The sequence below is a fragment of the Streptococcus sp. 343_SSPC genome, assembly GCF_001072385.1.
Lineage (GTDB): Bacteria > Bacillota > Bacilli > Lactobacillales > Streptococcaceae > Streptococcus.
Map to the genome: position 1 here is coordinate 1 of NZ_JVKU01000011.1, position 86190 is coordinate 86190.

The window sequence follows — 86190 nt, forward strand, 5'->3', positions numbered from 1 at the left end:
CACATCTGACTTGATGGTCTTGCCTTCTGTATCTACATAGTGAACATAGACGTTACCCTTAGGCTCTTCTTTGAGTTTGTAGATGTAGGTGACATTCTTATCTTCTTTAGCAACTTCTCCAGTTGTAGGATCTGAAGACTTAAGGTGACCTTGGTCATCCACTTCACCAACCGTGTAAGTGCCTGCTGGTACTAATTCATAGGTCTTACCAGCTTTTTCTATTGTTTGTGGGCGGTTGTCTACAACTGTGTCATAGTGTTTATTGATTGGTTGTTCATCTTCATCTTTTACTGAATCTTTGATAGTATTGCCTTCAGTATCTTTATAGTGAACGAAGACATTTCCTTTAACATCAGACTTGACAAAGTAGTAGTTTACATCAGTTGAAGGTTTAATCGCTGTTGGAATTGAGTAGTTATTAGAGAATGATGAGTAACCCTTCAAATTAGAGTATACTTTACCATTTGTTGGTGCTGTAGGATCATCCGCTACAGATCCTTCTGCTTGAATCACTGGAACTTTACCAGCAATGACGTTGTAACTGTTGTTACCAGCACCTGCAGGTGTCAATGAAGGATTTGGGGCACCTTTGAATGGACGTGGATAAGTGTGTAGAGTTCCGTCCATTTGTTTATAAGTATCTGTCTCAGTAGCAGACGACCAACCAGTGATAATGAGTGATTTGCTTCCAGCAGTTTCGTTGACTTCAAGATAGTAGTCACCATTTTTACTGTTTACTTTTGTAACTTTAGTCTCATCAGCCTTCCACTCTTCACCAGCTTTGTTAACTTTACTTGTGTAGATGAGTGTGTATTTCGATACATCTTCAGTACCAATATCAGATGTAGCAAAGTTATTCACTTGAGATGGATCAAGAGCGTAGAATTTCGTTACAGTTGAGCCATCAGTATCCACGATTTCAGAAATACGTTTCACGTAGTAGTGGTTGGCACCACCTTGAAGTTCGACCAGTTTTTGACCGACAACACCCTTACCAAGGATACCAGATGTTTTTTGAGTTGAGTCAGTTGTTGCTGGAACTTGTTTGTAACCAGGGATTTCACGATTTCCTGAAGCTGTGAATTGCTGACCTGCAAGACCTGTTTGAGTATAGCTTGCAAGAACTGTTTCATTTCCAGTTGGTTTGTATGGTTGTCCTTCTGTGTACTTGCTACTGTCAACAACTCTATAGTAAGTTGTTTGATCAGCTTTAGCATAAGGAACAGAAGTTTGAACGTTTGGCTTGTCTTCATTTTCGTTACCTGGGTAGTTGGTATCACGGATTTGAAGTGTTTCATACTCAAGGTTAGCATTTACCAATGAGAAGGTTACGTTACCTGGATTAGTTCCGTTAGCAGCTGCGTATGTCAAAGTGTTAGTTACATCAGAGTTGTTGTTTGTGATGTAGCTTGGAAGTGAGATATTGCTTTCTCCAGCTTTGAGGGTACGAGTGTAAACTTCTGATCCATCAGATTTCTTCACGATACGCAAGTAAACATCTGGGTTAGCTGAAAGGCTACCAGTGATGGCAGAACGATCTACTGCAAGAGTAGCATAATAATCAAAGTTTGTTTTAGCTCCAGTAGCATGGTTGGTTTTAAGGAATTGCCATACACCGAAAGTGAAACGATCTGCGTTTGGATCTAATGCATAACCTGCTTTGTTGAAGGCTGCATCTTCAATCGTTGCACCATTCGCATTTGAAATAACTGGGTTAGTATCGACGCTACCAGTAGTGCTTGTTGAGATTGGAGCCAACTGTGCAGCTACTGCTGGTGCACCATTAACAGTTGTATTCCCATTGAAACCTGCATCCTTCAAGGTTGCCATCATATCATCTACTGACTTGTTCAAGCGTTCTCGTTGTTCAGCATATGATTGTGGTTTTACTTCAGAATTGCTCGAAGCTTCTTTTGTTGGCAATTCAGCTTGAACTTTTGCAACAGCCTCTTTGATAGCAGCTTTCTGCTCTTCATTTTGATGGTTGGAAGCATATTTTTCTGCTATTTGATTCAATAAAGCTGCTTCAGAAGCATTTTGTTCCAAGATTGCTTTATCATCCGATGCTACAGCACTTTCGACCACTTGGGATGAACTTGCTGCTTGAGCTTTTGTTTCTGTAGCAGTTTCATTTTGAGAGACTGAGACTTCTTTCGAACCTTCTTCAATTAATGGAGCTGCTTCAGGTGAAACGACTGGAGCACTCACTGCTGTAGAGGAAGAAACTACTTCGTTTCCTACTTCATCCGCAAACGTAGTAGTTGCAACTGTAGTAGCACTTAGAACTGCTGCTGCCACTACAATCCCTTTTAAGAGGTGACGGCTCTTAGCAGAAACAGCATCTTCACGCACCTCAGCAACAACCGTCTCTTCGACTTGACCTCGGATCACTTTGAGCAAACCAAAGTTTGAAGTGGCTGCACGCAACCAGTTCTTACCTGACTTGATCAACTTGAAACGAGTCACTCGATCAGTTTCACGGAATTCTCCGTTTGAACGTTTAAAAATCATTTGATTCTCCTTAATTTTTATTTTCACCTATATTATACCTTTTTCCTGTACTTATGCAAGCGTTTTAATATTTTTCGTATTCATCATCAAGGTGGAACCTTCTAAAATCATTCAAACAAATAAAAAAAGCTACCCGAAGGTAGCTTTCATTTCTAATTAAAGTGAGTTAACATCCACTTTGATACCAGGACCTTGAGTTGTAGTCAAAGTCAAGCTAGTTACGTAAGTACCTTTAGCTGTAGCTGGTTTTGCTTTTTGGATAACATCGTTGAAAGCTTTGAAGTTTTCAACCAATTTGTCAGCGTCAAATGACACTTTACCGATGATCGCTTGTACGATACCTGCACGGTCAGCACGGTAAGTGATTTTACCACCTTTAGACTCTTCAACTGCTTTAGCAACATCCATTGTTACAGTACCAGTTTTAGGGTTTGGCATCAAGTTACGTGGTCCAAGGACACGTCCAAGACGTCCAACAAGAGCCATCATGTCAGGTGTAGCGATAACAACGTCGAAGTCCAACCAACCATCGTTGATTTTCGCAACAAGGTCATCTTCACCTACGAAGTCTGCACCAGCAGCTTTTGCTTCTTCAGCTTTTGCACCACGTGCAAATACAAGAACGCGAGCAGTTTTACCAGTTCCGTTTGGCAATACCATTGCACCACGAATTTGTTGGTCAGCTTTTTTCACGTCGATGTTCAAGTTGTAAGCAACTTCTACAGTTGCATCAAATTTTGCAAAGTTAGTTTCTTTTGCAAGAGCTACAGCTTCTTCTACGCTGTATGCTTTTGTGCTGTCGATTTTTTCAAGTGCAGCACGAAGTTGTTTGCTTTTTTTAGCCATTTTATCTTTCTCCTTGTAATGTGGTCATATCGATTTTCATCTCCCACGTCACTCGTCTCATGATCAAGTGTATTGCGGGCAAATAGGATTGTTACAATTAGTCAGTAACAGTGAATCCCATAGAACGAGCAGTACCTTCGATCATACGCATTGCAGACTCAATGTTTGCAGCGTTCAAATCTGGCATCTTAGTTTCAGCAATTTCTTGTACTTGCGCACGAGTAACTGTTGCAACTTTCGTTTTGTTAGGTGTACCTGATCCTTTTTCAACACCTGCAGCTTTTTTCAAAAGAACAGCAGCTGGTGGTGTTTTTGTAACGAAATCAAATGATTTGTCTTCATAAACAGTGATCACAACTGGGATAATCATACCAGCTTGGTCAGCTGTACGAGCGTTAAACTCTTTAGTGAATCCCATGATGTTGATACCTGCTTGACCAAGTGCTGGTCCAACTGGTGGAGCTGGTGTAGCTTTACCAGCAGGGATTTGCAATTTTACAAGTTTTTCGACTTTTTTAGCCATTTCTTAAATCCTCCTTTGTGGTTTTGGCGGTAATTACAGATTTTTACCTCCCACAAGTATGCTCTGCGCATACCTTTCTATTATACACTATTTTCTTCCGAATGCAAGAAAAAATTTCATTTCCATCACACTTTTTTTACTTTTGTGATAAAATGGAGGTATGTTAATAAAAGTTGCTTCCCTTGTATTTATTTTTTTGACCCTGATTCTCAGTGGGATTATTATTCGAGTCTTTAAACTGCGTCGATATGGCTGGAATTTTGCCGATCTTGCTTTTCCTCTGTTCGCGCTTGAATACTATTTGATTTCAGATGCGGCCTACTATCATAATTTGTTGCCGCAATTGTTATTAGCTTTGTCCCTCTTAGCTATCGGCTTGACTATCTATTTCTTGAAAAAGAGACGTAGCTTTTACTATCCGAAATTTTTCAAGTACTTTTGGCGCGCAGGCTTTCTCATTACCTTCTTCCTTTACCTTATTATGACGATTAGCCTCTTTATCTGATTTTAATAATAAAATAACGGTATTAACTAGATCCAAGATGATTTAGCTAATACCGCTTTTTATTTGTTTCTGGACTTATGCAGATGGGTCACCAAGGTATAGACAAGACGATTCATCACCCATAAGACTCCTTCCATGACCAGTCCTAGGACAAGAGTCAAGATCCAGCCAGTCAGATGAAGGTGGCTGAGATTAAAAATGGAAGAAAATACAAAGACCGACAGAGAAAATCCAGTTACATTAAGAAGGATGATGCCCAATTTTACATGATTGAAGGGAAGGCTGAGTTGGTATACTTTTGTAAAGCCAATCAAAGCCAGCAGGTAAATCGAGATGGTCGAAATATCTCCCTGACTTAATCCAAGGAAAGGACCCAGAACCACAAGAAAAAGGACCGATATGAGATTGGTCAAGGCAGCTGGAAGAGCTTGCTCTATCACGGTTTCAATAAAGTCTCCTTCTATCCGGGCACGATTCTTCTCCAAGGCCAGTAAGAAACCGGGGATTCCGATGGTAAATCCACTGATTAAGGACATCTGAGAAGCCTGAATGGGATAAGTGAAAGCAAAGAGAATGGCCAAAATAGCCAATAATATTGAAAAGATATTCTTAACCAAAAAGAGACTAGCCGAACGTTGAATATTGTTGACCACTCGGCGGCCTTCATCTACAATCGAAGGCATGTGGGAGAAGTCTGAATCTAAAAGCACAACCTGAGCCACCTTTTTGGTCGCATCATGCCCCGTATTCATGGCAATACTACAATCAGCTTTTTTCATAGCGAGGATATCATTGACCCCATCTCCTGTCATTCCGACCTTATGACCATCTGCCTGCAAGCTCTCTACGAGGATTTGTTTTTGCTCTGGACTAACCCGTCCAAAGACTGTGTAGGTCCGTGCTGCATATACTACCTCCTCATACGTCTTAAGCTGACTCGCATCGACCACTTGATCTGCATCAGGAATACCTGCTTTCTGAGCAACGGCAGCAACTGTCACAGGATGATCCCCTGAAATAACCTTGATGGTCACCCCTTGTTTTTGGAAATAAGCAAAGGTTTCAGGAGCAGTCGATCGTACAGGATTCTCCAAGACCAAAGCTAGGAGGGGAAGGACTGGAGCTTCTAATACTTCCGTCAATTGCTCCCCCTGGTAATGCCCCAAAATAAGGACACGCGCCCCTCGTTCAATCTCTCGCTGCCAGACTTCTTGGTAAGCATCGAGATCATCTCGAAGCAAAACATCCGGTGCCCCTAATAGGTAAATGCCTTGTTGGAACTGAAGGCCCCCAAATTTCTTCTTAGATGAAAAAGGAAGACGGTCTTGAACGGTCCATACTTGGGTGGGTTGGACTGAGTGATACTGCCGAATGGCCGTAATAGTATCATTCTGATCCTCACTTGCTTGGAGATAGTGACTTAATATTTCTCTGCCTTCTTTTTCATCTAGTGCCAAGGGGAGGAGCTCACTCACCTGCATCCTGTGTTCGGTAATGGTTCCCGTCTTGTCTAGACAAAGGACGTCGATACGAGATAGGGTTTCAATCCCCTTCATACTGTTGAGTAGGACCTTTTGAAGGGCTAAACGGGTTGCTCCAAGCACCAAGGCCAGGGTCATTAAGAGGTAGAGCCCTTCTGGAATCATCCCAATGATGGCACCGACCATGGAGGTAATGCTAACTTTGAGGGAGTCTTGATTTCCTAGATAACTCTGCAAGAACAAGAGCAAGCCAATCGGGATGAGAATCATTCCGATCATTCGGACGAGACCATCCACAGCATGAACCATTTCGGATTCTTCGTGTCCCTTGACTTTCTTAGCAGATAGACTCAGCTGATTAATATAAGATGCATCTCCTACTTGTTCCAAGACGGCAACTGCTTGACCTGAGATAACAAAACTTCCTGACATGAGTTTCTGATTCTCACCTTTAGGGATTTCATCTGCTTCACCTGTTAATTGAGACTCATCAACCATGATCGAACCATCCAGAACCTTTGCATCCGCATAGATCTGATCCCCTGCTTGGAACAAGACGACATCCCCCTCTACCACCTGGTCGACAGGAAGATCTAGCCGTTCTCCTTCACGAATCACTCGAGCTTTCTCCACTTGAAGGAGGCGCATCTTATTCAAAATCCGACGGGACCGCAATTCTTGAACAATCCCAATCAAGGAGTTAACGACCACAATGGGAACAAATAACATATTGTTCCAAGACCGTACTAGTATCAATAAGATAGCTAGAATACCAAAAACCAGGTTGAAATAGGTAAAGACATTTGAATAAATAATCTCTCTGGTCGACTTTTCTGCCGTGATGGTTACTCGATTTTGTTTTCCTTCTCTGATTCTGCTTTGGACTTGCTCATTCGTTAGCCCGCTATATCGCTTCTCTTCCATATTTTCTTCTTTCTTATTTCTGTATCTAGTTTAGCAAAAAGAATGTCTTCTGGCTTGAGACTAGAGACCGAAGATTGTGTAGATCTATTCGTGAAGTTCAAGAGGCAAGCCATCTGGATCAAAGAAGAAGGCCATTTTGCGCCCATCAAAATCATCCACCCGTAGCTCTGTATGAGGGATTCCTAATTGGTCAAACTCTGCTAGACAGGCTTGAACATCTTCCACTTTAAAAGCCAGATGACGGAGTCCGGTATGCTCTGGATGAGGGAGAAAGGGTCTTTTTGGGGCAGCTGGTTTGATAAATATTTCCAAGGTCAGATTTCCCTTTCGAATATTAAAGAGAATATCCTGCTTTTCTGGTCGATGGTGTTCGTCTAAAGGTTCAAAGCCTAACTTATCTACATAAAATTCTCTGGTTTTATCATAATCGTGGCCAATAATGGCAATGTGGTGAATGGTATCGAGATGCATCTGCTGTCCTTTTCTTTTTTATCGTAAACAAAACCTGCCCCTTGTACAGGCAGGTTTTTGCTATTGTCAAATATCTCATTCCTTCTTCATCTAAAGAAAGATTAATTGGTCTGTAAGACCTTTCTTGGCTTGGTTCCTTCAGCTGGTCCGATGACACCCGCTGCTTCCAAGTCTTCCATGAGGCGAGTGGCCCGGTTAAAACCAACCGATAAGCGACGCTGAATCATCGAAGCACTGGCTTTTTGAGTTTCAATCACGAGCGCCTTTGCCTCTTCAAAGAGAGGATCGCCTTCGTCTGAGCCACCCATACCTCCATCAAAGTCTGACTCAGATACTTCACCTGGATCGAAGGCATCATCATAATCCGCTTCAGCTTGCTCTTTGACGAAGTTAACAATCCGCTCCACATCGTCATCTGAGATAAAGGAGCCTTGCAGACGAATCGGATGATTTTCATCAATCGGTTTAAAGAGCATGTCTCCACGACCAAGCAGTTTCTCCGCTCCATTTTCATCCAAGATGGTCCGTGAGTCGGTCCCGGATGATACCGCAAAAGCGACACGAGAAGGCACATTGGCCTTGATCAAACCTGAGATAACATCAACCGATGGCCGTTGGGTTGCCAAGATCATGTGGATCCCTGCTGCACGCGCCTTCTGTCCGAGGCGAATAATAGCATCTTCCACTTCTTTACTTGCGACCATCATCAAGTCTGCCAGCTCATCCACAATGACCACAATCAATGGAAGGGGCACTTGCTTCATCTCAGACTGTGCATTGTATTCAGCCACCTTGGCATTAAAGCCAGCAATATTGCGAGCGCCTACTTTCGAGAAGAGCTCGTAGCGATTTTCCATCTCATCGACAACCTTTTGCAGGGCTCGACTGGCCTTGCGTGGGTTGGTCACCACTGGGATCAAAAGGTGAGGAATATCATTGTAGACAGAAAGCTCCACCATCTTTGGATCGACCATCATAAATTTGACTTCGTCCGGACGGGCCTTCATCAAGATACTCGAAATAATCCCATTGACCGCGACTGACTTACCAGATCCGGTAGACCCTGCTACCAAGAGGTGGGGCATCCGGGCCAAATCAAAGGTCCGCGCTGAACCATCTACGGCCTTCCCAAGAGGAATCTCAAGGAGTTTAGCCGGGTCTGTCTTGGACTGCTCCCACAATTCACGGAAGGAAACGGTCGCAATCTCTGAGTTGGGCACTTCAATCCCGACCAGAGACTTCCCTGGAATCGGTGCTTCAATCCGCACATCCTTGGCTGCTAGGGCCAAGGCCAAATCATCTGCTAGGTTGGAGATGCGGTTGACCCGCACACCGACAGCTGGCTTGACTTCATATTTGGTAACAGAAGGACCGATTTCTGCCCGCTCCACTGTTGCCTTGATGTTAAAACTTGCAAAGGTCTCTTCCAAGATGCGGATATTCTGGCGAACGATGTTTTTCTCTTTGGATTGATTTTTCGGCTTGTCAGGTGCGAAGAGATCAATCGTTGGAAGTTTGTATTGAAGGAGTTCCTTAGGCGTGAAGTCTACAGTGACTTCTTCATCCATATCCTCCTCTTCTGCGACTTCCTCCATCTCCTCTGGGGAGTCGTCCGACCATTCTTCCGAATAGCCTTCCTCTTCATTTGGTAGATAAATTTGAGGATAGGCCTCCTCTGCGGGCGCTTCTGCTTCGATCACAGGTTCCATGACCTCACCTGTCTCAAGATCTACAGGATAACCTTCTGTACTCACGGGACTAGCTTCTGCAAGTTGATCGATGCGGGCAGCCTCCTCTGCTTCTGCTTGAAGGGCCTTCTTCTCTTCACGCTCGACAAAGCGCTCTTGGCGACGAATTTCTCGTTTTTCCATAAAGGAGTGAAAAGCTGCGACAGCCTGCTCATACAAGTCATAAACCGAATAAGAACTCATCAAGAGAAGTCCTAATACGATCAAGAGTCCTCCAATGAAATAAGTCCCGATGTTCGAGAGCAAGAAGGCAATCGGCGTGTACAAGATAGCACCCAGTAAACCACCTCCTGCAAAAGAAGAGACGCGAAGGTGCACGAGGTCCCCTAAGATACGTGAGAAGGTTGGCCCGAAAGAAGAGCCTTCAAGTTTCAAGAGGGAGACAAAGTAAGCTTGATAGATTAGTAGCAAGCCTGCAAAAAGACTTAAAAAGCCAGACAAGGTTCCCTCATGCTTCTCAATCCATTTGAAAAAGAAGAGGTAGACAATAACAGCCGTCATCGCGACGTAAGCCAGACTACCTACCAAGAGACGGATAAGGTTGTAGGTCACTAAACCTAAGGCACCTAATCGTAAAAAGGCGAAAATGAAGACGAGAGTTAAGACAATCGTCATGATCATTCGGCGAATTGCTTTTTTTCTTTCTATTTCTGCTTTAGACAGTCGTCTTGTCGACCGTGTTTTTTTTGATTGATTATTGTTTGCCATAACCTTTATTATACCACATTTCTAGACTAGTTCTCTAGTAAAATCCTTTTCTCTCATCTGCGAAAGCAACAAAAAAACAGTACCTCACAGGCACTGTTACTTATAGATTTTTCTTTGGGTGGCGGTCGACGATAACTTGATGCTCTTTCAGCGCTTGTTTTCCTTTTTCCGTCAACTGAAAGCCCCGAACTGTGAACTCTTGTGCCAACTCTTCTTCGGTAAAGTGATCCGCCAAAGCTCGGTTCAAATCGGCTGCTTTCATTTTGGACAAGCCCGCGACTCCCTTCTTTTTGAGAATGGCTTTTTTCATGGTCGCATTGATATGGTCCAGCGAATCAAAAGCGGATTCGATAACAGCATACCCCTTATCTACCAAAGATTTCAAATGTTCCGAAGCATGAATCCCATAGGTGTATTCGAAGTACTTGGGAAACCAATTCTCCGTCGTAAATGTTCCAAAATGGATCCGCCACAAGAGAATAATATCCCCTGCAAGCAAGCCATCTTGAAGCAACTCCATGTTTCGTTTAGAAACAGGCTTTGGATCCAACAACCAAGCTTCCAAGTCTCTCTCAGACGAAATATAAGGTTTCACCTCGTGGTCTGCATAAAATTTTTCTAGTATATCTGAAATAGTTGTCATCTGTTTCTCCATTTTAATCCTATCCCTCTTGAACTGTTTATACCTTCATTTGGAAAAATTCTGTTTTGATTGGAGGATTTATAGATAATTCCCCTCATCCTTCAAGTATTGTTGCGCCTTTTGAACGATATAGAGCGACTCATCTTCTGAAATTAACTTGCTAAAGAGCTCTTCCGCTCTAGACTTATCGCCTTTAAGAGTAGCATTCAAGGCTTGGTAGTAGATCATTTCCAACTGCTGGTACTTGAAATCATTGCTTAAATCTTCAAAATAATCATTGCTTTGGTGGGCAATGGTTAAATCATAAAGAGCGAGACAAATCTTTTTAGTTTTCTCAGCAAGTATAGGGTCTGTAATGGTCAATTCATTCAATCGAGCCTCCAGCTCTTCTCTAGACAAATCAGGATCCGTCAGCACGATCGAACGAATAAGATAACTCTCAAAAAAGTTCTTATATTTCTGCGGTAGTTCCTTCTGACTGAGTGCTTCCCTTACTTCTTTAATGACAGTATCGAAATCTCCCATCATAAAAGAATAGGCAACCGATGTCAGCTTCATATCTATCTGTAAAATGGGCTTTTTCACATTCTTGTTCAACTGAAGGTATTGCTGCCAAAAAGCTAAATCTAAGTCTACATGGAGCAAGGTGTTGCACTTGTTGGTATAGCTCTTCTTGAGCAAGTGGATAAATAAAAACAAGGCTGCAAGGACCAAAACGAGGCCAGCAGTCTGAAAAAGAGTATCTGTGACCACGAACCCAATGCAAACAATCAAAAGCATAGCCAAGACGCCTGCAGATCTAATATAGAGTCTATAATTTTTGCGTAGAGTTTTATAATCCAATTTGTGTCCTCCTATTCATGATTCGATTTTTGAAGAAATCAGCTTCTCCTAAATCGAACAATTGAATCTTACTAGTCGTTTTTTCATCCTCTACTTCTCCTCATTTTTCTCAATGGTTTCCTCTCCCATAATTTCCTCACGAAGTTTCGAATGCTCTTCCAACCACGTCTTGGCCTCTTGACTATTATGAATTTGAGTATCAGATACTGAGAAGTCATCATTATAGGCATAAACAGTCAAAAGATCTTGCCCTTTTGGTGCAAACCAGTGAAGAAGAGTTTCAAATACCTCCTCCTGTGTGACCTTATCAGAACGAATAGAAAGCGTCCATCCATTTCTTATAATTTTCGATTCTAGATCAGGATAAAGAGTGTAAAGATTGATATCTTTCTCTGAAATTACATTATATGAAATACCTGAAACTATGGAATTTTCAGGATTTAAATATTTCTTTGTGTGTATGACTTCATCAAAATTTGTTGCACGGGATAGCGCGTAAATATCTGAGTCCTGAGAAAATTTAGTATCCATTGGAAAATCTTCAATTTTTTCTGTTTCTAAATTTAGATATACATCCTTAAAAGTAGGAATTTTATGCGACAGGTCTTCCAATCTTATTCCGAAATAACTGACACCATTGCGGTAGTAAAATCCAAACAGTTCTTTTGGCAGACTGTATTTATTAAAATCACGAACAATTCGGTAAATATCCAACTTTCGCTCTGGCAGATCATCTTTTTCCAAATTATAAAGAATTAAGTTCCAATACTCTCCCTTTATTTGAATATTTGTCGTAGATCGTTCAGAAACTTCAGCTAGCTTTCTTTCGTAAGTAGCGGCATATTTTTTTCCAACACTCAAATAGGCATTAGCAGGTGCTAGAACATATTGATTTTTATCCCCGAATAGTTGAATATCAGACCGCTTCATTTTAGATAGACTTACAAACGTAATCTTTGGTAATTCATTTTTAGGCAAGGTGTCAGAGCTTGACTTATAAAAAACTACTGAAGCTAAAATCAACAAGAGGGTAACTATCGTAATAAATTCTATATGTCCCTTAACCCACTTTTTCATTTCCTTGCTCCTACTTTTTGATACAGAATGATACAAATTTTATCTTAAGAAGAGAAATTTCTTTGTTAGATTTAATAAATGCTCATTATCCCAACAAGATAGTTCACCTCCCATCATACCTTATTTTTCATAGGCCCGCAAGCTGAATATCACCTCATTCCAAGGCTAGATTTGAATCAAATGAAAAATTAAGGTACAATAGAGGATAGACTAATGTGTTGAAAGGATTAATATGAAAAAATTAATTGCCCTACTTGTATTTTCCGGTTTAGCTTTGGCAGGATGTGGCTCTAATCAATCAGATACAAAGACATCCTCTAGCTCTGCTTCAGAAACTAAGCAAACAACTACTTCTAGCGTAGATGCTAGTGAACAAAAGAAATTAGATCAGCTTCGTAAGGATATCCAAGATGCGATGACCAATGAAAATGCGGTCTTTCCTCAGCTCTCCAACGAAGTTGCTGAAGATGAAGCTGTCGTGAAAATCACGACCAACAAAGGGGACATTACCGTTAAGCTCTTTCCGAAATACGCACCTTTAGCCGTTGAGAATTTCTTAACCCACGCTAAGGATGGCTATTATAATGGCCTCCTCTTCCACCGCGTGATTAATAACTTTATGGTCCAAACAGGAGATCCTAAAGGAGATGGTACAGGTGGTGAGTCCATTTGGAAAGGAAAAGATACCTCTAAAGATTCAGGAGCAGGCTTTGAAAATGAATACTCCCCTTACCTCTACAATCTTCGTGGTGCTTTAGCCATGGCCAATTCTGGACCAAATACAAATGGTAGCCAATTCTATATTAACCAAAATAAAGAAGACTGGTCCAGCAAGCTTCCAACTGAGCGCTTCCCTGCTAAAATCATCGAAGCCTATAAGAATGGTGGAAACCCTACTCTTGATGGTGGGAACTACACTGTCTTTGGACAAGTCATCGACGGCATGGATGTAGTCGACAAAATCGCCGAAGTTGAAACGGACGACAAAGACAAACCAAAAGAAGATGTCAAAATTGAAAAAATGGAAATCGTAAAAGACTACGATTTCAAGAAATAAACAAAAGAGAACCTCGAGGTTCTCTTTTTGTGTTTACGTCAATTCATTAAAGTCCCAGATTTGGTCCATCCAACCTTCATAGAAGTCTGGCTCGTGGCAAACCATGAGAATCGATCCCTTGTATTCTTTAAGGGCCCGTTTCAATTCATCCTTGGCATCCACATCCAAGTGGTTGGTCGGCTCGTCCAGTACCAAGACATTGTTTTCACGATTCATCAAGAGACAGAAACGCACCTTGGCTTGCTCTCCACCAGATAGCACCTGAATTTGACTCTCGATATGTTTGGTGGTCAAACCACAGCGAGCAAGGGCAGCACGGACTTCTGCTTGGTTGAGAGCTGGAAAGGCATTCCAAACTGCTTCAAGCGGGGTCTGACGATTGCCCCCTTCGACCTCTTGCTCAAAGTAACCAAGTTCTAAGTAATCTCCACGTTCTACTTCTCCAGCAATCGGTGGGATGATTCCCAGCAAGCTCTTCAAGAGAGTAGTTTTCCCTATCCCGTTAGCTCCGATGATGGCTACCTTTTGATTGCGCTCGAAGGTTAGGTTCAAAGGCTTGGTTAAAGGACGATCATACCCGATTTGAAGGTCCTTTGCTTGGAAAATGAAGCGTCCAGGAGTCCGGGCATTTTTAAATTCAAAGGAGGGCTTTGGTTTCTCACTTTGCAACTCAATGAGTTCCATCTTGTCCAGCTTCTTCTGACGAGACATGGCCATGTTCCGTGTAGCCACACGCGCCTTATTGCGGGCTACGAAATCTTTTAAATCAGCAATTTCTTTTTGCTGGCGTTCATAAGCCGCTTCCAATTGCGATTTCTTCATTTCATAGACTTCAAGGAATTGGTAGTAATCTCCTGAATAGCGGGTCAACTGTTGATTTTCCACATGGTAGACGATGTTGATTACATCATTCAAGAAAGGAATATCGTGGGAAATGAGGACAAAGGCATTTTCATAGTTCTGCAAGTAGCGTTTGAGCCAATCGATGTGCTCCGCATCCAAGTAGTTGGTTGGCTCGTCCAAGAGAAGGATATCTGGTTTTTCAAGGAGCAATTTAGCCAAAAGGACCTTGGTCCGCTGCCCACCTGAAAGGGCCGTCACATCTGTCTCCATGCCAAAGTCCATGACTCCTAGAGCACGCGCCACTTCATCTATCTTAGCATCCAAGGTATAGAAATCCCGACTCTCTAACCGATCCTGGAGCTCTCCGACTTCTTCCATGAGAGCATCCATATCCGCTCCATCTTCAGCCATTTCCATATAGAGGTCATTGATGCGAGCCTCTGCTTTAAAGAGCTCGTCGAAAGCTGTCCGCAAGACATCGCGCACCGTTTGCCCTTCTTTTAGGACAGCATGCTGGTCAAGATAGCCAGCGGTCACATACTTAGACCACTCGACCTTCCCTTCGTCGGGTTGCATCTTGCCCGTCACGATGCTCATGAAGGTGGATTTTCCTTCACCATTGGCCCCTACCAATCCGATATGCTCTCCCTTTAACAAGCGGAAGGACACATCCTCAAAAATAGCCCGGTCTCCAAAGCCGTGGCTTAAATTTTTCACCTCTAAAATACTCATGATTGACTCTCTTTCATTGATTTCACTCGTATGATTATATCATCTTCAAGACAGAATTAAAAGGGAGTCCAACTCCCTTTTCTCTTACAAATCTAAGTCCGCATATGGTTTCCGGTAGCCCACTTGAACAACTTTTCCATCCTTCACTAAGAGAGGGCGCTTGATCAGCATGCCATCGCTAGCTAAAAGGTCTGCCGCTTCTTCTATCGAAAGCTGATCCACCTTGTCTTTCAAGCCCAACTCCCGATACTTCATCCCACTAGTGTTAAAGAAGGATTTGATTGGTAGGGAAGACTCCTTGATCCAGGTTTGTAGTTGCTCACTGGTCGGGGTGTCTACCACGATATCTTGGCTATCAAACTCACAGCCTAAGCTCGTTAATTCCGATTTCGCCTTGCGGCAGGTCGAACATTTTGGGTATTCAATAAATGATAACATCTTTTCTCCTTATTCTTTCCAAGATATGGCCTCATGTTGCAACAGCCAACGCTTGCGATCTAGTCCAGCAGCATAGCCTGTCAACTTTTTCTCCGTACCCAGCACCCGGTGACATGGGATGAGGAGGATCAAGGGATTCCGACCTACTGCTTGACCGATGGCTTGGGCCGATTTGCAAGACAAGGCCCGGGCAATCTCTCCATAAGTCCGATTTTCCCCATAGGGAATCTGAGCTAGATAGGCCCAAACTCTTTGTTGAAAGTCTGTCCCTTGAGGAGATAGGGGAAAGGGCATGGAAGGATTTTCCCCTAAAAAGTATTGATCCAGCCATTCAAAGACAGCCTCATGAAGTGGCTGACAAGCTTCTTCTATATGCTCAAGCCCCTGCTCACAATTGACTTGGTCACAAAACCAGATCCCAACTAGGCTTTCCTCATCCACCACAACAAATAGAGGTCCCAAGGGACTCTGATAGAGTTGGCGATAAAACCTAGTCATTTTGAGATTGTTCTGCACGGTAGTCCCAACGATCATCTTCGCTAATCACTTGGAAGAGGCTGGTTTCTGCCTTCCGTTTAATCTTCTGATAAGCGAGACGAACTCCATCAATTGGCACCTTTCCACAGTAATGGAAGCCTAACTTCTCTAAAAGGTGTTGCATGACCTTGTTGTCAGGATGGGTATCACAACGGAAGTCTGGGCCCTTTTCTCCTTCGATCAAACCTTGAAGGAAGGTTTGGGCTACACCTCGTCCAGCAACTTCTTTGGCAACAGCGACCCGGTGGAAACTGATATAGAGATAGTTATCATGTTCCCATTTTCCATCATAAATGTCATTATAAGCTGCTTCATTTCCCTTGTAGAGAGCGGCATAAGCTACGACTTCTTGATTCTCTACAGCTACATAACCACGGCTTTCTAGGATATCCTCAAAAATGATTTCTTGATCCGGATAACCATCCTGCCATTGGTCCACGCCAGCTGCAGCTAAGCTGTCCTTGCCATCTTGAATGATTTCCATAATCCGATTGATTTCATTGGGATAAGCCATTCTAATTTCCATCAGACTCTCCTTATTCTTCCTCTTGGTGGTAACGGGCATAAAGTTCACTCTTTTGTAGCCCGAATTGTTTGGCAACCTGTTTAATCGCCTGGTTCTTTTTCATACCAGACTGGACCAGTAGATCAATCTCTTGGATCAGATCCACTTCTTCTAGATCTGGCTCCTGCTCACTGGCTCCCTCTACAATCAGAAGGCACTCCCCCTTGAGGGGATTTTCCTCTAGGTAAGCCACTAACTCCTCAATAGTCCCTCGCGTGTACTCTTCATAAATCTTGGTCAATTCTCGGACCAGCACAACTGGACGATTCCCATAAACTGCCAGCATATTTTGAAGCGTCGCACGAACTCGGTGCGGAGACTCATAAAAGATCTGGGTCTCAGGATAGGCCAATTTCTCTTGGAAAAAGGCCTTTTGCTGCCCTTCCTTGCGTGGAAGAAAGCCATAAAAGATATGGGGCTGGGGTGCCAGGCCACTGGCAATTAGGCCGGTAATGCCGGCACTCGGACCAGGAACTGCCACAATAGGGATCTCTCGCTCAATCGCTGCCTTGACCAGGTCGTGACCTGGATCCGAAATACTAGGCAGTCCTGCATCCGATACCTGGGCCAGGTCCTTTCCAGACTCTAAATGAGCTAGCAAATCAGGGATTTTCTCCATGGCATTGTGCTCATGGAAGCTAGTTTGTGGTGTCGCAATCTCAAAATGCTTGAGCAAGAGTCCTGTATTGCGTGTATCTTCTGCTGCTATCAGATCCACCTCTTTTAGAGTTTGGATCATGCGGTAGCTCATGTCATCCCGATTGCCAATTGGGGTTGGCACTAAAAAGAGAGTCCCTGTCGCTTTATCCCCTTTAAAACTTCGTTGAATCTGCATGTTTACTCCCTAAATAACAATTCATCACAGAAAATACACTCTTCATCATTTTCACGACGTTGACCATAGGAGTCTGTACAAACATGAAATCCATCATTGTAAATTCTTTGTAAATTTTCACGACCATTGCGATGGAATTTAGGGGAGCTGGTTTTCTCCACTTCTCCTAAGCGCTCTCTTAATTTATCATTTTCAAGACGCAGAGCTGTATTTTCCTCGACAATGAGTTTGAGATTTTTCTTAATGGCTTCAACCTCTGCTAATGTAACCAGCAATTCCTGGGAGAAGCCATCCAAAGCATCAAATAATTCTTTTTTATTCATCTCTTTACCTTCTATTTTTCAACTGTAGGACCATATACTCGAGAGCATTTTGAAAACTCACATTCCGTTCCCACATCTGTTTGGCCAAGACCAATTTTTCTAGATAGTCTCTTCCTAAGAACAGACTGATGGAGCGTGCAAAGAGCAATTCCAGCAAGCGAAAGGCTTGGGCCTGTTTTTCTTTATCATCCGTCTCTTGAACCAAGCGAGAGACCAGTAAGTAGACATGCGGATCTGCTTTTAGACAAGCTGCGACGAAACGCTCACACTCCCTCACCAGATCGAAAAAGGAGGGATTCTGAGCGAGAATTTGAGCCTCTTGGAAACCTTGACTAAAGTTGGCTAACAAATCTGCTTGTTGAAGCAAGAGACCTTCCTGAAGGAGATACTCTTTTAGGAAATCTTGGTTTTTTGGAAAATGGACCTGCTGCGCCCGACTTTTTATGGTCGGGAGAACCAGCTGCTCATCTGCTGTCAGCAGAAAAATATGAACTTCACTCTGAGGTTCTTCAATGACCTTGAGGAGGGAATTGGCCGCATTGACATGCATCCGGTCTGCATCACAGATGATAAAGACTTGCTTGGATCCTTCGTAGCCTGACTGAGAAAAATGCTGGATCAAATCCCGGATCCGATCCGTTTTGATGATTTGATTGACCGGTCGGACAACCGTTACATCTGAGAATTCATCCTCTTCAATCAAGCGACAAGCCCGACAAGTCCCACAGGGCCAAACACCCTTCTTGTCCGTACAAAAGAGACTTTGGGACAAGAGCTGGGCCATCTCAAAACTGCCAAAATCTCCTGTAAAGAGATAGGCGTGGCTCAAGCGGTCTTGTTCTAAAATAGCTTGGAAGCGATCGACTAACTGAGGTTGAAGTTTTTGCACTTGTTCTAACTTCATTCACTGATCTCCAAGACTTCTTTCAATAATAGCCAAGTATCTTCGACCACCTGGTCAAAAGGTTGACTGGCATCAATTTTCACCACACGTTGTGGTTCTTTTTCGAGGATAGCCAGATAGCCTTGACGGACTTTCTGATGGAGACTGAGTCCTTCTAGATCCAAGCGATTGACTTCACGGCTGGCACTCTTAGCAATTCTCGCCAACCCTTCTTCTACATCAATGTCAAAGTAGAAGGTCCGATTGGGTTTCAGACCATCAGTCGCAAATTGGTTCAACCATTCAATATCTGCTACTGCTAATCCACGCCCAAAGCCTTGGTATGCTACCGAACTGTCGATAAAACGATCCATGATAACTAGCTTCCCTGCTTTCAAAGCTGGAAGGACACGTTCTGCCAAGTGTTGGCGACGACTGGCGATATAAAGAAGCAATTCTGTCTTGGGATCCATTTCCGTATGGGATGGATCTAGAATGACCTCGCGTATTTTTTCTGCTATTTCGACGCCCCCTGGCTCCCGCGTGGTAATATAGGCAATCCCTGCCTTTTCCAAGCGTGGTAGCAAGGCTTCTAAAACGGAGGATTTCCCTGCACCTTCTGGGCCTTCAATTGAAATTAATGTTCCCTGTTTCATTCTCTTATCTTAACTTTCTATACTCATTTCTCTAGCATGCATCACTTCTTTTTATTTTACCAAAAATAGGGGTAAAAATCCTGTCCGAATTCGTGAAAATTGATGAAAATTATTTCCTATTTTTCATTTTTTTTGGTAAAATGTATGGTGAAAAATGAATAGGAGAACGAGCATGTTTAAGGCAAAAAATATTCTGGCCATTATTTTGGGGGCTGGCATTTTTTCTTTTGGAATCTTCTTTTTAGTCATTCCATTTCACTTTTATGAGGGAGGAGCTACAGGGATTACCCTGATTACCTACTACCTCTTTAAAATTCCCGTTTCGGTCATGAACTTGGCCATCAATATTCCCCTCTTTTTCCTAGCCTGGAAATTACTGGGGCTCCGATCCCTCTATCTCAGTTTGATTGGAACTTTTTCGGTCTCTACTTGGATGGCCATCTTCGAGCTGATCCCTGGAAGTCATCATCTTCAAAATGCAGTCTTTACGGCTCTTGACGGAGACATCCTCCTAGCCTGTATCGGATCAGGGGTTATCCTTGGAGCTGGGCTTGGGATTATCTTCAACGCTGGAGGCACTACAGGTGGAACCGATATTGTCGCGCGTATCTTTAACAAGTACACGACGCTTTCCATGGGACGCCTCATGTTGATTGTGGATGCCATCGTCTTGACAACTGTTTTGATCGTCTTCAAGGACTTCCGAATTGCAGCCTACACCCTCCTCTTTATCCTGATTGACACCGTCGTCATTGATATCGTCGGTGAAGGAGGTTTTGCAGGAAAAGGATTCCTCGTGGTTACATCTAAACCAGATGAAATTGCCAAACAAATCACGACTGATTTGGGCCGAGGAGTCACATTCGTAAACGGCATGGGCTATTATAGCCAACAAGAAATGAAGATTATCTACTGCGTGGTTTCACGGAATGAAATGAAACAGATGAAAGATATCATCAATAAGATCGATCCATTCGCCTTCATTACCATTACAGAAGCCCATGAAATCCTAGGAGAAGGATTTACCTTGGATACCAACAAGCAGCCCATTGCTCGCTAAAACAAAGAGCCTGAGAATATCTCAGGCTCTTTCTTTATTTAAAAGTCTTTTGCAGATGTGCGACTAATTTCATCCACACGAATACCATTTTCTTCAAATTTCTTCTTGATGACTTCCGTATCGGTAATGCCATCAATCTGAACTTCGATAACGACATGATCATCTTTGGTTGGGATATTGACTGTATTGGCGATATTGTATCCTTCTTCTACAATCAAATGAATGATTTGTTCTAGAACACCAACCTTATCTTCTGTCACAAAGCGAACACGAACTCCTTCTTCTCCATAACCGGATACTTCGAGGAAGGCACGGAAAATATCACGGTCTGTGATGACACCGGATACTTGGTCATTGTCTACAACCGGAAGAATTCCCACCTTGTTCTTATACATGAGATAGGTCGCATCTTCGAGGCTGGCAAATTTAGAGACAGTAATGACATCACGAAGCATGACATCTTTGACCTTGGTCTTGTTCAACAGATAGTTCATCTCAAAAATAGACAAGCTTGTTGCTTTAGATGGACTTGCTTCTGCAATCGTACCTTCTGTCACCAAACCGACCAATTTGTCATTTTCAATGACCGGCAAGCGGTGTAAGCCTTGTTCCCGCATCAAATCTGCCGCATGGGCAATTGTCGTATCTGGACTAATATACACTACTTTACGGGTCATAAAATCTTTAACAGCCATAATCATTCTCCTATGCTTTTCTTAGTTTTATTATACTTGATTTTTAGTACTATTTCAAACGCTTTCAGCAGTTTTCTCTTGTTTTCAAAATTTAGAAAAATCAAACAAGAGAGATGAAAAAAGAAAGGCCTTTAGGACCTTTCCTTTCAAACAAACTTTAAAAATCTTATCCACCAAGGTAGGCCTTGCGGACTTCTTCTGAGGATAAGAGTTCTTTTCCTGTTCCGGTAAGAACGACTTTCCCTGTTTCGAGAACATAACCGCGGTCTGCGATGGCAAGGGCCTTGTTGGCATTTTGTTCAATCAAGAGAACAGTTGTTCCTTGTTTTTGGATATCTTGGATGATATCAAAGATTTCTTGGATAAAGATTGGGGCCAATCCCATAGAAGGTTCATCCAGGAGCAAAAGTTTTGGCGTCGACATGAGGGCACGACCCATTGCAAGCATTTGTTGCTCCCCACCAGATAGGGTGGCTGCATCTTGGTTCTTCCGTTCTTCCAAACGTGGGAAACGGGAGAAGACCTTCTTCAAGTTAGCTTGGTTTTCTTCTCGGTCTTTCTTCAAGAAAGCTCCCATTTCCAAGTTTTCCATAACGGTCAAGCCTGGAAAGACGTGGCGACCTTCTGGAACTTGAGAGAGTCCTGCTGCTACTATCTTTTGAGCTGGAACCTTTTGAATCTCCTGACCCAAAAACTCAATTTTCCCAGCACTTGGACGCACCAAACCTGAAATGGTACGAAGAATAGATGTTTTCCCAGCACCGTTAGCACCGATAAGAGAAACAACTTCTCCTTCATTTACCTCGAAACTGACATCACGGACAGCCTGGATCATGCCATAGTGTACAGAAAGATTTTCAACTTTTAACATAGACATTAGGCTTCACCTCCTAGATATGCTTCGATTACACGTTTGTTGTTCTTGATTTCATCTGGCGTTCCATGAGCAATCAATCGACCATATTCCAATACATAAATCCGTTCCGTTACTTCCATGACCAAGCTCATATCGTGCTCGATCAGCATGATCGTAATATTAAATTCTTTTTGAATGCGACGGATCAATTGGGTCAATTCTGCTGTTTCTTGAGGGTTCATCCCTGCAGCAGGTTCATCCAAGAAGAGGATTTTTGGCTCTGTCGCAAGGGCACGAACGATCTCCAAGTGACGTTGTTGTCCGTAAGCCAAGTTTTTAGCCAAGGTATCTGCTTCTTTTTCCAAACCGAAAATGGCTAACAATTCAAGGGCTTTTGCTTTCAAAGCTTCTTCATTCTTGTAATAGCTTGGCAAGCGGAAAAGACTCGCAAAGACATGTGGTTTGTGGTGGTTGGCAAAGGCAATCAAGACATTGTCCAAAACGCTCAAATCTTTAAAGAGACGAATATTTTGGAAAGTCCGTCCCAGACCACCTGCAGCGATTTTATAAGGTGCTTTACCATTTAATAGGTGACCATCTAAGGTAATGGTCCCTTCACTTGGTTCATACACTCCTGTTAGGAGGTTGAAGAGGGTTGTTTTACCGGCACCGTTGGGCCCGATCAACCCAACCAATTCCCCTTCATTGAGTTCCATGGTCACATCCCCAACGGCTGTCAAACCACCAAAGTTTTTTGTTAAATTTTTTACTTCAAGAAGTGCCATTAGTTAGCCTCCTTTTTTGAGAGTAGTTTTTTCAAGCTGAATTCCCATGTTCCAAGAAGACCACCTGGACGGAAGATCATCACGAGAATCAAAGCCAATGAGTAAATGATCATACGTACACTTGAGAAGTCTTGAAGCACCATGTTCAAGATCCCCAAGACGATAGCTGCTACAACTGTTCCTGACATTGATCCCAAACCACCAAAGACGACAATGATCAAGACATTAATAGTATTGGTGAAAGAATAATCTTTAGGAACAACGGAGCCGATAAAGCCAGCTTGGAGAGATCCAGCAATCGCCGCTGTGATCGCACCAAATACAAAGGCGATGACTTTGACTTTGGTCGTATTGATCCCAACAGATTCTGCTGCGATTTCATCTTCACGAACAGAGAGGGTAGAACGTCCAATTGGACTGCGTAAGAAGTTGATGGTAAAAATGGTCGTTATCACGACAAAAAGGTAAACCAATTGCCAGGTTGTAAAGGCTGGCAAACCAAGGATACCGGCGGCACCATTGGTGAGAGTACCACCATTGACGATCAAGATCCGGATGATTTCAGAAACCCCAAGTGTCGCAATCGCGAGGTAGTCCCCTTTCAAACGAAGGGTTGGAACCCCAACGATCAAGGCCACAGCACCTGCGATCAAAGCCCCTAAAACCATCGCTCCAAAGAAAGCCCCGTAGGTTGGTGATTTGGAGCCGAGAATGGCTGCAGAGTAGGCACCAATGGCCATAAATCCGGCATGACCGAGTGAGAATTGACCTGAAAAACCAACGATGAGGTTCAAACCAACTGCAAGGATAATATTAATTCCGATTTGTTCTAAAATTTGGATATAGAAGAGGTTGAGCACACCCGCTGCAACCAAGACTTGGATCAAGGCAAAACCTGCGACCAAAAGACCAAGCCAGACTAAATTCACTTTTAAATTTTGTTTCATGGCTTACACCTTCTCTTTCACATTTTTACCGAGGATACCTGCTGGACGGATGAGCAAGATCACAATCAAGATGGCATACACAATAGCATCACGGAAGTCTGAAAGACCAATCGCTGTAGCGAAAGTTTCCAATAAACCGATGACAAAGCCACCTAGGGCCGCGCCTGGAATGATTCCGATTCCTCCAAGAACGGCTGCGACAAAGGCTTTGATCCCTGGTGTCATCCCCATCAAAGGTTCGATTGAGTTGTAATACAAACCGATCAAAACCCCACCAGCACCCGCTAAGGCTGATCCCAAAGCAAAGGTAAAGCTGATGGTCCGGTTTACGTTAATCCCCATCAATTGAGCAGCATCGCTATCAACAGAAACGGCACGCATGGCTTTCCCCATCTTTGTCTTTTGGATAATAAATTGAAGAGCGACCATCAAGAAAATAGACACTCCTAAAATCATCAACTGAATGTTAGAGATCGAAATGGGACCAAAATTGTAACGAACAGTTTCAATGACTTGCGGGAAGGAACGGGTATTGGCCCCTACAAAGAAGACCATCCCATATTCAAGCAAGAAGGAAACCCCGATGGCTGTGATCAAGGCTGCAATCCGAGTCGAATGACGAAGCGGACGATAAGCCAGATATTCAATCACAACCCCTAAAATAGCTGTCCCGACCATAGCTAGAAGCAAGGCTACAAAGAAGTTAACTTTCAATGAGTTCAATAAGAAATACCCCATAAAGGCACCTACCATGTAGATATCCCCATGGGCAAAGTTGATCAATTTGATAATTCCATACACCATAGTATAACCAAGGGCCAAGAGTGCATAGACACTTCCCAAGATTAGACCGTTCACTAATTGCTGGAGCATTTGAACCATCCTTTCTAATAATAAAGAGCGAGGCCAGGAATTTTCATTCTCCCAGCCTCTTGTAAAAACAACAAATGATAATTAAGGTTTAACCGACTCAACTGACTCAACTTTACCATCTTTTAAGCCAATCATAAGTGCAGATTTAACCGGATTATGGTCTTTGTCAATAGACATTGTACCAGTAACACCTTCCAAGTCTTTCAACTTCGCAAGGTTGTCTTTCAATTCGACAGAGTTCTTAGCACCTTTAGATGCTTCTGCAACCATGTAAACTGAATCATATGCCAAAGCTGCAAACATTGAAGGTTCTTCGTTGTATTTTGCTTTATAAGCTTCTACGAATTTCTTGGCTTTATCAGTCATTTCACCTTCAGTAGAGAATCCAGCTACGTAGTAGATGTCTGTAGCTGCAGCAGGTGTTGCTTGTTCAACGAATTTAGCATCGCTAAATCCATCACCACCAATGATTGGTTGTTTGATTCCCATACCACGTGCTTGGTTTACAATTTTACCAGTTTCAGTGTAGTACCCTGGAAGGACAATCGCATCGAAGTCTTTGTCTTTGATTTTTGTAAGAGCAGCTTGGAAGTCAGTATCCTTAGATTGGAAAGTTTCTGTTGCTACGATTTCACCTTTATAAGATTTCTTAAAGGCTTCAGCAATCCCTTTAGCATAGTCAGATGAATTATCGTAGTAAAGAACAACTTTCTTCGCTTTCAAGTTATCCGTTGTATATTTAGCAATGATTTGTCCTTGGAAGCTATCGATGAAGGTTGCACGGAAAAGGTAATCTTGACCTTTTGTCAAATTATCTTGTGTTGCAGATGGTGTTACCAATGGAACACCTGCTTTACCAGCATTCGCAACAGCTGCGGCAGTGGCACCTGAAGTAGCAGGCCCTACAAGAGCGTTCACTTTTGATTGAGTGACAAGGTTTGTAGTGATTGTAGCTGCTTCAGCTGTTTCAGATTTGTTATCTTTGTCTGTGACAACAATCTTCTTACCATCAGCTCCACCATTAGCATTGATTTCATCAACGGCTAATTGAGCACCTTTTTGTTCAGCACTACCATATGCTGCTACTTCACCAGTTTTTTCAAAGTTAAAACCGATTTTTAGTTCTTTGCCGATTTCGTTACCAGTTGTGTTTGAACCTGAAGTTGAAACTTCACCACAGGCCGCAAGAAGAGCGACACTTGCAATTGTTAAAAATGAAAGAGCAAATTTTTTCTTCATTTGTAATAATCTCCTTAAATAATCTTAAAATAAATACATATTAAGAATATACCGAATTATCTGACAATTGTCAATATAAAAAACGCAATCCTTTAAATGATTGCGTTTTCTACTTGTGTTTCATCCTGTTGACGATGCAAACTTCCTACAAAATCACGATCCAATTCTTGAATATGGCAAATTTGAACCTTCTTTACAAAGCGTTCTTTTTTTAATTGCTGCATAATTTCAAGAACTTGAGGACTATCGACATAGACCTGGACATAGCGCATTTTTTTGGAATGATAGATCACATCCCCAATTTCCTGTAATTTCTTTGCATCTCGATTATAATACAATTTTACAATTAAGCCTGTTCTAGCTTGCTTCTCAAACATACACAATCCCTTTCTGCTTCTGTTACAAGTATAGCAAATTTCAGGTAAAAATACTATCTTTTTCTAGAAAGTAAAGAATGTCTTAAAAAAACCTCTCCTGTCAAAGGAGAGGGCTGGATGGTTAAGATTTCTTATCCGAGATTGTTGTTAGCCATGATTTCATCGATGAAACCATAAGCTAAGGTTTCTTCTGCAGTCATCCAATTATCCCGTTCTGCATCAGCGTGGATTTTCTTGATGGTTTGACCTGAATTTTCTGCCAAGATTTTTTCCAATCTGTGACGTGTTTTCAAGAGGTGTTCTGCTGCAATGGCCATATCCGTTTGTTGAGTACCGCCACCAGTACCACCCATTGGTTGGTGGATCATGTACTCAGCATTTGGCAACATGAAGCGTTTGCCTTTGGCACCACTTGATGCAATCACAGTCCCCATTGAAGCTGCCATCCCCATGACGATGGTTTGGACGTCTGATTTGATAAAGTTCATGGTATCGACGATTGCCAAACCTGCAGAGACAGAGCCTCCTGGCGTATTGATATACATATAGATATCTTTGGTATTATCTTGGGCATCCAAGAAGAGTAATTGGGCAATAATCGAATTGGCCATTTGGTCTTCTACCGGTCCTGTCACCATGATAATACGGTCTTTTAAGAGGCGTGAGTATATGTCGTATGAGCGTTCGCCACGACTAGTTTGTTCAATTACTACTGGAATCATTCATTCATCTCCTTTTATCCATTATAACCGGCACCATCTCACGAGTTTCATCCGGTTGATTCGAGAGGCTAGCTCTCCTTCCATTCTTTATAAAAGCTATTATATCCCATTGGTCAACAAAGGTCAAATTTTTACTTTCCTAAAGATAGATTGGAAATGTGCTTATTTGGTACCAAACAAACGGTCCCCAGCATCACCTAAACCTGGAACGATATAGCCGTTTTCGTTGAGCCGTTCATCCAAGGCTGCAGCAAAGATTTCGACATCTGGATGAGCTGTTTGAAGAGCTTCCACTCCTTCTGGTGCTGCAACTAAGCAGACAAATTTAATATGGCTTGCACCACGTTTCTTTAATGAATCTACCGCTAGGATTGCAGATCCCCCAGTCGCCAACATTGGGTCTACCACAAAGATTTGACGTTGGTCGATATCTTCTGGCAATTTCACCAAGTATTCAACTGGTTTCAAGGTTTCTTCATCGCGGTACATTCCGATGTGACCAACTTTAGCAGCGGGTACCAAACTCAAGAGTCCGTCTACCATCCCGATCCCTGCACGAAGAATTGGAACAATCGCTAGTTTTTTACCAGCAATCTGTTTTTGAACTGTTTTTGTAATGGGTGTTTCGATTTCTACATCTTCAAGAGGAAGTTCGCGCAAAACTTCGTATCCCATCAACATAGCAATTTCATCTACTAATTCACGAAAAGCCTTTGTAGAGGTATCAGTACGACGCAAAATAGACAATTTATGCTGAATCAGTGGATGTTTAATAACTTCAAGTTTTCCCATTGTGGTTCCTTCTTTCTCTATATTCATCTTATTATATCAAAAAGGAAGAAAAAGGCCTACAAATATGCAAACCTTTTCTTTTCTTATTTTAATGACTAGCTTATAGCCACTCCTTGTACTTGCCAATATAATAGTGTTTGACCAGGGTGACACTTGCCATATAAAGGAAGAGAATTCCCGCTAGTAATAGGAAGTAAAGACTATTTAGTGGCGCTACTTTCAATAAGGAAGCCAGTGGGCCATATGGTAGGAAGGTCACAAAGAGGGCTCCCAATAGGGTCGTTGCCATGACTGCAAGGGCTGGCCGACTTTGAACAAAGGGCAATTTTGGAGAGCGGAGCATATAGATGACCATAGTTTGGGACCACATGGACTCAATGAACCAGCCGGTTTGAAAGAGCATGATGAAGAGTCCCGCACTGTCTGCTCCATGGACATAGCCATAGCCTGTAATCATAGGTACGATGATAAAGTAGAGAGCGATAAAGGTCAAGATGTCAAAGACAGAGGAAATAGGACCAAACCAGGCCATAAAGCGGGTAATGGATTTTGCTTCCCAAATCCGAGGTTTCTTCAAGAAGTCCTTATCAACCCGGTCAAAAGGCAAGGCGATACAGGAAAGGTCATAAACCAAGTTTAAAACGATGAGATGGATAGGGGCCATTGGAAGAAAAGGAAGGAAAATACTAGCAAAGAGAAGGGAGAAGATATTCCCAAAGTTGGAAGAAACTGTCATCTTGATGTACTTGGTCATGTTGGCATAAACCTTGCGTCCTTCTACCAAGCCTTTTTCGAGGACCATCAAGTCCTTATCTAGGAGGATAACATCTGCTGTTTCTTTGGCAATATCGACAGCTGTATCAACCGAAATACCCACATCTGCCACTTTCATAGAAGGAGCATCATTGATGCCATCTCCCATATAGCCGACCTTATGGCCATTTGCTTTGAGCTGCAAGATAATGCGTGCTTTTTGATCTGGAGATAATTTTGCAAAAACGGTGGTGGTTTCGACTGCTTGGGCCAAGTCTGAATCAGAGAGACTGTCGATATCGCTACCCAGCAAAATGCGGTCAACATCCAGTCCCACCTTTTCACAAACCGCTTGGGTCACTTTCTCATTATCACCCGTAAGGATTTTAGTAGCAACTCCGTATTCCGCAAGGGTATTGATGGCTGGTGCTGCAGATGGTTTTGGTGGATCTAAGAAGGCTAGGTAGCCCGTCAAGATCATGTCAGCTTCATCTGCTACTTCAAAGGCATAGCCTTCCTCAAGATTTGATTTGTAACTAACCCCTAGCACGCGCAAACCTTGTTCATTCAGCTGAGCCACCTCTGCCAAGACGTCTTCCCGCACTTGATCTGTTAGGGGGATAATCTCATCCTTGTATTCTACATAGTTAGAGACTGCTAGCATTTCTTCCAAGGCTCCCTTGGTGACCATGCTCACGATTCCCCCCTCATCTTTGACAATGACACTCATCCGCCGGCGTTCAAAGTCAAAAGGCAATTCATCAATTTTTTGGAAGCTTTGGTCCAAGCCTCTGACAATCTCATGTTTTTTTGCTTCTCTTTCTGTCCGGCTGATAATAGCGCGATCCATTAAGTTTTTGAGGCCGGTTTGGAAGTAAGAATTGAGATAGGCCCGACGAAGGACAGACAAATCCAAGTCCCCACGAATGTCGAGGGGGTATTCGAGTACAATCTCATCTTGGGTCAAGGTTCCTGTCTTGTCCGTACAGAGGATATCAATAGCGCCTAGATCTTGAATAGCGTTGAGCTTTTTGATGACCACCTTTTCTTTGGCCATGATAATGGACCCCTTGGCCAAGCTAGCTGTGATAATCATTGGGAGCATTTCCGGAGTCAAGCCCACCCCTACACTAAGGGCAAAGACCCCTGCTTCCAGCCAGTCCCCATCTGTCAAACCATTGATAAAGAAGACGATGGGTACCATGACCATCATGAGTCGGATCAACAACCAAGAGATGGTGTTCATTTCTCGTTCAAAAGAGGTTGGTTCATCATAAGTATTGATGGTTTGCTCAATCGCTCCCATCATGGTTTCATCCCCAACGACCAAGACCAAGGCTGTTGCTCGACCTGAGATGACGTTGGTCCCCATGAAAGCTAGACTTTCACTCTCCAAAAGACTGTCCAGATTTTGGCCAGTCGCTTTTTTCAAGCAGACTTTTTCGACAGCATCGCTCTCTCCAGTCAAACCAGACTGTTGAACGAAGAAGTCTCGAGAATCTAACAAGACCACATCCGCTGGGATCATGTCGCCTGCACTCAGTTTGATCAAGTCTCCCACAACGATCTCATCAATGGGAATTTCTTCTTCCTTGCCTTCTCTAATCACTGTTGCTGTATTGACAATCATGCGAGAAAGGTTGCTAGCAGCCTTGTCACTTCGCAATTCTTGGATAAAGCGAATCCCTCCAGAGAGAAGGACGAGAACGACGATGATGAGAGAGGTCGTTGGATCTTCCTCACCTGGTTTGGCTAACCAAACATTGGTCACCAGAGAAACAAGGGCAATGAGCAGTAAGATGACTGTGAAGGGATTGATGATGGATTCAACAATCCGTTTCCAGATAGAATCATCTTGCCCCTTTGTGAGGACATTTTCTCCATAGCTATCCCGGTTTTCCTCTACTTGGTCTTCCGTCAAGCCAGACCAGCTAGATTGATAGGTTGCTAAGGTTCTTGTTTCTGCATCTTGCAATGCAGCAATGAGTCTTTCTTTTGTTGTTTGCATTGGAATCTCCTTTTAAATCAGGAGCCAAACGCTTATAGAGTCCCGATGACACAAATCAGCGATTGGCTGGCTATGTGCGGTTCGGGATGATCGTCGATTTGTATCATAGTGCTCTCCTTTTCTACTTGATAGGTTAGAGGCTTCTTAAGCATTAGAAAAGAGCCCTCCCCTTTTACAGGTAGGACTCATTAAACTCGCCGTTTATTTTTTAATAAAAATTCTCAAAAAATAGACCGTCCAAGCTTTAGCTCCGCAAGGCAATGAAATGAGCTTAGTCTTGACCTTTGCGATCAGGACTGTTGACCAACGAGTAGTGTCTCCACTGCTTTGCGGTAGTCATCCGTATCCTTGTGGTAGCCTCACCTACCGTTATTCCCCTTGAGTATACTCCTCCCCTATAGAAAAGTCAACCCTTAAAATCAACCTTTTTTAGGAAAATTTGTTACAATCCGATCAACAATCTCTTGGACTAGGGTTTTCGGAGCTGCCACATTCAAACGGGCATGTTGCTTCCCTTCTACTCCAAAGTCTGTCCCTTTATTGAGGATGACCTTAGCCTGGTCATGAAGTCGAGCATGGAGTTCTTCCTCTGACAAACCGTAGGCAGAAAAATCAAGCCAGAGTAGATAAGTCCCTTGCGGTTTCATCACACCAATGTCTGTCTGCTCACGCAAAACTTCTACAGTGTAGTTGATATTTTCTTCCAAGACTTCCTTTAAGTCCTCTAACCAAGCCTTTCCCTTCTGATAGGCTACTTCGGTGGCGATAAAGCCAAGGGCAGAAATCTCATGTTGATTGTTTCGCAACTGCCGAGCTTGGAAGGATTTCCTTAGTGCATCATTTTCGATGATGGCATAGGAATTTTTTGTCCCTGCGATGTTGAAGGTTTTGGTCGCACTCGATAAGACAAGGGTGAAATCCTTAAAGCTTGGATCTACCGTATTAAAACATACGTGTCGATTTCCAAATAGCGCCAAGTCTTGGTGAATTTCATCTGAAACAAGCAAGACCCCATATTTTTGACAGAGACGACCAATCTTTTCTAGGACTTCTCGTTCCCAGACGCGACCGCCTGGGTTATGAGGATTGCACAGGATGTAGAGCTTGACTTGGTGCTCCACAAAGTCTTTTTCCAATTGCTCAAAATCAATTTGGAAGAGTCCATCCACTTCTACTAAGGAATTAGTCACTAATTTGCGTTGATTGAGGCGGACGCTACGGGCAAAGGGTGGATAAACTGGCGTATTGATGAGAACAGCCTCGCCTTCCTTAGTGAAAGCCTGAATAGCCGTTGAAATAGACGGAACCACACCTTCCATAAAGACAATGGCTTCCTTCTCAAACACATATCCATGCTCTGACTTTTCCCACTCCTGAACAGCTCGGTAAAGCTCTTCACTAGGATAAGTGTAGCCGTAGACTAATTGATCTGCGTAATCTCGAATGGCTTGGCGAACCGCAGGCAAGGATTCAAAATCCATATCTGCAATCCAAGCAGGAAGAAGTTCTGGATCTTGCTCTGACTCCTTCCATTTGCTAGTGTGGTGCCCCAAACGATTAGGGACAGTCAAAAATTGTTCTTTTCCCATGATGGACTCCTATCTAGCCAATGCTTGTTCTAAATCCTCAATCAAATCCCGTGCATCTTCAATTCCGATGGAAAGGCGAAGCAAGTCATCCGTTAACCCATAGGAATGACGAACCTCTGCAGGAATATCTGCGTGGGTCTGTGTAGTTGGGTAGGTAATCAAACTCTCCACTCCACCTAAGCTTTCTGCAAAGGTAAAGACTTGCAAGTGGTTCAAAATGGTTGGAATCTTTTCTTGGTGGCTTACTTTAAAGGAAACCATGCCTCCCTTGCCGGTATACAAAACTTCCTTAACGGCTGGATGCCCCTTCAAGAATTCCACTACCTTCTTCGCGTTTTCTGTAGAGCGCTCCATTCGAAGGGCTAAGGTTTTTAACCCACGGATCAATTGGTAGCTGTCAAAAGGAGAGAGAACAGCTCCAGTTGTGTTTAAGTTATAAAAGAGTTGCTCATAGAGACCTTCATCATCAGTCACTACAACACCAGCCAAAACGTCATTATGACCCGCTAGATATTTGGTCGCTGAGTGGAGGACGATATCTGCTCCTTCTTCAATTGGACGTTGGTAGATAGGGCTATAGAAGGTGTTGTCTACAATCACTTTTGCCCCTTTTTCATGAGCGAGTTTAGCTAATTTCTGGATGTCAAACTCCAGCATGAGTGGGTTAGTAGGCGTTTCAATATAGAGAATATCCACCTCTCCCTTCAATCCCTCTACCAATTCTTCTTCAGAATTTGCATAGGTAAAGAAAAAGCGTCCTTCTTGTTCCATTTGGTTGAACCAACGGAAAGAGCCTCCATAAAGATCTCTTACTGCCAAAACCTTACTGCCAACAGGAAAAATACTAAAGGCTAAGACAATGGCAGACATACCTGAGCTCGTCACCAAGGCATGCTCTGCACTCTCAATAGCTGCCAAGGTCTTTTCAGCGTTTACCCGAGTCGGATTCTTGGTACGGATATAGTCAAAACCAGTAGATTGACCAAACTCTGGATGCTGGTAAGTGGTTGAAAAATGAAGCGGAGTAATCAAAGCCCCTGTTGCTGGATCCGACTTGATTCCCGCTTGAGCTAGGATGGTGTTAATATTCTTTTTGTGACTCATACAAACCTCCAATGGACGTAAATTCAATTGTCTCTATTGTATCACTTCTTTAGATGATTCGGTTTTTCCTTTTTCAAGAGCTAGATATAGCTTCAAACTATAATGAAAAAAAGAGGTGGGATAGCCCCAACCTCTACTGGTTATGAAATATGAAATTTATTTCGAAGACTAGCTGCCTTGCTACCAATGAAGCGATCTAAAAAACGAAGACGAAGACCGAGGCCACCGTATACGACGATTCCAACACCACCAATCAGAGCTACATAAATCATGCTGGTCACTCGACCATTTGGTTTGATCACCAAGCCGAGGATAAAGCCTGCAACTAGGACCACCAAGAGCATGATCAAGGTGAGAATGGCTGTCAATAAGCTCCGTTTGAAGACTGTCTTGCGATTGAAATGAGTCACCTGATGAATTTCCTTGTACATAAGAACAATCGGAATCATGAGACCAATTGTAGTAGAAAGAAGAGGACCATAGGCTTTAAAGACATAAATGAACGGTACTTGGAGAATCAGTTTTACCAATACTCCATAGCCAAAGTAAAGAATTGCCTTCCGATTTTGGAAAAGAGCCTGGATCATTGGAGAGAGAACCGTATACAAGCCTAGGATGACCGTTTGTAACATGGCTAAGATAAAGAGTCCCAAAGCCAGGGAATCTGGTTTCCCGTAAAAGACCGTATAGAGAGGCTCTGCAATGGCTACTGCTCCAATCGTCGCTGGAAGCAAGAAGGCTACTAGCATGGTCAAATTATCTTGAACCAGCTTACCTGCAGCCCGGAAATCACCCTTGACATAGTTCTCTGTAAGAAGAGGGATTCCCACCCCACCGATCGATGTCGCAACTGCAATTAAAATCATGGTGATCTTGTTCGGATTCGCTGAAAAGTAGCTGAACTGAACCAACAGCTCTGAACGAGTGAAGTTGGTGAACCAAGACATGACATTGCTATAGGTCATCTGGTCGATAATTTGAAAGAGTTGAATGGCTGATCCTGTCACAATGAACGGAATTGCTTCACGAATAGTATCCCACAAGAGAGCCTTGGTATCAATCTGGCTATCAGACTCTGGGCGATGGATAATGTGCTGTAGAAGCCCTGTTTTCCAGAGGTAATAGACGAGGACTAGAAGACTCGCTCCCATCCCAATAAAGGCTGCAAAAGTGGACTGGGTCACAGCTTCAACGTAATCACCTGAGCCTACCTTCATAATGAAGTAGGCTGTCAAGAGCATCCAGATAACCCGAATCACTTGCTCAGCAATTTGACTGATAGCATAAGGTTTCAGATTGTTATGCCCTTGGAAGAAGCCACGAATGACACTCATGGAAGGGAAAATCAAGACTGCCCAAGACAAGCTCTGCATGACAGGGATTAGGTCTTTCCCACCTCCTGATAGGTTTGCAAAGACTGGAGAAAGCACATACATGATAATGGCAAAAACCAAGCCCAATAAAGACATGAACTTAAGGAAGCCACGAATCATGGCAAAACTGTGCTCTTCTTGTCCCTTGGTATTGTACTTGGCCACTTGCTTAGCGACTGCTACCGGGACGCCTGCTGTTGAAATCAGCAAAAACCAAGCGTAGATATTGTAGCCCATAGTGAAGAGACCGTTTGCCTCTGCTCCATGTTTGCCCATCCAGATATACCAAGGGATGATATAGGCTGCACCTAAGAGACGACTAATGAAATTGCTGGCTGTTAACCAGACTGTACCTCGAAGCATCTGGGCCTGTTGATTACTTGTTTCGTTACTCATATGTTTCCTCTACTTTATAGTCTTCTTTATTATAAACTTTTCCTTTACACTTGTAAAATAAGGTCTTTCAGTTTAAAATAGGATTATGATAAAGATAGAAACTGTACTAAACATTTTAAAAGAGGATCACAACTTTCGTGAGATCCTACAAGACGGAGAATACCACTATTCAGCAAGTGGTGTTTCTTTTCATCAAATAAGCTACGATAGTCGAAAGGTCAACGCTGAGACCCTCTTTTTTGTCAAGGGGGCAAATTTCAAGAAAGAATTTTTGGAACAAGCAATCGAGCAAGGTCTCCAGTTCTATGTCGCTGAGCAAGAGTTTGAGGTCAGCATCCCAGCCATTATCGTTACGGATATCAAACAGGCTATGAGCTTGATTGCCATGGAATTCTATGGCCACCCTGAGCGCCAGCTAAAACTCTTAGCCTTTACAGGGACCAAGGGCAAAACGACTTCTGCTTACTATGCCTACAAGATTCTTGAGCAAGGCCACCGTGCAGCCATGCTATCCACTATGAATACAACCTTGGATGGTAAGACCTTCTTCAAATCAACCTTGACCACTCCAGAAAGTATTGATCTTTTTGAAATGATGGCCCAAGCGGTTGCCAATGATCGGACCCACCTGATTATGGAAGTTTCCAGCCAAGCTTATTTGGTGAAACGGGTTTACGGTCTGACCTTTGATGTCGGTGTCTTCCTCAACATCAGCCCTGACCATATTGGACCAATTGAGCATCCAACCTTCGAAGACTATTTCTACCACAAACGTCTCTTGATGGAAAATAGCCGTGCTGTTGTCGTCAATAGCGATATGGATCATTTTGAGATTCTTGCGGAGCAGGTTGCTGAGCAAGACCACGACTTCTACGGTAGTCAATCAAGCAACCAAGTCCACAATTCAAAAGCCTTTAGCTTTTCGGTCACTGGCAAGCTGGCAGGAGATTATGATACCCAGCTCATCGGTCACTTCAACCAAGAAAATGCTGTGGCAGCAGGTCTTGCCTGCCTTCGCCTAGGAGCGAGCCTCGGGGATATCCAAAAAGGGATTGCTAAGACGCGCGTTCCTGGCCGAATGGAAGTCTTGACTCAGAAAAATGGGGCCAAGGTCTTCATCGACTATGCCCATAATGGAGATAGCTTGAAAAAACTGCTCTCAGTTGTCGAAACCCATCAAACGGGGACCATTTCACTAGTCCTTGGATCAACCGGTAATAAGGGAGAGAGCCGCCGCAAAGACTTTGGCTTACTTTTAGAAGAACATCCTGAGATCCAAGTCTTCCTCACAGCTGATGATCCCAACTATGAAGATCCTTTGGCTATCGCTGAAGAGATTAGTAGTTTCATCACGCGACCTGTCGAAAAAATCGCAGATCGCGAGCAAGCCATTCAAGTGGCTATGGCAACGACCAGCAAGCCTGAAGATGCTGTTATTATCGCTGGAAAAGGAGCTGACTGCTACCAAATCGTCAATGGCGTAAAAGAAGAATATCCGGGTGATGCCGCCATTGCTGAACGTTATCTATAATCAAACGAAACAAGGCTAGGAAATTTTCCTAGCCTTGTTTATTGTTTGATAAACATCAGCCTTTCCTTGTCCAAGTCCACTGCTAATTCATATTTGCCTTCATCATTTTTGCGGATATAGCCTAAGACTTCTAAACTATCGACAAAGATATCTCTGCGCTTTTGCTGGACTTCTTCTTTTTTGAGGAACTTGAGCAAAAAGCTGGTCATATACTTGAGAGCATACTCGGGATTGACATCGCCCAAAATAGCATAGAGCTTTTCTTGTTCCTCTGTCAATGGATATTGGTGTTGCACCTTGTAGAAGTAATTGGAAAGTGTCTGTGCATTTCGTTCGAAGTCAGTCTCCTCTATGAGAATTGCTGCATTGGTAGTATTGTGGAGTTCTGTTTGGAAGACCTTGGCTTTTAATTCTTGATAAACTGCACTGTCCTCTCGAACAAAGACCTCTTGATCCAGTTCAACTCGATCAGCTGACTCTAAGAAAGGCAAATTGAGAGTGTAGCGTTTATTTTCTCGAAGGATGAAGCCCGCTTTGATATACTCCTCCATCAGCTTATCCACTGGTTGATCTGAAAATTGGGCCTTGATTTGCCGCAGGATCACATCATCCTGCTGGTCCAGATAGTTGATCAAGTCCTTGAAAAATGGCTGACGTGTCAAACGTGTGGAATTAATGATTCGAATCATCCAAATACCTTTCTTTAAACTGTAGACGGGGAGACTGAGCTAACTGACTCGGGTTAGTCCCGGGCTGATCTAGGGGAACAGCTAGTCCGAGTTCCTTGTAGTAATTCAGCCAGAACGGACTAATCTCCTCTTCCCCATCTCCAAACTTCATGGGAATGGTTTCAAAGATAGGAATTAGTTCAGCGATGAATTGGGAACAATAGAAACCATCTCCATCTGGATAAAAGGACGCATTGTAGGGAGACCCTAAAAGGTTTTCTGCCCGCTTTTCGACCTCTGGACAATCAATCTGTACATAGCGATAAAGGTCATAGACTTTTCCAGCTTCAAAGAAATCTTCGGGTGACTGGGAAAGAACACCGCCTTCCATCGTAGCATGATAGACCTGTCCGTCCAAAAAGATAGCCACATGGCTGTAGTTACCTGTCGAAGTCTGAATGGCCTGCCCCATTTCCGTATCTTCTCTCACAAAAATCAAATCACCATTTTCTAACATACTTCTCTCCTAGCAAAAAAGGAGTCGAAACTCCTTTTTTATAATGGGTTTCCCCATTTATCATTATGCATTAAAGCTTTCAGTCAATTGAGGAACCACTTGTTTCTTACGTGAAACGGCACCTGGAAGGAAAGCGTGATTGTTTTCAAGTTTGAAGTTGAAAGCTGCTTCTACCTTGTCCATATTAGCACCAAGGGCCAAAATTTCTGAGTTTGAGTTGACAATATCTGTAATCATCAAGACAAAGTCAGAGTAGCCGTTAGCTGCATTTGCGGCTTGGATGGCTGCTTCGATTTCAGCTTGGCGTTCCAAAACTTCAGCAATATCAACTGTGTTCACTTGAGCCACACGAACGTTGTTTCCGTTCAATTCAAAAGTCTTAGCATCGATGTCAATCAACTCTTCTGCTGATTTGCTTGCCAAGTTGGTACCAGCCTTGAGCATGGCAAGACCGTATTCTTCCAAGTTGACACCAGCCAATTCTGCCAATTCAGGCGCAATCACTTTATCAGATGGGTGTGTTGTTGGAGATTTCAAAAGGAGGGTATCTGAGATCAAACCTGAAAGCATCAAACCAGCGATTTCTTTTGGCACTTCTACACCGTGTTCTTTGAACATGCGGTACACGATAGAAGATGCTGATCCAACTGGTTCCAAACGCATGTAAAGTGGGCTGGCAGTTTCAAAGTTAGCCACACGGTGGTGATCCACCACACCATATACTTCTACTTCAGCGATATCTGAAACAGATTGTTGGAATTCATTGTGGTCCGTCAAGATGACTTGCTCTGCACCTTCTGCTTTGGCTGATGTGATGACGCGTGGTGCTTCCACACCAAAATAGTCCAACACGAAAGCTGTTTCTTCATTTGGAGTTCCAAGAGCCACTGCTTCTGTATCCAAACCATAAGCTTCTTTTGCAAGATAAGCAAAAGCTACAGATGAGCCGATGGCATCTGAGTCAGGATTTTGGTGACCAAAAACGAGAATTTTTGACATGTTTCTACCTCTTCATTTTCATTTGTATATTCACTCTATTTTAGCACGTTTTTCCGTTTAAAGAAAGGGAATAGTGATGCTTTTCATCAGAAAAAGACAGCTGGAAGGACCAACTGTCTCGATCTATTTTATCCTTTAACCCGTTTCAAGTAATCTTGGTAACTTTCAGTTTCCATCAAGTCCTTCGCATTTTGGACCCGTTCTTTTGTCGGTGGTTTCACACCCTCCAACTTGTAAGGAATGCCCAATTCCCGCCATTTGAACTCACCCATGGTATGGTAAGGCAAAATCTCAAATTTATCGACATTTTTAAGGGTTTTAACAAATTTCCCAAGTTCGATCAAATCATCATCTCGGTCTGTAAGCCCAGGGACCAAAACGTGACGAATCCAGACGGGTTTTCCAATATCAGACAAATACTTGGCACAGGCTAAAATATTCTTGTTCGTTTGACTGGTTACAAATCTGTGCCGTTCATCGTTAATTTCCTTGATATCCAGAAGCACCAAGTCTGTCACTGCCATTAATTTATCAAATTTTTCCAGGTAACGAGGGGTATTGCGGAAAGGCAGAGCACAGGTATCCAAGGTACAATGAATGCCCAATTCTTGAGCCTTGGTGAAGAGGGCAATCAAAAAGTCTATCTGCAAGAGGGCTTCTCCACCACTAACCGTGATCCCACCTTTTTGACCCCAAAATCCACGATAGCGGAGGGCTTCTTCTAGGACATCATCCACTGTTCGTTCTCTAGACATGTTGGTTTCCATAGCCCAAGTATCCGGGTTATGGCAATACTGACACCGCATTTGACAGCCTTGAAGAAAGACAATAAAACGGATCCCTGGTCCATCCACTGCACCGAAGCTTTCTGTAGAGTGTACCATTCCTGTTACTTTTCCATAGTCAACTGTTTCATTTTCCATGTCTTGTCCTTCTCTCTTGAAAACGTTTTATGGTTTTATTATACCATGATTCCTTGTGAATAAAAGGATTTTAGTGATTTTTTAGAAAATAAACTGTTTTTCAATTTCAACCCATTGTATTAGTACAGGCCCTTCCAGTCGCTCTTGGCTGATCCTATTCTCTCTGGCAAAAAAAGAAAACGAAGAGCCGTTTTCTTTTTTTTAATATCTTAAGAATCTTGATCTCACCAATCGATAATCGCGACAAAATCTTACTGGATCTTGGAAAAGACCAACACGTGGTGACGGTCCGCTCCCAAGTTCACCTAGCAGACGGACGACAATTCCAGTTCACCGAAAGTCGACACAAATTAGACAAGTTTCATTTTGTCGACTATGCAAAAAGACATCAAAAATAAAGTACTCCGCTGACAGTTGAGAATGGACTCAACTGTTTTTTTACGATATCCGAAAATGAAAACCGTTTTCAGCCCAAAATAATAGCTAATTTATCTCTTATTTCTCTACTATTTCAAGAAATAACACTCTCAAATATGCATCTTACCTAAAAGCTATTGACATTTTCCTGTTTCCCTATTAAATTGGATATGATAGAAATAAATATGAAGGGACTGTCTTTAACTAAAAATGTAAGCGGTCTCAAAAATTAGAGGAGAGTTCTATGGACCAAAGATTTTTGGAAAAATCCTGTCGTTATAGTATCCGCAAACTAACTGTTGGTACGGCTTCTGTTTTATTAGGAGCCATTTTTCTCGGCTCACACCAGGTAGGTGCTGATAGTATTGTTGGAAGCCAAAACGAAAGCAACCACCTTGAAGCTGCCCCAGCCATAGAGAGCCCGATTGATGGAACCGGAGAAGCCAAACCAGAAAATCCGTATAGCGCTCCTATTTCTGAAGAAAAAAGCTCGTCACCTGATACAGAAGTTCAAAGCAAGCATACAGCCACTTCGACTACTTCGATTGAGCCAAATGAAGAAAGGGAAACTATGAAAGTTGAGACTCCCGTGGCCAAACAAACAGATTATCATTTAAGCTACAATCAACCTGCTGCTGCTAGCTATGATGGGTGGGAAAAGCAAGCTCTCCCAGTCGGAAATGGAGAAATGGGCGCTAAGGTTTTCGGACTCATCGGCGAGGAAAGAATCCAATACAACGAAAAAACTCTTTGGTCTGGTGGACCACAACCGGATAGCACCGACTACAACGGAGGAAACTACCAAGATCGCTACAAAGTCTTAGCAGAAATCCGTAAGGCCCTTGAAGCCGGAGACCGCCAAAAAGCGAAACAGTTAGCCGAAGAAAATCTAGTAGGACCAAACAACGCTCAATACGGACGCTACTTATCTTTCGGTGATATCTTCATGGTCTTTAACAACCAAAAGAAAGGTTTGGAGAACGTTACCGACTATCACCGTGACTTAGATATTACCGAAGCTATCACAACTACTTCTTATAGCCAGGATGGAACCACCTTTAAACGCGAAACCTTCTCTAGCTATCCGGATGATGTTACTGTGACCCATTTGAGTAAAAAAGGGGATAAGACCCTCGATTTTACCCTTTGGAATAGCTTGACAGAGGATTTACTTGCGAATGGTGACTACTCTTGGGAATATTCGAAGTATAAACAAGGGGCAGTCACGACCGATTCAAATGGTATCTTGCTCAAGGGGACTGTCAAAGACAATGGTCTTCAATTTGCCTCTTATCTTGGAATCAAGACAGATGGACAAGTCACTGCCCAAGATGGCTATTTGACTGTCACTGGAGCCAGCTATGCGACCCTTTTACTCAGTGCCAAGACTAATTATGCTCAAAATCCAAAAACCAATTACCGCAAGGATATTGACGTAGAAAATACTGTTAAGTCTATCGTAGAAGCTGCCAAGACAAAAGATTATGAAACTCTAAAAAATAACCACATCAAGGACTATCAAAGTCTCTTCAATCGTGTTCAACTAAATCTTGGTGGTAATAAGTCTAGCCAAACGACAAAAGAAGCTCTCCAAACCTATGATCCTACAAAAGGACAAGAACTAGAAGAGCTCTTCTTCCAATACGGCCGTTACCTCCTCATCAGCTCTTCTCGTGACCGGACAGATGCCCTTCCTGCTAACTTGCAAGGTGTCTGGAATGCTGTAGATAATCCACCTTGGAACGCTGATTACCACCTCAATGTCAACCTACAAATGAACTATTGGCCTGCCTACATGAGTAATCTTGCAGAAACGGCTAAGCCAATGATCAATTATATCGATGACATGCGTTACTATGGCCGTATTGCTGCTAAAGAATATGCCGGTATCGAATCCAAAGAAGGTCAGGAAAATGGATGGCTGGTTCATACTCAGGCGACACCATTTGGATGGACTACTCCTGGTTGGAATTATTATTGGGGTTGGTCTCCTGCTGCCAATGCTTGGATGATGCAGAATGTCTATGACTACTATAAATTCACCAAGGATGAGGCTTATCTCAAAGAAAAGATTTACCCAATGCTCAAGGAAACAACCAAGTTCTGGAATTCCTTCTTGCACTACGACAAGGCTAGTGACCGTTGGGTTTCTTCTCCGTCTTACTCGCCAGAGCATGGTACTATCACGATCGGAAATACTTTCGACCAATCTCTAGTTTGGCAACTCTTCCACGACTATATGGAGGCAGCCAATCACCTCAATGTCGACCAAGATTTGGTGACAGAAGTGAAGGCTAAATTTGACAAGCTCAAACCACTCCACATCAACCAAGACGGCCGTATCAAGGAATGGTACGAGGAAGACAGTCCTCAATTCACCAACGAAGGCATTGAAAACCACCACCGTCACGTTTCTCATCTAGTTGGACTCTTCCCAGGTACTCTATTTGATAAGGACCAGCCTGAATATCTGGAGGCCGCACGAGCAACCCTGAACCATCGTGGAGATGGTGGAACAGGTTGGTCCAAGGCTAATAAAATTAACCTCTGGGCTCGTCTCTTAGACGGAAACCGCGCTCATCGTTTATTGGCAGAACAGCTAAAATCTTCAACTCTAGAAAACCTCTGGGATACCCATGCGCCTTTCCAAATCGATGGGAACTTTGGTGCAACCAGTGGGATGGCAGAAATGCTCCTTCAGTCTCACACAGGCTATATTGCCCCATTACCAGCCCTTCCAGATGCTTGGAAAGACGGTCAAGTCTCAGGTCTCGTGGCCCGTGGCAACTTTGAAGTCAGCATGAAATGGAAAGAAAAAAATCTTGAGACATTAGCTTTCCTTTCCCATGCAGGTGGAGATTTAGTGGTCGATTATCCAGACATCGAATCGAGTATTGTCAAGATTAACGGGAAAGAAATCAATCCAACTCTTCTGAAGGGCAATCGGATTCAGATTGCCACTCAAAAAGGGGATCAGATCACCTTTGAAAAGTTACCAGAGCAGGTCACTCGCCTATCTGCTGTGAGAAAAGATGCTGTAACAGCTGAACTCGATTTCAATCCGGTTACAGATGCGACCCACTATGTCATCCGTCGAGAAAGCAAAGATGAAAGCAGTGACGCTCCTTCTATCAAGGAATTCCTAACCAATGTCACTCATTTCATCGATCGCTCCATCGATTCTCTCCATAGCTATAGCTATTCTGTTAGAGCCATGATTGGGGAGCACTCAAGGCAAGCATCCGAATCTGCGTCAATCCAACCAGTTGTCGAATTGATGGACGACAGAGATCCTCGTGTTCAATATGGTCCTGCCTTCCATAACTGGGAAGACGCTGACCTATTTGCAGGAACTGAAAAATATGCTGACCTAACTGTCGATAGCTATTCTGACAACGATGCCACTGCTAGGATTACTTTTAATGGACGAGGTATTGAAATCTATGGCCTCAAATCATCTGAATTAGGCCTAGCGGAAGTTCAAATCGATGGCAAGAAAGTAGGAGACCTAGATTTCCACACATCGGGAGAGACGGAAAAAAGTGCTCTAATCGGTCGGTTTACAGGACTTCCTGATGGAGAGCACCTTCTGACTCTAACCGTGAAGAAGGAGCATTTGAACCGAGGGAATGAACGCTCAAAAATTTCCATAGATTACTTTAAAATCTATCCAGGTCAAGGGGCGACTGTTGAAAAGATGGATGACAGAGATCCTCGTATCCACTATGGCTCCTTGTTCAAGGACTGGAGCGAATCAGGCTTATATCAAACGACAGAAAAATACGCGACTCTCCAAAACGTGGATCCATCTCAGTATGCTGAGGCCAAAGCAACCATTCCATTCACTGGTACAGGTATTCGTATTTACGGCTTAAAATCTTCTGACTATGGAAAAGCCTTAGTCACCATAGATGGAAAAGAAATGCCAAGTTTGGACTTCTACTCAAGTGCTGACTATGAAAAGAATGTGTTGATTGGCGAGTATACAAACTTAAGCAATGGAGATCATATCCTCACCTTGACAGTCGATCCTAACTCTCCAGATGACCGAAAGATGATTTCTCTGGATTCATTTGACATCTTGAAGCCGTCAACAGTATCCCTCGATACTCCAAGCCTGGCCCCAATAAAAGCAGGCGATCAGACGATTACCCTCACACTTCCGTCTGGGGAGTGGGATGCTATTGCCCTTCATTTCCCTGGGGAAAAAGATCCTGTTTTCCTCAAGAAAACCGATGATTCCCACGTCACCCTATCAGATGGAAATCGAGTGTTAGCGATTAAGGACCAGCAAGTTGAATTGCCGATCCCAGAAACTGCTCATCAAAAACAAACTCAGCTCATCACAGCCTATGCCATCCGAGGAAAGACCATCACTAGTCCGGTCGTCTCTCTGTTACCTGCTATTGTGACAAGTTTGGGAGACCAAGAACCTCCTGTAGTGACCCTTCCTGAGTACACAGAGCCAATCGGCACTGCTGGACAGGAGGCAGCTATCCACTCTCTACCTGAATATGTCCTTCGAGTACTAAAAGACCAAGCAAGCCAGGTAGAGGTCATTAGTGGAGAAAATGAGATTGGTAGTGACAGTCATTTAGAGATTCAAAAGGTCCTTGACCAAGGTCTCTTTGGCAAAACCTACGATGCTTTCAACCTTCAACTCAAGGATAAAGAAGGGAATCCAGTTCCAGTAAAAGGAAGTGTACTGGTACGACTTCCACTATCAAAAGAAGTGAAGCAAGTCTATGTCTTGACTCCTAATCAAGAACTCCAAGCAGTAGCATTTACACTACGAGAGGGCATGATTGAATTCATGGCACAAGAGTTAAGAACCTATGCCATTGTTTACCAGTCGGAACCAGAAGTCGGAACCCTTAGTCCAGATTCCTATGAAAAAGTTGAGCCTATCGTCTCAGGAAGAATGGTTCAAAACGGGAACATTCTAGTTGAAGAGTCTACTCATCCAACTGATATCAGAAACACTCTGACTAGTGTTCCAAATTCCAAACAAGGAGATGCTTCATATGAACAACTTCCAAAAACCAATCAGGAACAACGTTCATACCTACTCTTCTTAGCAGGACTTAGCCTTGTTCTCGCAGCTACTTTCCTAGAGAAAAAGAAAACCGATTAGCTTGATGTAGCTAACAAGATCAATAAAAAGTATGGAATCTCCATCCTTTTAGAATGTAGACAAACTGTTTTTTAAATCAAACAACCTAATTGATGCAAAATAATGAAAATGATATTTTTTTCAAGGTTCATTCAAACATACACTGAAACTTTTCGCCGTGAGAAATGTGCCTGAAATACAATTATTTCAGGCACTCGGGAGTTTTGAGAGTAAAACAGTTCGGGGAACTGTTTTAGCCTGAGCCTAAAAAATTGAAAAGCGAAGGGGCTCAAAACTAAGTCATGGAACTTCTTTGAAGTTCGCTGACGTCCGTACTCACCTAAGAAAAGTTTCTGAGATGACTTTGTCATCAATCTGAAAGAGGCTGGGACAAAAGTCCTAGCCTCTCAATTGTCTTTGGATTGTCGTGCAAGACGCAGTGGTTGAGTGGGCTCTACTACGCTGATTTCATCAGCTTTTACAGCCCTACTCAACTGTGCGGAGGTGGGACGACGAAATCGAATTCTAACGAATTACCGATTTCTGTCCCACTCTCTTTTAGTTTATCCTAATACCAATTCGTCACTCACCAAGGTTTCACCACTGTTCTGATGGAAAAGGCGCATCAAGTCTTCAACCGTCAGGTTCTTTTTTTCTTCCCCTTTAACGTCGACCACAATCTTGCCTTGGTAGAGCATGATCAACCGATTGCCATATGCGATGGCATGGTTCATATCATGCGTAATCATCAAGGTTGTCAAATCATGACTTTCCACGATTTTTTGCGTCAATTCCATGACCATTTCACTGGTCTTGGGATCGAGCGCTGCGGTATGTTCATCCAGTAGCAAGAGTTTTGGTTTGACCAAGGCAGCCATGACCAAGGTCAAAGCTTGCCGTTGTCCCCCTGATAAGTATTGCGTGTCCACTTTGAGGCGATTTTCCAAACCAATATTGAGTTCCTTCAAAGCCGTTTTAAATTCTTCGCGGTCTTTTTCTTTGACCCCCCAACTGAGTCCCCGTCTTGCTCCACGTTTTTTAGCAATGGCCATATTTTCTTCAATGGTCAAGCGGGAAGCCGTCCCCATCTTAGGATCCTGGAAAACACGCGCAATATCCTTGGCACGCTTCCGAACACTAGTCTGCTTAATGGATTTTCCTTCTAAAAGGATATCTCCTTGGTCCACTTGCAGGCCACCTGCCAGAATATTCATCAAGGTCGATTTCCCAGCTCCATTTCCTCCGATGACGGAAATGAAATCTCCTTCTTCTACTGTCAGATCCAAGCCTTTGAGAACATGGTTTTCATTGACCGTACCTGCTTCGAATGTCTTATGGATATCTTCAATTTTTAACAATGTTGCCATTTATCTTCTCCTTCTAGTTGCTGGTTAATTTTAATCCACGAATCTTGAGACGTTTCTGGGCTTCTGGTGCGAACAAGACCAAGGCCAAGAGAATGGCGTTAAACAAACGGACCAAGTTTTGGTCTAGGTTTGGAATTTCGTAGATATTGAGGATAATGAGGCGGTAGACAATTGCCCCCACTCCAATCGAAAGCAAGCGTCCTCCAATGGTCAAATCATGGATCAAGACTTCTGCTAAAATAACAGCACTGAGACCTACGACGATGGTCCCTGTACCAGAAGTCACGTCTGAGAAGCCATCTGTCTGAGCGAAGAGAGCCCCACACAATGCCACCAAACCATTGGAAATCATGTAACCGAAAATCTTCATGGTGTCCACATTCACCCCATTGGCCTCACTCATCGGGATATTGTCACCAGTCGAACGAAGAACCAAACCAATCTGGGTTTTCATCAAGAGGGTCAAAATCAGACAAACCAATAACAAACAAGCAATACTAACAGCAAAGACTGCCTCCTCATTGGACAAACCCAAGCCCATCACAGACTTGAAAATGGTACTAGAATCTCCAATGGATAAATTAGGGACACCCCCCATGATCTTAATATTGATCGAATAGAGACCCGTCAGAGTCACAATCCCTGTTAAGAGCGCTGGAATCTTCATCTTGGTATGAAGAAGACCAGAGACCAAACCTGCTAGCATCCCTGCTAAAATCGAGAAGAGGGTCGCTATCCAAGGGTTTTGCCCTGCTTGGATTTGGGAAGCAACGACTGCAGCCCCAAGTGGGAAAGCCCCTTCTGCTGTCATATCCGCTATATCTAAAATGCGGAATGTTAAGAAAATACCAATGGCCATAATCGACCACAATAAACCTTCAGATAAACTTGATAATACTAAATCCATCATCCATCTCCTATTTCTTTTCGTTTATACCAGAGAGATCAATTCCTAATTTCTTAGCCATCTCTTTGTTAACATACAATTCTAGATTTTTAGGGGCCTCTACTGCCAGTTCGCCTGCCTTTTCCCCTTTCAGGATACGAATCGCCATCCGAGCAGATTGACGCCCTAACTCGGTGTAGTCTGTCCCATAGGTATAGAGCCCTCCTACTTGGGCCATTTCAATCGAACCTCCAATAACTGGAACCTGATGTTTCAAAGACACTTGTTTGATGGTTTCCATTGTGGAAGAAATGATGTTGTCTGTAGGGACAAAGACCATATCGACTTCTGACATCAAACTGTCAGCCGCTGCCTTTACATTATTACTATCTAAGATAGTCTTCTCTACGACACGATAGCCTTTGGCCTCAAGAACCTTCTTGGCTTCCTCTTTTTGAACGACTGAGTTGGGTTCACTTTGCGTATAGAGGATACCGATTGTCTTAGCTGTTGGCAAAACCTTTTGAATCAGATCGACTTGCGTAGTAATGGCATCTGAAGATTGGTCGCTCGTTCCTATCACATTGCCACCAGGCTGATCCAAGTTCTTGACCAGCTTGGCAGCCAGAGGATCCGTCACTGCAGAAAAGACTACAGGAGTCGTTTTGCTTGTATTGGCGATGCTTTGTGCTGATGGAGTCGCAATGGCAAATACAAGATCACTTTCCTGTGACAATTGATTTGAAATATTTTTCAAATTTCGCTGCTCCCCTTGGGCATTTTGATAATCAATTTCAATCTCTTCTCCATCTACATAACCTTGTTTAGCTAACTCTTCGACAAAGCCTTTTCGAGTCGCATCTAGAGACTTATGGGTAATATACTGGGAAATCCCAATCTTGATCTTTTGATGCTTAGAGGTCTTCAAGTGGTGGAGGGTCAAGAGGGAGGTCATCAGTAGACCAACTACCAGGACCGGTGCAATTAACTTCTTTACAATTTTCATGAAACATGTCTCCTTATCTAAAACATTCAAACAGAATACAAAAAACCGTTTAGATGATTCTAAACGGTTGGTATCATTCCTCACAAACTTAAAAGTATGCCAGCATTGCCGTCCATTTAGATATCATCTATATGGACCACAATCAAAAATCTTAGCCACATAGATACAAACAAATTGCTCGTTTCGTTTGCATCCATGAGTTCATGTCTACAAACATTATCTAAAGTAGCTAAAGTAAAAGTTTTGATTCAACAATGTGGAGTTCGTGTTTTTCATAAGATTCTGCTTTCGTTTTTTTATGTTGACTATCTTACCGATAATTTTTCAAGCTGTCAAGCCGAAATTCAGAATTTTTTTAATTATCTTATTTTTTTCTACGTATATCAACAAAAAAAGTGCCCGATTAGGGCACTAAATGAGCGAATATCTTATTTTTTGAAGGTGTATTTAAAATCATCCTCTTCATTCTGATAAACCGTTAACGTTCCGTTTACCAATTTATATTTGAGATTGTATTGCATTACAAAGTTCCCACCACTATTTACAAGAAATTCATGAGTTTTTTCAGACAACTCGCCTTCAAATAGCACCATATCAATGGTTCCTTTTTTTACATCAATTTCAACTCCTATTTCCTTCAAGTACCCCCATTTGCTTCGTTCCTCAATGTACTCCAATGCATTTTCCATAGAATATAAATAACTTTTATCGCCTTCAAGGAGTTTTTTTGCTGCTCCTTTAAAATCAACTTTTCCTGATGTAGAAATTTTTACTTTGTTACCCTCTACTTCCACAATCATTTCGACATCTTTAATAAATTCACTAGAGATATCTAAAGTCGAGGTGAAACTTTCTTTAAAACCAGATGTCATTTCTTTCTTCAGTTCAGGAGTAGCTGACCATTTCCCTTGAATACTATTAGGATTTTTAGCAAATAAGAAAAATGCAAGCACAGATAAAACTGCAACGGCGACAAGACTACATAATCCAATAATCAGCCCTTTCTTAGACTTCTTACCGGGTATTGGGGCTTGTCCCATATATGAGGAATTAGTCTGGTAATTCAGTTGCCCATTGTTTGGATAACCTCCCTGCATCTGAGCATTGTTATAGGATGCGAAAGGCACTCCTGCTTGAGCCGACTCCTGAACAGGAGCTTGTGGCTGAGTTCCACCTTGCCCAAAAGCTTGTCCTTGATGTTGAAACGGACTTGTTCCACCTTGGTATTGATTTGAAGTTGGGCTTGCACCTCCAAATGGAGATTGAATTGAATTTACGGGCGTATTCGGTGTCGCTTGTGTTTTTGGACTTCCAAATTGACCAAAAAGCTGTTGGAATTCCTCCTGATTGGCCGGTCGACCATGGACTCTCTCGAACTCTGCTAACCATTCTTCTGGTTTCATGACTATCACCTTCTAACCTTTACTTATTTTATTATAAAGGAAATTCATAGGAGAAGCAAACCCTACTAAAATGAGTATAAAAATCAGGAAAACCCCTGATTTTATGGCTCTATAATTTCTGCAGTGGATAAAACCACCATAGGAATTATGGAGCCTATTTTGTTGTAGAAAACAAGAACATCAAAAAGGAGAGAACCAATTTGGTCCTCTCCAGGGTATAACTTTTCATCAACCCACTACAGTTGACAATGAGCCTAAATAAGCGAATATCTTATTTTTTAAAGGAGTATTCAATTCCATAATCATTTCCATCCACGGAAACTTTCAGCGTTCCATTTTCAATTTTATACTTGAGATCGTATTTAAGGAAATGACTCGCATCTTCATCCTGAATGAATCGATGATCTTTTTCATCTACCTCACCTTCAAAGGCTACCATTTTAAGAGTGCCTTTTTTCACATCGATTTCAAGTCCCATATCCTCTAAATAGGAATTCTCACTGTTTTCTTGGATATAGTCTAAGGCATCCTCAACAGAGTAAAAATCATTGTCCCCATCATCATAGAGTTCCTTTGCAGCTCCCTTGAAATCAATCTTACCAATCACACTGATGGTTACTTTTTTCCCCTTTACCTCTACGATCATATCCATATCTTTTACAAATTCACTAGAAATATCTGATGTAGTAGAGAAAGTGCCTGCAAAAGCAGACTTCATTGTCTTTTTCATTTCAGGAGTAGCCGACCATTTTCCTTGAATACTATTTGGATTTTTAGTAAAAAAGAAAAATGCAAGCACAGATAAAACTGCAACAGCAACAAGACTACATAAACCAATAATCAGCCCTTTTTTAGACTTCTTACCTGGCATTGGAGCTTGTCCCATATATGGGGAATTAGCCTGGTAATTCAGTTGCCCATTGTTTGGGTAGCCTCCCTGCATCTGAGTGTTGTTATAAGATGCGAAGGGCGCTCCTGTTTGAGCTGCCTCCTGAACAGGAGCCTGTGGCTGAGTTCCACCTTGTCCAAAAGCCTGTCCTTGATGTTGATACTGACTTGCTCCACCTTGGAATTGATTTGGAGCTGGGCTTGCACCTCCAAATGGGGCTTGGGCCGGAGCTGGACCTCCGAACTGTGCTTGTTCTGGTGATGGCGTCACACCTCCAAACTGTGTTTGCTCTGAAGTTGGCGCTGCTCCTCCAAATGGCGTTTGCTCTGGAGTTGGCGCTGCATCTCCGAACTGTGTTTGTTCTGGGGCTGGCGCTGCTCCTCCAAATTTAGCTTGTTCTGGAAACGGTAAGGGGCCTCCAAATTGTCCTTGATTGGAAACAGGTGCTGCACCTTCAAATGGAGATTGGATTGGGTTTACGGGCGTATTCGGTGTCGTTTGTGTTTCTGGACTTCCAAACGTACCAAAAGCCTGTTGGATTTCTTCCTGATTGGCCGGTCGACCATGAACCCTCTCAAACTCTGCTAACCATTCTTCTTGTTTCATTGTGATCTCCTTCTAACCTTTAGTTATTTTATTATAAAGGAATTTCATGAGAGATGCAAATCCGTCTAAAATGAGCATAAAAAAATCAGGGAAACTCCCTGATTTGATGTTCTTATTCTTGACCTTTTGTCGCTTGCTCATCTTCATCGACTAGGTCACTGACCTCAACCTTCACCTTGGTGACACGACCATTTTTTACCTTATCATTTGTAAGGATCAGATGCTTCTTCATACTGTCTACTTCAAAACTCAAGCGTTCCTTGTGACCTGGAATCCGTCCGACACCAGTCAGGTAGTAGCCTGCAATGGTATCCACATCATCACTTTCCAACTTCACATCAAAATACTCATTGAAGTCATTTAGGGTCACAATCCCCTGCACAATATAGAGGTTGGGTTCAATTTCAAATACGTCATTTTCAGCCTTATCGGTCTCATCATCAATTTCACCGACGATTTCCTCAAGAAGGTCCTCCAAGGTTACCAGACCAGCCATTCCTCCATACTCATCAAGCAAAATGGCCATCTGATTTTGTGTATTCCGGAGCTCCTTCAAAAGATCATCCACAAAGATCGTTTCCGGTACAAATAGTGGTTCCTGAAGGATCTTGCGAAGAGCGATGTTATCAAATCCATTCACAAAACCTTCATTAAGCAAACGTTTGGTATGGATCAGACCAATGACATTGTCCTTGTCATCATCATAGACAGGAATACGAGAAAAATTCTGCTTTAAGATACTTTCGATGATTTCTCTGGTATCATCTTGGATATCCACCATAAAGGCATCCGTACGAGGAACCATTAGCTCACGCGCCATCAGCTCATCTAGTGAAAAGACTCCTTGCAACATTTCAATCTCGTCAGCATCCAGACTTGTTTCACTCTTAGCCAGCATATAGGCAATCTCATCTCGTGACATCTCTTCGTCTGCATCATCAAATTGCATAGGGGTCAGACGACTGACCAGATTGGTTGATGCCGATAAGAGCCAGACAAAGGGGCTAACGATTTTTCCTAGTAAAATCACAATTGGAGCCGTTCGAATAGCCAAGCTATCTTTCAGATTCATGGCAATACGCTTCGGATATAACTCACCAAATACAATTGAAATATAGGTCAGAAAAGCCAGTGAGAGGAAGCTAGCTATCGCACGTGCTGTCTCCGTATTTCCCATCCAAGAAGCGATAACTTTCCCAAGATCATCAGCTAGGCTTGCCCCAGATAAGATGGTAATCAAGGTGATACCAACCTGAATCGTAGATAAAAAGTGGTTGGGATTTTCCAATACCTTTAAGAGACGAATATATTTTTTATCGCCTTCCTCAGCCTTTTGCTCTACGCGAGAACGGTTCAGCGATACCATCGACATCTCCGTTGCAGAGAAAAATGCATTTAATAAGGTCAATACAAATAGTAAAACAAATTGCAGTATTAAATCCTGACTGCCAGGGTCTTCCATGGATATTCTCCTCAATGTATAGTAATAATGCCCATTATATCATATTTTTTAAAATGGTGCATAGTTGCAAAAATTTCCCTCCTAAAAGAGGAGGGAAGGCTCAGTTATACTCCATAACGTGTAAAATCATAAAAGAGTACATTCAGTTTTTCTACAAGTTCCAAAAGGGTCAAACTACTTGTACAAATAAATTTTTTCCCTTTGATATTCGGAATCATAAAGTTGGCAACAATGACATCATATTCGGTATGCTCTAGTTCATGAAGATTAAAGTCATGCTTGATGACCTGTGAAAATTCAAAGTTATCCGTACAATAGAATTTTAAGAAATCAATCATGGACTTGGCATGATGGTCATCGTATCGGCTAATGATTAAGACTTTGACAGCTGTCCGTCTCCTTAATAGTTGAGGCAATAGATTTTCCCAATGTGAAAATACGGTATAAATCTGATGCTTGAGGTTTTCAGGATTTTCATGAAAGCCCATCTCTTTAAGATAGTGATACAAACCAGTTTCAACATCCTGATAAAATTTAGGGAAGAGGGTTCGATAATCCTCATTGGTATAGCTCTTGGTATCATAGAGAAGAAATTCACCAAAGATTTCACGCCGCTCCAAATAGGCAGTGTTGTGAATATGCATGATCATCTCTTCATAATTCTCAAGTTCTAAACCATAAGATTCACTCAGGTGATCAAGAAATTGAGAGGCTAAAATATAGGATTTTTTTGTAACAGCATCTTCCTCAGTAGCGTCGATCAAATCCTGTGGAGTAAAATAGAAGCGTTTCTGTAGGAAGATAATAAAGAGCTGTTCAATGGTTTCTTCATTAAATTCTACACCCAGCTGCAAACCAAAATAACGAAGCATCTCATTGATTTTTGGGAGCTCTTGATAGAGATAGGCGTATTGTTCAAAATTATTGGCCCCTTCAATTCGATAACCTTGCTTAATCCGGTATAGGTAGACCGTCAGCATAATTTTATAGGAATGGAAGATCGAATAAGTCAGTGGGATTTCTGTCAATTTATAGAAGAAGGTGATGAAATCAATAATGACTTGCTCTCTGATATCTGGAAATGGCCACTCTAAATAATAATACCGCTCTGCAAAATACTGGGAATAGAAAAATCGAATATCGACTTCATCCCCCACAACATTTAGAGGATTCAAGGTGATTCGAATATTGTACTTTTCCTGAATAATTTGGTTGATATTTCGAATCAAGCGATAAAATGATTGCTGGCTGAGATTATACCGTCTACAAATTAAGTCACTGGAAACATCCTTATGGAAGAACAAGTATTCCAAGAGGGAGAAAGCTGTAGATTCTTTAAAGAAGTGATGATAGACCACCTCAATCCCAATCGAATCGTCATAGCTAATCTTAATACCATTTGTCGAAGATTCAATCAAAAATTTATTAAAGACCGTCCGTAAATTTGAAAGATCCTCCTTTAATGACCGCTCTGTACAATCTAACATTTCAGCGAGTTCCTTCAAATGAAACCAGCGCTTTTCACGAATTAATGTTTCTAGCAAACGCATTTGGCGTCGCTGCTTTTTGGCAAGCAATTCTATCATCTTATAGAAACTCCTTGATTTTGTATCATTACTAATTCATTATAACATATTTTCTTAAAGGAAAGCTAAAACTTTAAGATTCAAGTACTTAGCTTATCCTGTTTAAGTCCATACTCAAAAAGGAATGGTCACCCATTCCTTTTTTAATGTAGACATACTATTGTTTTACATAAAACAGCTAGATAATTTTCAAAAAATGACTCTTATTTTTTGAGTCATTCAAGTAGAGCTAAAACTTTCCGCTGTGAGAAAAGTGCCTGAAACAATTATGTTTCAGGCACTCGGAATTATTGAGACCTTAGGCTCAATAATTAGTCATGGAACTTCGACGAAGTTCGCTGACGTCCCTACTCACCTAAGGAAAGTTTTTTTAGAAGACTTTATCTTCAATTTGAAAGGAATGGTCACCCATTCCCTTCTCGTTTATTCTGTTAGGATTTATTGATGATTCCATACTCTTCTTGCTTGCGCTGTTCCTTTGTCTTTTTATGATTTTCATACAAGGCCACGAGGAATTTCACGATCTCTTTACCGATCGAATAAACCGGAATGGCCACAACCATCCCAATCACACCATAGATGTTACTGGATAAGAGCAAGAGGACCATGATGGTAATGGGATGCACCTTCATCACCCCTCCCACAATCCGAGGGTAGAGGATATTTCCGTCAATCTGTTGGACGATGAGCATGAAGATAACAGCTTTGATCATCATATTGAAATCCGTGAAGGCATAGGTAACCACCATAGGAATCAAGCCAATCGTCGGTCCAATGTAAGGAATGAGGTTAGCCAAGGCTGAGAAAATCGCAAAGACCAAGGCATACTTCAAACCGATAAAACTGTAGCCAATAAAGGCTAAAGTCCCGATGATTAAAGCATCGATAGAAATCCCACTAATATAGCGAGAAACTGTTTGGTTGAGACTCACTAAGAGAGAGGTAATATTCCGCCGGTCATTTTTCAGGATGGTCCGCTCTAACATCGGTAGTAGTTTTTTCCCATCAATCAAGAAGTAAACCAGGAATATCGGTGTCATCACCAGAATGAAGAGTGTATTGACAATCGTTGACACAACACTACCTAAACTATTGGTCACACTGTTTAAGATATTTTGTAGAATATCCACATAAGATAGGTTTAACTGCTGAATGGTTGATTGGATATTGATACTCTGAAAGGCTGGATTCTTTGATAACTTCGTCACAAAACTTTGCACTTCCCAATACAAGCCTTGGGTTGAATTAATCAAGCTTGTCAACTGGTTGATCAAAATAGGCAGGATATAAACAATCCCATAAATAATCAATCCAAAAAGGGTTACCAAGGTTAATAGAATACCCAAAATTCGATTCAGATGAAATTTCTTTTCCAAAAATTCTACGATTGGATTGGTGATGTAGTACAAGAAACCAGCAATCAAAAATGGAAGAATAATGGTATTCAGAACGGATACAAAGGGAGAGATCAGGCTTCCCATACTTCCCCAAATATAGAATATAATTGTTAATAATAGGACTTCACAGGTCCAGAAAAATAATTTACTTTTATGAAACATCCCTTTCCTCCTATCTGCTATTTTATCATATTTATGGTAAAATAGAGAATATTTTTATGAAGGTTAAAAAGATGAAAGAAAGATTAATTGAACTGAAAGACGTCACTCTCAGAAAAGAAGGAAAAAATCTCCTTTCCCGTTTGAATTGGACCGTCAATAAAGGGGAAACCTGGGCCATCCTTGGACTGAATGGTGCTGGCAAATCGACCCTACTCCGTCTCTTAATGGCGGAATATTGGAAAACGGAAGGGGAAGTTTCTGTCCTTGGAACACAATTTGGACAAGGAGGGATTCCTGAACTCCGCAAGCGAATCGGAGTGGTCAGCTCCTTTATTTCTGAGCGCCTCCCTGAATCTCTATCCCCAGAAGAAATCGTCCTCACTGGAAAATACAAGAGTAGCATTCTTTATACAGCTTATGGAGAAAAAGAACTCGAGGAAGCACGATCCATGTTGCGTCGCATCGGTGCTGCTTCTTTGATTGGGCGAAAATACCGGACTCTCTCTCAAGGGGAAAAACAGACGATTCTTATCGCCCGTAGTCTCATGGAAGAGCCCGATCTTCTCATCTTTGACGAAGCCTCTAGTGGTCTTGACTTATTTGCTCGGGAAGCGATCTTTCAGCTAATCCAACAGATCAAGCAGATGGAAAAGGCGCCGACCATTCTCTTTGTCACCCACCATGCAGAGGAAATCACCAAGTCCTTTAGCCATGTCCTTCTCCTCAAGGAGGGACAAAGTTTTGCCCAAGGACCTAAGGAGGAAATTCTCACCCAAGAAACGCTATCAGCTTTTTACGGGGGAAAGGTCCAGCTGATTCCAATCGGGGAAGAACGCTATTATATCCAGCCAGAGCAGTAAAAAGACTTACTAAGATACAAAACAAAGAGATTGGGACAAGCGTCACCAATCTCTTTTCTTCTATTAAAGCGGAAACTCACTTTTACCGATTCCGAGCATAATTGATCATGTCATAAGGAAGAGTATTGGCACTTTCTCTTAAGGAATAGTTTTCCAATTCGTTGACATTTTGGCGCATGCGACGCGCATACTTAGCCGAAATCAAGTGCTGCTCCTCATATTCGAAAATCAATTTTCTTTCTAAGTAATAGCCTCTTAGCATCTCGTCAATATTATTAGGCTTGATGCGATTGATAACCCGCTCTACAAAAGCACCACTGGTAATCAACGATGTTTCCCGCAGACGAGATTCTTGAAGGAAGGAAATCAAGGTACTCCGATAAATCCCTTTTAGGTTTTCCAAACTCTCGATAATGATTTCCGTATTGGCCAGATACAAGGCAGCAATCTGGTCATAGTCGATGGCTTCAAGCTTGTAATTCTCTCCGTTTTTCCATGCCCGAATACCGGATCCAAAGGTCACAAGCTCGTGCAACAGCAGTCGGAGCAAGCGGAAGAGCACCAAGAAATAATAGGTCAGGTGCGATGACAGATTGCGGTTGACCTTCTGCTCCATAGATCGAAGATAACGTTGGTAGACATGGTAACTTCTATCTCGAATCTTTCCTTCTTCATAAGCCTGTTCCAAGCCATCGTTTTCAATACTAAGAATAAGGAGTTTTAGTTGTTCCCAGTCTCTTTGAGTCGCTTTATCCTCCTGATTGAGAATCATATTTTCTATCCGTCCATGATAATTATCAATCGCCGCGTATAAAGGACCCTTCTGCTTGGTCACCGTCAACTCTTTCTCCAATAGCATGACGACATCATTCAAGATAGCAATATGCATCAAATGATCATTGGATTCCTCTTTGTCCTCGGATAGTTTTGGGAGGACGAGAAGTCCGATTAAGAAACTACACAAGGTGACCCCTGCTACTAAAAACAAGAGAACTGGATATTCTGCTTCTAGATGCGTCGGTATCAAGAGAATGGTCGCAATTGACACTGTTCCTTTGACCCCTGAAAAGGTCAACAAGAGGGCATCTTTCAGATACTTATCAATGGTTTTTTTCAATCGGAAACCCCGATACCAGTAAAATCCATACACCATCAAAAAGCGAATCAGGAACAAGAGCCCCGTCAATAAGAGAACAGTCACAATCAAGAGCAGATTGTTGTAAAAGGGAGTCCTCAAAATTGGCTCAGAAATCATCTCCAGCTCCATCCCCAAAAGGACAAAGACAGACCCATTGAGGACAAAATTGACTGTATTCCATACCGTATGCGTGACCGTATCCACCTTGGCTTCTAGTAGGGTAATTTTCTTAAACCGACTAGCCTTTAGGATCCCAGCCACGACAACCGCAATAATCCCTGATACATGGATCTCTTCTGCGATAAAGAAAGTCAGTAAGGGGAGACTCAATTCTAAAATGAGTTCACTGGCAATATCCGTTGCCCGAACACTGAGCAGTAATTTTTGAAGCCCACGGTTGACAGTAGCTGTCACTATCCCGACCGCAAACCCTCCTAAAATAGAGATGACCAAGTCCCAACTAGCTTGGCCCAAGGAAAAGACTCCAGTGGTCCATGCAGCTAGAGCCACACGAAAGGCAACCAAACCTGAAGCATCATTGAGCAAGCCCTCTCCTTTTAGAATGTTGGAGATTCGTTTTGGAAAGGTAAAGCGTTCCGAAAGGGAGGCAAAAGCCACCAAATCAGTCGGCCCGAGCGCTGCCCCTACTGCCATACAGGCCGCTAGTGGAATTCCTAGCCACAAGAGATGGGCCAACCAACCCAAGCTAAGGGTCGAAATAAAAATAACTGGGAAGATTAAAAAGGCGATAATGCGCCAGTGCTTCAGAATCGAGGTAATGTCTGCTTCTTCTGCTTCTCGAAAGAGGAGCGGTCCAATAACCAAGGCCAAAAAGAGCTCGGTATCTAGATGGTACTCCGAATTGGGTAAGAGAAAGCCAATCCCAATCCCTAATAATATCTGGATCAAAGGGAGGGGCAAGGTCGGAATCAACTTATTGGTCGCATTGGAGACAATCAGGATCAAGGAAAAGACAATGGCGTATACAAGAATCTCCATCCCTTATCCTCCTGATCGTTGGTTACAACAGTCCTCAAAGAGTTGCTTTTGTTCTTGGATCTTTTGATCAATCTTTGTCAGATCCTTGTGCTCAATTTTCTTCTGGCAACGTTCCATTTCAAGAGAGACCAGCTTCTTCTTGATTTTGATCATCTTTTTGCTCATCCGTGCTTCATCTAAAAAACCAACGGCACGTTCATGAGAGGTGGACTCCACAAAATCGTGTCGAAGAGCATCAATTTTATTTTTTAAAAATTCTTTATCCATGGCGATAACTTTCTAATTTTTCGATCATGACTAAAAATGGGGGATGGTTGATCTGGTTCAGGGTCCGGTAAGTAGTGACCGTAAATTCTTGTTGAGGAAGTTGGGAGACAAACTCCAAGACAGCATCTTTTTCTAGGTCCCCACCCTCATGACCATAATAGATCATAATGGCTATTCGCCCTCCCTTGATCAAGCGGTGACAGAGTTTATCAATGGCTTGGATCGTTGTTCTGGGCTGGGTAATAATGGACTTGTCTGCTGAAGGAAGATAGCCTAAGTTGAAGATAGCCGCCTTGACCTGCTTTACATAGTGATCTACTTCTTCATGCCCCTTTAACAGAAGGTGGGCATTGGAAAGACCTGCTTCTTCCAAACGCTTTTGCGTTTGGACCAAGGCCTGCTCTTGAATATCAAATGCATAGACTTCTTTGGCTAGTTTTGCCAAGAAAAGGGTATCATGCCCATTGCCCATGGTCGCATCAACTACAGTATCTTGATCTGTAATGACCTCCCTAAGAAAATCATGGGCCATCTCTAATGGTCGCAACATGCTACTCCTCCTATTTTCCTACTTTACAACCTTGAACACTTCCACGACGACGCATCTCAGCTTCAATGGCATTCAGTACTTCCCACTTATTGAGACTCCACATCGGTCCTATCAGCATTTCGCGTGGAGCATCTCCTGTAATCCGGTGGATGACGATCTCCTTGGGAATGATCTCCAGTTGGTCACAGATGACCGACACGTATTCCTCCTGACTCATCAATTGCAAGCGCCCTTCATGGTAGTCTCGTTGCATCCGGGTATTGGTCATGAGATGGAGCAGATGCAATTTAATGCCCTGGATATCGTTGTCTGTTACACAACGGCGGACATTCTCCACCATCATCTCATGCGTCTCCCCAGGAAGACCGTTGATTAAGTGTGAAACAATCTCTGCCTTAGGGACCTGTTGGCGAATCCGCTTCACCGTTTCCACATAGAGTTCATAGCTATGGGCTCGGTTGATCAATTCAGATGTCGTTTCATAAGTCGTCTGCAAGCCTAGCTCAATAGTCACATGCATGCGCTCTGTCAATTCTGCTAGATAGGCCAACGTTTCATCCGGCAAGCAGTCTGGTCGTGTCCCGATGTTAATCCCTACGACACCTGGTTCATTGATGGCTTGCTCATAGCGCTCCCGAATGACATCGACGGATTCATGCGTATTAGTGAAATTTTGAAAATAGACCAAATACTTTTTGACGTCGGGCCATTTGCGGTGCATAAAATCAATTTCTTTGTAAAACTGATCCCGAATAGGGGCATCTGGTGCTACGATGGCATCCCCAGAGCCAGAAACTGTACAAAAAGTACAGCCCCCTCGAGCAACAGTTCCATCACGATTGGGACAGTCAAAGCCCGCATCGATTGGGACTTTGAAGGTCTTTTCTCCAAATAAGGTTCGGTAATAATCATTTAAGGTCGTATAGGATTTCATACCCCTCATTATAGCAAAAAAGCAGAGTGAACTCAAAGTTGAGTCTCCTCTGCTTTCCATTTGTGTTTTTTAAGATCCACACAACCGTTGGATTTGAATTCCACCCCTTCTGCCCAGAGAAGCGTGCCTTGCTCTTCCCAATCAGGAGCCAGGCGACCAGTAGAGGTCACAACCCGGTGACAGGGATAAGTCACAGCTTTTGTAGAAGTGGCCAAGACCTTGCCGACCTGGCGGGCATGGCGAGGATAGCCAATGAGTTGGGCAATTTGACCATAGGTGGCCACACATCCCAGGGGAATCTGAGCAACGACCCTTAGGACCTTTTCTTCAAATAAATCGTTCATGCTTTACTTCTGCTTACTCTTAAAGCGCCATTCAAAACGCAAACGGTCGTAATAAGGAAAGACCATTTGCAAAAGACCAAATCCCAAAAGCATACTTCCTGTGACGTCTGTCGGGTAATGAACCCCAACATAGACACGAGATACAACGATGATCACCATACAAAGGAAGAGGGCAAGCTGAGCCAGGACTTTCCCGACTTGAGAGGTCATCCGTTGCCCTACCACAATGATCAAACTACCGAAGACCAGGGTGGCAGCTAAAGAGTGGCCACTTGGGAAAGAATAGCCCCCTTCTTGGACCAAATGTTGAAGTGCTGGCCGTGGACGTAAATAGATGTGTTTCAAGATTACCACGAGTAATCCAGTTGTAACTAAACTCCCGGTGAGGAGGAGGGCCTCCGTATACCATTTCTTCCAGACAAAGAAGAGGACAATGACGCCAACCCAGGATGCAACAACGGGTGTGTTCATCAGCACTGTTACACGGGTAAAGAAGGCTGTCAAATAGACTGGTAAATCCCCGCGAATAGCCGATTGAATCGGTTGATCGATTCCGACTAAATTTTCCGGATAAAATTTGACTACATAGCCCAGAATCATAAATAACAAAAGGGCAAAAGAGCCCTTTAAGAAATGAGATTGTTTATTTTTCATAGATTTTAAGTAGGGGCTGTACGACGGTGTATACCATCCAGAAGGTTACAGCCCAAATCAGTCCTTCTATTAGATTAAAGGGAACAACCATACTGAGAAGATACTTTTCAACTCCGACCATCTTTGCGATGTCAAAACCAACAAATTTGGCATAGAGAGGGATGGCATAATAGTAATTGACTAGGAGCATGGAAATGGTTAAACCAATGGTCCCAACTAGACTAGCAATTACAAACCGAACCTGGCTTTTCTTCTTATTCCAAATGACTGCAAATGCTAAGACAAAGACTAAGACGCCAATGATATTAATCGGTAAGCCAACCAAGGTCTCAGCTCCTCGACCATTCAAAACCAACTTGAGAACAGATCGAATCAAAACCACCACAACTGAGCTCTTTAGATCTAATAGAACTAAGGCGAGTAAGATTGGAATCGTACTAAAGTCAACCTTTAAAAAATCAATCCCTATTGATAGTTGATAAAACATCAATAGAAAAGAAAGTGCAGATAAAACAGCCACTAGGGTCAGTTTACGAGTATTTGTCATCACAGGTTCCTCCAATTTTTACTAAAATTAGAAGAAGTTGGAAAGATTCCCTTAACCTTATTCTATTTCAATCGTTTTAAAGAAAACTTAAACAGTTCCTTAATACTTGACGAAAAAAGCCCTGATGCTACAAGAAAAAAGCGCAAAGACTGATTTCTTATAGAATCAACAAAATTTCCATAAAGTCCATCGTCAAAAAGAACAGGTTTGTTCCTCTCTCGTCTTCTCCCATCCAGACTATACTGTCGGTTGTGGAATCACACCACATCAGCTTGCGCTCGCGGACTTCTTTTAGAGTATGGAAATGGAGATTTTCTTTTAGACGAGGCGACAAGCTCTAGGCATAACTTCTAGTTAGGCAAAACTTGACAACAAAGTAGAAAAGGAAAAGAACATTTCCTAGTAAAAGTCACCGCCGGTCGGGAATTACACCCTGCCCTGAAGACTCCTTAATCATAACAAAAAACACCTGCTATTGCAAGTGTTTTGTAATATCAAAAGTTACAACAAAACTCCTTTTGTAAAGAGTCTCTTCCTACTTCAACTTATCTCCCTCATACTGATGGACCAGCTCTAAGCCTGAAAACTCCTGTTGTCTGAGGGCTTCGTAGACAATCATACAAACGGTATTGGAGACATTCAAGCTTCTGACATGTTCATCATTCATCGGAATCCGAATCGCCTTTTCAGCATGAAGCCGCATAAAATCCTCTGGTAAGCCTTTGTCCTCACGACCAAAAATGAAATAATGTTCTGCATCATCATTGTAATCCACATCTGAATAAGTCTGATCAGCAAATTTTGAAACCAGGTGGACCTTTCCTCCAGCTGCAGCCTCCATAAATTCATCCAAGCTGTCGTAAAAGCGAACATCCAACTTATCCCAATAATCCAGTCCCGCACGTTTCATTTTCCGATCATCGATAGGAAAAGCCATGGGCCGAATGATGTGAAGAGGAGCATTGGTGGCCGCACAAGTACGAGCAATGTTCCCTGTGTTTTGGGGAATTTGAGGTTGATAGAGAACTACATGGTTTTTTGATTTGGTTTCTGTATAAGCTAATTCTTCAATATTCATCACAATCTCATTTCTGGCAAAAAAATAGCCACACTGCCCGGAGTCAAGCTCAGCAAACAGCGTGGTTACGACTTCATTAACTTAACTCACAACAGGTTTGAGGTAAATCAATGAGGTTACTGTATCAGTATACCACTTTCATGCCTCCTGTCAACTATTTCGACAAAAAAATTTCACTTTTTTACATTCTCTTTCATGTAGTTTAGAGAATCTGCCCCTTTATGCCCTATTTCCACCATTAAGAGGTGATTTTTTTTTGAAAATAGAGTAAGATAGAATCATACTTTGGAGGAAATATTCATGAAAATTATTGTAGTTGGAGGCGGTAAAGTCGGAACAGCACTCTGTCGTTCCCTCGTCGCAGAAAATCACGATGTCATCTTGATCGAACAAGATGAAGCCGTCGTTAATCATATTACCAAACGCTACGATATCATTGGTATTGTTGGAAATGGTGCCAACTTTAAAATTCTCGAACAAGCAGATGTAGCGGACTGTGACATCTTTGTCGCCCTAACAGAGCAAGACGAAGTCAACATGGTTTCTGCCGTCTTAGCCAAAAAAATGGGAGCCAAAGAAACCATTGTCCGGGTTCGCAATCCGGAATACTCAAATTCTTATTTTAAAGAGAAAAATATTCTCGGCTTCTCTCTAGTTGTCAATCCTGAGCTTCTTGCTGCTCGCTACATTGCTAATAGCATTGACTTCCCAAATGCCTTATCCGTTGAGCACTTCGCTGGTGGGCGAGTGGCCTTCATGGAGTTCAAAATCAAGGAGGAAAGCCCACTCTGCCAGATGACTCTTTCTCAATTCAGAAAGAAATACGGAAACATCATTATCTGTGCCATCGAACGGCAAGGTCAGTTAACGATTCCAGATGGCGACTTCACTTTACAAGCCTTTGATAAGATTTTTATGACTGGAAATCGAGTGGAAATCGTAGACTTCCACAATAGCATTCGACCGCAAGTTGTTAAAAGTCTGCTTCTGATCGGAGCTGGCAAGATTTCCTACTATCTCCTAAATATTTTGGAAAATAGCAAAAGGAAGATTGACTTAAAAGTCATTGAAATCGATCAAAAACGGGCAGAATGGTTTAGTCAAGAATTCCCGGATCTTTATGTTATCCAGGGAGATGGGACATCAAAAGATATTCTAATGGAAGAGCGCGCAGGTAACTTTGATGCTGTGGCGACTCTAACAGGGGTCGATGAAGAAAACATTATCGCTTCTATGTTCCTAAATAGTGTAGGTGTTCAAAAGAATATTACCAAGGTCAACCGGACTAGCCTACTGGAAATTATTGATCGGCAAGATTTTTCAAGTATTGTGACACCCAAAGGAATTGCGGTGGACACCATCATGCACTTCATTCGTGGTCGCTATAATGCCCGCTATTCAAATCTTGAAGCCTTGCACCACGTCGCCAACGGTCAAATCGAGACCCTTCAATTCCAGATTCGCGAAGAAAACAAAATGACGGGCAAACCTTTGGCACAACTGAAATTGAAAAAAGGTGTTCTCATCGCAGCCATTATTCGAAACGGGAAAGCTATTTTCCCAACTGGAGATGACCATCTTTTGATAGGGGATCGCATTATCGTTACTACCCTAATCAGCAACATCACTAAAATCTATGATTTGTTAGAGGGGTAAGCCATGAATAAAAGTATGATTCGCTACCTTTTAGCAAAACTTCTTCTGATTGAAGCTATGTTGCTCTGTGTGCCGATTGTGGTTGCACTTCTCAATCTAAAGAACGATTTTGTTGTCAAGGATAGCCCAACTGTCTTTCTCTCCCTATTTGCAACCATTGCGATCCTCCTTGTATTGGGAGGCATTGGTTCCTTTTTCAAACCCAAAGATTTTCACATCTATGCCAAGGAAGGCGTTCTGATTGTGGCTTTGTGTTGGATCCTCTGGTCCTTCTTTGGTGCTCTTCCTTTTGTCTTTTCAGGACAAATCCCAAACATCATTGATGCATTTTTCGAAGTTAGCTCTGGTTTTACGACTACAGGGGCAACCATTTTAAATGACGTCTCCGTCCTCAGTCCTTCCCTTCTTTTCTGGCGTAGTTTCACCCACTTGATTGGAGGGATGGGGGTGCTAGTCTTTGCCCTAGCTATTATGGACAATAACAAGAACAGCCACCTCGAAGTGATGAAGGCAGAAGTGCCTGGTCCCGTATTTGGTAAAATTGTATCCAAATTGAAGAACACAGCTCAAATCCTTTATTACCTCTATTTGGCCCTCTTCTTCCTCTTTGTCGTGATCTACTTCTGTGCCGGCATGCCTCTTTATGATAGCTTTATCATTGCTATGGGGACTGCTGGTACCGGTGGATTCACCGTCTTCAACGACGGGATTGCCCACTACCATTCGACGCTCATCACCTATTTGGTCAGCTTTGGAGTCTTGGTCTTTGGGGTCAATTTTAACCTTTATTACTACATCATGCTTCGCAAGTTCAAAGCCTTCTTCGGCGATGAGGAACTTCGCACCTACCTGATGATTGTCGGAGTTTCTTCCCTTTTGATTGCCTGCAACATTTTCCATCTCTATCATAATTTTGCGGATAGTTTTGAAATGTCCTTTTTCCAAGTCTCCAATGTCATTACCACGACTGGATTTGGTTTTGGCAATACTGTTGATTGGCCACTCTTTTCTCAGTTCCTCCTTCTCATGCTCATGGTGGTTGGTGGATCCGCTGGGTCAACGGCTGGGGGACTAAAAGTGATTCGCTGCTTGATTTTAGCTCGGATCGGGAAGAATCAAATTCGTTCGACTCTCTCACCCAACCGGGTGATGACCCTACATGTGAATGGCACTGCCTTGGATAAGGACACCCAGCACAAAATCTTAAAATATTTCGTAGTCTATACCTTGATTACCATCGCCCTCATTGCTGTTGTCAGCTTTGACAGCAACAATTTTATGACGGTTGTCAGTGCAGTCTTTAGTTGCTTTAACAATATCGGACCGATGATTGGGACAACGGATACCTTCGCTATCTTTAGCCCCATCTCTAAATTCTTACTATCAATTGCCATGATTGCTGGACGATTAGAAATCTACCCGATGTTACTGCTCTTTATGCCTCGTACTTGGTCCGATCGCTAAAAACAAAAAGTTTTGGAGAATTTCCAAAACTTTTTTCTTTGCTCTGAGTGAGACTTCTTATGGAAGTTTGCTCTAACTTAATTTTCGCTTTTCTCTTCTTCTAGGTGGCTTCTCAGACTGAAATGATCTGGAACTGGATCTACTCCAGTCTTGCTCCAGGGATGGCAACGAAGAATCCGAGCAAACCCCATCAGAATCCCTTTCAAACCATGCCGTTCAATAGCCTGAATCATATAGTTGGAACAGGTAGGACTATAGCGACAGGAAGGTGGAAAGAGGGGCGAAAGAAGGCGTTGATAGAGACGAACAAGGCCGATTGCACATTTCTTCATTATTTTTTCGTCTTTGTCACTGCAAGGGTATGCAATTGGCTGATTTCTTTTTTATTGAGACGGCGGTATTCACCAGGACGAAGTCCAGAAACGTCTAGATTTCCAAATTGGGTCCGGGACAATTTATCTACCAAGAGGCCAACGGCTTCAAACATCTTTTTGACTTGGTGATTGCGTCCTTCATGGATGGTCAATTGGACAACTGAGCGATTCTTTTCTGGATCCACCTTTAGAATCTCATAGGTTGCTGGCTTGGTCTTTTTGCCATCGATGGTCACACCACGAGTTAAGGGACGCAAGTTTTCTTTGTTCGCCAATCCCTTCACGCGCGCAACATAAACCTTATCAATCTCATTACGCGGGTGGATCATTTCATCTGTAAAATCACCATCATTAGTCAAAATGAGGACCCCAGAGGTATCCCAGTCCAAACGACCAACAGGATAAATCCGTTCCTTGACTTGCGGTAACAAATCAATAACAGTTGGTCTCCCTTTATCGTCTGATACACTGGAGATGACCCCTCTTGGTTTATTTAAGAGGTAGTAAACCTTCTCCTCGTTGTATATCGGTTGACCTTCTACTTCTACCTTGTCTCCAGACTTGATCGTTGTCGCCAATTCACGGACAACTTGGCCATTTACAGTGACAAGGCCTTGCTTAATCAATTCCTCTGCTTTGCGGCGGCTTGCGACACCAGCATGAGCAATATATTTGTTAATTCTCATCAATTTCCTCAGTTCTTTCTGTAAATAATTGGCTTTCTTGACCGATTAACTCCGTCTCTTCAACAATTGGTAGCTCGTCTAGATGGTTTATCCCCATGTAATCCAAAAAGTAATCTGTCGTCACATAGAGATTAGGTCTCCCAATGACTTCTTTCTTCCCATCTTCTCGAATCAACTCAAAAGAAAGTAATTTTGAAATAGCTCCACTAGAGTTCACCCCTCGAATATCATCGACTTCAATCCGAGTAATCGGCTGTTTATAGGCAATGATGGAGAGAGTTTCCAAGGCGGCACGAGAGAGACTTTGATTCATTGGTGACTTTGAATACTCACGTAACAGCTCTGCATATTTGGACTTGGTCACTAATTTATAGGTTGACGCTGTCTCCAATAAGGCCATACTAGAATCTTGATCCTGCTCATATTTCTGGGCCAATTTTTCTAAACTTTGAATCACCCCTGTGGGAGGAAGGGATAAGAGGTCGGCAATCTGCCTCACCGTCAAACCATCTTCTCCTGCAACAAACAAGAGGGCCTCCATCTCTGCAATTTTACTCATTCTTTAATCCTACTAAAATAATATCTCCAAATGGTTCTTCCTGAAGAGCCTCAACTTCTTGTACTTTAATTAATTCCAAAGTCGCCAAAAAGACTGTAATCAGTTCGTTGACATCCTTGGCTTCCTCAAAAATATCTTGTAGTAAGATTCTCTTACCAGGTTGACACAAGTGACGAACAACATTCATCAGGTCTTCAATTTTATACTCGTCTCGAACAATGGTCGTATGATTTTGTCGAAATTCTTCCTTCTTTTTCGTTAACAATTTTGAAAAGGCCAAGAAAAGATCTATCGTGGTCTTGTCATGGACCAATTCAGCATCATCATAGACTAATTCCGTTTTGGGTTTTGAAAAGTACTGGGCTCTCTCCTCGTGTTGAAGGGCCATCTTTTCACCCAATAGTTTAAACTTCCGGTACTCTTCGATTTGAGACAGGAGATCCTGCTCCAAATCTTCTTCATCCGTTGCTTGCTCCGCAATTTTTGGAAGGAGACGCCGACTCTTAATCAAGGTCAATTGACTGGCCATCAGCATGTATTCACCAGCAACCTCAAGTCGCATGGCTTGAAGGGTCGTTAGATAGGCTAAGTACTGCTCGATCACCTCAATCAGAGGAACCTCATAAATATCCATTTGGTATTTTGAAACGAGGTGTAAGAGAAGATCCAAGGGACCTTCAAAATCCTTTATTTTAATATCCATTACTTATACTTTTCTAAGGTAACAAGAGTTTTTAACCCGAGCTCACGGGCGATGCTAAACAGATCCATCCCCTGTTCTCTTTGTTTTAAAATGTATTGTTCCCGTAAGGATTGTGCCGAAAGATTCTCAAACCCTTTTTCCAATAGGAAGGACTCTAATTGACGGAAGCCCCACTGACGCGAGTAGGCCTTGCCCTTGTTATCAAATAAATAAGTCCCCGTCATCAAATCCGTCAACTCTCCTAGAAGAGCATCCGGAATACGCAAGACCCGTTTTTGTCCTTCTTTTCCTACGCGTAAAACCTGAAAATCGAGCTCGATATCAACGATTTTCAACTGAAGAATTTCACTAGGCAACAAGCCCATCTCGACAATCAATAGGGCAATCAAGCGACCTTGGGATAGCTCTGACCCTTCCCACAAGAGGGATAAGTCCAATAGTTCTTGATCGTGGCTTTTCGGCACAGAGACTTTTGGAAGGACTAAGCGATGGTAATCCTCAATAACTTGATGTTGATAAAGATAAAACAAAAATTGGTTGACGGCTGAAAGCTTCCGTTTTTGAACAGCTGGTTTAAAATCTTTAATCGAAGCTTGATAAATTCGAAGATTGGTATCTGAGACATGGTTATGAACAGTATCCACGAACTGATCCAAATCATAAGAATAAGCCGTCTGTGAATTTTCACTTAAGTCTTTTTCTTTGATAAAACTAGCTATGTATTCTTTCATTTTTTCCTCATCTCATATTCATTTGAGAAATTGTGCATGAGGGAGTTGATGGCTTTTAAAATGGATTTTCGAGTGATGATCCCTTCAAAGATTCCATCCTCTGAAACAACCGGTAGAAAGGATTCCTCTACCAACTTATGCAAGACTTCCGTCACAGTATAGTCTTTTCCAAGGCGCTCCCCATCCGTTTTTGTCATATGAACGATGTCCATGGATGAAAAGACTTCATCAGAATAATCATGTTTCATTTGGTAAGAAAGAATATCTGTTAAAGAAATCGTCCCTACGTATTTCATTTGATCGGTCACAACAGGAACACGAGTGTAGCTAATTTGACTCAGCACCAAGATGGCATGATCCACATTATGCGTATCAATCAAGACAGCCAAATTGCGCGCTGGAGTCAAAAAAGTCTTTTCTTCTCGGAGAATAAACTCCTCAAATTCCTTGGCGATCATCGATCAAACTCCTTTGTAAGAGGTTCATAGACCTCATGTTTCCGATTTAAAAATTCAACTCGATAGGAATCTGCATCAATTTCCACTTTAGCATAGAGGCACTCTTGAATGGGCCCCCTCGGTAAACTGACTGACCCAGGGTTCAGAAAAAGGGTACGCCCTTCCTTCCAAGCATCCGGAATATGCAGATGGCCATAGAGGCAGATATCTGCATCTTCTTCCTGGGCCCACAAATCTAACTTTTGAAAACTAAAATTAATTTGGAAAAGATGACCATGGGTTTGAATAATCCGAGTAGGACCCAATTGCGTCACCAGACGTTCGGGGTACTCCCCATAAAAGTCCGTGTTCCCTTTGACAACATGAATGCCTTCCCATACAGGGTCGGTACTTTCTAACTCAGAATCCCCGTTGTGAAAAATGGCATCGACCTTTCCTTTATAGTGGTTTTTGATTTCTTCTACGATCTGACGATCGCCATGAGAATCGCTCATGACGATAATTACTTGTTCTGCCATGCTGGGAATACCTCCACTAATTTCTTCACGGCTAAAGCACGATGCGATTGTTGATTTTTCTCCTCTAGAGTTAGTTGAGCAGATGTCTTACCTGTTTCTCCTACCAGAAAGAGGGGATCATAGCCAAACCCGTTCTCACCTTTTGGTTCAAAATTGATATATCCTGGCCAATCCGCCTCCACAACAAGGCTCTCCTTACCAGGACTGGCAACCACTAAGGTTGTATGAAATTTTGCTGACCGATCCTTCAATTCAAAGACCATCGCCAACTCGTGTAAGAGCTTGGCATTGTTCTCTAAGTCGGTCGCTCCTACACCTGCAAAGCGAGCAGACCAGACACCTGGTAAGCCCCCAAGGATATCGACCATGAGTCCTGAATCATCTGCCAACACCATTTTCCCTGTTAGCTGTGAAATTGTCTCAGCTTTTAGGCGAGCATTTTCTTCGAAAGTCATTCCTGTTTCAGCGACTTCTGGAAGATCTGGATAGTCATTGAGATTCTCAACTTCAAAACCCATTTGTTCAAAGATCTGACGAAACTCTTTTGTTTTTCCTTCATTCCGAGTAGCGATTAGCAAGCGATCCTTAAGACCTTCCCGACCCAAAAAATCTGCAAGTGGAAGACCATTTTTTGGTAGATAAACAGAGAGCAATTGCTCTCCTTCTACAATGAGAAGAGCTCCTTGACGCTGCACGATTTCAATTTTGCGACCTAGTGTTTCCTCAACGATTTGAAAGAGGAAGGTCAAAAACTGCAAACTAGAGGCGTAACGAACAACCGTTACATTTAGGGGAAAGCCCAAGTCTGTGTCTCCAACTAGTGATTCTACTAGGTCAACAAGCTCAGAAGCTTCTGAAGAGACTTCACTATATTCGTTATAGTCACTCCGATCTCCCCATTCAGCTAGAAACCAATTTAAGGCATCTTTGTATTCATAAATCTTTTGGTTCATAATTCTACATGCTCCACATGAACGACTTGATGCAACCAAGTCTTGGCAATCGCTGCAAAACTGGCTGCATTGGCCGTTGTATAAAACTGATGGTGGCAGTCCTCCAGTTGACGACTGCGATTAATCTCAAAGTAGTTGAGCAAGACCGAGATATCCCGGACACACTCAGCACCGCTATCAATTAACTGAACCTCTGGCCCCATGACATTTTGAATAATAGGGCGAAGGAGAGGATAATGGGTGCATCCCAAAACCAGTGTATCTACTTTCCCAGCCAAAGGTTTCAAGGTTTCATAGACAACTTTTTTTGTAACACTGGACTGCAACTCATTAGATTCAACCAGAGGGACAAATTTCGGACAAGCTAAACTCTCTACTGCCATTTCTGGTGACAGGCTTTGAATTTTTTTCCGATAAATATCTGAGGCGACCGTCATTGGAGTCCCAATGACTCCAATTCGTTTGCTTTTTGTCGCCTTGATCGCTGCGGAAGCTCCTGGCAAAATCACTCCTAGAACAGGAATATCCAAGGCTTCTTTCACCTCTTCCCATACAACAGCTGTCGCCGTATTACAGGCCAAAACAATCATCTTCACATTTTTCGTTAGGAGAAAACGAACCATCTCCCAAGTATAGTCACGAATTTGATCTGCTGGTCTCGGGCCATAAGGTGCTCTAGCGGAATCACCAATATAGACCACCTCTTCATGGGGAAGTTGCCGCATCAATTCGCGAACAACGGTTAACCCTCCGACACCAGAATCCAAAAAACCAATTGGTCGATTGTCCATCTGCCTTCCTTTCAAAACAAGGGACCAAGAAAAATCTTAAAGTCCCTCTACTTATTTTATTGTGTCATCTGTTTTGCTTTTATTTCTTCTTCGTATTCAAAGATGCTTTTTGTTGATTCAGAATTTGACGGTAAACTTGTTGCACTTTCGCTTCACTTGGACGTTGACCACTAGCTCCCAATAATGTACGAACCGCTTCAACATTCAAACGTGGGTTTGATGCAAATTCTTTTTCAAACTGCTTGCGAAGTAGGTACATACCTGCCAACATTCCACCAAAGAAAGCAAGGATAATCAATAAAATTGTCAAAAATGTAGACATAAGTGTTTTTCTCCTAAATTCAATATTTACACATTTTCTATTATACCAAAAAGGCCCTATTTTTCAAAGTCAAAGCCATACAATGTTGCAAAGTAATCCTCGGGTTTTTCGGACCGTCGAATGAGACGAGTTTGGCCTGATTCTTCTAATAAAATCTCGGCAGAGCGGAGCTTGGCATTGTACTGATAGCCCATGGAATAACCATGCGCTCCTGTATCATGGATGACCAAGAGATCCCCAATTTCAGAGACAGGAAATTCCCGATTCTTGGCAAACTTGTCATTATTCTCACACAAACTACCAACAATGTCTACTATTTCTGTCTCTCCGTCTGGACGATCGAGATTGGTAATATGGTGGTAGGCCCCGTACATAGCAGGACGGAGGAGGTTGACAGCCGAAGCATCTACTCCTAGATAGGTCCGATAAGTCTGTTTCTTATGGGTGACATGGGTGACCAATAGGCCATGTGGGGCTAGCATAAAGCGGCCTAATTCTGTATAGATTTTCACTTGATCTAAGCCGGCTGGAACTAAAATGTCCTCGTAAGCCTGACGAACACCCTCCCCAATTACAGCAATATCATTTGGTTTGTCTTCTGGTTTGTAGTTTACTCCAACCCCACCGGAGAGATTGACAAAGTCCAAGGTAACCCCTGTCTTTTCAACCACTTCTACTGCCAACTGGAATAATTGCTTAGCCAATTCTGGATAGTAATCATTGGAGACGGTATTCGAAGCTAAGAGGGCATGAATCCCAAATCGTTTGACTCCTAAATCTTTCAACTCCGTAAATGCTTGGATCAATTGCTCCTTGGTCATGCCGAACTTAGCCTCTTCAGGATGGTCCATGATATCCGTTCCCAGTTCAAACACCCCTCCTGGATTATAGCGGCAAGAGATGACCTCCGGTAGTGTCGCAACAGATTGTAGGAAGGCTACATTTTCGTAGGCATCCAAGTTGATAGTCGCTCCTAGCTGACGGGCAAAGACCATCTCTTCAACCGGTGTATTGTTGGAAGAAAACATGATTTCTTGGCCTGTAAACCCTAATTTTTGTGCCATCAGCAGCTCCACATAGCTAGCACAGTCCACGCCACAGCCTTCTTCTTTGAGGATTTTTAGGATGGCTGGATTAGGGGTCGCTTTGATAGCGAAATACTCCTTAAAGCCTGGATTCCAAGAAAAGGCTTGATGGAGGGCACGAGCTGTCTGCCGGATCCCAGCTTCATCATATAGGTGAAAGGGAGTTGGATAGGTTTCCGTAATTTGTTTTAATCTTTCTCTACTAATAAATGGACGTTTCATGTGAAGATTCTCTTTTCTATCAATTTTCTTTAGTATATCACAAGTTTTCCAACAAAAAAAGCCGGTTTCCCGGCTCTTTCGATTAATCGTTGCGTCCAAAAATACGCAAGATATTGATGAACAAGTTGATGAAATCAAGATAGAGTTCCAAAGCCAAAGCAACAACCCAACCATTGGTTGGCTGACCATTGGATTGTTCATAGACATAACGAATCTTTTGGTTATCCCAAGCAGTCAAACCTGCAAAGATGATAACACAAAGAATGCTAAGGACATAATCCATACCAGAGCTTTGTAAGAAGATGTTCGCAATCGAAGCAATGATAATACCAATCAAGGCCCCCATAAATGCTCGTCCCATTCCAGACAAGTCTTTTTTGGTCACACGACCAATGGCAGACATGATGAAGAACATCAAGGCACTAACGACGAAGGCTTTATAAACTGTCGCTTGAGCATAGCGTGCAATGATAAAACTCAAGGTAAAGCCATTCAGAGCTGAATAAGTTAAAAAGAGAGGCAAGGCCATGGGATTGTTTTTCACAGATTGTCTCGAAGCGACCAGGACCAAAATCAATTCAACAGCAATGGCAATATAGTAGACCCATGGAGCCTGAGTTAGAATATATATGAAGGTTTCTTGGAAAAGGGTCATCATCAAAGCTGAGACAACAGCTGAGATTCCAACTCCAACTCCAACTAGAGAATAAATTTTGCTATAAAAGCTATTAAGACCACTTTGTTCGTGGATAACGGTTTGTTGATTCATCATCAATCATTCCTTTCAAACTTAAATTATTATGATTTTAACATTTTTCGATGGAAAAGTCTCCTCTTTGACCACTTTTTTCTCATTGGTTCTGAGGCTTCTTTTATCGCCCAGTATTTATCGACCATGGTCACGAGGAAAGATTCTTTGTAGCGAGGTGGAGCAAGCGTCAAGCCCCACATATGTTTGAGGATGATGTCCTCTTCTTTTTTATTGAGGCTTGTTATCTTTTTGGCATTTCGGACAGCTATCCGAGGATGTACCCAGGCATGGCTCTTGTTAAATTTGACCTGCCGCCAGTCGTAGTAAAAAAGATCGTGTAAGAGAGCTCCCCTTGCTGTACTTTTGGTATCCCAGCCCATCTTCTTAGAAATGCGGTAGCTGGTGTAGCTAACGTGAATGGAATGTTCCAAACGGTTGGAATGAATATGGTGGGGAATTTCCTTTAATTTTTGAAGTTTGGGATGCTGGATCAAATGTCCGACTTCAGCCATATATTCTTTGTCTTGTCGATACATGCGTCTCACCTCCTCTATCTGACTAACGCACTATTCTTCAATCATAGAAAAGATCAAAATCCCTGCAGCAACAGCGACATTCAGACTCTCTGCCTGACCTGGCATGGTGATATGAACGAGCTGATCTGCCTTCTCAGCCATCTGGTCACTAATACCTTGTCCTTCATTCCCCATAACCAGTACAAAAGCAGGGACTTTCTCCACTTGCTTATAGTCAATAGAATCCTGAGACAAGGTGGTCGCATAGATGGGTAGCTGACTTTCTTCAATGGCTGTTAAGAGTTGCTCTTTAGGCAGACGGATAACAGGAAGATGAAAATGACTCCCCTGCATAGAGCGCAAGGTTTTCATATTATACAAATCTGCTGATTGATCGGTTAGAAGCACCCCGTCAAAGCCTGCTGCGTCAGCAGTCCGAATCATGGTTCCGACATTTCCTGGATCTTGAACATCCTCTAACAATAAATACCGTCCTTGAGCCAGCTGAAGATGCTGGATTGGCTGTATCTTAATTTCTGCCACAATTCCTTGAGGGCTTTTGGAATCAGCAATTTCTGCTAAAACCTCAGGACTTACGATGGTCACCTTCGTATCTTTCTTGACCTTATCTACAAACTCTTCAAGAACAAAGACTTGTTCAATCGGAGCCTGATGATTGATAGCTTCTTCATAAAGATGCCAGCCTTCGATCAGGTAGGAGTCGATTCGGTATTTTTTTTGATGAAGTTTTTTAACTTTTTTGATCCCATTATTGGACTTAGAGGTTATAATATTCATAAGACTATTATACCACATTCACAGGAGGAGCTTCTCCGTCCTGAGTAGGAATTCAAGCACAAGGAGAACAAGCATGCAAAAAGTTGAAATGACGGCCCAAGGTCGGGTTCAAGGTGTTGGCTTCCGTTGGGGAGTTTATAGCTTAGCATTAGAAATTGGAGGTATTACAGGCCGGGTCTGGAACAATGATGACGGAACGGTCACTATCCTTGCCGCCTGCGAAGACAATGCCCGCATGGCCAAATTTATCCAAGAAATACGAAAAGGCCCTACTCCTTTTTCAAAGGTTTCTTATCTAGACGTCCATCTGGCAAACTTCGAACCCTACAAAGATTTTAAAATTTCAAATTAAGTCCAGAGAACTATTGTTAATTTAATAAAAAAACAGTAGAATAGAAAGGTATTATTTAAAATTAAAGGATTGTAACTCGTGAAAAAATATAAACGTTATCTACTTGCTGCTCTCAGCTTGTCAGCCCTCCTCCTCTTAACAGGATGTGTCAGCATCGACAAGACAACCAAACAACCAACCGGTTTCGTCTGGAACCTCATTGGAAAACCGATGGGGGAAGCCATCAATTTCTTTGCGACAGATCTTGGCCTTGGCTTTGGTCTAGGGATTATCCTCGTAACAGTGATTGTTCGAGTCATCATCTTCCCACTAGGTATTTATCAATCATGGAAGGCAACCTACCAGTCTGAGAAGATGAACTACCTTAAACCAATCTTTGCGCCGATCCAAGAACGCATCAAAAATGCAGAGACTCAAGAAGAGAAATTATTGGCCAACTCTGAATTGATGGATGCTCAAAAAGCAAATGGTGTCAGCCCATTCGGCGGCATTGGCTGTTTGCCTTTGTTGATTCAAATGCCTTTCTTCTCTGCCCTATATTTTGCAGCTCAATACACTCCAGGTATTAGCAAGGACTCTTTCCTTGGCATTGGTCTCGGTTCAAAAAGTCTAGCTTTAACCTTAGTTGTTGCTGTTCTTTACTACATTCAAAGCATGCTTTCTCTCCATGGTATCGAAGATGAAAACCAAAGAGAAACCATGAAGAAAACAGCTCTCGTAAGCCCAATTATGATTGCAGTCTTCTCTTTGATGGCACCAGCTGGCGTCACTCTCTACTGGGTAGTCGGTGGTTTCGTACAGATTATTCAACAATTTGTCATCAACTACCTCATCCGTCCAAAATTGCGGAAACAAGTTGCTGAAGAATATAAAAACAACCCTCCAAAAGCTCCAGCATCCAATGGACGTCGCGTTAAAAAAGATATTACACCTACTAATCCAACCAATGCGAATCGTTCCCTTCCAACTAACGGAAACAAAAAACGAAACGCTGGAAAACAACGCAACCGTAACTAATATTAGCAAAAAAGCCGAGATGATATCTCGGCTTTTCCATTACTACAAAAAAATGAGAGTGGTTCATTCTCATATAATAATAGATACAAACTATTGTTTTACATAAAACAGTTAGATGATTATCAAAAAATTACTTTTATTTTTTAGTTATTTAAGAAGATGAAAAACTTTCCGCTGTGAGAAAAGTGCCTGAAACTATTGTGTTTCAGGCACTCGGGAGTTTTGAGAGTAAAACAGTTTGGGGAACTGTTTTAGCCTGAGCCTGGAAATTAAAGAGCGAAGGTCTCAAAACTAAGTCATGGAACTTCTTCGAAGTTCCATGACGTCCGTACTCACCTAAGGAAAGTTTTTCAGAAGACTTTATCTTCAAAAAAAATGAGAGTGACTCACTCTCATTTTTTATTCTGTTTTTTCCACATTCAAGATTTTCACTTGGTAGCTTCCTGCTGGAGTTTCAATCGTCACAGTGTCCCCTGTTTTCTTACCAATTAAGGCATGACCGATTGGACTTTCATTTGAGATCTTACCAGCAAAAGCATCCGCTCCAGCTGAACCAACAATAATGTAGACATCTTCTTCGTCTTCGCCAATTTCTTGAACAGTAACGGTTTTTCCAATCGCTACTTCATCAACAGCGACAGCATCACTATCGACAATTTCAGCATAACGAATCTTTGTTTCTAGGCTGGAGATTTGCCCTTCAACAAAAGCCTGTTCGTCTTTAGCTGCTTCGTATTCACTGTTTTCTGAAAGGTCTCCGTAAGAACGAGCAATTTTAATCCGCTCTACAACTTCTGGACGACGAACTAATTTCAATTCTTCTAATTCTAGTTCTAACTTTTGCTTTTCAGCTAGGGTCATTGGATAGGTTTTTTCTGCCATATTTCTTTCTCTTTTCTATTATTTTTTTCGAACTAAAAAGGTGTGGCATGCCACATCCTCCTTAGTTTGAGCTGCTTTCTGTTAATTTGCTATTCACGTGTTCTTCCACGTTTTTAGTGTGTTCCTCATAAGTTTTCGCAAAATAGACTTCCCCAGTCTCTACATTTGCTACAAAGTAGAGGTAGTCTGTCTTGCTTGGGTTAACGGCTGCTTCAATTGCAGATACCCCTGGACTATCTACTGGACCAGGCATCAAACCAGTATTCTTGTAGATATTATAAGGTGAATCGATATTGGTGTCAATCGTTGCGTCTTCTTTTAGAGTCGTCTTCTTGCCTAATTGGCCTTGTGCGTACAAGATGGCAATATTACTTTGAAGAGGCATATCTTGATTCAAACGGTTATAAAAGACGCTTGCAATATCCTTGCGATCTTTATCGGTAGCACCTTCTTTTTCAATCAAAGAAGCTAGCGTCAATGCCTCATTGACATCAATATTTTTAGCTTCCATGGTGTCATAGTAGGCTGAAAGATTTTGGTCCATTGCAGCTAACATCTGGTCTACAAGATCTTCCATTTTACTATCTTTTCCATAGCCATAAGTAGCTGGGAAGAGATATCCCTCCAAGCGGTAGCGTACGCCACTTTCTTTGGATGGCAAGGTTGCGAGTAACTTAGGATATTTGGCTACCATCTTTTCAATAAAGGCATCATCTTGGATGACTTTTAGGAATTCTTCTTGCGTATATGGAGTCTTGGCACCAGATTTGGAGCTCGCATCCACAGAAACCACTTCCGCGATTTGATCAATTGTGTAGCCCTCAGGAATGGTAATTTTTCCTAAGACTGGTGGTTCCGGAGTTTTAGTTCCTTGCTCTTGCAATTTTTGAATAATGGTATCTAGATCCATACTCTTTTGAAGATTGAAATAACCGGATTGGAAGTTCCCATAATTCTTGAACTTGGTGTAATAGTTGAAGAACTGGCCATTCTTAATCAAGCCTTTTTTCTCCAAAATAGTCCCAATTTCACGATTGCTAGAACCAGCAGGAATTTCAACGGTTACAAACTCTGTAGCCTTGGCATCCATAGCATTTAAGTTAGATTGAACATAGGTTACTGCAAAAATTCCAGTTGCAACCATTAAGACAAAAAGAATTCCTAGAACCGTTAAAACGATTCGTTTCGCAATGGTGTTCTGCTTTTTCTTTTTCTGAACGCGTTGATCCCGATCCTTGCGCGAAACACTAGATACAGGTGTTTCTTTTCTCGAAACAGCCACAGGCTGACTTGAGCTTTCTGCTTCTCGAGTTGGCTCTTCGATTGGTAGAGGTGTTTCTTCTTGGTTCTCTTCGGCTACTTCCTGAATTGCAGGAACCTCTGTAACCTCTGGTACTTCTACTTTTTCTACTTCCTCTGGAATCTCTACGGTTTCCTGAACTTCGGACTCTTCCGACACAAGCTCAGAAAGCGCCCCTTCCGTCTCGTCTTCTTGGTTCTCTGGAATAGAAATTTCTTGAACAGGTAAGTCAACTTCTTTTTCAACCTGTACAATCTGTTTATTGGCTTCTTCAAGATCACGGAGAATCCGCTCTTTGAAGCTTAATAATTTTTCATTCTCTTGTTGGTTTTCAGTCAAATACTTGACCCCCCTTGTCATAATCCTTAATATTATATCTTAAAAGGGATAGAAAAGCAATAGGAACGAGGCTTGAGGGCCTTAAATCCTATTGATCACTTACTTGATGGGACCTCCCATACTAAATCGTACCAGACTTCCCCAGCATAGTTAGAGGCCGAGCGTCCTTCGTTTACAAAGCCGTTCCTTTCATAATACTCAATCAAGTAATCATGACAGGTCAAACTAACCCCTTCCCGTCCTTCTTCTAAGGCAAGATTCTTCATGGCTTCAAGTAGGGCTTTCCCAACTCCTAAGCCTTGGGCAGACTGAGAAATCGAAAGACTCGTAAGGATAATAAAACCTCCTGGTAGATGGGACTCGTCCTTTACTTCTGTTGTAAAAGAGCGGTCATCGACATATCTCTTTTGAGTAACGGGTCCTTCTAGATAGCCTAGAAGTTGGCCATCCTTTTCAGCGACTAAAAAGCTATTATTAAACGTTTCAATATGTTTTGCAAGCACCGTCTTATCTATTGCCTCTTCTGGACTAAAATTTTCCAGTTCTATGGCAACAATGGCTTCTAAATCATTCATAGTTGCACGACGAATGTTCATTTTTCTTCCTTTCTATAGGGATAGGTGCCACATTAGGTGATAGTCCTCAACTCCTTCTTCCTTATCCTCTATCTCTAGTTGAAAATCATTCATTTCAAAATACGGAATCAACTCTTCCTGGCAGGTCACATGAATCCCTAACAAGGATTCTTGAGCTACAAGAGACTTGAGTGTGGCGAGTAGCAAGGTGCCAAACCCTTGTTTTCTATAGTCTCGAAGAATTTCCAACCACAATAATTTTAAAGAGGGATTCTCGAACTGTTCCTCCATCTGAATCAGGCAACTTCCAATCACTCGCCCTTCAAATTCTAAGACCAGGGTCCTAAACCCATTCAGTTCTTGCAACTTCTCTCTTTGAAAAGAAAAATTTTGGGACGTGATCTGCTCGATCTCATCCCAATCATTTTCTTTAGCAAACCGAATCCTAACGCTTGGTTGCATGTTATCTCCTTATTGAACGTTATTGGTCAAGTTTCCAAGTAAACGTTCAAATGAATATTCATAGGTCTGGATATCTCCTGCTCCCATGAAGACATAAACGGCATTGTCATGATCCAAGAGTGGAGAAACGTTTTCAGCTGTAATCACACCTGATTTCTTAATAATTTTCGCTTCTAGATCTTCAACTTTGACATCCCCATGATCCACTTCACGAGCTGATCCATAAATTTGTGCCAAGTAGACCGCATCAGCCTGGTTCAAGGCATCCGCAAACTCATCCAAGAGAGCAATCGTCCGAGTAAAGGTATGAGGTTGGAAGACCGCTACGATTTCCTTACTTGGGTATTTTTGACGGGCTGCATCCAAAGTGGCAATAATTTCAGTTGGATGGTGGGCAAAGTCATCAATGATGACGGTATCGTTGACAATCTTTTCTGTAAAGCGACGTTTGACCCCGCCAAATGTTTTTAAGTGTTCTCGAACCAAATCAAGATCGAATCCAGCGATATAAAGTAAGCCGACAACTGCTGTTGCATTCATGATATTGTGACGTCCAAAGGATGGGATTTGGAATTGTCCCAAATCTTCTCCACGGAAATGAACAGTAAAGGTTGATCCCGTAGTAGAACGCAAGAGATCACTGGCTACAAAATCATTGCCTTCTTCTTCAAATCCATAGTAGTAAATCGGAGCCTTAGCTGTAATCCGACGAAGCTCAGGATCTTCACCATAGATGAACAAGGCTTTGGAGATTTGTTTGGCATAATCATTGAAGGCATTGAAAACATCTTCTAGGCCAGTAAAGTAATCAGGATGGTCAAAGTCAATATTGGTGATGATTGAATACTCTGGGTGGTAAGGCATGAAGTGACGTTCGTACTCGTCTGATTCAAAGACAAAGTACTTAGCACCTTTCGAACCACGACCAGTTCCATCCCCAATCAAATAGCTAGTATCTGTGATATTAGACAGAACGTGAGACAAAATCCCTGTAGTAGAGGTTTTCCCGTGAGCTCCTGCTACTCCCATGCTGACAAAATCACGCATAAATTCACCCAAGAATTCATGATAGCGTTGATAGGTGTAGCCTTGAGCATCTGCATAAGCAATCTCTACGTTGTTTTCAGGTTTAAAGGCATTTCCAGCAATCAAGATTTGATCCCCAGTAAGATTTTCTTCGCTGAATGGTAGGATGGTAATCCCTGCTTGCTCCAGACCTCTTTGAGTAAAGTAATATTTCTCTACATCAGATCCTTGTACAGTGTGTCCCATCTGATGGAGCATGAGAGCCAAGGCACTCATACCAGCTCCTTTTATTCCGATAAAATGAAATGTTTTTGACATAGTTTCTCCTCCTGCTAGTCCAGATTGGTCACATTGAGTTCTTGTTTAATAGGTCTCGTTGGAATGTTCTGTTGATCCTTGTTATAGATTTGACTCTTTTTCAAGAAATCATAATTGTTCTTTTTTGGTTTCTCTTCTTGATGGGATTCTTGAACTGGAAGTTCCTCAGCCCCTTCTAAAAGGATCAATTGCTCTTGTTTCAGTCGCTCACCATATTTAATCAATTCACCGGGATTTTCTTTTTGAAAAGGAGCTGTCGGCTTCCCTTTTGGCATGAAAGAAGGGGTGAATTTTTTACGATTAGGCTTAGATGCAATATCCGCCGTCAAATACGGAGCCGTCCGCTTCTTTTTCAAATCAGCACGCGCTGCTTCACGAGCTTCTTCTGCGTAGCGATTCGCCGGGCTCTTTTTATCAACAGGCTCCTTGAAATCAGGAGTCATCGGCTGCCTTCTTGACTTAGGCACTTCAAATGGTTTTTGAAGGGATTTTTGTAGATTTTTTTGATAAGGTTGCTCTGCTACCTTTCCAGTAGCAATTGGCTCCCATTCTAAATAGTTTTTATCTGTATACTCCCCAAGAATATTACTAATAAAGTCCCCATCATCATATAAATTCATATGGGGCATTTGAGTTAGCATCAATTCATCATCTGCTACTTGAGGAAACTGCTTATCCGTCATCCTATTTCTTCCTTTCGACACTTCATTAATTATAAACTATTCATTTAATTTTTCAAGTTATTCTACCGAAATACCCAAAATTTCCCGAATTTCTTCAATAGAAAGACTGGAGCGCGTTTCGGTACCATCTAATATGGTAGAAACTAAATGACGTTTGCTAGTCTGGAGCTCTTGAATTTTTTCTTCGATGGTCCCTCGAGTAATCATCCGGTAGACCTCAACATTCTTATCTTGTCCCATTCGATGGGCACGGCCAATGGCTTGATCTTCTACCGCAGGGTTCCACCATAGGTCAACCAAAATAACCGTGTCAGCACCTGTCAAATTCAAGCCAACTCCCCCTGCTTTCAAGGAAATGAGAAAGGCATCCCCTTGACCGGAGTTAAAGGCGTTGGTCATATCTTGGCGCTCATTAGCTGGCGTAGATCCTGTGATTTTAAACGAAGTCATCTTCAGAGCATCCAACTCTTTTTCAATGATATCCAACATGCCCCTAAATTGTGAGAAGATCAACACTCGTTGGTTTCCATCTTTGATCTGCTCTAGCAGTTCTCGAAGGCTATCCAACTTCCCACTTTCTCCAGAATAATCCTCTAAAAAGAGGGATGGTGTATCACAAATCTGACGAAGACGCATCAAACCAGATAAGATTTCCATCTTACTGCGATTGAGTTCCTCTTCAGAAGAGCTTAGAATGCGGTCTTGCATTTGCTTCAACTGGGCTAAATAGATCGTTTTTTGATCGTCAGCCAATTCATTCTTATAGGTCATCTCAATCAAATCTGGAAGCTCCTGCAAGACTTCACTTTTTTTCCGTCTCATGATAAAGGGCTTGACGTATTGAGAAATAGTCTCTGGACTCAATTGTTTAAATTCTTTTTTACCCGGAAACAAACCAGGAAGCACAATTTGGAAAATCGACCAGAGTTCCTCTACGTGGTTTTCTATTGGAGTTCCCGACAAAGCAAAGGTATGAGGAACATCGAATTTCCGTAAATATTGGGCAATCTTGGTTTGGGAATTTTTCATGACCTGGGCTTCATCCAAGATTAAATATTGGTACTGATTTTTTTCGTATTGCTCTACGTCCTGGCGGAAGGAAGCGTAACTGGTAATCGCTACCTGAGGGTTGCTTGCAATCACCTCGTCTCGACTTGCTTTGAGGCCATAGATAACCTCCACTTCCATTTGTGGAGCAAACTTTTCGAACTCCTCTTTCCAATTATAGATTAGACTAGATGGAGCTAAGATCAAAATCTTAGAATCCGCCATCGCAACACTTGAGAGAAAGGCAATGGTCTGGAGGGTCTTTCCAAGCCCCATATCATCTGCCAAAATCCCCCCAAAACCATAGTGATTGAGCATGGATAGCCAGCGGACTCCGACTTCCTGATAATCTCGAAGTTTAGCAGTTACTTGTAGCTTACCTAATGGAAATTGCTCTGGATGAATCAAATCATGAGCCAAGTGACGAAACTCTTCAGAAAATTGGACATTGTCAGCTGACTCAAATAACTGGGAGAGCTGGAAGGCTGCAATGCGATTGGTTTGTAACTGACCTGTTTTTGTCTTCTTTGCACGAAGATTCAATAAAGTCTGACTGATCCGCTTGCTTTCTTCATCAAAGATTAGAACCTTTCCTGATTGACTGATATAATAGTCATTCTTCTCAACCAAGGCACTCATCACTTGCTCAACCTCAGAGGGATCAATGGAGTCAAATTCAAAACCAATCTCAAGGAGACGACCACTGGTTTGAATGGCAATCTTTGGCTTTTCAACCTGATACAGGTCTAACAACTTGTCCGAAACTTCGACCTCTCCCAGTTCTTCAAACAAAGGAAGGGTCTGATGAAAGAAGGGATAGAGCTGCTTGGGAAGGAGAGGAGCTCGTTTGGTTTGAAATTGATTGGTAAAGCCAGCTGTCAAGATGGTTTCAAAAACCAAACGTTCCTTATCAAAATTACTGGAATAAGGCAGATCCTTAAGTTCTTTCTCAGAGCGAACGATGCGGTCCTCGTAGACAAAAACTAGATCCAGCAACACTTCTCCTTGCTCCGATAAATCAAAAGCAAAGTGAGGTTGAAAATCGTGAATATAGAAATTACTTGGTGCTTTCACCTCACCAATTTTCCTAAATTGCTCTAAGCTATAGGTTAATTTGGTCTGATCAGACAAATCAAATTGAACATGTCTTTTCTGATCACTGGAGAGGGGTAAACTCTGCACAGCCTCAATCAAAATCTTTTGAAGCGGTGATATTTGATAAAAATGGCCATTTGCCAAAAGAAAGCGACCTTCCACCATTTTATAGGAAGCCACTTGGACCTGTAGTTCGATAAACTCCTTCATTTCCACTACTTGGAAAAAAAACAAGCCTGAATCTTCCTGGAGTTCTTGAAAGAATACTTCCTGATAGGTATCCAGTCCGACTTCAAGGGTAAAGGACGGTAGGTCCATCAATAATTGCACAGCTTCTTCAAAGAAACTCATTGGAAAGTAAAGATGACGACCCCCATTTGGAAAGAAGAGGGCATCATGCACCGTATCTCCCGATAACAAGCCTTCTAAGAATCGAATTAAGGCACGACTTTCAGGGTCAAATGCTGCGTAGGAAATCGGCTCGTAATAACTTTTTCCAATCGCAAAATGGGACTGTTTTCTGATGGCTTGCAAAAAAGCTACAACATCCCGCACCACATAAGATCTCTCATCCGGTCTGCGATAGATACGAAGGGTCCACAAAAACTGACCGGAATAGTCGTCTACATGACCGGTTGCTGAGAGACCAAAACGGACTTCTTTGCTTTCAATTTTTGGTAGGACTTGATCTAAAAACAAACTTCCAAAAGATACTTTTTCCTTTGTTTCTTGACTTTCTGTTGCATCTTGCTCCAAACCAAGCAAGAGTTCCTTCCCTTCTTCATCATTTTTTAAAAAGGCTTCTCCTGCAGCTAAATGCACACAGAATTTTTTCTTCTGGAAAAACTCACAACTACAAAAAATCGCTTGATCATCTAGACTATAGCGGAGGGACTCATTGTCAATTCTGAAATAGAGGTACTGATTCTTCATTTCCTGTAGGGATACTTTCCCGTTTTCATAGAGAAGGATTCCTTCTGTACGGATTTTCCCAGGAATTAATTTTGCCATATTTACCACCTTATGTTTATCCCTTTATTATATCATATCCCCTCTAAAATAGAAAAAAAAGACAAAGAATTGTGAAGAATTCAATGCCTGATTTTACTATCACCTACTCCACTTTTCTTTTTAAATGTAGACAAACTATTGTTTTACATAAAACAGCTAGATGATTTTCAAAAAAATGACTTTTATTTTTAGTCATTTAAGAAGATGAAAAACTTTCCGCTGTGAGAGAAGTACCTGAAACAATTATGTTTCAGGTACTCGGAATTATTGAGACCTTAGGCTCAATAATTAGTCATGGAACTTCTTAGAAGTTCGCTGACGTCCGTACTCACCTAAGGAAAGTTTTTCAGAAGACTTTATCTTCAATCAGAAAGAGGCTGGGACAAAAGTCCTAGCCTCTCAATTATCTTTGAATTGTCGAGCAAGACGCAGTGGTTGAGTGGGCTCTACTACGCTGATTTCATCAGCTTTTACAG

Annotated in this window: 81 protein-coding genes, 1 pseudogene and 2 riboswitches; of the genes and pseudogenes, 11 read left to right on the forward strand and 71 right to left on the reverse strand. The window is 42.3% G+C overall.

Annotation, left to right across the window (positions count from 1 at the left end; genetic code table 11):
• From ADH27_RS02165 to rplK, 3 genes are all read right to left on the reverse strand, one after another.
• Positions 1-2511 (reverse strand): accessory Sec-dependent serine-rich glycoprotein adhesin (locus tag ADH27_RS02165; RefSeq protein ID WP_048715318.1); only part of this gene is annotated, 2511 nt, incomplete at its 3' end.
• Positions 2512-2667: 156 nt separating this feature from the next.
• Positions 2668-3357, reverse strand: a complete 690-nt coding sequence (gene rplA, locus ADH27_RS02170; protein WP_006595851.1) for a 50S ribosomal protein L1 — start codon at positions 3355-3357, stop codon at positions 2668-2670.
• A gap of 97 nt (positions 3358-3454) precedes the next feature.
• Positions 3455-3880, reverse strand: coding sequence for a 50S ribosomal protein L11 (gene rplK, locus ADH27_RS02175; protein ID WP_006595850.1), 426 nt, complete (start codon positions 3878-3880; stop codon positions 3455-3457).
• Positions 3881-4040: 160 nt separating this feature from the next.
• On the opposite strand from rplK, the gene ADH27_RS02180 reads away from it, so the two are divergent.
• Entirely contained in the window at positions 4041-4385 is a 345-nt protein-coding gene (locus ADH27_RS02180; protein ID WP_006595849.1) for a DUF3397 family protein, read from the forward strand.
• 59 nt (positions 4386-4444) lie between these two features.
• On the opposite strand, the gene ADH27_RS02185 is transcribed toward ADH27_RS02180, so the two are convergent.
• The 6 genes from ADH27_RS02185 to ADH27_RS02210 form a co-directional block, all read right to left on the reverse strand.
• Positions 4445-6790, reverse strand: a complete 2346-nt coding sequence (locus tag ADH27_RS02185; protein ID WP_048715320.1) for an HAD-IC family P-type ATPase — start codon at positions 6788-6790, stop codon at positions 4445-4447.
• 84 nt (positions 6791-6874) lie between these two features.
• Entirely contained in the window at positions 6875-7261 is a 387-nt protein-coding gene (locus ADH27_RS02190) for a VOC family protein (protein ID WP_048715322.1), read from the reverse strand.
• Positions 7262-7362: 101 nt separating this feature from the next.
• Positions 7363-9717 carry a DNA translocase FtsK gene (locus ADH27_RS02195; protein ID WP_048715324.1) on the reverse strand — a complete coding sequence of 785 codons (2355 nt, stop codon included), beginning with the start codon at positions 9715-9717 and terminating at the stop codon, positions 7363-7365.
• A 100-nt stretch (positions 9718-9817) separates the two neighbouring features.
• Positions 9818-10360 (reverse strand): hypothetical protein, encoded by a 543-nt coding sequence (locus ADH27_RS02200; RefSeq protein ID WP_048715326.1) that lies wholly within the window; start codon positions 10358-10360, stop codon positions 9818-9820.
• A gap of 78 nt (positions 10361-10438) precedes the next feature.
• On the reverse strand, positions 10439-11203 hold the full coding sequence (locus ADH27_RS02205; protein ID WP_048715328.1) for a hypothetical protein: 765 nt from the start codon (positions 11201-11203) through the stop codon (positions 10439-10441).
• 90 nt (positions 11204-11293) lie between these two features.
• Positions 11294-12280, reverse strand: a complete 987-nt coding sequence (locus ADH27_RS02210; protein ID WP_048715336.1) for a hypothetical protein — start codon at positions 12278-12280, stop codon at positions 11294-11296.
• Positions 12281-12512: 232 nt separating this feature from the next.
• On the opposite strand from ADH27_RS02210, the gene ADH27_RS02215 reads away from it, so the two are divergent.
• Complete coding sequence (locus ADH27_RS02215; RefSeq protein ID WP_048715338.1) at positions 12513-13337, forward strand: peptidylprolyl isomerase; 825 nt, start codon at positions 12513-12515, stop codon at positions 13335-13337.
• 33 nt (positions 13338-13370) lie between these two features.
• Here the strand turns inward: ADH27_RS02215 and ADH27_RS02220 are convergent, their stop codons facing one another.
• The 8 genes from ADH27_RS02220 to tmk form a co-directional block, all read right to left on the reverse strand.
• On the reverse strand, positions 13371-14912 hold the full coding sequence (locus ADH27_RS02220; protein ID WP_048689672.1) for an ABC-F family ATP-binding cassette domain-containing protein: 1542 nt from the start codon (positions 14910-14912) through the stop codon (positions 13371-13373).
• Positions 14913-14996: 84 nt separating this feature from the next.
• Positions 14997-15350 carry an arsenate reductase family protein gene (locus tag ADH27_RS02225; protein WP_048715339.1) on the reverse strand — a complete coding sequence of 118 codons (354 nt, stop codon included), beginning with the start codon at positions 15348-15350 and terminating at the stop codon, positions 14997-14999.
• Between the two features lie 9 nt (positions 15351-15359).
• The gene (locus ADH27_RS02230) at positions 15360-15848 is read right to left on the reverse strand and encodes a methylated-DNA--[protein]-cysteine S-methyltransferase (RefSeq protein ID WP_048715342.1); all 489 of its coding nucleotides are present in this window, start codon (positions 15846-15848) and stop codon (positions 15360-15362) included.
• A complete protein-coding gene (locus ADH27_RS02235; protein WP_048715344.1) occupies positions 15841-16413 on the reverse strand; it encodes a GNAT family N-acetyltransferase in 573 nt (190 codons plus the stop codon). The genes ADH27_RS02230 and ADH27_RS02235 overlap by 8 nt, the downstream gene beginning before the upstream one ends.
• A gap of 10 nt (positions 16414-16423) precedes the next feature.
• Complete coding sequence (gene rsmI / locus ADH27_RS02240; protein WP_048715346.1) at positions 16424-17287, reverse strand: 16S rRNA (cytidine(1402)-2'-O)-methyltransferase; 864 nt, start codon at positions 17285-17287, stop codon at positions 16424-16426.
• Positions 17288-17289: 2 nt separating this feature from the next.
• Positions 17290-17610, reverse strand: a complete 321-nt coding sequence (yabA, locus tag ADH27_RS02245) for a DNA replication initiation control protein YabA (RefSeq protein WP_023024026.1) — start codon at positions 17608-17610, stop codon at positions 17290-17292.
• A 4-nt stretch (positions 17611-17614) separates the two neighbouring features.
• On the reverse strand, positions 17615-18514 hold the full coding sequence (locus ADH27_RS02250; protein WP_048715348.1) for a DNA polymerase III subunit delta': 900 nt from the start codon (positions 18512-18514) through the stop codon (positions 17615-17617).
• The gene (gene tmk, locus ADH27_RS02255; protein ID WP_048715350.1) at positions 18511-19149 is read right to left on the reverse strand and encodes a dTMP kinase; all 639 of its coding nucleotides are present in this window, start codon (positions 19147-19149) and stop codon (positions 18511-18513) included. Before tmk ends, ADH27_RS02250 begins: the two co-directional genes overlap by 4 nt.
• Positions 19150-19321: 172 nt before the next feature.
• Here tmk and ADH27_RS02260 point away from each other — a divergent pair, with 172 nt between their 5' ends.
• Complete coding sequence (locus ADH27_RS02260; protein ID WP_048715352.1) at positions 19322-20209, forward strand: YitT family protein; 888 nt, start codon at positions 19322-19324, stop codon at positions 20207-20209.
• 38 nt (positions 20210-20247) lie between these two features.
• Here ADH27_RS02260 and ADH27_RS02265 read toward each other — a convergent pair whose 3' ends face one another.
• From ADH27_RS02265 to ADH27_RS02325, 13 genes are all read right to left on the reverse strand, one after another.
• Positions 20248-20904 (reverse strand): CBS and ACT domain-containing protein, encoded by a 657-nt coding sequence (locus ADH27_RS02265; protein ID WP_048715355.1) that lies wholly within the window; start codon positions 20902-20904, stop codon positions 20248-20250.
• A gap of 166 nt (positions 20905-21070) precedes the next feature.
• Positions 21071-21781 carry an ABC transporter ATP-binding protein gene (locus ADH27_RS02270; RefSeq protein WP_048715357.1) on the reverse strand — a complete coding sequence of 237 codons (711 nt, stop codon included), beginning with the start codon at positions 21779-21781 and terminating at the stop codon, positions 21071-21073.
• Positions 21781-22545: an ABC transporter ATP-binding protein gene (locus ADH27_RS02275; protein ID WP_048689704.1), complete on the reverse strand. Its 765-nt coding sequence runs from the start codon at positions 22543-22545 to the stop codon at positions 21781-21783. The genes ADH27_RS02270 and ADH27_RS02275 overlap by 1 nt, the downstream gene beginning before the upstream one ends.
• Entirely contained in the window at positions 22545-23492 is a 948-nt protein-coding gene (locus ADH27_RS02280) for a branched-chain amino acid ABC transporter permease (RefSeq protein WP_048715359.1), read from the reverse strand. The genes ADH27_RS02275 and ADH27_RS02280 overlap by 1 nt, the downstream gene beginning before the upstream one ends.
• Positions 23493-23495: 3 nt before the next feature.
• Positions 23496-24365 carry a branched-chain amino acid ABC transporter permease gene (locus tag ADH27_RS02285; protein ID WP_009731472.1) on the reverse strand — a complete coding sequence of 290 codons (870 nt, stop codon included), beginning with the start codon at positions 24363-24365 and terminating at the stop codon, positions 23496-23498.
• 81 nt (positions 24366-24446) lie between these two features.
• Positions 24447-25604, reverse strand: a complete 1158-nt coding sequence (locus tag ADH27_RS02290; protein WP_006595827.1) for an ABC transporter substrate-binding protein — start codon at positions 25602-25604, stop codon at positions 24447-24449.
• A gap of 92 nt (positions 25605-25696) precedes the next feature.
• Entirely contained in the window at positions 25697-25981 is a 285-nt protein-coding gene (locus tag ADH27_RS02295) for a DUF2129 domain-containing protein (protein ID WP_048689712.1), read from the reverse strand.
• Between the two features lie 131 nt (positions 25982-26112).
• Complete coding sequence (locus ADH27_RS02300; RefSeq protein WP_023024046.1) at positions 26113-26703, reverse strand: ATP-dependent Clp protease proteolytic subunit; 591 nt, start codon at positions 26701-26703, stop codon at positions 26113-26115.
• A gap of 162 nt (positions 26704-26865) precedes the next feature.
• On the reverse strand, positions 26866-27495 hold the full coding sequence (gene upp, locus ADH27_RS02305; RefSeq protein WP_048689715.1) for a uracil phosphoribosyltransferase: 630 nt from the start codon (positions 27493-27495) through the stop codon (positions 26866-26868).
• A 100-nt stretch (positions 27496-27595) separates the two neighbouring features.
• Positions 27596-30256, reverse strand: a complete 2661-nt coding sequence (gene mgtA / locus ADH27_RS02310) for a magnesium-translocating P-type ATPase (protein ID WP_048715361.1) — start codon at positions 30254-30256, stop codon at positions 27596-27598.
• 223 nt (positions 30257-30479) lie between these two features.
• Positions 30480-30634, reverse strand: a riboswitch (M-box (ykoK) riboswitch).
• A gap of 41 nt (positions 30635-30675) precedes the next feature.
• The gene (locus ADH27_RS02315; RefSeq protein ID WP_048715363.1) at positions 30676-31845 is read right to left on the reverse strand and encodes a MalY/PatB family protein; all 1170 of its coding nucleotides are present in this window, start codon (positions 31843-31845) and stop codon (positions 30676-30678) included.
• Positions 31846-31854: 9 nt separating this feature from the next.
• Positions 31855-32949, reverse strand: a complete 1095-nt coding sequence (locus ADH27_RS02320; protein WP_048689723.1) for a cystathionine gamma-synthase — start codon at positions 32947-32949, stop codon at positions 31855-31857.
• Between the two features lie 140 nt (positions 32950-33089).
• Complete coding sequence (locus ADH27_RS02325) at positions 33090-34718, reverse strand: putative polysaccharide biosynthesis protein (protein WP_048715365.1); 1629 nt, start codon at positions 34716-34718, stop codon at positions 33090-33092.
• Between the two features lie 85 nt (positions 34719-34803).
• On the opposite strand from ADH27_RS02325, the gene ADH27_RS02330 reads away from it, so the two are divergent.
• Positions 34804-36249, forward strand: a complete 1446-nt coding sequence (locus ADH27_RS02330) for a UDP-N-acetylmuramoyl-L-alanyl-D-glutamate--L-lysine ligase (RefSeq protein WP_048715367.1) — start codon at positions 34804-34806, stop codon at positions 36247-36249.
• A 38-nt stretch (positions 36250-36287) separates the two neighbouring features.
• On the opposite strand, the gene ADH27_RS02335 is transcribed toward ADH27_RS02330, so the two are convergent.
• From ADH27_RS02335 to pflA, 4 genes are all read right to left on the reverse strand, one after another.
• Positions 36288-36938, reverse strand: coding sequence for a DUF1803 domain-containing protein (locus ADH27_RS02335; RefSeq protein ID WP_048715369.1), 651 nt, complete (start codon positions 36936-36938; stop codon positions 36288-36290).
• Positions 36922-37434: a YiiX/YebB-like N1pC/P60 family cysteine hydrolase gene (locus tag ADH27_RS02340; RefSeq protein ID WP_048715371.1), complete on the reverse strand. Its 513-nt coding sequence runs from the start codon at positions 37432-37434 to the stop codon at positions 36922-36924. The genes ADH27_RS02335 and ADH27_RS02340 overlap by 17 nt, the downstream gene beginning before the upstream one ends.
• A 63-nt stretch (positions 37435-37497) precedes the next feature.
• Positions 37498-38433, reverse strand: coding sequence for a manganese-dependent inorganic pyrophosphatase (locus ADH27_RS02345; RefSeq protein WP_048715372.1), 936 nt, complete (start codon positions 38431-38433; stop codon positions 37498-37500).
• 128 nt (positions 38434-38561) lie between these two features.
• On the reverse strand, positions 38562-39356 hold the full coding sequence (gene pflA, locus ADH27_RS02350; RefSeq protein ID WP_048689741.1) for a pyruvate formate-lyase-activating protein: 795 nt from the start codon (positions 39354-39356) through the stop codon (positions 38562-38564).
• Between the two features lie 215 nt (positions 39357-39571).
• Here pflA and ADH27_RS09825 point away from each other — a divergent pair.
• Positions 39572-39754, forward strand: a pseudogene (locus ADH27_RS09825) (UTRA domain-containing protein); the annotation flags it as partial.
• Positions 39755-40017: 263 nt separating this feature from the next.
• Positions 40018-44907 (forward strand): glycosyl hydrolase family 95 catalytic domain-containing protein, encoded by a 4890-nt coding sequence (locus tag ADH27_RS09830; RefSeq protein ID WP_082160968.1) that lies wholly within the window; start codon positions 40018-40020, stop codon positions 44905-44907.
• A gap of 542 nt (positions 44908-45449) precedes the next feature.
• Here ADH27_RS09830 and ADH27_RS02360 read toward each other — a convergent pair.
• The 8 genes from ADH27_RS02360 to ADH27_RS02395 form a co-directional block, all read right to left on the reverse strand.
• A complete protein-coding gene (locus ADH27_RS02360) occupies positions 45450-46253 on the reverse strand; it encodes an ABC transporter ATP-binding protein (protein ID WP_048715373.1) in 804 nt (267 codons plus the stop codon).
• Positions 46254-46266: 13 nt separating this feature from the next.
• Positions 46267-47160: an ABC transporter permease gene (locus ADH27_RS02365; RefSeq protein ID WP_048715375.1), complete on the reverse strand. Its 894-nt coding sequence runs from the start codon at positions 47158-47160 to the stop codon at positions 46267-46269.
• Positions 47161-47170: 10 nt separating this feature from the next.
• Positions 47171-48145, reverse strand: coding sequence for an ABC transporter substrate-binding protein (locus ADH27_RS02370; RefSeq protein ID WP_048715377.1), 975 nt, complete (start codon positions 48143-48145; stop codon positions 47171-47173).
• A gap of 428 nt (positions 48146-48573) precedes the next feature.
• Entirely contained in the window at positions 48574-49548 is a 975-nt protein-coding gene (locus ADH27_RS02375) for a hypothetical protein (protein ID WP_048715379.1), read from the reverse strand.
• Positions 49549-49819: 271 nt separating this feature from the next.
• Positions 49820-51043 carry a hypothetical protein gene (locus ADH27_RS02380; RefSeq protein ID WP_048715381.1) on the reverse strand — a complete coding sequence of 408 codons (1224 nt, stop codon included), beginning with the start codon at positions 51041-51043 and terminating at the stop codon, positions 49820-49822.
• Between the two features lie 112 nt (positions 51044-51155).
• Positions 51156-52505: a hemolysin family protein gene (locus ADH27_RS02385; protein WP_023027140.1), complete on the reverse strand. Its 1350-nt coding sequence runs from the start codon at positions 52503-52505 to the stop codon at positions 51156-51158.
• A 104-nt stretch (positions 52506-52609) separates the two neighbouring features.
• Positions 52610-54091 carry a M protein trans-acting positive regulator PRD domain-containing protein gene (locus ADH27_RS02390; RefSeq protein ID WP_048715384.1) on the reverse strand — a complete coding sequence of 494 codons (1482 nt, stop codon included), beginning with the start codon at positions 54089-54091 and terminating at the stop codon, positions 52610-52612.
• Positions 54092-54522: 431 nt separating this feature from the next.
• The gene (locus ADH27_RS02395; RefSeq protein WP_048715385.1) at positions 54523-55650 is read right to left on the reverse strand and encodes an AI-2E family transporter; all 1128 of its coding nucleotides are present in this window, start codon (positions 55648-55650) and stop codon (positions 54523-54525) included.
• A gap of 56 nt (positions 55651-55706) precedes the next feature.
• Between ADH27_RS02395 and ADH27_RS02400 the strand changes: the two genes are divergently transcribed.
• A complete protein-coding gene (locus ADH27_RS02400) occupies positions 55707-56510 on the forward strand; it encodes an ABC transporter ATP-binding protein (RefSeq protein ID WP_048715387.1) in 804 nt (267 codons plus the stop codon).
• 82 nt (positions 56511-56592) lie between these two features.
• Here the strand turns inward: ADH27_RS02400 and ADH27_RS02405 are convergent, their stop codons facing one another.
• From ADH27_RS02405 to ADH27_RS02440, 8 genes are all read right to left on the reverse strand, one after another.
• On the reverse strand, positions 56593-58647 hold the full coding sequence (locus ADH27_RS02405; protein ID WP_048715388.1) for a cation:proton antiporter: 2055 nt from the start codon (positions 58645-58647) through the stop codon (positions 56593-56595).
• Between the two features lie 3 nt (positions 58648-58650).
• Positions 58651-58914 (reverse strand): hypothetical protein, encoded by a 264-nt coding sequence (locus tag ADH27_RS02410; RefSeq protein ID WP_006595800.1) that lies wholly within the window; start codon positions 58912-58914, stop codon positions 58651-58653.
• On the reverse strand, positions 58907-59464 hold the full coding sequence (locus ADH27_RS02415; protein WP_048715390.1) for a class I SAM-dependent methyltransferase: 558 nt from the start codon (positions 59462-59464) through the stop codon (positions 58907-58909). The genes ADH27_RS02410 and ADH27_RS02415 overlap by 8 nt, the downstream gene beginning before the upstream one ends.
• Positions 59465-59474: 10 nt before the next feature.
• On the reverse strand, positions 59475-60407 hold the full coding sequence (locus tag ADH27_RS02420) for a TIGR01212 family radical SAM protein (RefSeq protein WP_048688267.1): 933 nt from the start codon (positions 60405-60407) through the stop codon (positions 59475-59477).
• Between the two features lie 23 nt (positions 60408-60430).
• On the reverse strand, positions 60431-60742 hold the full coding sequence (locus tag ADH27_RS02425) for an MGMT family protein (protein ID WP_048715392.1): 312 nt from the start codon (positions 60740-60742) through the stop codon (positions 60431-60433).
• Between the two features lie 3 nt (positions 60743-60745).
• A complete protein-coding gene (locus ADH27_RS02430; protein ID WP_048715393.1) occupies positions 60746-61396 on the reverse strand; it encodes a phosphatase PAP2 family protein in 651 nt (216 codons plus the stop codon).
• On the reverse strand, positions 61386-61943 hold the full coding sequence (locus ADH27_RS02435) for an ECF transporter S component (protein ID WP_048688279.1): 558 nt from the start codon (positions 61941-61943) through the stop codon (positions 61386-61388). The genes ADH27_RS02430 and ADH27_RS02435 overlap by 11 nt, the downstream gene beginning before the upstream one ends.
• Positions 61944-62159: 216 nt before the next feature.
• A riboswitch (FMN riboswitch) is annotated at positions 62160-62393 on the reverse strand.
• Between the two features lie 85 nt (positions 62394-62478).
• Positions 62479-63021: a tRNA (cytidine(34)-2'-O)-methyltransferase gene (locus ADH27_RS02440; RefSeq protein ID WP_048715395.1), complete on the reverse strand. Its 543-nt coding sequence runs from the start codon at positions 63019-63021 to the stop codon at positions 62479-62481.
• Positions 63022-63321: 300 nt separating this feature from the next.
• On the opposite strand from ADH27_RS02440, the gene trkA reads away from it, so the two are divergent.
• Positions 63322-64677 (forward strand): Trk system potassium transporter TrkA, encoded by a 1356-nt coding sequence (trkA, locus tag ADH27_RS02445; RefSeq protein ID WP_048688284.1) that lies wholly within the window; start codon positions 63322-63324, stop codon positions 64675-64677.
• A 3-nt stretch (positions 64678-64680) separates the two neighbouring features.
• Positions 64681-66141 carry a TrkH family potassium uptake protein gene (locus ADH27_RS02450; protein ID WP_048715397.1) on the forward strand — a complete coding sequence of 487 codons (1461 nt, stop codon included), beginning with the start codon at positions 64681-64683 and terminating at the stop codon, positions 66139-66141.
• 77 nt (positions 66142-66218) lie between these two features.
• On the opposite strand, the gene yidD is transcribed toward ADH27_RS02450, so the two are convergent.
• The 14 genes from yidD to ADH27_RS02520 all read right to left on the reverse strand — a co-directional run bounded on the left by yidD (position 66219) and on the right by ADH27_RS02520 (position 75607).
• Positions 66219-66473 (reverse strand): membrane protein insertion efficiency factor YidD, encoded by a 255-nt coding sequence (gene yidD / locus ADH27_RS02455; RefSeq protein WP_048715398.1) that lies wholly within the window; start codon positions 66471-66473, stop codon positions 66219-66221.
• Positions 66473-67201 (reverse strand): pseudouridine synthase, encoded by a 729-nt coding sequence (locus ADH27_RS02460; protein ID WP_023024093.1) that lies wholly within the window; start codon positions 67199-67201, stop codon positions 66473-66475. Before ADH27_RS02460 ends, yidD begins: the two co-directional genes overlap by 1 nt.
• Positions 67191-67760: an SMC-Scp complex subunit ScpB gene (gene scpB, locus ADH27_RS02465; protein ID WP_048715400.1), complete on the reverse strand. Its 570-nt coding sequence runs from the start codon at positions 67758-67760 to the stop codon at positions 67191-67193. The genes ADH27_RS02460 and scpB overlap by 11 nt, the downstream gene beginning before the upstream one ends.
• Entirely contained in the window at positions 67753-68463 is a 711-nt protein-coding gene (locus tag ADH27_RS02470; protein WP_048715402.1) for a segregation/condensation protein A, read from the reverse strand. Before ADH27_RS02470 ends, scpB begins: the two co-directional genes overlap by 8 nt.
• Positions 68463-69194 carry a site-specific tyrosine recombinase XerD gene (gene xerD / locus ADH27_RS02475; RefSeq protein WP_048688302.1) on the reverse strand — a complete coding sequence of 244 codons (732 nt, stop codon included), beginning with the start codon at positions 69192-69194 and terminating at the stop codon, positions 68463-68465. The genes ADH27_RS02470 and xerD overlap by 1 nt, the downstream gene beginning before the upstream one ends.
• On the reverse strand, positions 69191-69652 hold the full coding sequence (gene cbpB / locus ADH27_RS02480) for a cyclic-di-AMP-binding protein CbpB (RefSeq protein WP_048715404.1): 462 nt from the start codon (positions 69650-69652) through the stop codon (positions 69191-69193). Before cbpB ends, xerD begins: the two co-directional genes overlap by 4 nt.
• Positions 69649-70170, reverse strand: a complete 522-nt coding sequence (locus ADH27_RS02485) for a metallophosphoesterase (protein WP_048715406.1) — start codon at positions 70168-70170, stop codon at positions 69649-69651. Before ADH27_RS02485 ends, cbpB begins: the two co-directional genes overlap by 4 nt.
• Complete coding sequence (locus ADH27_RS02490; protein WP_048715409.1) at positions 70155-71123, reverse strand: nucleoside-triphosphate diphosphatase; 969 nt, start codon at positions 71121-71123, stop codon at positions 70155-70157. Before ADH27_RS02490 ends, ADH27_RS02485 begins: the two co-directional genes overlap by 16 nt.
• Positions 71120-71914 carry a glutamate racemase gene (gene racE, locus ADH27_RS02495; protein WP_006595783.1) on the reverse strand — a complete coding sequence of 265 codons (795 nt, stop codon included), beginning with the start codon at positions 71912-71914 and terminating at the stop codon, positions 71120-71122. The genes ADH27_RS02490 and racE overlap by 4 nt, the downstream gene beginning before the upstream one ends.
• 79 nt (positions 71915-71993) lie before the next feature.
• Entirely contained in the window at positions 71994-72236 is a 243-nt protein-coding gene (locus ADH27_RS02500) for a YneF family protein (RefSeq protein WP_006595782.1), read from the reverse strand.
• A gap of 56 nt (positions 72237-72292) precedes the next feature.
• Entirely contained in the window at positions 72293-73543 is a 1251-nt protein-coding gene (locus ADH27_RS02505) for a diaminopimelate decarboxylase (protein WP_048715411.1), read from the reverse strand.
• 82 nt (positions 73544-73625) lie between these two features.
• Positions 73626-74312 (reverse strand): Bax inhibitor-1/YccA family protein, encoded by a 687-nt coding sequence (locus ADH27_RS02510; protein WP_006595780.1) that lies wholly within the window; start codon positions 74310-74312, stop codon positions 73626-73628.
• A gap of 29 nt (positions 74313-74341) precedes the next feature.
• The gene (locus ADH27_RS02515) at positions 74342-74830 is read right to left on the reverse strand and encodes an HDIG domain-containing metalloprotein (RefSeq protein WP_048715413.1); all 489 of its coding nucleotides are present in this window, start codon (positions 74828-74830) and stop codon (positions 74342-74344) included.
• 30 nt (positions 74831-74860) lie between these two features.
• On the reverse strand, positions 74861-75607 hold the full coding sequence (locus ADH27_RS02520; protein ID WP_048715415.1) for a TrmH family RNA methyltransferase: 747 nt from the start codon (positions 75605-75607) through the stop codon (positions 74861-74863).
• A 73-nt stretch (positions 75608-75680) separates the two neighbouring features.
• Between ADH27_RS02520 and ADH27_RS02525 the strand changes: the two genes are divergently transcribed.
• Together ADH27_RS02525 and yidC are read left to right on the forward strand one after the other, a co-directional pair.
• Positions 75681-75959 (forward strand): acylphosphatase, encoded by a 279-nt coding sequence (locus ADH27_RS02525; protein ID WP_048715417.1) that lies wholly within the window; start codon positions 75681-75683, stop codon positions 75957-75959.
• A gap of 78 nt (positions 75960-76037) precedes the next feature.
• The gene (yidC, locus tag ADH27_RS02530; protein ID WP_048715419.1) at positions 76038-76976 is read left to right on the forward strand and encodes a membrane protein insertase YidC; all 939 of its coding nucleotides are present in this window, start codon (positions 76038-76040) and stop codon (positions 76974-76976) included.
• 399 nt (positions 76977-77375) lie between these two features.
• On the opposite strand, the gene greA is transcribed toward yidC, so the two are convergent.
• The 7 genes from greA to ADH27_RS02565 all read right to left on the reverse strand — a co-directional run bounded on the left by greA (position 77376) and on the right by ADH27_RS02565 (position 85714).
• On the reverse strand, positions 77376-77858 hold the full coding sequence (gene greA / locus ADH27_RS02535; protein WP_006595775.1) for a transcription elongation factor GreA: 483 nt from the start codon (positions 77856-77858) through the stop codon (positions 77376-77378).
• Positions 77859-77919: 61 nt separating this feature from the next.
• Positions 77920-79530, reverse strand: a complete 1611-nt coding sequence (gene mltG, locus ADH27_RS02540) for an endolytic transglycosylase MltG (RefSeq protein WP_414717667.1) — start codon at positions 79528-79530, stop codon at positions 77920-77922.
• A gap of 62 nt (positions 79531-79592) precedes the next feature.
• Positions 79593-80093, reverse strand: a complete 501-nt coding sequence (locus ADH27_RS02545; protein ID WP_048715423.1) for a GNAT family N-acetyltransferase — start codon at positions 80091-80093, stop codon at positions 79593-79595.
• Positions 80094-80105: 12 nt separating this feature from the next.
• Positions 80106-80534, reverse strand: coding sequence for a GNAT family N-acetyltransferase (locus ADH27_RS02550; RefSeq protein ID WP_048715426.1), 429 nt, complete (start codon positions 80532-80534; stop codon positions 80106-80108).
• A gap of 9 nt (positions 80535-80543) precedes the next feature.
• Positions 80544-81878 (reverse strand): UDP-N-acetylmuramate--L-alanine ligase, encoded by a 1335-nt coding sequence (gene murC, locus ADH27_RS02555; RefSeq protein WP_048715429.1) that lies wholly within the window; start codon positions 81876-81878, stop codon positions 80544-80546.
• 14 nt (positions 81879-81892) lie between these two features.
• Positions 81893-82561 (reverse strand): hypothetical protein, encoded by a 669-nt coding sequence (locus tag ADH27_RS02560; RefSeq protein WP_048715431.1) that lies wholly within the window; start codon positions 82559-82561, stop codon positions 81893-81895.
• 57 nt (positions 82562-82618) lie between these two features.
• A complete protein-coding gene (locus tag ADH27_RS02565) occupies positions 82619-85714 on the reverse strand; it encodes a DEAD/DEAH box helicase (RefSeq protein WP_048715433.1) in 3096 nt (1031 codons plus the stop codon).
• Positions 85715-86190: the final 476 nt, after the last annotated feature.

Bases quoted from the DNA above. Each gene is read 5' to 3' on its own strand.
- rplA (WP_006595851.1), bottom strand. From the start codon at position 3,357: ATGGCTAAAAAAAGCAAACAACTTCGTGCTGCACTTGAAAAAATCGAC.
- rplK (WP_006595850.1), bottom strand. From the start codon at position 3,880: ATGGCTAAAAAAGTCGAAAAACTTGTAAAATTGCAAATCCCTGCTGGT.
- ADH27_RS02180 (WP_006595849.1), top strand. From the start codon at position 4,041: ATGTTAATAAAAGTTGCTTCCCTTGTATTTATTTTTTTGACCCTGATT.
- ADH27_RS02185 (WP_048715320.1), bottom strand. From the start codon at position 6,790: ATGGAAGAGAAGCGATATAGCGGGCTAACGAATGAGCAAGTCCAAAGC.
- ADH27_RS02190 (WP_048715322.1), bottom strand. From the start codon at position 7,261: ATGCATCTCGATACCATTCACCACATTGCCATTATTGGCCACGATTAT.
- ADH27_RS02195 (WP_048715324.1), bottom strand. From the start codon at position 9,717: ATGGCAAACAATAATCAATCAAAAAAAACACGGTCGACAAGACGACTG.
- ADH27_RS02200 (WP_048715326.1), bottom strand. From the start codon at position 10,360: ATGACAACTATTTCAGATATACTAGAAAAATTTTATGCAGACCACGAG.
- ADH27_RS02210 (WP_048715336.1), bottom strand. From the start codon at position 12,280: ATGAAAAAGTGGGTTAAGGGACATATAGAATTTATTACGATAGTTACC.
- ADH27_RS02215 (WP_048715338.1), top strand. From the start codon at position 12,513: ATGAAAAAATTAATTGCCCTACTTGTATTTTCCGGTTTAGCTTTGGCA.
- ADH27_RS02220 (WP_048689672.1), bottom strand. From the start codon at position 14,912: ATGAGTATTTTAGAGGTGAAAAATTTAAGCCACGGCTTTGGAGACCGG.
- ADH27_RS02225 (WP_048715339.1), bottom strand. From the start codon at position 15,350: ATGTTATCATTTATTGAATACCCAAAATGTTCGACCTGCCGCAAGGCG.
- ADH27_RS02230 (WP_048715342.1), bottom strand. From the start codon at position 15,848: ATGACTAGGTTTTATCGCCAACTCTATCAGAGTCCCTTGGGACCTCTA.
- ADH27_RS02235 (WP_048715344.1), bottom strand. From the start codon at position 16,413: ATGGAAATTAGAATGGCTTATCCCAATGAAATCAATCGGATTATGGAA.
- rsmI (WP_048715346.1), bottom strand. From the start codon at position 17,287: ATGCAGATTCAACGAAGTTTTAAAGGGGATAAAGCGACAGGGACTCTC.
- yabA (WP_023024026.1), bottom strand. From the start codon at position 17,610: ATGAATAAAAAAGAATTATTTGATGCTTTGGATGGCTTCTCCCAGGAA.
- ADH27_RS02250 (WP_048715348.1), bottom strand. From the start codon at position 18,514: ATGAAGTTAGAACAAGTGCAAAAACTTCAACCTCAGTTAGTCGATCGC.
- tmk (WP_048715350.1), bottom strand. From the start codon at position 19,149: ATGAAACAGGGAACATTAATTTCAATTGAAGGCCCAGAAGGTGCAGGG.
- ADH27_RS02260 (WP_048715352.1), top strand. From the start codon at position 19,322: ATGTTTAAGGCAAAAAATATTCTGGCCATTATTTTGGGGGCTGGCATT.
- ADH27_RS02265 (WP_048715355.1), bottom strand. From the start codon at position 20,904: ATGGCTGTTAAAGATTTTATGACCCGTAAAGTAGTGTATATTAGTCCA.
- ADH27_RS02270 (WP_048715357.1), bottom strand. From the start codon at position 21,781: ATGTCTATGTTAAAAGTTGAAAATCTTTCTGTACACTATGGCATGATC.
- ADH27_RS02275 (WP_048689704.1), bottom strand. From the start codon at position 22,545: ATGGCACTTCTTGAAGTAAAAAATTTAACAAAAAACTTTGGTGGTTTG.
- ADH27_RS02280 (WP_048715359.1), bottom strand. From the start codon at position 23,492: ATGAAACAAAATTTAAAAGTGAATTTAGTCTGGCTTGGTCTTTTGGTC.
- ADH27_RS02285 (WP_009731472.1), bottom strand. From the start codon at position 24,365: ATGCTCCAGCAATTAGTGAACGGTCTAATCTTGGGAAGTGTCTATGCA.
- ADH27_RS02290 (WP_006595827.1), bottom strand. From the start codon at position 25,604: ATGAAGAAAAAATTTGCTCTTTCATTTTTAACAATTGCAAGTGTCGCT.
- ADH27_RS02295 (WP_048689712.1), bottom strand. From the start codon at position 25,981: ATGTTTGAGAAGCAAGCTAGAACAGGCTTAATTGTAAAATTGTATTAT.
- ADH27_RS02300 (WP_023024046.1), bottom strand. From the start codon at position 26,703: ATGATTCCAGTAGTAATTGAACAAACTAGTCGTGGCGAACGCTCATAC.
- upp (WP_048689715.1), bottom strand. From the start codon at position 27,495: ATGGGAAAACTTGAAGTTATTAAACATCCACTGATTCAGCATAAATTG.
- mgtA (WP_048715361.1), bottom strand. From the start codon at position 30,256: ATGCAAACAACAAAAGAAAGACTCATTGCTGCATTGCAAGATGCAGAA.
- ADH27_RS02315 (WP_048715363.1), bottom strand. From the start codon at position 31,845: ATGGGAAAAGAACAATTTTTGACTGTCCCTAATCGTTTGGGGCACCAC.
- ADH27_RS02320 (WP_048689723.1), bottom strand. From the start codon at position 32,949: ATGAGTCACAAAAAGAATATTAACACCATCCTAGCTCAAGCGGGAATC.
- ADH27_RS02325 (WP_048715365.1), bottom strand. From the start codon at position 34,718: ATGAGTAACGAAACAAGTAATCAACAGGCCCAGATGCTTCGAGGTACA.
- ADH27_RS02330 (WP_048715367.1), top strand. From the start codon at position 34,804: ATGATAAAGATAGAAACTGTACTAAACATTTTAAAAGAGGATCACAAC.
- ADH27_RS02335 (WP_048715369.1), bottom strand. From the start codon at position 36,938: ATGATTCGAATCATTAATTCCACACGTTTGACACGTCAGCCATTTTTC.
- ADH27_RS02340 (WP_048715371.1), bottom strand. From the start codon at position 37,434: ATGTTAGAAAATGGTGATTTGATTTTTGTGAGAGAAGATACGGAAATG.
- ADH27_RS02345 (WP_048715372.1), bottom strand. From the start codon at position 38,433: ATGTCAAAAATTCTCGTTTTTGGTCACCAAAATCCTGACTCAGATGCC.
- pflA (WP_048689741.1), bottom strand. From the start codon at position 39,356: ATGGAAAATGAAACAGTTGACTATGGAAAAGTAACAGGAATGGTACAC.
- ADH27_RS09830 (WP_082160968.1), top strand. From the start codon at position 40,018: ATGGACCAAAGATTTTTGGAAAAATCCTGTCGTTATAGTATCCGCAAA.
- ADH27_RS02360 (WP_048715373.1), bottom strand. From the start codon at position 46,253: ATGGCAACATTGTTAAAAATTGAAGATATCCATAAGACATTCGAAGCA.
- ADH27_RS02365 (WP_048715375.1), bottom strand. From the start codon at position 47,160: ATGGATTTAGTATTATCAAGTTTATCTGAAGGTTTATTGTGGTCGATT.
- ADH27_RS02370 (WP_048715377.1), bottom strand. From the start codon at position 48,145: ATGAAAATTGTAAAGAAGTTAATTGCACCGGTCCTGGTAGTTGGTCTA.
- ADH27_RS02375 (WP_048715379.1), bottom strand. From the start codon at position 49,548: ATGAAACCAGAAGAATGGTTAGCAGAGTTCGAGAGAGTCCATGGTCGA.
- ADH27_RS02380 (WP_048715381.1), bottom strand. From the start codon at position 51,043: ATGAAACAAGAAGAATGGTTAGCAGAGTTTGAGAGGGTTCATGGTCGA.
- ADH27_RS02385 (WP_023027140.1), bottom strand. From the start codon at position 52,505: ATGGAAGACCCTGGCAGTCAGGATTTAATACTGCAATTTGTTTTACTA.
- ADH27_RS02390 (WP_048715384.1), bottom strand. From the start codon at position 54,091: ATGATAGAATTGCTTGCCAAAAAGCAGCGACGCCAAATGCGTTTGCTA.
- ADH27_RS02395 (WP_048715385.1), bottom strand. From the start codon at position 55,650: ATGTTTCATAAAAGTAAATTATTTTTCTGGACCTGTGAAGTCCTATTA.
- ADH27_RS02400 (WP_048715387.1), top strand. From the start codon at position 55,707: ATGAAGGTTAAAAAGATGAAAGAAAGATTAATTGAACTGAAAGACGTC.
- ADH27_RS02405 (WP_048715388.1), bottom strand. From the start codon at position 58,647: ATGGAGATTCTTGTATACGCCATTGTCTTTTCCTTGATCCTGATTGTC.
- ADH27_RS02410 (WP_006595800.1), bottom strand. From the start codon at position 58,914: ATGGATAAAGAATTTTTAAAAAATAAAATTGATGCTCTTCGACACGAT.
- ADH27_RS02415 (WP_048715390.1), bottom strand. From the start codon at position 59,464: ATGTTGCGACCATTAGAGATGGCCCATGATTTTCTTAGGGAGGTCATT.
- ADH27_RS02420 (WP_048688267.1), bottom strand. From the start codon at position 60,407: ATGAGGGGTATGAAATCCTATACGACCTTAAATGATTATTACCGAACC.
- ADH27_RS02425 (WP_048715392.1), bottom strand. From the start codon at position 60,742: ATGAACGATTTATTTGAAGAAAAGGTCCTAAGGGTCGTTGCTCAGATT.
- ADH27_RS02430 (WP_048715393.1), bottom strand. From the start codon at position 61,396: ATGAAAAATAAACAATCTCATTTCTTAAAGGGCTCTTTTGCCCTTTTG.
- ADH27_RS02435 (WP_048688279.1), bottom strand. From the start codon at position 61,943: ATGACAAATACTCGTAAACTGACCCTAGTGGCTGTTTTATCTGCACTT.
- ADH27_RS02440 (WP_048715395.1), bottom strand. From the start codon at position 63,021: ATGAATATTGAAGAATTAGCTTATACAGAAACCAAATCAAAAAACCAT.
- trkA (WP_048688284.1), top strand. From the start codon at position 63,322: ATGAAAATTATTGTAGTTGGAGGCGGTAAAGTCGGAACAGCACTCTGT.
- ADH27_RS02450 (WP_048715397.1), top strand. From the start codon at position 64,681: ATGAATAAAAGTATGATTCGCTACCTTTTAGCAAAACTTCTTCTGATT.
- yidD (WP_048715398.1), bottom strand. From the start codon at position 66,473: ATGAAGAAATGTGCAATCGGCCTTGTTCGTCTCTATCAACGCCTTCTT.
- ADH27_RS02460 (WP_023024093.1), bottom strand. From the start codon at position 67,201: ATGAGAATTAACAAATATATTGCTCATGCTGGTGTCGCAAGCCGCCGC.
- scpB (WP_048715400.1), bottom strand. From the start codon at position 67,760: ATGAGTAAAATTGCAGAGATGGAGGCCCTCTTGTTTGTTGCAGGAGAA.
- ADH27_RS02470 (WP_048715402.1), bottom strand. From the start codon at position 68,463: ATGGATATTAAAATAAAGGATTTTGAAGGTCCCTTGGATCTTCTCTTA.
- xerD (WP_048688302.1), bottom strand. From the start codon at position 69,194: ATGAAAGAATACATAGCTAGTTTTATCAAAGAAAAAGACTTAAGTGAA.
- cbpB (WP_048715404.1), bottom strand. From the start codon at position 69,652: ATGATCGCCAAGGAATTTGAGGAGTTTATTCTCCGAGAAGAAAAGACT.
- ADH27_RS02485 (WP_048715406.1), bottom strand. From the start codon at position 70,170: ATGGCAGAACAAGTAATTATCGTCATGAGCGATTCTCATGGCGATCGT.
- ADH27_RS02490 (WP_048715409.1), bottom strand. From the start codon at position 71,123: ATGAACCAAAAGATTTATGAATACAAAGATGCCTTAAATTGGTTTCTA.
- racE (WP_006595783.1), bottom strand. From the start codon at position 71,914: ATGGACAATCGACCAATTGGTTTTTTGGATTCTGGTGTCGGAGGGTTA.
- ADH27_RS02500 (WP_006595782.1), bottom strand. From the start codon at position 72,236: ATGTCTACATTTTTGACAATTTTATTGATTATCCTTGCTTTCTTTGGT.
- ADH27_RS02505 (WP_048715411.1), bottom strand. From the start codon at position 73,543: ATGAAACGTCCATTTATTAGTAGAGAAAGATTAAAACAAATTACGGAA.
- ADH27_RS02510 (WP_006595780.1), bottom strand. From the start codon at position 74,312: ATGAATCAACAAACCGTTATCCACGAACAAAGTGGTCTTAATAGCTTT.
- ADH27_RS02515 (WP_048715413.1), bottom strand. From the start codon at position 74,830: ATGTATCGACAAGACAAAGAATATATGGCTGAAGTCGGACATTTGATC.
- ADH27_RS02520 (WP_048715415.1), bottom strand. From the start codon at position 75,607: ATGAATATTATAACCTCTAAGTCCAATAATGGGATCAAAAAAGTTAAA.
- ADH27_RS02525 (WP_048715417.1), top strand. From the start codon at position 75,681: ATGCAAAAAGTTGAAATGACGGCCCAAGGTCGGGTTCAAGGTGTTGGC.
- greA (WP_006595775.1), bottom strand. From the start codon at position 77,858: ATGGCAGAAAAAACCTATCCAATGACCCTAGCTGAAAAGCAAAAGTTA.
- ADH27_RS02545 (WP_048715423.1), bottom strand. From the start codon at position 80,093: ATGAACATTCGTCGTGCAACTATGAATGATTTAGAAGCCATTGTTGCC.
- ADH27_RS02550 (WP_048715426.1), bottom strand. From the start codon at position 80,534: ATGCAACCAAGCGTTAGGATTCGGTTTGCTAAAGAAAATGATTGGGAT.
- murC (WP_048715429.1), bottom strand. From the start codon at position 81,878: ATGTCAAAAACATTTCATTTTATCGGAATAAAAGGAGCTGGTATGAGT.
- ADH27_RS02560 (WP_048715431.1), bottom strand. From the start codon at position 82,561: ATGACGGATAAGCAGTTTCCTCAAGTAGCAGATGATGAATTGATGCTA.
- ADH27_RS02565 (WP_048715433.1), bottom strand. From the start codon at position 85,714: ATGGCAAAATTAATTCCTGGGAAAATCCGTACAGAAGGAATCCTTCTC.